Annotated in this window: 89 protein-coding genes, 3 tRNA genes and 1 pseudogene (2 of these 93 cut by a window edge); 55 read left to right on the top strand and 38 right to left on the bottom strand. The window is 71.7% G+C overall.

From position 1 onward, the window contains the following. Positions 1–471, bottom strand: partial view of a helix-turn-helix domain-containing protein gene (locus tag BS80_RS21040; protein WP_051966855.1) — the start only. 570 nt of this gene lie to the left of the window's left edge; 471 of the gene's 1,041 nt are visible here — the first part of the coding sequence; the start codon lies at positions 469–471; its stop codon lies off the left edge, out of view. 160 nt (positions 472–631) lie between these two features. Here BS80_RS21040 and BS80_RS21035 point away from each other — a divergent pair, with 160 nt between their 5' ends. The 4 genes from BS80_RS21035 (at position 632) to BS80_RS21020 (ending at position 4,212) form a co-directional block, all read left to right on the top strand. Then, on the top strand, positions 632–811 hold the full coding sequence (locus tag BS80_RS21035; RefSeq protein WP_035799612.1) for a hypothetical protein: 180 nt from the start codon (positions 632–634) through the stop codon (positions 809–811). Positions 812–928: 117 nt separating this feature from the next. After that, complete coding sequence (locus BS80_RS21030) at positions 929–1,816, top strand: LysR family transcriptional regulator (RefSeq protein ID WP_035799609.1); 888 nt, start codon at positions 929–931, stop codon at positions 1,814–1,816. After that, on the top strand, positions 1,810–2,847 hold the full coding sequence (locus tag BS80_RS21025) for an alpha/beta fold hydrolase (RefSeq protein WP_035799606.1): 1,038 nt from the start codon (positions 1,810–1,812) through the stop codon (positions 2,845–2,847). Before BS80_RS21030 ends, BS80_RS21025 begins: the two co-directional genes overlap by 7 nt. A 207-nt stretch (positions 2,848–3,054) precedes the next feature. Further along, positions 3,055–4,212 (top strand): PD40 domain-containing protein, encoded by a 1,158-nt coding sequence (locus BS80_RS21020; protein WP_035799603.1) that lies wholly within the window; start codon positions 3,055–3,057, stop codon positions 4,210–4,212. 33 nt (positions 4,213–4,245) lie between these two features. On the opposite strand, the gene BS80_RS21015 is transcribed toward BS80_RS21020, so the two are convergent. From BS80_RS21015 to BS80_RS20990, 6 genes are all read right to left on the bottom strand, one after another. After that, positions 4,246–5,010 carry a 3-oxoacyl-ACP reductase gene (locus BS80_RS21015; protein WP_035799600.1) on the bottom strand — a complete coding sequence of 255 codons (765 nt, stop codon included), beginning with the start codon at positions 5,008–5,010 and terminating at the stop codon, positions 4,246–4,248. A gap of 39 nt (positions 5,011–5,049) precedes the next feature. Next, positions 5,050–6,414 carry a glutamine synthetase family protein gene (locus BS80_RS21010; RefSeq protein ID WP_035799597.1) on the bottom strand — a complete coding sequence of 455 codons (1,365 nt, stop codon included), beginning with the start codon at positions 6,412–6,414 and terminating at the stop codon, positions 5,050–5,052. A 3-nt stretch (positions 6,415–6,417) separates the two neighbouring features. Further along, positions 6,418–7,902, bottom strand: a complete 1,485-nt coding sequence (locus BS80_RS21005; RefSeq protein ID WP_157536429.1) for an amino acid permease — start codon at positions 7,900–7,902, stop codon at positions 6,418–6,420. A gap of 32 nt (positions 7,903–7,934) precedes the next feature. Then, entirely contained in the window at positions 7,935–11,597 is a 3,663-nt protein-coding gene (locus BS80_RS37920) for an MFS transporter (protein WP_051966853.1), read from the bottom strand. Positions 11,598–11,669: 72 nt separating this feature from the next. Next, positions 11,670–15,194, bottom strand: coding sequence for a non-ribosomal peptide synthetase (locus BS80_RS20995; protein WP_198045568.1), 3,525 nt, complete (start codon positions 15,192–15,194; stop codon positions 11,670–11,672). Positions 15,195–15,431: 237 nt separating this feature from the next. Continuing rightward, positions 15,432–16,394: a GNAT family N-acetyltransferase gene (locus BS80_RS20990; protein WP_035799592.1), complete on the bottom strand. Its 963-nt coding sequence runs from the start codon at positions 16,392–16,394 to the stop codon at positions 15,432–15,434. Between the two features lie 262 nt (positions 16,395–16,656). Here BS80_RS20990 and BS80_RS20985 point away from each other — a divergent pair, with 262 nt between their 5' ends. The 12 genes from BS80_RS20985 to gntD all read left to right on the top strand — a co-directional run bounded on the left by BS80_RS20985 (position 16,657) and on the right by gntD (position 36,818). Continuing rightward, positions 16,657–18,324, top strand: coding sequence for a condensation domain-containing protein (locus tag BS80_RS20985; protein ID WP_035799591.1), 1,668 nt, complete (start codon positions 16,657–16,659; stop codon positions 18,322–18,324). A 47-nt stretch (positions 18,325–18,371) separates the two neighbouring features. Further along, entirely contained in the window at positions 18,372–19,094 is a 723-nt protein-coding gene (locus tag BS80_RS20980; RefSeq protein ID WP_035799588.1) for a thioesterase II family protein, read from the top strand. Continuing rightward, positions 19,091–19,924 (top strand): SDR family oxidoreductase, encoded by an 834-nt coding sequence (locus tag BS80_RS20975; RefSeq protein ID WP_035799587.1) that lies wholly within the window; start codon positions 19,091–19,093, stop codon positions 19,922–19,924. The genes BS80_RS20980 and BS80_RS20975 overlap by 4 nt, the downstream gene beginning before the upstream one ends. Before the next feature lie 105 nt (positions 19,925–20,029). After that, positions 20,030–22,654: a non-ribosomal peptide synthetase gene (locus BS80_RS20970; protein ID WP_051966852.1), complete on the top strand. Its 2,625-nt coding sequence runs from the start codon at positions 20,030–20,032 to the stop codon at positions 22,652–22,654. A gap of 72 nt (positions 22,655–22,726) precedes the next feature. Then, positions 22,727–24,151, top strand: a complete 1,425-nt coding sequence (locus BS80_RS20965; protein ID WP_051966851.1) for a condensation domain-containing protein — start codon at positions 22,727–22,729, stop codon at positions 24,149–24,151. Positions 24,152–24,270: 119 nt separating this feature from the next. Beyond that, a complete protein-coding gene (locus tag BS80_RS20960; RefSeq protein WP_035799586.1) occupies positions 24,271–24,855 on the top strand; it encodes an isochorismatase family cysteine hydrolase in 585 nt (194 codons plus the stop codon). Between the two features lie 58 nt (positions 24,856–24,913). Further along, positions 24,914–25,939, top strand: a complete 1,026-nt coding sequence (gene hypE / locus BS80_RS20955; protein ID WP_198045567.1) for a hydrogenase expression/formation protein HypE — start codon at positions 24,914–24,916, stop codon at positions 25,937–25,939. A 13-nt stretch (positions 25,940–25,952) separates the two neighbouring features. Next, positions 25,953–28,334: a carbamoyltransferase HypF gene (hypF, locus tag BS80_RS20950; protein ID WP_232246547.1), complete on the top strand. Its 2,382-nt coding sequence runs from the start codon at positions 25,953–25,955 to the stop codon at positions 28,332–28,334. Positions 28,335–28,374: 40 nt separating this feature from the next. Next, on the top strand, positions 28,375–29,742 hold the full coding sequence (locus BS80_RS20945) for a PLP-dependent aminotransferase family protein (RefSeq protein WP_063772024.1): 1,368 nt from the start codon (positions 28,375–28,377) through the stop codon (positions 29,740–29,742). After that, entirely contained in the window at positions 29,739–30,443 is a 705-nt protein-coding gene (locus tag BS80_RS20940) for a gamma-glutamyl-gamma-aminobutyrate hydrolase family protein (protein WP_035799585.1), read from the top strand. Before BS80_RS20945 ends, BS80_RS20940 begins: the two co-directional genes overlap by 4 nt. 71 nt (positions 30,444–30,514) lie before the next feature. Next, positions 30,515–35,755: a non-ribosomal peptide synthetase gene (locus BS80_RS20935; RefSeq protein ID WP_035799582.1), complete on the top strand. Its 5,241-nt coding sequence runs from the start codon at positions 30,515–30,517 to the stop codon at positions 35,753–35,755. Between the two features lie 40 nt (positions 35,756–35,795). Continuing rightward, positions 35,796–36,818, top strand: coding sequence for a guanitoxin biosynthesis L-enduracididine beta-hydroxylase GntD (gene gntD, locus BS80_RS20930; protein WP_035799580.1), 1,023 nt, complete (start codon positions 35,796–35,798; stop codon positions 36,816–36,818). 114 nt (positions 36,819–36,932) lie between these two features. Here the strand turns inward: gntD and BS80_RS20925 are convergent, their stop codons facing one another. Further along, on the bottom strand, positions 36,933–37,910 hold the full coding sequence (locus tag BS80_RS20925; RefSeq protein WP_332262182.1) for a helix-turn-helix transcriptional regulator: 978 nt from the start codon (positions 37,908–37,910) through the stop codon (positions 36,933–36,935). A gap of 445 nt (positions 37,911–38,355) precedes the next feature. On the opposite strand from BS80_RS20925, the gene BS80_RS40930 reads away from it, so the two are divergent. The 13 genes from BS80_RS40930 (at position 38,356) to BS80_RS20865 (ending at position 53,125) form a co-directional block, all read left to right on the top strand. Beyond that, complete coding sequence (locus tag BS80_RS40930) at positions 38,356–38,754, top strand: hypothetical protein (RefSeq protein ID WP_157536425.1); 399 nt, start codon at positions 38,356–38,358, stop codon at positions 38,752–38,754. 201 nt (positions 38,755–38,955) lie between these two features. Further along, entirely contained in the window at positions 38,956–39,129 is a 174-nt protein-coding gene (locus BS80_RS40925; protein ID WP_157536423.1) for a hypothetical protein, read from the top strand. 83 nt (positions 39,130–39,212) lie between these two features. Then, on the top strand, positions 39,213–41,681 hold the full coding sequence (locus BS80_RS20915; RefSeq protein WP_083974986.1) for an AAA family ATPase: 2,469 nt from the start codon (positions 39,213–39,215) through the stop codon (positions 41,679–41,681). Positions 41,682–41,804: 123 nt separating this feature from the next. Further along, positions 41,805–42,017 carry an MbtH family protein gene (locus tag BS80_RS20910; protein ID WP_035799575.1) on the top strand — a complete coding sequence of 71 codons (213 nt, stop codon included), beginning with the start codon at positions 41,805–41,807 and terminating at the stop codon, positions 42,015–42,017. A 37-nt stretch (positions 42,018–42,054) separates the two neighbouring features. Next, the gene (locus tag BS80_RS20905; protein WP_051966849.1) at positions 42,055–45,339 is read left to right on the top strand and encodes a non-ribosomal peptide synthetase; all 3,285 of its coding nucleotides are present in this window, start codon (positions 42,055–42,057) and stop codon (positions 45,337–45,339) included. Between the two features lie 37 nt (positions 45,340–45,376). Further along, the gene (locus tag BS80_RS20900) at positions 45,377–46,402 is read left to right on the top strand and encodes a TauD/TfdA family dioxygenase (protein WP_051966848.1); all 1,026 of its coding nucleotides are present in this window, start codon (positions 45,377–45,379) and stop codon (positions 46,400–46,402) included. Next, complete coding sequence (locus BS80_RS20895) at positions 46,399–47,391, top strand: TauD/TfdA family dioxygenase (protein WP_035799573.1); 993 nt, start codon at positions 46,399–46,401, stop codon at positions 47,389–47,391. The genes BS80_RS20900 and BS80_RS20895 overlap by 4 nt, the downstream gene beginning before the upstream one ends. A 389-nt stretch (positions 47,392–47,780) precedes the next feature. Continuing rightward, positions 47,781–49,046, top strand: a complete 1,266-nt coding sequence (locus tag BS80_RS20890; protein WP_035799571.1) for a sensor histidine kinase — start codon at positions 47,781–47,783, stop codon at positions 49,044–49,046. After that, positions 49,043–49,444 carry a roadblock/LC7 domain-containing protein gene (locus BS80_RS20885; RefSeq protein WP_035799570.1) on the top strand — a complete coding sequence of 134 codons (402 nt, stop codon included), beginning with the start codon at positions 49,043–49,045 and terminating at the stop codon, positions 49,442–49,444. The genes BS80_RS20890 and BS80_RS20885 overlap by 4 nt, the downstream gene beginning before the upstream one ends. Continuing rightward, positions 49,441–49,818 carry a DUF742 domain-containing protein gene (locus BS80_RS20880; protein WP_035799569.1) on the top strand — a complete coding sequence of 126 codons (378 nt, stop codon included), beginning with the start codon at positions 49,441–49,443 and terminating at the stop codon, positions 49,816–49,818. The genes BS80_RS20885 and BS80_RS20880 overlap by 4 nt, the downstream gene beginning before the upstream one ends. After that, on the top strand, positions 49,793–50,404 hold the full coding sequence (locus BS80_RS20875; RefSeq protein ID WP_051966846.1) for a GTP-binding protein: 612 nt from the start codon (positions 49,793–49,795) through the stop codon (positions 50,402–50,404). Before BS80_RS20880 ends, BS80_RS20875 begins: the two co-directional genes overlap by 26 nt. Before the next feature lie 15 nt (positions 50,405–50,419). Further along, complete coding sequence (locus tag BS80_RS20870; protein WP_035799568.1) at positions 50,420–51,772, top strand: cytochrome P450; 1,353 nt, start codon at positions 50,420–50,422, stop codon at positions 51,770–51,772. A gap of 216 nt (positions 51,773–51,988) precedes the next feature. Continuing rightward, on the top strand, positions 51,989–53,125 hold the full coding sequence (locus BS80_RS20865; RefSeq protein ID WP_232246546.1) for a tryptophan dimethylallyltransferase family protein: 1,137 nt from the start codon (positions 51,989–51,991) through the stop codon (positions 53,123–53,125). 97 nt (positions 53,126–53,222) lie between these two features. Here BS80_RS20865 and BS80_RS20860 read toward each other — a convergent pair whose 3' ends face one another. Together BS80_RS20860 and BS80_RS20855 are read right to left on the bottom strand one after the other, a co-directional pair. Then, positions 53,223–54,515 (bottom strand): flavin-containing monooxygenase, encoded by a 1,293-nt coding sequence (locus BS80_RS20860; protein ID WP_035799566.1) that lies wholly within the window; start codon positions 54,513–54,515, stop codon positions 53,223–53,225. Positions 54,516–54,632: 117 nt separating this feature from the next. Continuing rightward, positions 54,633–55,487: a helix-turn-helix transcriptional regulator gene (locus BS80_RS20855; protein ID WP_035799563.1), complete on the bottom strand. Its 855-nt coding sequence runs from the start codon at positions 55,485–55,487 to the stop codon at positions 54,633–54,635. Positions 55,488–55,590: 103 nt separating this feature from the next. Between BS80_RS20855 and BS80_RS20850 the strand changes: the two genes are divergently transcribed. Further along, positions 55,591–57,684, top strand: a complete 2,094-nt coding sequence (locus tag BS80_RS20850) for an MFS transporter (protein ID WP_063772022.1) — start codon at positions 55,591–55,593, stop codon at positions 57,682–57,684. A gap of 107 nt (positions 57,685–57,791) precedes the next feature. On the opposite strand, the gene BS80_RS20845 is transcribed toward BS80_RS20850, so the two are convergent. Continuing rightward, positions 57,792–58,715, bottom strand: coding sequence for a phosphorothioated DNA-binding restriction endonuclease (locus BS80_RS20845; RefSeq protein ID WP_035799556.1), 924 nt, complete (start codon positions 58,713–58,715; stop codon positions 57,792–57,794). 174 nt (positions 58,716–58,889) lie between these two features. Between BS80_RS20845 and BS80_RS20840 the strand changes: the two genes are divergently transcribed. Continuing rightward, a complete protein-coding gene (locus tag BS80_RS20840) occupies positions 58,890–60,056 on the top strand; it encodes a damage-control phosphatase ARMT1 family protein (RefSeq protein ID WP_083974984.1) in 1,167 nt (388 codons plus the stop codon). Positions 60,057–60,421: 365 nt separating this feature from the next. Here BS80_RS20840 and BS80_RS39510 read toward each other — a convergent pair whose 3' ends face one another. Continuing rightward, positions 60,422–61,306, bottom strand: a complete 885-nt coding sequence (locus BS80_RS39510) for a hypothetical protein (RefSeq protein ID WP_083975324.1) — start codon at positions 61,304–61,306, stop codon at positions 60,422–60,424. Positions 61,307–61,573: 267 nt separating this feature from the next. After that, positions 61,574–61,644 (bottom strand) — tRNA-Gly (locus tag BS80_RS20830). A gap of 201 nt (positions 61,645–61,845) precedes the next feature. Between BS80_RS20830 and BS80_RS42930 the strand changes: the two genes are divergently transcribed. Together BS80_RS42930 and dcd are read left to right on the top strand one after the other, a co-directional pair. Beyond that, on the top strand, positions 61,846–62,067 hold the full coding sequence (locus tag BS80_RS42930) for a hypothetical protein (RefSeq protein WP_035799550.1): 222 nt from the start codon (positions 61,846–61,848) through the stop codon (positions 62,065–62,067). 114 nt (positions 62,068–62,181) lie between these two features. After that, positions 62,182–62,757, top strand: coding sequence for a dCTP deaminase (gene dcd, locus BS80_RS20820; RefSeq protein ID WP_035799548.1), 576 nt, complete (start codon positions 62,182–62,184; stop codon positions 62,755–62,757). Between the two features lie 48 nt (positions 62,758–62,805). On the opposite strand, the gene BS80_RS20815 is transcribed toward dcd, so the two are convergent. The 4 genes and pseudogenes from BS80_RS20815 to BS80_RS20800 form a co-directional block, all read right to left on the bottom strand. Next, positions 62,806–63,699 carry an alanyl-tRNA editing protein gene (locus tag BS80_RS20815; protein WP_035799545.1) on the bottom strand — a complete coding sequence of 298 codons (894 nt, stop codon included), beginning with the start codon at positions 63,697–63,699 and terminating at the stop codon, positions 62,806–62,808. Positions 63,700–63,788: 89 nt separating this feature from the next. After that, positions 63,789–64,718 carry a Yip1 family protein gene (locus tag BS80_RS20810; protein ID WP_051966844.1) on the bottom strand — a complete coding sequence of 310 codons (930 nt, stop codon included), beginning with the start codon at positions 64,716–64,718 and terminating at the stop codon, positions 63,789–63,791. A gap of 193 nt (positions 64,719–64,911) precedes the next feature. Next, positions 64,912–65,976, bottom strand: a pseudogene (gene manB, locus BS80_RS20805) (mannose-1-phosphate guanylyltransferase); the annotation flags it as partial. Positions 65,977–66,321: 345 nt separating this feature from the next. Next, a complete protein-coding gene (locus BS80_RS20800) occupies positions 66,322–68,544 on the bottom strand; it encodes a (Fe-S)-binding protein (RefSeq protein ID WP_035799542.1) in 2,223 nt (740 codons plus the stop codon). A gap of 345 nt (positions 68,545–68,889) precedes the next feature. Between BS80_RS20800 and dnaK the strand changes: the two genes are divergently transcribed. The 5 genes from dnaK (at position 68,890) to BS80_RS37910 (ending at position 74,262) form a co-directional block, all read left to right on the top strand. Next, positions 68,890–70,737 (top strand): molecular chaperone DnaK, encoded by a 1,848-nt coding sequence (dnaK, locus tag BS80_RS20795; protein ID WP_035799541.1) that lies wholly within the window; start codon positions 68,890–68,892, stop codon positions 70,735–70,737. Then, on the top strand, positions 70,734–71,345 hold the full coding sequence (grpE, locus tag BS80_RS20790) for a nucleotide exchange factor GrpE (RefSeq protein ID WP_035799539.1): 612 nt from the start codon (positions 70,734–70,736) through the stop codon (positions 71,343–71,345). Before dnaK ends, grpE begins: the two co-directional genes overlap by 4 nt. A 90-nt stretch (positions 71,346–71,435) precedes the next feature. Next, entirely contained in the window at positions 71,436–72,593 is a 1,158-nt protein-coding gene (dnaJ, locus tag BS80_RS20785; protein WP_035799533.1) for a molecular chaperone DnaJ, read from the top strand. 4 nt (positions 72,594–72,597) lie between these two features. Further along, entirely contained in the window at positions 72,598–73,098 is a 501-nt protein-coding gene (locus tag BS80_RS20780; protein WP_035799531.1) for a heat shock protein transcriptional repressor HspR, read from the top strand. A 138-nt stretch (positions 73,099–73,236) separates the two neighbouring features. Continuing rightward, positions 73,237–74,262 (top strand): helix-turn-helix domain-containing protein, encoded by a 1,026-nt coding sequence (locus BS80_RS37910; protein WP_198045566.1) that lies wholly within the window; start codon positions 73,237–73,239, stop codon positions 74,260–74,262. 52 nt (positions 74,263–74,314) lie between these two features. Here BS80_RS37910 and BS80_RS20770 read toward each other — a convergent pair whose 3' ends face one another. Then, positions 74,315–74,623: a hypothetical protein gene (locus BS80_RS20770; protein ID WP_157536420.1), complete on the bottom strand. Its 309-nt coding sequence runs from the start codon at positions 74,621–74,623 to the stop codon at positions 74,315–74,317. 567 nt (positions 74,624–75,190) lie between these two features. Here BS80_RS20770 and BS80_RS20765 point away from each other — a divergent pair. Beyond that, entirely contained in the window at positions 75,191–75,820 is a 630-nt protein-coding gene (locus tag BS80_RS20765) for a TIR domain-containing protein (protein WP_157536418.1), read from the top strand. A 61-nt stretch (positions 75,821–75,881) separates the two neighbouring features. Here the strand turns inward: BS80_RS20765 and BS80_RS43585 are convergent, their stop codons facing one another. The 4 genes from BS80_RS43585 to BS80_RS37905 all read right to left on the bottom strand — a co-directional run bounded on the left by BS80_RS43585 (position 75,882) and on the right by BS80_RS37905 (position 80,083). Next, complete coding sequence (locus BS80_RS43585) at positions 75,882–76,847, bottom strand: LuxR C-terminal-related transcriptional regulator (RefSeq protein WP_035799522.1); 966 nt, start codon at positions 76,845–76,847, stop codon at positions 75,882–75,884. 58 nt (positions 76,848–76,905) lie between these two features. Beyond that, positions 76,906–77,916 (bottom strand): LuxR C-terminal-related transcriptional regulator, encoded by a 1,011-nt coding sequence (locus BS80_RS20755; RefSeq protein WP_035799518.1) that lies wholly within the window; start codon positions 77,914–77,916, stop codon positions 76,906–76,908. Positions 77,917–78,445: 529 nt separating this feature from the next. Beyond that, entirely contained in the window at positions 78,446–78,751 is a 306-nt protein-coding gene (locus BS80_RS20750; RefSeq protein WP_157536416.1) for a hypothetical protein, read from the bottom strand. Positions 78,752–79,117: 366 nt separating this feature from the next. Beyond that, positions 79,118–80,083, bottom strand: coding sequence for a winged helix-turn-helix transcriptional regulator (locus tag BS80_RS37905; RefSeq protein WP_051966839.1), 966 nt, complete (start codon positions 80,081–80,083; stop codon positions 79,118–79,120). Between the two features lie 311 nt (positions 80,084–80,394). Here BS80_RS37905 and clpB point away from each other — a divergent pair, with 311 nt between their 5' ends. The 3 genes from clpB (at position 80,395) to BS80_RS20730 (ending at position 84,992) form a co-directional block, all read left to right on the top strand. Beyond that, positions 80,395–82,986, top strand: a complete 2,592-nt coding sequence (gene clpB / locus BS80_RS20740) for an ATP-dependent chaperone ClpB (RefSeq protein ID WP_035799516.1) — start codon at positions 80,395–80,397, stop codon at positions 82,984–82,986. A 189-nt stretch (positions 82,987–83,175) separates the two neighbouring features. Beyond that, a complete protein-coding gene (locus BS80_RS20735) occupies positions 83,176–83,727 on the top strand; it encodes a type III secretion system chaperone family protein (RefSeq protein WP_035799513.1) in 552 nt (183 codons plus the stop codon). 104 nt (positions 83,728–83,831) lie between these two features. Then, a complete protein-coding gene (locus BS80_RS20730; RefSeq protein ID WP_035799511.1) occupies positions 83,832–84,992 on the top strand; it encodes a pyridoxal phosphate-dependent aminotransferase in 1,161 nt (386 codons plus the stop codon). A 22-nt stretch (positions 84,993–85,014) separates the two neighbouring features. Here BS80_RS20730 and BS80_RS20725 read toward each other — a convergent pair whose 3' ends face one another. The 4 genes from BS80_RS20725 to BS80_RS20710 form a co-directional block, all read right to left on the bottom strand. After that, positions 85,015–85,683, bottom strand: a complete 669-nt coding sequence (locus BS80_RS20725) for a response regulator (RefSeq protein WP_035799509.1) — start codon at positions 85,681–85,683, stop codon at positions 85,015–85,017. Beyond that, positions 85,680–86,846: a sensor histidine kinase gene (locus BS80_RS20720; protein ID WP_051966838.1), complete on the bottom strand. Its 1,167-nt coding sequence runs from the start codon at positions 86,844–86,846 to the stop codon at positions 85,680–85,682. Before BS80_RS20720 ends, BS80_RS20725 begins: the two co-directional genes overlap by 4 nt. A 25-nt stretch (positions 86,847–86,871) precedes the next feature. After that, positions 86,872–87,399, bottom strand: coding sequence for a hypothetical protein (locus BS80_RS20715; RefSeq protein WP_051966837.1), 528 nt, complete (start codon positions 87,397–87,399; stop codon positions 86,872–86,874). Between the two features lie 165 nt (positions 87,400–87,564). Continuing rightward, the gene (locus BS80_RS20710; protein ID WP_035799508.1) at positions 87,565–87,774 is read right to left on the bottom strand and encodes a hypothetical protein; all 210 of its coding nucleotides are present in this window, start codon (positions 87,772–87,774) and stop codon (positions 87,565–87,567) included. Positions 87,775–88,262: 488 nt separating this feature from the next. Here BS80_RS20710 and BS80_RS20705 point away from each other — a divergent pair, with 488 nt between their 5' ends. From BS80_RS20705 to BS80_RS20685, 5 genes are all read left to right on the top strand, one after another. Continuing rightward, on the top strand, positions 88,263–88,859 hold the full coding sequence (locus BS80_RS20705) for a DUF2617 family protein (protein ID WP_035799506.1): 597 nt from the start codon (positions 88,263–88,265) through the stop codon (positions 88,857–88,859). 471 nt (positions 88,860–89,330) lie between these two features. After that, complete coding sequence (locus BS80_RS20700) at positions 89,331–90,914, top strand: polyamine aminopropyltransferase (RefSeq protein ID WP_408607431.1); 1,584 nt, start codon at positions 89,331–89,333, stop codon at positions 90,912–90,914. Positions 90,915–91,026: 112 nt separating this feature from the next. Further along, positions 91,027–92,106 carry an SRPBCC family protein gene (locus BS80_RS20695; RefSeq protein ID WP_051966836.1) on the top strand — a complete coding sequence of 360 codons (1,080 nt, stop codon included), beginning with the start codon at positions 91,027–91,029 and terminating at the stop codon, positions 92,104–92,106. A gap of 43 nt (positions 92,107–92,149) precedes the next feature. Continuing rightward, positions 92,150–92,689, top strand: coding sequence for an orotate phosphoribosyltransferase (gene pyrE / locus BS80_RS20690; protein ID WP_035799504.1), 540 nt, complete (start codon positions 92,150–92,152; stop codon positions 92,687–92,689). 180 nt (positions 92,690–92,869) lie between these two features. Next, positions 92,870–94,699 carry an alkyl/aryl-sulfatase gene (locus BS80_RS20685; protein WP_035799502.1) on the top strand — a complete coding sequence of 610 codons (1,830 nt, stop codon included), beginning with the start codon at positions 92,870–92,872 and terminating at the stop codon, positions 94,697–94,699. Positions 94,700–94,785: 86 nt separating this feature from the next. Here BS80_RS20685 and BS80_RS20680 read toward each other — a convergent pair whose 3' ends face one another. After that, entirely contained in the window at positions 94,786–95,517 is a 732-nt protein-coding gene (locus tag BS80_RS20680) for a DedA family protein (protein ID WP_035799500.1), read from the bottom strand. Positions 95,518–95,849: 332 nt separating this feature from the next. On the opposite strand from BS80_RS20680, the gene fbaA reads away from it, so the two are divergent. The 3 genes from fbaA (at position 95,850) to BS80_RS20665 (ending at position 99,710) form a co-directional block, all read left to right on the top strand. Then, the gene (gene fbaA, locus BS80_RS20675; RefSeq protein ID WP_269676120.1) at positions 95,850–96,878 is read left to right on the top strand and encodes a class II fructose-bisphosphate aldolase; all 1,029 of its coding nucleotides are present in this window, start codon (positions 95,850–95,852) and stop codon (positions 96,876–96,878) included. A 161-nt stretch (positions 96,879–97,039) separates the two neighbouring features. Next, complete coding sequence (locus tag BS80_RS20670) at positions 97,040–99,208, top strand: ArnT family glycosyltransferase (protein WP_063772021.1); 2,169 nt, start codon at positions 97,040–97,042, stop codon at positions 99,206–99,208. Positions 99,209–99,290: 82 nt separating this feature from the next. After that, positions 99,291–99,710, top strand: a complete 420-nt coding sequence (locus tag BS80_RS20665; protein WP_035799489.1) for a DUF3151 domain-containing protein — start codon at positions 99,291–99,293, stop codon at positions 99,708–99,710. A gap of 60 nt (positions 99,711–99,770) precedes the next feature. On the opposite strand, the gene BS80_RS20660 is transcribed toward BS80_RS20665, so the two are convergent. From BS80_RS20660 to purS, 4 genes are all read right to left on the bottom strand, one after another. Then, the gene (locus BS80_RS20660; RefSeq protein WP_035799486.1) at positions 99,771–100,619 is read right to left on the bottom strand and encodes a sterol carrier family protein; all 849 of its coding nucleotides are present in this window, start codon (positions 100,617–100,619) and stop codon (positions 99,771–99,773) included. 75 nt (positions 100,620–100,694) lie between these two features. Continuing rightward, the gene (purL, locus tag BS80_RS20655) at positions 100,695–102,950 is read right to left on the bottom strand and encodes a phosphoribosylformylglycinamidine synthase subunit PurL (RefSeq protein WP_035799483.1); all 2,256 of its coding nucleotides are present in this window, start codon (positions 102,948–102,950) and stop codon (positions 100,695–100,697) included. After that, complete coding sequence (gene purQ / locus BS80_RS20650) at positions 102,950–103,627, bottom strand: phosphoribosylformylglycinamidine synthase subunit PurQ (protein WP_035799480.1); 678 nt, start codon at positions 103,625–103,627, stop codon at positions 102,950–102,952. The genes purL and purQ overlap by 1 nt, the downstream gene beginning before the upstream one ends. Further along, complete coding sequence (gene purS / locus BS80_RS20645) at positions 103,624–103,881, bottom strand: phosphoribosylformylglycinamidine synthase subunit PurS (protein WP_083974979.1); 258 nt, start codon at positions 103,879–103,881, stop codon at positions 103,624–103,626. The genes purQ and purS overlap by 4 nt, the downstream gene beginning before the upstream one ends. A 451-nt stretch (positions 103,882–104,332) precedes the next feature. Here purS and BS80_RS20640 point away from each other — a divergent pair, with 451 nt between their 5' ends. The 3 genes from BS80_RS20640 (at position 104,333) to BS80_RS20630 (ending at position 105,016) form a co-directional block, all read left to right on the top strand. Continuing rightward, a complete protein-coding gene (locus tag BS80_RS20640) occupies positions 104,333–104,650 on the top strand; it encodes a histone-like nucleoid-structuring protein Lsr2 (protein WP_035799476.1) in 318 nt (105 codons plus the stop codon). A gap of 179 nt (positions 104,651–104,829) precedes the next feature. Then, a tRNA-Gly gene (locus BS80_RS20635) sits at positions 104,830–104,901 on the top strand. Between the two features lie 40 nt (positions 104,902–104,941). After that, positions 104,942–105,016 (top strand) — tRNA-Gly (locus BS80_RS20630). A gap of 140 nt (positions 105,017–105,156) precedes the next feature. On the opposite strand, the gene BS80_RS20625 is transcribed toward BS80_RS20630, so the two are convergent. From BS80_RS20625 to purD, 4 genes are all read right to left on the bottom strand, one after another. After that, entirely contained in the window at positions 105,157–106,056 is a 900-nt protein-coding gene (locus BS80_RS20625; protein ID WP_035799469.1) for a phosphoribosylaminoimidazolesuccinocarboxamide synthase, read from the bottom strand. A 76-nt stretch (positions 106,057–106,132) separates the two neighbouring features. Continuing rightward, a complete protein-coding gene (locus BS80_RS20620; RefSeq protein WP_035799467.1) occupies positions 106,133–107,671 on the bottom strand; it encodes a N,N-dimethylformamidase beta subunit family domain-containing protein in 1,539 nt (512 codons plus the stop codon). A 144-nt stretch (positions 107,672–107,815) separates the two neighbouring features. After that, positions 107,816–109,369 (bottom strand): hypothetical protein, encoded by a 1,554-nt coding sequence (locus BS80_RS20615; protein ID WP_035799466.1) that lies wholly within the window; start codon positions 109,367–109,369, stop codon positions 107,816–107,818. A 514-nt stretch (positions 109,370–109,883) separates the two neighbouring features. Further along, complete coding sequence (gene purD / locus BS80_RS20610; protein ID WP_035799464.1) at positions 109,884–111,146, bottom strand: phosphoribosylamine--glycine ligase; 1,263 nt, start codon at positions 111,144–111,146, stop codon at positions 109,884–109,886. Between the two features lie 369 nt (positions 111,147–111,515). Here purD and BS80_RS20605 point away from each other — a divergent pair, with 369 nt between their 5' ends. Further along, a complete protein-coding gene (locus tag BS80_RS20605; RefSeq protein WP_035799463.1) occupies positions 111,516–112,310 on the top strand; it encodes an SLATT domain-containing protein in 795 nt (264 codons plus the stop codon). A 36-nt stretch (positions 112,311–112,346) separates the two neighbouring features. Here BS80_RS20605 and BS80_RS20600 read toward each other — a convergent pair whose 3' ends face one another. The 3 genes from BS80_RS20600 to BS80_RS20590 form a co-directional block, all read right to left on the bottom strand. Beyond that, positions 112,347–112,994: a hypothetical protein gene (locus BS80_RS20600; RefSeq protein ID WP_035799460.1), complete on the bottom strand. Its 648-nt coding sequence runs from the start codon at positions 112,992–112,994 to the stop codon at positions 112,347–112,349. Positions 112,995–113,069: 75 nt separating this feature from the next. Beyond that, a complete protein-coding gene (locus BS80_RS20595) occupies positions 113,070–113,861 on the bottom strand; it encodes a GntR family transcriptional regulator (RefSeq protein ID WP_063772020.1) in 792 nt (263 codons plus the stop codon). A gap of 178 nt (positions 113,862–114,039) precedes the next feature. Beyond that, positions 114,040–114,840: a carbon-nitrogen family hydrolase gene (locus BS80_RS20590; protein ID WP_035799459.1), complete on the bottom strand. Its 801-nt coding sequence runs from the start codon at positions 114,838–114,840 to the stop codon at positions 114,040–114,042. A 168-nt stretch (positions 114,841–115,008) separates the two neighbouring features. Between BS80_RS20590 and BS80_RS20585 the strand changes: the two genes are divergently transcribed. Next, positions 115,009–115,343: the start of a maleylpyruvate isomerase family mycothiol-dependent enzyme gene (locus tag BS80_RS20585; protein ID WP_035799457.1), read on the top strand. 499 nt of this gene lie beyond the right edge of the window; the window shows 335 of its 834 coding nt (coding positions 1–335); it begins with the start codon at positions 115,009–115,011; its stop codon lies beyond the right edge, outside the window.

The following is a 115,343-nucleotide window of genomic DNA, read 5'->3' as shown; positions in this document are numbered from 1 at the left end:
CCCGCCGCCGGGCTGGGAGGTCAGCACCTCCGACTGGCACTCGGCGGCCAGCTTCTCCAGCAGGGTCCGCACCGAGGGGAGGTCCGAGATGACCTCGAACCCGTCGTCCTCCTCCCGGGCGATCGCGCCCTCCTGGTAGAGCGGGAGCAGCAGCCGCATGTCGTTGCGGATCCGGTCGATCGTCTGCTGCTGGGTGCTCAGCTCCAGCTCGGAGGGCGAGAGCAGCTGGAGCGCCGCCGACATCGGGTTGACCGCCGCGTAGGTGTCGCCGCTGCGGCCGGCCGGCTGGAGCAGCCGCAGCTCGACCAGCTGGGTGAGCGCGGCCTGCGCCTCGGCCCGGGTGATGCCCAGGCTCGCGGGCAACTCGGCGCAGCCGATCGACGACCGCCGGGTGGCGTACCGGTAGACCAGCGCGGCCGTACCGCCGGGTGCCGGGCTCGCCGGAAGGGCCGTTTTGTCTGCTTTGGTCATACTTCAGGATGCCTCGTGATGTGCCGTGGCGGAAACCTGACACCGGCACTGAGCCAAGAGGCGGTCAACCGCCAGGCATGATGAGTTTGCGACTCCGCCCCCTGATCGGGTGCGAAGAAGTCGCGTCTCATCGCACGAAGAAAATGTCAGGATTAACACCATGAAGCTCCTTCGGCTGGCCGCCACCGCGGCCGCTTCCCTGCTCGTCACCGGTGTCGCCGTCGCCGCCCTGCTGACCCCGGGCACCCCCGCCGTCGCCGACACCGCGCCGACCGGCACGACCGTCGCCGCCGCCCCGGCCCCCGCGCCGATCGTGGTCTTCGACCAGGGTTGGGGCTGACCCTTCCGGTACGGAGCAGTACCCCTTCGGCTGACGACGGGGAGGAGGCCCGGCGGTGGACCCGCCCGGAGGGGTGGCGGGTGCGCCGTCGGGCCTGGTTCGTGAAAGGGGGATCGGATGTCGGTCATGGGAATCGAACTCCACCATCTCCGGGGTTTTCTCTCGGTGGCAGAGGAAATGCATTTCACCCGCGCCGCCGAGAAGATCCATCTCACTCAGCCCACGCTGAGCCGGAACATCCGAAAGCTCGAAGAGCGCATGGGAGTCCGGCTGCTGGACCGGAACACCCGATTCGTGGCACTCACCGCCGCCGGGGCCCGTCTGCAACAGGAACTGTCCTTCCTCCTCCCCCGGCTGGAGGAGGCCCTGCACCCGTCCGCCGAGGAGGCGGTGCTCCGGCTCGGCTTCTCCTGGGGGTTCCCGGCCCACTGGCCGCAACGGCTGATGAGTGGGTTCGAGGAGGAGACCGGGACCAGGGTCGACCTGGTGCGGCGAGACGAGAAGCTGGCCGGGCTCAGCCGGGGTGAGGCGGACGTCGCCCTGCTCTGGGGAGCCGTCGACACCCGGGACATGCACGTGGTGACCCTGCTGGAGGAGCGTCAGGTGGCCGCCGTCGCCAAGGACTCGGAGCTGGGAGCGCGACGCGGCTTGCACTGGGCCGAGGTGCCCGGGCTCGACCACGCGGTCAACGCGCACAGCGGCATGGCGGACTTCGCGCAGTGGCCGTCCGGGGAGCGTCCGAACGTCGCGGCGCTCTGCACGAACTTCGACGAGTGGCTGGAGGCGGTGGCCTCCGGACGCGGGCTCGGCCTGCTGCCGGAGTCCGTCGCGGAACGCCACGCCCACCCGTCGATCAGCTTCCTGCCGGTCACCGGGGCGCCCGCGGTCCCCCTGCACATGGTCGCGCCACGCCAGGGCGGCCACCCGATGGCGGGGAAACTGATGTCCATGGCGCTGCGGGTGCTGGCCCGTACCGCCGCTACGGAAGGTGAGCGCCGGTGTTGACCGAACCCGACCACGAGGTCTTCGAGCTGCCGGGCTTCCGGCTGGAGCGCGGCGCGGTACTGCCGACGGCCCGGCTGGCGTACCGCACCTACGGGGTGCTGGACGAGCGGCGCTCCAACGCCGTGCTCTTCCCGACCTGGTACGCCGGGACCCACCACGCCAATGAGTGGCTGATCGGTCCGGGCCGGCCGCTCGACACCGAGCGGTACTTCGTCGTGGTGCCGAACCTGTTCGGCAACGGGCTCTCCTCCTCGCCGTCCAACACGCCCGGCCCGCTGGGCGGCAGCGGGTTCCCCGAGGTGGAGATCCGCGACAACGTCCGGGCGCAGCACCGGCTGCTGACCGAGCGGTGGGGAATCACCGACCTCCAACTGGTCCTGGGCTGCTCGATGGGAGCGGCCCAGACCTACCAGTGGGCGGCGAGCCACCCGGAGATGGTCCGGCGCGCCCTGCCGTTCTGCGGCTCGTCGCGCACCTCCCCGCACAACTACGTGTTCCTGGAGGGGCTCAAGGCGGCGCTGACCGCCGACGCCGACTGGCAGCAGGGCCGGTACACCCGTCAACCAGCCGCCGGGCTAAGGGCGTTCGCCCGGGTCTACGCGGGCTGGGGGCTGTCCCAGGCGTTCTACTGGGAGCACCACTACCGGGAGCTGGGCTACGCCTCGCTGGAGGAGTTCCTCAGCGGCTTCTGGGAGGCGAACTTCGCCGGCTGCGACGCCAACGACCTGCTGGCGATGCTGTGGACCTGGCAGCACGCGGACATCGGCGCCACCCCGGGCTTCGACGGCGACCTGCCCCGCGCCCTGGGCGCGATCCGCGCCCGCACCCTGAGTCTGCCCTCCCAACGGGACCTCTACTTCCCGCCGGAGGACGAGGTCTGGGCCGGCCGGTACATCCCCGACGGCACGGTCCGCACCATCCCCGGCATCTGGGGCCACCTCGCGGGCGGCGGCGCGGATCCGGCGGCGGCCGCCTTCATCGGCGACGCCGTCCGCGAGCTGCTCACCACCCCTTGGGCCAGGGCCGGTTAGGCCGCCCGGTCGCACCCACGGACCGCCGTGATCGCTGTTGCCCGCCTGTGACAGGAGACGGACTGTTCGGGAACCCCCGATAGGACAGACTTCACCCATCGCACCGAGCAGCGAGCTACCGGATAAGGGCACAGAAGCCCGCGGGGGGAAGTCGGGCTCTGGCGAGAACCCACAGCCCGCTTCTCATAGTTCCTCGGGGGAACAGTCATGTCCGCTCGCGCCCGCCGTCACACCAACGCCGTCCTCCTCACCCTCGCCGTCACCACCGGCGCGACCCTGCTGCTGACCTCCTGCGGCCCGACCTCCACGCCGGCCGCCTCGGCGTCCAACTCCGTTTCGCCGATCGCCGCTTCGGTCCCGACCCCGTCGCCGACGCAGTCCGCCGCCGGTGCCGCCACGCCCACGACCGGCGCGTCCGCCTCCGCCTCCGCCTCGGCCACCGGCACCACCGCCGCCCCGAGCGCCACGCCCAGCACCGCGCCGACCCAGCCGGCCTCGGCCAAGCCGTCCGCCGCTCCGAGCACCGCCACCGCCGCGCCGGTTCCGCTGAACGGCACCGGCCACAACGGACTGACCATCAGCAACGGCACCCGGTACGTGGTGATGAACGGGACCACGGTCGACTTCGGTACCGACGTCACCGGCCTGGCCTGGTCTCCGGACGGTCGCAAGGCCGCGTTCATCGACGGCGCGGGCAACCTGTCCGTCGCCAACCCGGACGGCAGCGCCCGGGTCACCGTCGCCAAGCACCCGGCCGGCGAGACCTGGTCGCACCCGACCTGGCAGGTCCAGGCGGCCTCGCCGCAGGGCTACTACCCCGCGAAGGACAACCTGCTCTTCGCCGCCGCCAAGGCCGGCGTCTACCGGCTGGAGGGCGTCTCCGCCACCGCGGTCAGCGGCACGCCGCACCAGCTCTCCCTGGGGAACTACTCGGGCGACAACGTCAAGGCGAACCCGGAGACCGGCAACCTGTGGCCGGTCGGCGACGCCGCCAACGGCAGCAGCGTCTACGCGAACAGCGACAACGGCGAGGTCTACATCCGCGACGAGAGCCTGCGCCAGCAGGGCGGCCCGGTGAGCGCGGGCTCGCAGCCCTCGCTCTCCCCGAACGGCGCCGAGATCGTCTTCGTCCGCTCGGTGGGCGGGCACGACCACCTCTTCGAGCGCGAGACCTACAGCACCGCCGACGCCAAGGACCTCACGCCCAACACCACCGTCAACTACACCGAGCCGACCTGGTCCCCCGACGGCACCACCATCGCCGCCCGGACCGCCCAGGGCATCGTCACCCTCGCCGCGAACGGCTCCGGCAAGCCGACCCTGGTCTCCGGCTACCAGGGCCTGCCCGCCTACCGCCACCGCTGATCCCCCGGGATCCCCCGGGCGCGTCCCGGACGGTCACTCAGGGGTGACGTACGCCCCTGCGATGCCGCCGTCGACCAGGAAGTCGGAGGCGGTGATGAACGAGGAATCGTCGCTGGCGAGGAAGGCCACCGCTGCGGCGATCTCCTCGGGCTCGGCGAAGCGGCCGCTGGGGATGTGGACCAGACGGCGTGCGGCGCGCTCGGGGTCCTTCGCGAACAGTTCGCGCAGCAGGGGGGTGTTGACCGGGCCGGGGCACAGGGCGTTGACCCGGATGCCCTCCCGGGCGAACTGCACGCCCAGCTCCCGGGTCATGGCCAGCACGCCGCCCTTGGAGGCGGTGTACGAGATCTGCGAGGTCGCCGCGCCCATCACCGCGACGAACGAGGCGGTGTTGATGATCGAGCCGCTGCCCTGCCGCTGCATGTACGGCAGGACGTACTTGCAGCACAGGAAGACCGAGGTCAGGTTGACCTCCTGAACCCGGCGCCAGGCGTCCAGGCCCGTGGTCAGGATCGAGTCGTCCTCGGGCGGCGAGATGCCCGCGTTGTTGAAGGCGATGTCGATCCGGCCGAACGTCTCCTGTGTCTGCTCGTACATCCGCCGCACGGCGGCCTCGTCGGTGACGTCCGCCTGGATGAACAGGCCGTTCACCTCGTCGGCCGCCGCTCGGCCGGCCTCCGCGTCCACGTCGACGACGACGACCTTCGCGCCCTCCGAAGAGAGCCTGCGGACGGTGGCGAGGCCGATGCCGCTGCCCGCGCCCGTCACGACGGCGACGCGGTCCTGGAGTCGGTTCATGGTGTGCTCGCTTCCTTGGGGGGGTCGGACCGGGCCGGATCAGAGGCGTTCGAAGCCGCGGCGCAGTTCCCAGTCGGTGATGGCCGCGTCGAAGGCGGCCAGCTCGGTACGGGCGTGGTTGGCGTAGTGGGCGACGACCTCCGGGCCGAAGACCCGATGGGCGAGCGCGCTGTGCTCCCAGAGTTCGAGGGCCTCCCGCAGATCGCGGGGGGCCTTCGCGCCTTCGGCGGCATAGGCGTTGCCCGCGAAGGCGTCCTCCAGCGGCAGCTGCCGGTCGATGCCGTCCAGGCCGGCCGCGATCAGGCCGGCCACCGCCAGGTACGGGTTGACGTCGCCACCGGGGAGGCGGTTCTCGACCCGCAGGCTGGAGCCCCGACCGACCAGTCGCAGCGCGCAGGTGCGGTTGTCGAGACCCCATTGGACGCTGGTGGGGGCGAAACTGCCCGCGACGAAGCGCTTGTACGAGTTGATGTTGGGTGCGTAGAAGAGGGTGAGCTCACGGAGCGCGGCCAACTGGCCCGCCAGGAAGTGCTCACCCGTCGGGGACAGACCGTAGCGGCCGTCACCGGCGAGCACGGGTGCGCCGTCCGCACCGCGCAGCGAGATGTGGATGTGGCAGGAGTTGCCCTCGCGCTCGTTGGGCTTGGCCATGAAGGTGAGGCTGCGGCCCGACTGCCCGGCGATCTCCTTCGCCCCGGTCTTGTAGACCGCGTGGTTGTCGCAGGTGACGAGAGCGCTGTCGTACCGGAACACGATCTCGTGCTGGCCGAGATTGCACTCGCCCTTCGCGGACTCCACGTACATCCCGGCGCCGGTCATGGCCGTGCGGATCCGCCGCAGCAGCGGCTCGATCCGTGAGGTGCCGAGGATCGAGTAGTCCACGTTGTAGCTGTTGCTGGGCCGCAGCTCGCGGTATCCCTGCTGCCACGCCTGCTCGTAGCTGTCCTCGTAGACGATGAACTCCAACTCGGTTCCCACCATGGCCTGCCAGCCCCGCGCGGCCAGCCGGTCCGTCTGGCGCCGCAGGATCTGCCGGGGGGAGGCGACCACCGGCTCGCCGCCGTGCCAGCTGAGGTCGGCGATGACCAGGGCGGTCCCCTCGTGCCAGGGCATCCGGCGCAGGGTGGTGAGATCGGGTACCAGGACGAAGTCCCCGTAGCCACGGTCCCAGGAGGACATCGCGTAGCCGTCCACCGGGTTCATCTCGACGTCCACGGCCAACAGGTAGTTGCAGCCCTCGGAGTGTCCGGTGGCCACCTCGTCGAGGAAGAACTCCGCCGAGAGGCGCTTGCCCTGGAGCCGGCCCTGCATGTCGGTGAACGCGAGGACGACCGTGTCGATCTCCTCGGCGGCCACCTGGTGCCGGAGCTCGTCGAGGGTGAGCATGCCTTTGCGCTTCGTCATGGGTTACTCCTCCGGAAGGGCGGTCGATCCGGCGATCCGGGGACCGGTGAACCAGTGGCGGGCCGAGGCCAGCCACCAGGTGCCGGCGAAGCCGAGCACCACCAGGACGGCCACCGGCGCGTAGTTGAAGGTCTCCCACGTGATGGGAGAGCTCTGCGGGAGGACGAACAGGACGGTGACACAGCCCACCCAGGCCATCGCGACAAGGCCGACCGGCCGGCTCCAGCGCCCCAGGTGCCACGGGCCGCGCTCGAACTCCTCGCCCTTGCGCAGCCGCAGATAGGTGGGGATGACGTACGAGATGTAGAGGCCGATGACCGCGATGGAAGTGACCGCGCCGTACGCGGTCAGGTTCCACAGGGCCGGCAGCCCCAGCAGGAACGCACCGCCGACGGCCAGCCAGATGGCGTTCGCGGGGGTCTGGGTCCGCGGGTTCACCCGGTGCCAGAACGAGGAGAACGGCAGCGCACCGTCCCGCGAAAAGGCGTAGATCATCCGGGAGTTGGCGGTGACCGAGGACATTCCGCAGAACAGCTGGGCCCCCACCACGATGAGCAGCAGCAGTTTGCCCGTGGTCAGGCCGACCGCGTCGATGAAGATCTGGGCGGGCGGGACGTCGGCCGCGGCCTCCGCCGCGTAGTCCTGGATGGCGTAGGTGAGGCCGATCAGCAGGACCCAGCCGACGACCAGTGACACCACGATCGACATCACGATGCTCTTCGGGCCCGAACGCGCCGCATCGTGGGTCTCCTCGGTCATGTGCGCCGAGGCGTCGTAGCCGGTGAAGGTGTACTGCGCCAGCAACAGGCCCAGGGCCGAGACGTACAGCCCCGAACCGAAGCCCGTGCTGTTGGCGAAGTGGCCGAACACGAAGGCCGTGGAGGCGTGGTGGGCCGGCTGGACGGCCAGGACGGCGACGATCACCAGGACACCCAGCACATGCCACCAGACGCTGAGGTTGTTGAGCAGCAGGAGCAGCCGGATGCCGAACTGGTTCAGCAGACCGTGCACCAGCAGGATCGCGCCGAACAGCACGACGGTGTGCGCCATCGTCGCGGAGTACCAGCCCTGGAGGTCGAGCAGCGCGTTGAGGAAGGTCGCCGCGCCGAAGTCGACACCCGCGGTGACGGCCACCTGACCGAGGAAGTTGAACCACCCGGTGAACCAGGCCCAGGCGGCCTTGTTCGAGTCGGCAAGCTTCGCCGACCAGTAGTACAGACCGCCCGCGGTGGGGTAGCTGGAGCACACCTCGGCCATCGCGAGGCCCACGAAGAGCGTCATCAGGCCGACCAGCGGCCACCCCCAGACGATCAGGACGGGACCGCCGGTCTTCATGCCGAAGCCGTACAGGGTCAGGCACCCCGAGAGCACCGAGATGATGGTGAAGGAGACACCGAAGTTCGAGAAGGCGGAGAGTCTGCGCTGGAGCTCCTGGGCATAGCCCAGTTCGTGCAGACGGCGTTCGTCGTCCGTGCCGGGGCTGCTCATGGTGGTCCTCATCGATCGCGGTGGGGGCGGGGTCAGACGGTGAAGGCGCGGGTGGCCACGGTGTAACCGGCGCTGTCGCCGGACCAGTTCACGGTGGCGGGCCGCGGGGTGCGCAGGGCCGGGTCCGGCAGGGTCGGGGTCTGGGCCACCATCCGCAGGCGCAGCGGTCCGTCGGCACGGACCCGCAGGGTCAGGTCGACGCCGTCGGGGCCGGGAGCGACGGCGATGAAGCCCCACTTCCACTGGTTCAGGGCGGTCGGCCGGTTGTGGCCACCGGCCAGCTCGGTCGTGCCGTAGCGGGCGCTCTCGACGGTGGCGCCGTCCGTGTCGACATACAGCATGAGCTGGGTCGGCAGGCCGAACTGCGAGCCCAGGTGCACGGTGACGGTGCGAACGCCGTCCTGCCGCTGGTCGGCTGCGACCTGAAGAGTCGGCAGCGGGACGGTGGTGGCCGGAGCCGGGCCCACCTGCCAGGAGTCGGTGCCGAGCAGCGCGGGAAACTCGCCCTTCAGGCCGACCGGGTCGCCCGACACGTAACGGTGCACCCACGGGTTGGCGACTCGGCCGTCGCTGACCCAGCGCGCCTGGCCGGTGTCGGCGTCCAGCGCGTACATCAGGCTGACCTGGACCGGGTGGGCCGCGTCGGTCCGGTCGCGGACCGTCCCGGTGACGACCGTCGCCGTGCCCAACGCGGTGAGCGCGCAGACGACGGCCAGGACCCGGCGGCCGCGCAGGACCGGAGCGGCGGGTACCAGCACCGGCGCGGCCAGCAGCGCCGCCACGAGGAGCGGGATCGCGGCGTAGATCAGGCCCACGGTCGCGAAGAGCATGATCACGACCGGGGTGAGCAGCGCGGCGACGGGAACGGCCGCCAGCGACGCGCAGGCACCGCGCCACGGCGAACCGGCAGGAAGCGCGGCCGCCACGGCCAGGCCCGCCGAACCGGCCAGCGCCGGCCAGACGAACATGTACGACGCACCCGGGAAGACCACTGCGGTCAGCAGGGCCAGCAGGACCAGCACCCCGGTCACGCCGGCACTCAACTCGACGACGCCGTACCCGGAGCCGGCGGCGGTGCCGTTGCGGGTGCGGCGGTGGCGGCGCAGGGCGGCGGCCCAGCCCCAGATCAGCGCCGCGGCCACGACACCGAGGCCGATCTCGGCGAGCGCGGGCCGGTACGGGTCACCCAGCATGAAGCCCAGGTAGTCCGGCCGGACCACGGTCAGCAGCTGCCACCCGGCCAGGCCGACGGCAGCGGCGCCGAGCAGCGGCAGCGGCAGGGTGGCCGCCGTGACCAGCGCGGCCCGGACCCGGAGGGCGCCGCGGCGCCGGGCGAACCACCCGGCGGCGAGGAAGGCGAGGGTGATGAGCGCAGCGAGCGGCACGACCAGGCCGGTCGGGTAGTGCAGCAGCACGCCCCAGAGCGTGAAGTAGGTGCTGTCGGACTGCGCGGTGAGGTCGGCGAGGTCGGCGCCGGCCAGCTGCCTGGCGGCGGCCAGGACGCTGGAGCCCATGTCCTGCAGGCTCGACTGGCTGGCGTTGGCCAGACTGTCCTGCGGGGTGTGGTAGTTGGACGCACCGCCGATGACGGCGAAGTTCATGCCGGTCATGCCGGCGCGGCGGAAGATGGTGAAGTCGGTGTCGTTGGCCAGCAGCCGGTACACCTCGTAGGAGAACGAGGTGGCGACGGGTGTGTGGTCGGCGAGTGTCGGGACCAGGGCGCCGTTGTGTGCGCCGGTCTCGAACATCACCGCCCGCCCGGACGTCCCGCGGGCCTCCAGGTTGAGCACCACGGTGTGGGCCGGGTCGGTCGGGTTCTCGGCCGTCCCCGCGGCCGTGAAGGCGCGCGAGCCCATCAGGTCCGCCTCCTCACCGTCGGTGAGCAGGAAGGTGACGTCGTTGCGTGGTGCCGGACCGGACTTCAGCGCCCGGACGGTTTCGAGGATGCTCGACACCCCGATGCCGTCGTCGGTGGCTCCCGGGCCGATCTCGACCGAGTCGTAGTGCGCGACGATCATGATCCGACCGGTCGGGTCCGTGCCGGGCAGGGTCGCGCTGATGTTCTGCACCCGGGCGGCCGCGGCGGCGCCGGATCCGGTGGCCGTGGCGGTGGCGCTCTCCAGCTGGGGGTGCAGGCCGAGTGCGGTCAGCTCACCGACGATCCGGTCCCGGACGCGGTCGTGCTCGGCCGTGCCCACGGCATGGGGGGCGGTGACCAGCTCGCTCAGGTACCGGTGGGCGCGGACCGCCGAGAAGTCACCGCTCGGCGCGTCGGCGGGCAGCGGGCCGGGGGCGCGCACGGTGGTGTACGCCGCGGCCGAGGCGGCCAGCAGGGCGGCGCCGACCAGCAGGGCCTGCGCGGCCCGGCGCTTGGAACGGCGGGCCGTCGTCCCGGCACCTCGGCCGGGGCCGGCGCCGGTGTCCGAGGTCGTCCCGTCCAGGCCGTCCGGGGGCAGCAGGACGAGCGCCGCGACGGCGGCGGTGGTCATCAGCGCGGCTGACATCAGGAACGGAGCCGTCAGCCCGAAGCTGGTCGCCACCACACCGCCGACCAGGCCGCCGAGCGGCGACAGGCCGTTGATGATCATGCGATACGCACCGTTGACCCGGCCGAACAGCCCGGTGGGGATGATCGTCTGACGCAGTGAGGCGGTGACGACGTTCGTCAGCGCGATGCTCGCCCCGACGAGGCTGAGGGCCGCGGAGGCCAGGTACGGATTGCGGGTGAAGGCGGCGGTCAGGAAGGCCGCCGGGCAGAGCAGGAAGGCGAGGTGGAGCGTACGGCCCCGCCCGGCCCGCTCGACGATCCGTGGCGCCACCAGCAGGCCGGCCAGCCCGCCGACCGCGATGGCGACCATCATCAGCCCGTAGCCGGTGCGGCCGATGTGCAGGACCTTCAACGCGTAGAGCACGTCGATGCCCAGCACGGCCACCACGGAGAAGTTCAGCGTGCCGATCAGCAGGCAGAGCGTCCGCAGTCCACGGTGCCGGTAGAGCCAGCGGGCGCCCTCGGCGGTCTGCTCGCGCAGCCTGCGCGGCGTCATCCGCTCGACCGGGGCCGACGGCTCGGCCAGGTCGCCCGGGGTGGCGGGCCGGCTCCGGCGGATGGTGAGGATCAGACCGGCCGAGAGGGCGAACGAGACGCTGTCCAGGGTGAACGGCAGGGCGTGCGAGATGCCGAAGAGGAAGGCGCCCAGCGGTGCGCCGATGAATTCGGTGGTGGCGAACTGACCACCCATCAAACGGCTGTTGGCGGTGTCCAGGGACGCTGTCCCGACCACGTCGGGCACCACCGCCTGCGCGATGTTCTCCGCCAGCGTCTCGACCGAGGTCAGCACGAAGGCCGTCACGGCGAGCACCGGGATACTCGCCTGCCCGGTGAAGGCCAGCAGGGCGAAAACACCGATGATCAGGGTCCGGACCGCGTCGCATATCCACAGCGCACGCCAGCGGTCGATGCTGTCCGCCAGCGTGCCGGTGAACGGGCCTATGCACAGCCAGGGCAGCTTGGCCGCGACGGTGACCAGGGCCACCTGGAAGGGATCGGAGGTGAGCGCGGCGGCGAACACCGCGAAGGCGGTGAGCCGGACTCCGTCACCGAGGCCGGAGAGCGTGGTGGCGCTCCACAGTCGGCGGAAACCGTGGGCGAAACGGCGCCGGTCGGGTGCCGCCTGCGGCAGGGTCTGGGTGGCCACGGACGGGCCCTTCTGTTCGGAGTGGAACGGGTACGTGGTGGGGGTTGGGTCGGGGTGGGGCTGCGGTGCGGCTCAGGCGCGCAGGCCGGCGTCCACCTCGGCGGCGGACATCCGCTGGACCTGAAGGACCAGCGCGGCCACCCGGTCGATGTCGATGCCGCTGTGCCCGCCCTGCTCGCGCACCAGCGTGGCGAGGGCCGCGACGGTCGGTGCCTCGATGAAGAAGTGCAACGGCAGCTCGATCCGGAACAGCTGCCGGATGTTGGAGACCACCAGGGTCGCCAGCAGTGAGTGGCCACCCAGGTCGAAGAAGTCGTCGTGGACCCCGATCCCCTGACAGGTCAACGCCTGCTCCCAGACTCCGGCCAGCACCCGCTGCACGTCGTCCGAGGGCGGTACGTGCGCGGCGCGGGTGGCCGGGCCGCTCTCGTCGGGCAACGGCAACGCGGCGCGGTCGACCTTCCCGTTGGGGGTCAGCGGGAAGACGTCCAGCAGGGTGTACGAGGAGGGGATCATCGGGGTGGGCACGATCCGGCCCAGGTGCCTGCGCAACTGGTCGGGGCTCGGCACGCGTTCGCCCTGCGCCACGGTGAGGAAGGCGGCCAGGCTCAACTCTCCCCGCCGGTCGGGCACCGCGAGCACGGTGGCCTCCGCCACCGCGCTGTGGGTGCGCAGTGCGGTCTCCACCTCGGCCGGCTCCACCCGGTAGCCGCGGATCTTGACCTGGTGGTCCAGCCGGCCGAGGAACTCCAGGGTGCCGTCGGCCTTCCAACGGGCGCGGTCGCCGGTCCGGTACAGCCGCTCGCCGGGTGCGAAGGGGTGCGGCACGTAGCGCTCGGCGGTCTGGCCCGGTCGGTCCAGATAGCCGCGGGCCAACTGCACTCCGCCGATCAGGAGTTCGCCGGCCACGCCGATCGGCTGGATCCGGCCGAACTCGTCCAGCACGTACAGCTTCACCCCGGCGATCGGCGAGCCGATCGGCACCGGCTGCGGGACGGGCGTCGGCACCCGGTGCATCGCCACGTCGATGGTCGACTCGGTCGGTCCGTAGCAGTTGTAGAGGTCGGCGTGCGGGGCGAGCGCGAGGAACCGGCCGGCCAACTCGGCGGTCAGCTCCTCGCCACCGCTCTGGGCCAGGCGCAGGCTGCGGGCCGCCTCGGCGAAGCCCGGCTCCTCGACCACGGGCCGCAGCGTCGAGGGCACGAAGTCACAGGCCGTGACCTGGTGACGGGTCAGCACCTGGTGCACGTAGCCGGCATCGGTGTTGCGCCGGGGAGCCGCCATGACCAGCCGGGCGCCGCTGAGCAGCGGCACGAGCAGCTCCCAGAGCGACGGGTCGGCGGTGATCGGGGTCTTGTGCAGCACGGTGTCGGCCGGGCCGAACCCCAGCGAGTCGATCATCTCGCGCACCCGGTTGGAGATCGCGCGGTGCGGGACCACCACGCCCTTGGGCAGGCCGGTGGAGCCGGAGGTGTAGAGCACGTAGGCGGCGTTGTCCGGGGTCAGCGCGATCTGTGGGCGCTGCACGGGCCGGGAGCGCAGCGCCTCGCCCAGGGTGTCGAGCGCCACCACCTCGACCGGCGCGTCCCGCCCGTCCAGGGTGATCACCGGGACGCGGTCGACGCCTTCGGCGAGAGCCAGCACCTTGACCGTACGGGCGTCCCGGATCAGCTGCTCGTGACGCTCGGCGGGGTGGTCGGGCTCCAGCGGCACGTACAGCGCACCGGCTTTGAGAACACCGAGCAGGGCGACCGCGAAGTCCAGGCCGCGCGGCAGGCAGAGGCCGACCCGGTCCTCGGTCCGCACACCGGACTCGCGCAGCCAGTGCGCCAGTTGGTTGGCGCGCTCGTCGAGTTCGCGGTAGGTCAGGCAGGGGGCGGGCTGGGCGAGGTCGCCCGGGTCGGCGATCACGGCGACGGCGTCCGGGGCGGCGGCGACCTGGTCGGCGAACCAGTCGGTGAGCAGCCGGGGCGGGCACGCGGCCGAGGCCGGGCCGCTCATGGCCAGCAGCTGCCGGCGCTGGACGGCGGACAGCACGGGCAGGTCGCGCAGCGTGCTGTCGCCGTCGGTGGCGACCGCCGTCAGGACCGTGTGCAGGGCCTCGGCGATCCGGGTGGCGGTTTCCTCGTCGAAGAGGTCACAGGAGTAGCCGAGCCAGCCGGACAGGCCGCCTTCGGAGGTCGGCGAGAACTCCAGTGTCAGGTCGAGGTCGGCGCCCGAGCTGGTGAGGTCGACGATCTCCACCTCCACCCCGGGCAGCCGCAGTTGGCCGAACGGCACGTTGCGCAGCGCCAGCATGACGTGCAGCAGCGAGCTGCGGCCGGCGGCCCGCTCGTCACCGGCCGCCTGGACGATCCGCTCGTATGGGACGTCCTGGTGGCTGATGCCGTCCAGGGTGCGGACGCGGGTGTGGCGCAACAGTTCCCGGAAGGAGACGGTGTCGTCGAGGTCCAGCCGCAGCGGGAGAGTGTTGACGAAGAAGCCCACCAGCCGCTCGAGTTCGGGCCGCGAACGCCCGGCGACGGGGGTCCCGATGACCAGGTCGCGCTGTCCGGACCAGCGGTGCAGCACCACGGCGAAGGCAGCCAGCAGCACCATGAACGGGGTGGCCTGCTCGGACTGGGCGAGTGCGGTGATCTGCTCGGTCAACTCGGGGGAGAGCGGCAGCGGAACCGCCGAGCCCCGGAAGGTCGGCTCGACGGGCCGCGCCCGGTCGCCGGGCAGATGCAGCTCCGGGGCACCGGCCAGCGCGTCGTGCCAGTAGGCGACGTGCCGCCGGGCGTCGTCGGCACCGCTCGACGCGCGCTGCCAAGCGGCGAAGTCCGAGTACTGGACCGGAAGTTCGGGCAGGTCCACCGGACGCTCCCGGACCGCGGCGGTGTAGGCCTCCATCAGGTCGTCGACGAGCACGCCCAGCGACCAGCCGTCGACCACGATGTGGTGCACACACAGGGCCAGCACCCAGGTGCCGGCCCGCTCGCCGTCCGTCACGCGCCACAGGGCCGCGCGCAGCAGCGAAGGGTCCGTCAGATCGAAGGGCCGGGTGGTCAGTGCGTGCACCCGGGCGTCCACCTCGTCCGCACGGACCTCCTCGGCTCGCAGCTCGACGGCCACCGCGCCGGGCGCGCTGATCACCTGGACCAGTCCCTGCCCGGGGGCCACCTCGAAGCCGGTCCGCAGTGCCTCGTGCCGGTCCAGCACGGTGGCCAGCGCCGAGCGCAGCGCGTCCTCACGCAGGTCTCCGCGCAGCCGCAGCACGATCGGCAGCAGGTAGGTGATCGCCTGGGGCGCCAGCTCGTACTGGAAGTACAGGCGCTCCTGGCCGTGCGACGCCGGATGGCGGTTGGTGCCGGGGGTGCGCGGGAGCCGGGGGACGGCGGCCTGCTCGGCCCGCTTGCGGGCCAGGCGCAGGCTCAGCAGCGCGCGGCGCTCCGGCGAGAGCTCGCTGAGCGCGCGGGTCAGCGCGGTTTCCTGCGCGGTTTCCTGCGCGGTTTCCTGCGGGGTTTCCTGCGCGGTTTCCTGCGGGGCTGAGGCCGGGTCGTTCGCCGCACGGGCGACAGCGCTCGGGAGGGTGCTGGCCGTGGTCGGCTCGGACACGGACCTCCGCCTTTCGATAGACCGGGAGCACGACCTGCCCGTGCCTCCACCGGCTCTGATCCTGTCCGCCGCAGCGCCCCGACAGGAGTCGGGTGAACCCCTGACAAGCCGGCCGGAGCACGCGCAAGGGGCGCGAGGAACCGCACGAGGCGGAAGCCGTGCCGAGGCTGCTTCCGGTGTCGCACGGGTCCCCGCGCCCCTAGGCCGTGTCTGAGAGGGATCGCGGTGACCTGCTGGTCAGTGGCCGGGGGCGGAGAGGACGACCCGGGTCTCGGTGAGGTGGTATCCGGCTCGCCTGAAGGCGGCGGCCATCGGGAAGTTCGTCGAGTCCGTGGTGGCGGTGATGCGCTCGGCGCCCGCGGTGGCGTGGAAGCGGGTGATCTCGGCGAGGATGTCGTCGATGAAGCCCTGTCCCCGCAGCTCGGGGACGACGCCGAGGTAGCCGACGTTGGGCCCGTACGGCGTCCGGGAGGGGATGGCGAGGCCCGCCAGGCGGCCGTCCGGGGTGTGCACCAGGCGCCACCAGTCACGCTCGCCCGGGCAGTCGAGGTAGAAGGCCAGATCGTCGCGGGCCGCCTCCTCCACGCCCATCGACGCGACGTTGGCCAGCGTCTCGGCGTCCAGACTCCCTTCGGCGATCCGACGGAAGACCGCGACCATCGCCTCGTCGTCCGGTTCGGGGGTGAAGACCAGCCGTCCGCTCGGCTCGCGCGTACCCGCCTGCGGCGTCCACTCGAACCGGAGGCGCTCCAGACGCTCGGAGAGCCCGGCGCGGCCGGCGGCCTCCGCACGCCAGCCGACGGCCGCCGCGAGGGCCTTCGCAGCGGCGTCGTCGGAGACGTCCGGGCCGCCGGAGGGCAGCATCACCGTGTACTTGGGCAGCTCCGTGGCGCCCAGCTCGGTGAAGGCCCGGTGGCCGGCGGCCAGCAGCTCGGCCGCCAACGAGGCCGGATCGGCGACCGACTCGTGCACCGAGAGGCAGTCCAGCGCGAGCGGGTGGACGCTGTCGGAGCGGCCCCACCACAGCGCTCGGGCCAGCACCCGGCCGTCCTCCTGCGCGATCCAGGTCCATTCGGGCCGGAACTGGCCGGCGGCGGACTCCTCGCGGTAGCGGTCGGCCGAGATCCAGGCGACCGGCTCGGTGACGGTCCAGTCGAGGACGCGATCGAGATCGGCGTCGAGGATGGAGCGGAATTGCATGTGACCTCCGTGGAACCGGAGGGAAGCGCCGCGGCCCGGTCGGCTGTGGGCCTGCGCCACCGAGCAGGACCGGCCCCCCACGCATCCCCTGAACCGCACCGACTCTGCCACGGCGCCCGCAGCGGCGATGAGTCAGGGGACCTCCCGACTGTCGCGGCCGCCGCGCACCGCACAGGATGCCGTTCAGGTGCGCTGACACGACCCCGACCACCGCGCCCAAGCCCCCGTCACCAACACGCTCGACCAAGGAGGTCCGCTCCCGATGGCTGAGGAGACCCTGGCGGTCATCACCTCGTTCGCCCAGCAGAGTCTGTGGCTGCAGAACCAGATCGACCCCGGTCGCTCGGCCTACAACGTGGTCGCGGGAGTACGGCTGCGCGGCCGGCTCGACGTGCCCGCCCTGACCAGCGCCCTGAACGCGGTCATGGACCGCCACGAGGCCCTGCGGACGGTGTTCCGGCTCGACCGCGGGGTGCCCGTCCAGGTGATCGGACCCGTGGCGCCGTTGGAGATCCCGGTGGCCGAGGTCCGCGAGGACCAGGTGGACGACCTGGTCCAGCAGGAGATCGAGTCCCCCTTCGACCTGGCCACCGGCCCGCTGCTCAGGCTCCGGCTGCTGCGGCTGTCCGCGGAGCACCACATCGCCGTGCTGGTGATGCACCACATCATCACCGACGGCGAGTCCTCGGAGATCCTGCTGCGCGAACTGCTGCTGCACTATGCGGCCGAGCGCGCCGGGGAGAGCCTGGAACTGCCGGAACTCCCGATCCAGTACGCCGACTTCGCGGTCTGGCAGCGCGAGACGCTGCGCGCCGGGTACCTCGGGCGACTGAAGGCGTACTGGTCCGAGCGCCTGACGGGAGCCGCCCCGCTCACGCTGCCCGCCGCTCCCCCGACGGCGAACGGGACGGCGCCGCGCGGCGCCACGTACCGCTTCACCGTCCCCGGCGCGCTGCGGGAGGGCCTGGAGACGCTGGCCCGGGAGCGGAACGCGACGCTGTTCATGGCGCTGCTGGCCGGGTTCGACGTGCTGCTGGCGCGGCACTGCCGGCAGGACGACATCACGGTCCTCTCCCCGGTCTCGGGCCGGCACCGCAGCGAACTCGAAGGACTGATCGGCTACTTCGTCAACCCCCTGCTGCTGCGCGTGGACCTGTCGGGCGACCCGGGCGCACTGGAGGTGCTCGACCGGGTCCAGGCGACCTGCCTGGGTGCCTACGACCACCAGGAACTGCCCTTCGAGCAGGCGGTGAACCTCGCCGGCCGGCCCGGCGCATCTCGCGAGCGGGCTCCGCTCGACCAGGTGATGATGGTGCTGCAGAGCACCCGACCCGACCACTGGCAGGTCGCGGACCTGCGGTTCGAGCCGGTTCCGGTCGGCATGGGCGCCGCCAAGGCCGCGCTGCTCCTCGACCTTCGGCCAGATGCAAACGGGCTGCACGGCGTCCTGGAGTACGACGCCGACCGGTTCGACGCCGCCGCCGTGGCCGGTATGGCGGACGACCTGCTGGCGGTCTGGGCCTGGCTGGCCGAGCGGTCCGCGCTGCCGCTCTCGCGGGTTCCGGGCCTGTCCGGTCCGTCGGCCGCCCGCGCCACCGAGCAGCCGGCCGCACCGAGCGGCCCTGCCGCCCAGGCAGCGGTCCCGGTGCCGTACGTGGCACCGCGGACCCCGCTGGAGGAGGAGGTGGCCCGGATCTGGGCCGAACTCCTGGAGCTGGAACGCGTCGGCGTGTACGACAACTTCTTCGACCTCGGCGGCCAGTCCCTGACAGCCGTCCGGCTGACGGCCCGGCTGCGGGACGAGTTCGGTCTCGACCTCGCCGTTCGCCAGCTGTACGGCAACTTCACCGTCGAGGAGGTGGCCTGGCGGGCGCTCCAGCAGCTCGCCGCCGAGGGCGACCTCGACGAAGACGCTCCGTCCCCGGCCTGATCCCGCCCCGGCCCCACCCGTACCCGAGTCCAACGTTCTGGAGAGACATGTCGAATCCTGCGGTGCTGTGCTTCCCCCCTGCCGGGGCGGGGGCCGGCTTCTTCCACTCCTGGCTCGGGCACCGCTCGGATCTGCACGTCATGCCGGTACAACTGCCGGGCCGCGAACGGCGGTTGGCCGAGGATGAGTGCACCGATCTGGACTCCCTGCTGAACGTGATCGTGCCCGAGCTGCTGACCGCGATCAACGGCGTCGAGCGGGTGGTGGTGTTCGGCCACAGCTACGGCGCGCTGCTGGCCTACGAGAGTGTCCGCGCGCTGTCGGCGCTGGCTCCCGAGGTCGCCCTGACCCTGGTGGTGAGCGGGTCGCAGCGGCCCGGCACCCCGCGGGCCGGCCGGGTCACCGGGCTGCCCGACGACGAGTTCGTGGCAGGGGTGGCCCGGATCGCCGGATACCGCCACCCCGCCCTGGACGAACCGGAGTTGCGGGACCTGCTGCTCCCGACGCTGCGCACCGATGTGGCCATGCACGAGAACTACCGGCATGACGAAGGCACGCCACTGGACGTCCCCGTCCTCGCCGTGCGCGGCCGGGACGACGATCTGGTGTCGGCGGCCGAACTCGCCGCCTGGCGGGAGCTGACCACCGGGTCCTTCGAGTCGGCCGAGATCGACGGCGGCCACATGTATCTGGTGGACTCCCCCGCAGCGCTGCTGGACCTGATCAGCCGCGCGGTGGACCCGGCCCGGGCCCTCGGAGCGCTGGCGTGACCGGCGACCGGCTGGCCGGCCGGGTGGCGGTCGTCACCGGCGCGGGCCGCGGAGTCGGGCGGGCCATTGCCCTCGCACTGGCCGCGCAGCAGGCCGCCGTGGTGCTGGTCGACATCGCCGCCGAGATACCCGAAGTGCCCTACCCGATGGCCTCGGTCAGCCAGCTGGAGCACACCGCGCGGCTGTGCCGGGAGCTGGGTGCGGCGGCACTGACCGTCCGTGCGGACGTCCGCTCGGACGCCGACACGGGCCGGGTGGCCGCCGAAGCGCTGGCCCGCTTCGGCCGGGTGGACGTCCTGGTCAACAACGCGGGGATCGCGGCGCCTTCGGGCCGCATCGTGCACGAGGTCACGGACGGCGAGTGGGCCGTGATGCTCGACACCAACCTCACCGGCGCCTGGCGGATGATCAAGGCGATCGGCCCCCACATGGTCGGCCGGCGGGCCGGTTCCATCGTCAACATCGCCTCCACCGGCGGCCTGGTCGGCTACCGCAACTTCGCCGGGTACGTCGCGGCCAAGCACGGGCTGATCGGTCTGACCCGCGGCGCGGCGCTGGACTACGCGCCCTACGGCGTCCGGGTCAACGCCGTCTGCCCGGGCTCCGTCCGGGACAGCGAGCCCGGCGAGGGCCGGATGCTGGCGGAGATCGGCCGCAGCATCGGCCTCGATCCGGCCGAGCACGAGGAGGCGTTCGTCACCCAGCAGCCCACGAACCGGCTGGTGGAGGCCGAGGACGTGGCGGGAGCCGTGGTGTGGCTCGCGACGGACGAGTCGCGGTCCGCCACCGGGAGCGTCGTCACGGTCGACGGCGGTTACGGCGTCCGGTGACCGGCTCCTTCCAGACCCCTCCCCTTCGCTGCTCTTCAGGAGATTGACGTGTCATCGGAAAGCCTCGGGAACGGCGGCGTTCGCGGTCCGTCCCACCATGCCGCTGTGTACCGGCTGCCGGACACCCTGCGGGGCGCGGTACCCACCACCGCCGGGCTCTGGACCGAGACGGTGGCCGGGCCCGCGGACGGCGGGTGCGCCACCCGACGCCTGGCCGACGAGCTCTGCGCCCCCCTGGGTGCCGCGCCCTCCCGGCTGGTCCTGCTGGAGTACGGCGACGGCGCCCGCGATCTCGTCGTCTCGGCGGACCCCGCACGGATCGACCGCCCCGCGATGGACCGGCTGGCCGACGCCGTGCTGGGCGCGGCGCACCCGGACGCCACCGCGGCCGGCCGGCGCGTTCCCCCGCCGGGCGACAGCACGGTGGACGTGCTGCCCGTCCCGCTGCCCGACCTGCGGACCGGCGCGTGGGAAGACCTGCTGGCAGCGACCCTCGGGGTCGTGCTGGCCCGGACCTTCGTCTCGCGTGCCCCGGTGCTGGAGCTGGCCGACGGGCGGACCGTACCGCTGCCGGCGGAGCAGGACGAGGACCGGCCGGTGGCCGCCTACCGAGCCCTGGCCGCCACCCCGGTCACGCCCGAACTCCCCGACGGTCCGGGCACCCGGGTCCTGCTGCTCGTCGACCGGCACCCCGCTCGCGCCGAACTGACGCACTACCGGCCGCCGCTGGACCGGCGCCACGCCGTGACCGTGCACGCCGCACCCGACGCCGCCGGCCGTCCCGTCCTCACCTGCTGGCACCGGCCCGGGGAGTTCTCCGGCTCGTCGGCCCGGACCCTGGCAAGCCAGCTGGCCCAGGTCGCAGCCGAGTTGACGACGTCGGCGCAGGAGCGGCCGTTGTCCGAGGTCGACGTGCACGGCGCGGCCGAGCGCCGCCGGATCGTGGAGCTCGGCCGCACCCCGCGCACCGCCGTCCAGCGCACGGGCGCCCTGCACGAGCAGGTGCTGGCCCGGGCAAAGGCGACCCCGGACGCGATCGCGGTGGTCGACGGCGACAGCACGCTCTCGTACGGCCAACTCGCCGAGCGCGCCGGCCGGATGGCCAACGCGCTGCGGGCCCTGGGGGTGGCACCCCGGGACCGGGTCGGCGTCTGCCTGGAGCGCACCTCCGAGCTGATCGTCGTGCTGCTGGCGGTGATGACCGCCGGTGCCGCCTACGTACCGCTCGACCCGACCTACCCGGCGGAGCGCCTGGCCTACACCGCGCAGGACGCCGCTCTCGGCATCGTGCTGGTCGACTCGCAGGAGCCCTCGCCCTTCGACCCGGGCGTGGCGGTGCCGCTCGCCCGGCTGTCCGAGCTGGCGGAGCTCCAGGACGCCACGCCACCGGCCACCGGGGTCGGGGCGGCGGATCCCGCCTACGTGATCTACACCTCCGGTTCGACCGGGCGGCCCAAGGGCGTCGTCATCCCGCACAGCAATGTGCCGAGCCTGCTGGCGGCCACCGAGGACGACTTCGGCCTGGGCCCGTCCGACGTCTGGCCCTGGTTCCACTCGGCGGCCTTCGACGTCTCGGTCTGGGAGATCTGGGGCTGTCTGCTCACCGGCGGCCGGGTGGTCGTCGTCCCGTACTGGACATGCCGCTCCCCCGAGGACTTCCGCGCGCTGCTGCTGCGCGAGCGGGTGACCGTCCTCACCCAGACGCCCTCCGCGTTCGCCGGACTCTTCGAGCTGGAGCGGGCGGGGCGCACCCCGCTGGCCCTGCGGCTGGTGGTGTTCGCCGGGGAACCGCTGGACACCCGCAGTCTCACCGACTGGTTCGACGCCCACCCGGAGTCCGAGTGCCGGGTGGTCAACATGTTCGGCATCACCGAGACCACCGTGCACACCACCGCACAGACCGTCACCAGGGCAGAGGCGCTGGCCGGTTCCCGGTCGGTGGGCCGGGCGATCCCCGGCTGGGCGCTCAGAGTCCTGGACAGCCGCGGCCGCCTGCTGGCGCCCGGGGCACCCGGCGAGATCGCGGTGGCCGGGGACGGACTCGCCCTGCACTACCTCGGTCAGCCCGAGCTGACCGACCGTCGGTTCGTCGCGGACCCGGACGGTGACGGACGGCTCTACCTCAGCGGTGACCTGGGTGTCCTGCTGCCGGACGGCGGGCTGGAGCATCTGGGCCGGCTGGACGACCAGGTCAAGATCCGCGGCTACCGGATCGAACTCGGCGAGGTCAGGAACGTCCTGCTCGGTCATCCGGCGGTCGTCGCGGCGGCCGTCGTGGTGGGCCGCGACCAGGACGCCAACGTCCGGCTGGACGCGTACCTGGTGCTCGACGGCGCGGAGCCGGCGGAGGTCCGGCGGTACGTGGCGGGGATCCTGCCCGAGTACATGATGCCCGGGACGGTGACCCGGGTGGACCAACTGCCGCTGACCGTCAACGGCAAGCTGGACAAGTCCCGGCTGCCCGCGCCCATGACCGCACCCGCGCAGGCTTCTGCGGTGACCGTGGACGCGGCCACCGGGGTCCTCGGCGAGGTGCTCGCCGTCTGGCGTGAGCTCTTCCACCCCGGGGTGGAGCCCGAGGACGACTTCTTCAGCCTGGGCGGCAACTCCCTGCTGGCGCTGCGGATCGTGCGTCTCCTGCGCGAGCGCGCGGTAGTCGTGACCGTCCGCGACGTCTACCGCCTGCTGACCCCGGCGGCCCTCGCCGGGGCCGCCACCAGGGCGGCCTGACGCCCGCCGGTCCGGGTGGTCGGGGATACTCCTGACTGCCCTGACCGGTGGGCGACTTGATCCCATCGGAGTATGACGGGAACACAGCTGGACAGGACGGATCTGGCGGCGCGCGCCCGCCTGGAGGAGGCGCTGCTGCGCCGCCGCAGGGGCGCCGGCAAGGCCGAGGGCATCAGGGTGCTGCCCCGCCGGGCCGGGGAGCTGCGGTTCAGGGCCGCGGTGTCGCAGGAGGGCATGTGGAACTCCCTGGCGGGGGACCCCGGCCCGGCCCCCGTGATCCTGGCCGGGGTGCGGATCCACGGCGCGCTCGACGTGGCGCTGCTGCAGGACGCCTGGGACGCGGTGGTGGCCCGGCACGAGACCCTGCGCAGTGCGCTGCGGATCGAGTCCGGGCAGCTCACCCAGGTGGTCGCGGCGCAGCTGCGGCTGCCCGTCGAGGTGGTCGAGCTGGAGCTCGCGCAGTTCGGCGCGTTCGTCTGGGCCGAGGGGGAACGCCCCTTCGACCTCGCGCGGGGACCGCTGGCCCGGCTGACCCTGGTCCGGCTGGCCGATGACGACCACATCGCGTTCATGATGATTCATCACATCATCGGCGACGCGCGCACCATCGAGGTCGCCGTGCGCGATCTGGCCGCCTGCTACACGGCTGCCGCCGCCGGCGACCCGGACCCGCTCCCCCCGCTCCCCGTGCAGTACGCGGACTTCGCGGCCTGGCACCGGGCCCGGCTCGAGGGGCCCCGCGGCGCCGAGCTGATCGCCTACTGGCTGGAGCGCCTGGCGGGTGCGGAGCCGGCCGTGCTGCCGACCGACCTGGAACCGCCCGCCTCCCCGTCCACGCTGGGCGCCGGGTTGGACGTGCCGATGCCGGCGGAGCTGTACACCCGGATATCCGCCCTGGCCAGGGAACGCGGCACCACCCTCTACACGGTGGGCCTGGCGGCCTTCCAGGCGCTGCTGGCCCGCCGTTCGGGCCAGCGGGACGTCTGCGTCCGCGCACCGATCTCCTACCGGGATGCCACCGAGGTCCGCGATCTCGTCGCCGACTTCTCCAACGACGTGGTGATCCGCACCGACCTCACCGCGAACCCGACCCTGCGCGAACTGCTGGAGCAGGTGAAGGCCCGCACCGGCGAGGACTTCGCCCGCCACGACCTGCCCCCGCACCTGCTCGAACCGCACCTGTCGGATCCGGAGCTGGTGACCCGGCTCTCCCACGTCCAGTTCACCGCCGAGGCCGAGACGGACACACCGCCGGCGCTCGGCGGCCTGCGGCTGGAGGCCGTCGTCCCCGAACGCCGGCACGTGCTGCGCCCGCTGAGCGTCCGGCTGCGCTACGACGCGCGGCGGGCGCACTGCATCGTGCTCTACCGCACCGAGCAGTTCACCGCGCGCCGGATCGAGGAGCTGATGCGGGATTACCACGAGCTGTTGGCCGAAATGGCCGCACACCCGGAAAACCGCGTCTTCGGCATCCCCGATCCCGCCGCAGGGTCGTGACTGTCGGGGGTTTCCCCGACTTCTTCCGAGCCCCACCGGCGAACACTATTCATTCCGTAAGCGCTGCTCGCGGCAATAACGCCGCGGCCGGCAAGACTCTCGTACCGAGGAGATCCGAAATGGCCAAGGTCGCCGTTCTCACCAACGACCTGCAGTACGACCTGGTGCACAAGAACCAGGAGCGCATCGACGCCGTCACCGAGGCCACGCCGGCCTTCTCGGGCTTCCTGAACGAGATGCGCAAGCGTGGGCACCACATCATCCACCTGCAGCTCATCAACCTGCCCGACGACCCGAACGCCGAGCGCTACGAGGGCCGGCTGCCGTCGCAGAAGGGCACCCAGGGCGCCGAGATCATGCCGGTCTTCCTCGACGAGTCGGACATCCTCATCGAGAAGAACAAGGACAGCGGCTTCTACGAGACCGACCTGCACGAGCGCCTCCAGGCGCTCGGCGTGGACACCGTCCTGGTGACCGGCATGCAGGGACAGATCTGCGTGCAGACCACCGCCGCCGACGCCTTCTTCCGCGGCTACAACATCTACATCCCCAGCGACTGCGTCGTCTCCGCCCAGGAGGCCGACAAGGTCCGTGCCCTGGACTGGCTGGAGGGCTACTGCGCCACGGTCGTCGACTCCGCCGAGATCCTGCGCCTGCTCGACACCGAGGGCCACCTGCCGCGGAAGATCGTCAAGACTCCGTGACCGAGGCCCGCTGAGCACCAAGCCATCCACCTACGCCGAAAGAGGAGCCTCGCTCCCAATGAGTACGACGTCCTTCCTGGATCAGAAGATTGTCCTCGACCACGGCACCGGGGCCCGACTCAGTCGGGAGCTGGTCGAATTCGTGGTGGATGTGCTCGGTGATGTCTACACCGGCGAAATGGAGGACAGTGCGATGCTGCCGGTCCCGGCCGGCAACATCGCACTGACCACCGACTCCTTTGTCGTCGACCCGCCGATTTTCGGAAACGGCGACATCGGCAAGATCGCGGTCTGCGGCACGGTCAACGACCTCGCCGTGGTCGGCGCCAAGCCCGAATACCTGACGCTGGCCATGATCCTGGAGACCGGGCTGCCGCTGTCGGTCCTGCACCAGGTGCTGGAGTCCGTCCGGGACACCGCCAAGGAGGCCGGCGTCAAGATCGTCGCCGGCGACACCAAGGTCGTCGGCGTCGGCGAGGCCGACAAGATCTTCCTCAACACCACCGGCGTCGGTGTCTTCCACCGCGCCCCGCTCAGGATGTCCTCGGTGCGCCCCGGCGACCGCATCATCCTCAGCGGCCCGATCGGCAACCACACGGTGCACCTGCTGTCGGTCCGTGAGGGCCTGGGCTTCGAGAGCAACGTGCTCAGCGACTGCGCGCCGCTGAACGGCATGATCGGCGAGCTAGACGCCGTGGTCGCGAGCGGTGCGGTGCACTCGATGCGCGACGTCACCCGCGGCGGCCTGTCGGCCGTCCTGCACGAGTACTCCTCGGCGGTCGGGCGGATCATGGCGATCGAGGAGGAGGCGCTGCCGATCGACTTCGCCACCCGGATGGCCTCCGACATGCTCGGCATCAACCCGATCAACGCCGCCAACGAGGGCTGCCTGGCCCTCTTCGTCGCCCCGGAGGCCGTGGACGAGGTCCTGGCCACGCTGCACGCGCACCCCTACGGGCGGCAGGCCGTGGTCATCGGAGAGGTCACCGACCGGGCCGAGAAGGGCGTCGAGATGACCGGCGCCGACGGCCGGGTCAACACGATCGAGGAGCTGCAGGGCGCGGAACTTCCGCGACTCTGCTGATCGGAGCGGTCCCGTGCATCAGATCATCAGCACCGAGGCCGCCGTCGCGGCCGACCTGGTGCCTTCGGGGGAGAACCAGCAGTGGCTGGTCCGGGTCAACGGCGTGGTGCAGGGCGTGGGCTACCGGCCCTTCGTCCACAACCTGGCCGAGCGGCTCGCACTGGCCGGCTGGGTCCTCAACGACAACCACGGTGTGCAGACCCTGGTGTGCGGGCCGACCGACGTGCTCAACGCCTTCTGCGAGGCGTTGAGCGCCCAGGCCCCGCCGCTGGCCCGGGTCAACGAGGTGCGGATCGAGAGCCGGCAGGCGGCGCCGGCGGACGGACCCGGCGGGTTCGAGATCCGGGAGAGCGTCCGGGACGGCCGGGCCGCCACCATCGTCGCTCCGGACTCCCACGTCTGTGTGGAGTGCCTGCGCGAGGTGCGCGACCCGGCGGACCGGCGCCACCGCTACCCGTTCGCCAACTGCACCCACTGCGGGCCGCGTTACTCGCTCATCCGGCACCTGCCGTACGACCGGGAGCAGACCACCATGGCGGCCTTCCAGATGTGCGACGCGTGCCGCGCCGAGTACCGGGACCCGCGCGACCGGCGCTACCACGCCCAGCCCAACGCCTGCCCCGCCTGCGGGCCGCGCCTCACGCTGTCCGACCCGGACGGCGAACTGTCCCACGAGGACGAGGCGTTGGACGCCACCACCGCCGCCCTGGCGGCCGGGATGATCGTGGCGGTCAAGAGCGTGGGCGGTTTCCACCTGGTGGTCGACGCCAGGAACGCGGAGGCCGTCGCGCTGCTCCGCAAGCGCAAGAAGCGCGACTCCAAGCCGTTCGCCCTGCTGGTCGCGGATCTGGAGGCCGCCGCCGACTTCGTCGAACTGGACGCCGGGGACGGAGAGTTGCTGAACTCTCCGGCCCGGCCCATCGTCCTGCTGCGCAAGCGGCCCGGCGTGCTGCCCGAGGAGATCGCACCGCGAAATCCCAATCTCGGCGTGATGCTCCCCTCCGCACCGCTGCACGCGCTGCTGCTGGACCGGCCCGGCCTGGACGTGCTGGTGATGACCAGCGGCAACGTCTCGGGGCAGCCGATCGCCTTCCGCAACGAGGACGCGCTGGAGCACCTGTTCGAGGTCGCGGACCTCGTCCTGCACCACGACCGGGACATCCACATCCGGGTGGACGACTCCGTGGTGCGCCGTTCGGTGCACCCGGAGCTGGCCGAGCCGCTGGTCAGTTTCGTCCGCCGGGCTCGCGGCTACGCGCCGTACCCCGTGCCGGTGGCCGCCGAGCTGCCGCAGATCCTGGCCTACGGCGCCGAACTGAAGACCACGGTGGCGCTGGGTTCGGGCCGGGAGGTGTACGTCAGCCAGCACATCGGCGACCTGAAGAACGACGAGACCTTCGCCTCCCACCGGCAGACGGCCGCCCACCTCGCCGACCTCTACGAGCTGGCGCCCCGCGTCATCGCCTGCGATCTGCACCCGTCCTTCCGTTCCCACCTGCAGGCGGAGGCCGAGCAGGCCGGGGAGGTGATCGCGGTACAGCACCACCACGCCCACATGGCGTCCTGCATGGCCGAGAACCAGCTCGACGGACAGACCCTCGGGGTGGTGTTCGACGGCGCCGGCTACGGCGAGGACGGCACCACCTGGGGCGGCGAGTTCCTCCTCGGCGGGTTCGCCGCGGTGGACCGCACCGCCCATCTGCGGCCGGTGCCGCTGCTCGGCGGCGACAAGGCCGTCCACGAGCCGATCAGGACGGGCTTCGCGCTGGCCCTGGACGCGTTCGGGGACCCGGACGCCGCGCACGACGCCTTTCCGGCACTGCGCACCCTGGACAGCCAGGCCCGGCACGTCTTCACCACCATGGTCCGGCGCGGCATCAACACCCCGCTCGCCTCCAGCATGGGCCGACTCTTCGACGGCGTCGCGGCGCTCCTGGGCGTCTGCTCCCACGCGGAGTACGAGGCCCAGGGCCCGATCGAACTGGAGGGACTGCTCGGCCGCGACCTGCGGCTGGAGCACGCCTACTCCTTCGGCCGGACCGAACGCGAGGGTGTCGTCGAGATCGACCCCAGGCCGGTGGTCCGGGAGATCGCGGCCGAACTGGCCCGGGGCACGGCCCCCGAGACCATCAGCCGACGCTTCCACTCCGCCGTGGTGGCCATGGTCACCGAACGGTGCGAGGAGATCCGCACGACGCACTCCACCGGGCAGGTCGTGCTCTCGGGCGGCGTCTTCCTCAATGAATTCCTCCTGGTCAACTGCCTGGTGGAGCTGCGCCGCGCCGGGTTCGACGCGCACGTCCACCGCCAGGTGCCCACCAACGACGGTGGCATCGCGCTCGGCCAGGTGCTGGTGGCAGCCGCCCGCCTGAGCGCCGAGAACGCCCAGCCGTGACGACCCACGGACCCGTGACGACGATGGAAAGGAAACGGTCATGCCGCACTCGGAACTGACCCTGAGCGATGTCATGCGTCTGCTGGCGCAGAACGAGGCCCACGCCCGCCGGACACTCAGCATGGTGCCGTCCGAGACGGCCATGTCGGGCATCGCGAAGCTCCCGATGATGCTCGACGCCTACCACCGCTACTTCTTCAACGAGTCGGACAACCCGGCCGGTTGGCACTTCCGTGGGGCCCAGCACCTGCGGGACCTCGAAATGGGCCTCACCGTCCCGCTGCTGGAGGAGCTCGGGCGGGCCGACTACGTCACCGTACGGCCGCTCAGCGGGCTCAACGCGATGACCCTGCTGCTGGCCACCCTCGGCGGCGAGCCCGGCTCGACCGTGGTGACGATCAGTCCGGAGAACGGCGGCCACTTCGCCACCTCCAGCGTCGCGCAACGGCTCGGCCTGCGGGTCGAGTACCTGCGCGGCGACGACCCGCACTCGCTGGACCTCGCGCACGCGGCCGAGCTGCTGGCCCGCACCCGCCCCTCCCTCCTCTACGTCGACCAGTCGCACTGCCTGTTCCCGCTGGACGTGGCGAGCCTGGTGGCCACCGTCCGGGCCGCGAGCCCGGAGACCCTCGTCCACGTGGACGCCAGCCACTGGCTGGGCCTGGTGCTGGCGGGGGTGTTCCCGAACCCGCTGGACGAGGGAGCGGACAGCTTCGGCGGCTCGACCCACAAGACCTTCCCCGGACCGCAGAAGGCCGTCCTGCTGACCCGGGACCGCGAGGTCGAGCGGCGGCTGCGGGAGACCCAGGACTACATGATCAGCAACCACCACTTCGCCGCCACCATCAGCCTGGGCATCTCGCTGCTGGAGTTCCGGGACCACGGCGGCGTCGAGTACGCCCACGCGGTCGTGCGCAACACCCGGCGCTTCGGCGGCCTGCTCACCGAACGCGGTCTGACCGTGGTCGCGGCCGACCGGGGCTACTCCAGCGGTCACCAGCTCTGGCTGGACCCCGAGGCGGACGGTGTCCCGGCCAAGGTCGCCAGCGACCGTCTCTTCGCCGCCGGTATCCGGGTGAACTTCATGGCCGGGCTGCCCGGCTTCGCCGGCCAGGGCGTCCGGATCGGCCTCAACGAGGCCACCTACCAGGGCCTGACCGGCGAGGACTTCACCGAGCTGGCGGACGTCTTCGCGGCCGCCGTGTACGACACCGTGCCCGCCCCCGAACTCGCCCGCCGGATCGCGGCGTTGCGCTCGCGCGCACCGTACGGCGCACCGATCGGCAGCGATTCCCCGCTCTTCCAGGACGCCCTGGAACTCTGCGCCGACTCGCTGCGCACCACCACCGCCGCGCCGCAGCCGGCCGACCGGGCCGAGCTGGCGCACGCCGGGGGTGGGCAGCGATGAGCCGTCCCGTCATCGGCATCGCCGCCTACCGCGCCCAGGCCCGCTGGGACATCTGGGACACCCAGGCGACGCTGATCCATCAGTCGTACGTGCGCGGCGTGACCGAGAACGGCGGTCGCGCGGTGGTCCTGCCCCCCGACGACCTCGACGCCGACGTGCTCGACCGCCTCGACGGCCTGCTGCTGCCGGGAGGCGCGGACATCGACCCCGCCCGCTACGGGCACGCCCGCCACCAGCGCACGGACGAGCCGAGCCTGGATCGCGACGCCGGTGAACTCCTGCTGCTGCGGGGGGCGCTGGAGCGCGACCTGCCGGTCCTCGGGGTCTGCCGGGGCCTGCAACTGCTGACGCTGCACTACGGCGGCACCCTGCACCAACACCTGCCCGACGTGCTCGGCCACAGCGGACACCTCCCGGAGCCCGGCGTCTTCGGCGCGCACCCGGTGCGCTTCGCCGACGGCAGCATCGCCGCCTCGGTGTTCGGGCCCAGCGCCGTCGTCAACTCGCACCACCATCAGGGCATCGCCGACCCCGGCACGCTCAGGGTCACCGCGTACAGCGACGACGACCTGCCCGAGGCGGCCGAGGACCCGTCCAAGCGGTTCGTGCTCGGTGTCCAGTGGCATCCCGAAGTGGCGTGCGAGGACGCGCTGTTCGCGGCCTTCGTGCAGGCCTGCGGCGCCGCCGCCGTCCGGGCCTGACCACTTCTCCCCCTTTCCGTTCCGGCCGATCAGCCACGGCGTACGGCCACTGCTACCCCAGGAGCACCCCGGTGCACACACCGCTCCGTCCCCGTGGCGGGACCCTCGTCGACATCCTGCGCGCCCGTGCGGCCGACACGCCGGACCTGACGGCCTTCGACTTCCTCACCGACGCCGGGGAGACGAGCCTGAGCTACGCGGAGATCGACCAGCGGGCCCGGGCCGTCGCCGCCGCGCTGGCCGAACGCGGCCTGGGCGGGGAGCGCGTGCTGCTGCTCTACCCGCCGGGGCCGGACTACATCGCGGGGTTCCTCGGCTGCCTGTACGCGGGGACCGTCGCGGTTCCGGTGCACCTGCCGACCGGACGGCACGGCATGACGGCGGTACTCGCCGCCGCCACCGACTGCGGAGCGGCCTTGGCCCTCAGCGACGCGTCGAGCGCCGCCCTGCTCGCCGAGCGGTACCCGGAGCTGGCGGCCGCCCTGCCCGGCTGGATGATCACCGACGAGCTTGCGGCCGCCGACTGGGACGGCCCCGGCCCCGCACCGGAGGCGCTGGCGTTCCTGCAGTACACCTCCGGCTCCACCGGCAGCCCGAAGGGGGTGATGGTCCGCCACGACAACCTGGTGCACAACTCCGCGACCATCAGCCGCGCGGTCGGCGCCGGCCCGGACAGCCGGGGTGTCAGCTGGCTTCCGCCGTACCACGACATGGGCCTGATCGGCGGCATCCTGCAGCCGCTGTACGCGGGCTTCCGCACCACCCTGATGTCCCCGATGAGCTTCCTGCGCGACCCGCTGCGCTGGTTGGAGGCGATCAGCCGGACCAGGGCCACCGTCTCGGCGGCACCCGACTTCGCCTACCTGGAGTGCGTGCGGCGGATCAGCGAGGAGAAGCGGGCCGCCCTCGACCTGAGCAGCTGGCGGCACGCGATGATGGGCGCGGAGCCCGTCCGGCGCTCCACCATGGCGCAGTTCGCCGCCGCGTTCGAGGTGGCGGGCTTCCGCCCCGACGCCTTCCACCCCTGCTACGGGCTGGCCGAGAGCACCCTGTTCGCCACCGGCGGGGCGGCGGCCGGCCGTGCCCCGCGCGTCATGGACCTCAGCAGGACGGCGCTGGCGCAGGGCCGGGCCGAGCTCGCGGCCCCGGCCGCGGTCGCCTCGGGTTCCGCGTGGTCGCTGGTGAGCTGCGGCACGCCGCAGGGCGAGGACCTCGTCCTGGTGGTCGCCGACGGCCGGCCGTGCCGCCCCGGCGAGGTCGGCGAGATCTGGATCAGCGGCCCGTCCGTCACCGCCGGGTACTTCGGACACGCCGAGGAGACCGAGCGCACCTTCCGGGCCACCCTGGAGAAGCACCCCGGCCGCACCTTCCTGCGGACCGGCGACCTGGGCTTCGAGTCCCGGGGCGAGCTGTTCGTCACCGGCCGGACCAAGGACCTGATGGTCGTCCGGGGCCGTAACCACTACCCGCAGGACATCGAGCAGACCGCCGAGCGCGCTCACCCGCTGCTGCAGCCGACCCGCACCGCCGCGTTCTCGGTGGACGAGGGCGGCGAGGAGCAGATCGTCCTGGTGCACGAGGTGGCCCGGGGCTTCAAGCCCGAGGACGCCCCGGTCGTGCTGGCCGCCGTCCGCGAGGCGGTGACCGCCGACCACGGCCTGGCGCCGCGTGAGGTGGTGCTGGTCCGGCTGGGCAGCATCCCGCGCACCACCAGCGGCAAGATCCGCCGCAGCGCCTGCCGTGAACTGTGGCTGTCGGACGGTCTGCAGCGGGTCGCCGTCACCACCGCGGCGCGGCCGGGCTCGGCCCGTTCGCGCACCGCCGAGACGGTGGCCGCCGCGCTCGGCCTGCCGGTCGAGGAGATCGACCCGGGACTCTCGTTGGTCGCGCTCGGCCTGGACTCGCTGCGGGCTGTCCGGCTGGCCGCCGCGCTGCACCAGGCGACCGGTGCCGAGGTGTCGGTCGAGCGGCTGCTCGACGGGATCAGCACCGACGGGCTCGACCGGGAGATCGAGCTCCGGCAGGCGTCGGGGACCGGCGCCGGCGAGGGCACGGCAGCCGTCTGGCTGACCGACGACGGTGTGCCGGCCCGGGCCACCAGGGCGCAGGAGTGGATGTGGCTGCTGGCGGAGATGGGCGCGGGCGACGCGTACCACATGCCCGGCGGAGCACGGCTGCGCGGACCGGTCGACCCCGACCTGATGGCCGAGTGCGTCAGTGGCCTGGTCGCGCGGCACCCCGGTCTGCGAGCCGGGTTCCAGCTCGCGGAGGACGGCACCCTGATGGCCACCGCCCGGCCGGCCGAGCCGCTGACCGTGCCGGTGGTCGACGTCAGCGACGAGCCCGACCCCGAGGCCAGGGAACGCCGCAGCCACGAGGTGATCAACGAGCTGGCCACGGCCCCCTTCGACCTGGCGGCCGACCCGCTGCTGCGGGTGGTGCTGGTCCGGCTCGGCCCTGAGGACTGGTGCCTGGGCCTGGTCGCCCACCACATCGTTCTGGACGGCTGGTCGCTCGGCGTGATGCTGCGCGAACTCGGCTCGGCGTACCGGGACGCGCTGGCCGGCCGGCCGGCGCGGGGCGTCGTCCTGCCGGTCCGTCCCTACGAGCTCACGGCCGAGGGGGACGGGGCAGCCGCGGCGGCGTTCTGGGCCGAGACCCTGTCCGGGGCGCGCGCGGTGGAGCTGCCGCTCGACGCCGTGCAGCCCAGCACGCAGTCCTGGCGCGGCGCGGCCCTTCCGTTCACGGTGAGCGCCGAGCAGGCCGGTCGGCTGAAGAACTACGGCGCGGCCCGCAAGGCGACCCAGTACATGGTGCTGCTGGCCGGGTTCGCGACGGTGCTGTCCCGCTGGAGCGGGCAGCAGGATGTCGTGATCGGCACGCCGGCCGCCTGCCGGACCAGGCCGGGTACCGCCGAGGCGCTGGGTCTGTTCGTCAACACCCTGCCGATGCGGGTCGACCTGTCGGACACCCCGTCGTTCGGCGAACTGCTCGGACGCGTCAGGACGTTGTGCCTGGCCGCCTACCCGCACCAGGAGTTCCCGTTCGACGAGATGGTCAAGCTGGCCGGTGCCGAGCGGGCCGGCGGCCGGGCGCCGCTGGTCCGGGTCGCGCTGGCCCTGCAGAACACCATGCTGGCCCCCTGGCAGGCCGGCGCGGTCAGCGCCGCTCCGTTCGAACTGCCGATCCGGGGAGCCCAGTTCGAGCTCTCGATCCACCTGGTCGAACAGCCCGACGGGAGCCTCACCGGAAACGCCGTCTATGCCGCCGACCTGTTCGCCGAGGAGTCCGTCCAGCGCCTGCTGGACGCCCTGACGGTGCTGCTCGACGCCGCGCCGAGGCTGGCCGGTACGGCCGCCGCCGACCTTCCGGTGCTGGCGCCGGCCGAGCAGCGGCGGATCGTGGAGGAGCTGAGCGGCGCGCGGCACGAGCCGGCGCCCGCCGCGCTGCTGCACCAGGCGTTCGAGGAGCAGGCCGACCGCTCGCCGCAGGCACTGGCCGTGGTCGACGAGCACGAGTACCTCACCTTCGGCGCCCTGGAGGCCCGGGCCAACCAGATCGCCTGGCTGCTGCGCGGCCTCGGCACCGGACCCGACCAGCCGGTCGCGGTCTGCCTGCCCCGTACGCCGGAGCTGGTCGCCGCCCTGGTCGGTGTCCTCAAGTCCGGCAGCGGCTATCTCCCGCTGGATCCCGGCTACCCGGCCAACCGGCTGGCCGCCCAACTGGACGACGTCCGGCCCACGGTCCTGCTGACGACCGGTGAGCTCGCCGACGGTGCGCTGGCCCAGGTGATGACGGACGCGCCGTGGGCCGCCGGACTCACCGTCGTGCGACTCGACGAGGGCGCCGCCGAGGACCACCCGACCACCCGCCCGCCGGCCCTCGCGCGGCCGAACAGCCTGGCCTACGTCCTGCACACCTCGGGGACCAGCGGCCGGCCCAAGGGCGTGATGAACCAGCACGCCGGTGTGGTCAACCGGATCGACTGGATGCAGCGCAGCTACCAGCTGGGCCCGGGCGAGACCGTGCTGCACAAGACCCCGGTCGGGTTCGACGTGTCGGGCTGGGAGCTGTTCTGGCCACTCAGTGTCGGCGGCACCATGGTGCTGGCCCGGCCCGGCGGCCACCAGGACCCGGCCTACCTGGCCGACCTCATCCGGCGCGAGCAGGTCTCCACCTGCCACTTCGTCCCGTCGATGCTGCGCAGCTTCCTGGAGGAGCCGTCCGCGGCGCACTGCGCGGACGTGCTGCGCCGGGTGGTCTGCAGCGGCGAGGAACTGCCGGCGGCCGTCGCCGAACGCTTCCACGCCCTGCTGCCCGGCGTGGAGCTGCACAACCTGTACGGGCCGACCGAGGCCGCGATCGACGTCACCGCGTACCCGGTGCTTCCGGGCGCCACCGACAAGGTCCGGCTGCCGATCGGCGGCCCGATGCCGGGGGTGCGGCTGTACGTCCTCGACGAGCGCGCGAACCCTGTTCCGGCGGGCGTGCCGGGCGAGTTGTGCATCGGTGGTGTCCAGGTGGCCCGCGGCTACTTCGGACGTCCCGGGCTGACCGCCGAGCGCTTCGTGCCGGACCCGTTCGCCGCCGGCGAGCGGCTCTACCGCACGGGAGACCGGGTCCGCTGGTCGTCCGACGGCACCATCGACTTCCTCGGACGCCTGGACGACCAGGTCAAGATCCGCGGCCACCGGATCGAGCCGTCCGAGGTCGAGGCAGCCCTCGGCGCCCACCCCGCGGTCGGCGACATCGCGATCGACGTCCAGGGCCCGGCCGGCGACCTCAGCCTGGTGGCCTACCTGGTGGGAGCCGGTACCGACCGTCCCGGCGCCCTGGAGCTGCGCACGTACCTGGCGGAGCGGCTGCCCGCCGCCATGATCCCGTCCGCCTTTGTTTGGCTGGACGAACTGCCGACCGGGGTCAACGGCAAGCTCGACCGCCGTGCCCTCCCGCAGCCGGAACAGAGCCGCGAGGACGTCTACGTCGCCCCGCGCGACGCGATCGAACGCCAGCTGGCCGACATCTGGCGTGAGGTTCTCGAGCTGCCCGAGGTGTCGGTGACGGACGATCTCTTCACGCTCGGCGGTCACTCCCTGCAGGCCACCCGGATCACCGTCCGGGTCCGGGCCGCCTTCGGGGTGGAGCTGCCGATCGCCGACCTGCTGAGCGGCGAGCTGACGGTCGAGCGGATCGCCGAGACCGTCCGGCTGCAGCACCTGGCGACGGCCGACGACGAGTCGCTCGAACGGGACCTGGCGGAGCTGCAGCAGCTCAGTGACGAGGACGTGGCCCTGCTGCTGGCACAGGGCTGACCGCAGGTCCCGCACATTCGAGAACGAGAGAGAGAGTCCCATGTCGCTCCACCCGTCCGTCCTCACCTACGACCTCTCGGCGGCAGAGATCACCGAGGTGGAGGCCGTCCTGGCCCAGCTGCTGGCCACCGGCCAGGACCCCGCAGAGCCGGCCTTCAGTGACGAGCTCTGGCGGTTCCTGCCCGGGCTGCCCGCCGAGCTGCGGGCCTTCCTGCAGCGCTTCCGCAGCGAGGAGCCGGCCGCTGCCTGCATGGTGCGCGGGCTGCCGGTGGACGACCGCCGGGTCGGGCCGACCCCGCTGCACTGGCAGGACGCCGCCACGATCACGACGGCCCGCCGCGAGGAGGCCTACCTCGCGCTGCTGACGGCCGCTCTCGGGGACGTCTTCGGCTGGTCGACCCTCCAGCAGGGCCGGCTGATCCAGAACGTCCTGCCGATCCCCGGCGAGGAGGGCCAGCAGAGCGGGCACGGCAGCGACGTGCTGCTGGAGTGGCACACCGAGGACGGCTTCCACCCCTACCGCTGCGACTATCTCGCGCTGTTCGGGGTGCGCAACCTCGACGACGTCCCGACGACGCTGGCCTCCGTCCGCGAGGTGGAGATCAGCGACGAGCACCGGGCGGTGCTGCGGCAGCAGCGGTACTTCATCCTGCCCGACGACGAACACCTGCGGCAGCTGCGGGAGATCGACCCGGACGCCGAGTCGCTGCGGCAGCTCCAGCTGATGCGGGACGAGCCGGAGCCCGTCGCGGTGCTCTTCGGTGCGCCCGAGGACCCCTACCTGCGGATCGACCCGTTCTTCATGTCGCACCTGCCGGGCGACGAGGAGGGGAGGGCGGCGCTGGCGGCCCTGGTCGCCGCGCTGGACGCCGCCCAGCAGGACGTGGTGGTCGAGGCGGGCTCGCTGCTCTTCGTCGACAACTACCGGGCGGTGCACGGACGTCGGCCGTTCCAGTCGCGCTACGACGGCACCGACCGCTGGCTGAAGAAGACGGTCTCCACCCGGGACCTGCGCAAGTCGCGCGACCTGCGGACCAGTTCGACCGCGCGCATCTTCGCCTGAGCTCGGACGCCCGCCCGCCGGTGATACGGCGGGCGGGCGTCCGGCGTCAGTGCGCGTCCGAGCTCAGTGCGCGTCCGGCGTCAGTGCGCGTCCGAGCTCAGTGCGCGTCCGGCGTCAGTGCGCGTCCGGCGTCAGCCAGCCGTAGTGCGCGGCCAGCAGGCCGGCCTGGAAGCGGCTCTTGGCGCCCAGGAGTTCCATCACATCCGCGGCGATCCGCCGTGCGGTGCGCGGCGACACCCCCAGGCGCTTGGCGATGGCCTCGTCGGTGAGTCCCTGGCCGAGCAGCCGCACGGACTCCCGCTCCTGTGCGGTCAGCCCGCGCGCGTCCCGGTTCTTGGCCTCACCCAACGGCACACCGGAGTCCCACACCCGCTCGAACAGCGCACAGAGCGCGGCCAGCGTCCCGTGCCCCCGCAGGACGACGGCGCTGTGCGCGGTGTCCTCTCCGTCCACCGGGACGATGGCGATCCGACGGTCGATGATGATCATGCGGATCGGCAGTGACGGCACCGTCCGGACCTGGCCGCCGGCTTCGGACAGCCAGTCCACGTAGGCCACGCTCTGCGGACTGTTGCGGATGCTGTCCAGGTACAGGGTGCGCATCCGCACCCCGCGGTCCAGCACCTCGGTGTCGAGCGGCTTGGCCGCCTCCAGATTGAGCGCCTGCTGCGCCCCGTCGGGGGCGAAGGCCATCACCTCGTGCTTGATCTCGCTGGTGAGGCGGGCGATCTCGCTCCGGATCCGGTCCAGGCCGACGAGCAGCTCCTCACCCGGCCGGGACGGCATCGGCCGGCTCGCGTATTCGACGATCATCTGCTGGGCGAAGGCCCGCGACTGCGCGATCTGCTGCTGCTGGGCCGCCAGTTCCGCCTGCTGTCGGGCGAGCAGGGCCTCGAAGCCGACCTCCGGGCTGATGATCTGCGGCCCGTCCTGCTCCCCCGCGGCAGCCCGGAGCAGTCCGAGCGAGCTCAGCTGGTCCATCTTGTCGCGCAGTTGATCCGCCGTCAGATCCAGGTCTGCGGCGATATCGCAGAGTTCCCCCTGCGGATGCAGAAGAAGCGTCCGGTAGACACGCTCTGCAGTTTCATCCAAGCCAAAAGACTTAAGCACTTTCGATCCCCCGTGCATAATCTTACGAAAATCAGCACCACGGTAACACCCACCGGCAGAGCAGAAAAGACTGCCGACGCCGCAACCGGGCAATTCAGTGACGATTCCGCGCGCTCCGGAGCGACTGTGGACGATCACCCCGTTTCGGACTGACCCCGCTCACCCGGCCATAGCCCCCACCCGGTCTGACCTGTCATCAATTCCTTTCAAAAAAAGAGTAATTGGGGAAACCCGTCGCGCGACCTCCCGTCGACCCCGCCACCACCCCGGCACGCTCGGCCCCCGAGCCCCACCACCCGCCCTGACCAGCACACTTGCAGGATCACAGGACCTTGCGGCAGTCCTGCCGCCGGAGGCGGCGGCCGACGCGGGCCCGCCGGTCGCGGCCGGCGCTCTGAGCCGACCACCCGTCAGGACGCTTTCTGCCATGACAGAAAGCGTCCAGCTGATCACCCTGGCCTACCGGCGGCGGCATCCGCACAGTAGGGCCATGTACCTCGTCCACGCCCACCTCGCACCGCCCGCCGGCGGCGCCGGGATTCCCGAGGGCATCGCTGCCCGCGTTTACGCGTCAGCGCGCCCCGAGGAACGCCTTATGCACGTCTCCCTCCATTCCGGCATGCCGCCCGGCGCGGTCCTCGGGCTCTTCCTCTCACTCCCCAACCTGGCCGCGGCCGAGCGCACCGCACGGGCCGTCTGCCTGCGGGTACTGGAGGGCAGCGCCGAGTTCCGGGGCGTCACCCTGCTGCGCTGCGAGGCACCTCTGGTCGCCCCCTACTACGAACTTCTGCTTCCCGACGCCGGGCCCTCCCCGACCGGTGACTGAGGCCCCCACCCCGCCGAACGGCGGGGGTGGACGCAATATGCCAAGGCCGGTTCGTGCAACCGGAAACCCGCTGACAGGGTCGCCGACTGCCGACAAGATATTGATCACCGGCCCGGAGAACAGCCGGGGAAGCCCCGGCTCCCCCGCTCGGCCCGTCGGCCGGATCCGTTCACTCACCTTTCCGACATAAGGAGATTTGCCATGTCCAAGACCCTCATCAGCCGCCTCGCCGCCGTCGTCCTCACCGTCCTCGCCGCCTCGCCGGTGGTGTCCGCCGCGGCCCAGCAGCTCCCCACCGCGGGTACCGGTGTCCACACGGTCGCTGCCGCCGGCCCGTCGAAGGTGGCCCCGGCCGACAGCCTCGGCTGGCAGTGACCACCGGGCCGACGGAATTCCCGGAAACCCCGGAATTCAGCGCCCGGGTCCAGGCCCCATCTCAGACCGAAAGGCCCTCGCCAATGTCGACCGACGCCCGGGGAGAGAGATTCGACGACCGAACCGCTCGCCAATTCCCGATAGGCCCGGATAACCTCGAATCGATATTCGACGGACCATCGGCCGGATATTCTGCGGCCCGGCTGGTCGTCGCCGCGGTCCCCGGCGAACGGTGGAGCGGGAAAACCTCCCTGCTGGGCCGGCTCACCCACGCCGCATCGTCCCGCGGTTGGCAGACCGCCGCCGGCCATGCCTCCTCCTCACTCTCCGCAGTGCCGTACGGGATCTTCGTGGACGCGCTGGACAGTCTGCTGACCCACTTCGACACCGACGACTTCGCGGCCCCCTCCCCGCATCATCTCGGCTGGTTGGCCGGGATCTTCCCCGCGCTCGCTTCGGCCGCGCCCCGGCAGAACCCCGACAACGCCGCAGACCACTACCACGTCCTGCGGGCGTTCCACGCTCTGCTGGAGTCCCTGGGCCGCGAACGTCCGCTGCTCATCACCCTGGACGACGCCCACAAGGCGGACCCCGCCTCGCTGGAGCTCCTCTCCCACCTGCTGAAGCACCCGCCCGCCGGCCGGCTCGTCCTTGCCGTCGCACACCGACCGCGCCAGGGCGACGGAATGCTGCGCAGCGTGCTGGCCGAAGCCGCGCCGAACGGCCGCGTCCACCGCATTCCCACCGTGCCGCTCACGGACGAGGAGGCACTCTCGCTGCTCCCGGACGACCTGAGCCGGGTGCACTGCGAGACCCTGCTCACCCGGGCCGCCGGCAACCCCGGCCTGCTCAGGGCCTTCGCGACCCTGCGCGCGGTCCCCGACCCCTGCGGCGACAGCGCCTTCCGGCTGCCGATCGAGGTGCTGACGCACTGCCTGCGCGACTTCCGCGGGCTCTCCGCCTCGGGCTGGCTGGCCGCCAGGTCCGCCGCCGTCCTCAGTGAGCCCTTCGACGTGGCGGCGGTCGGCCGGGTGGCCCAGCTGGACGGCGACGCGCTGCGCGGCGCCCTGGACGAGCTGTTCCACGAGGACCTGATCCACGGCACCCAGCTCTCCCGCGCGCTGCGCTTCAGCAACCCGCTGCTGCGCGCCGCCGCCTACCAGTCCGCCGGTTCCGGCTGGCTGCAGGGCGCCCACGACCGGGCCGCCACCCTGCTGACACCACCGGACACCGCCGCGCGCGACACCGTCCCGCAGGACGGCGGCCCCATACCGCTGGCTCGCCACCTGGAGCACAGCGCCGTCGCGGGGGACGGCGCGAGTGCGCGGATCCTCCTGGCGGCGGCAGCCGAGCGGCTGTGGCAGGACCCCGCCCAGTCCGCGGCCTGGGCCCGTACCGCCATGGCCGTGGACCCGGCCACCGACCGCGCGTCGAAAGCCCGGTTGCTGCTCGGCCGCGCGCTCGCGCTGACCGGACGGCTGGGCGACGGGCTGAGCGTGCTGGACGGGCTCGGCGACGCGGACGACGCGACCCCCCGGACCGCGGCCGCGGCCCACCGCTCCCGGGTGGGCATCTGGCGACTGCTCGGCCAGGAACAGGCGGCCCGAGCCGAACTGGCGTCCGCCGCGCGACTGCCGGGCTCGTCCGGCACGCTGCCGCGCGCACTGCTGCTCGGCGAACGGCTGGCCCACGCCCTGGAGTCCGGCGACGACCTGGGCGGGATCGACCTCGCCGTACCGCCGGCGCTCCTGGAGGCGCTGTCCCCGGCACAGCGCGGGCGGCTGTTCGCCCTGCTCGCAGCGGCCGCGATCCGGACCGGAGCGACCAGCCGGGCCCAGGAGTACGCGGCCCGGGCCGCCCGGCTGCTCGACGCGCTGGCGGACGACGCCGCCGTCCGTCAGCTGGACGGGATGTACTGGCTGGCCGCCACGGAGTCCGCGCTGGGCCACACCGCTGCCGCGGCCGCCCGCTGGGGGCGCGGTCTGGGCCTGGCGGAGTCCCGCCGACTCAGCAGCGCGGTCCCCCAGTTCGCCATGGCGATGGCCCGGCTCCAGCTCGACGCGGGTGATCTGCCCGGAGCCGTCCGGCACGCCGCCTGCGCGGAGACCGGTGCGGCGGCGGTCGACAGCCCCTACCTGCTCGGGCTGGCGCTGGCGCTCAAGGACGAGATCGCGGCGGCCGGGCGGCACCTCGTCGCCGAGCCGCCGGCCACCGCTCCCGGGCTCGCTCTGCTGAGCAAGCGGGAGCTGGAGATCGCCGTCCTGGTGAGCGGCGGACGGACCAACCAGCAGATCGCCCGGACGCTGGAGCTCAGCCACAAGACGGTGGAGACCCATCTCGGCCGGATCTTCAAGAAGCTCACGGTGTCCTCACGGGCCGAGGTGGCCGCCATCGTCGGCCGGTCCGAGGCACCGGGGCAGGCACCGGGGCAGGCACCGGACAGCGCGGGCGAACTGCCGGGCCGGCATCAGGAGAAGCCCCGACATTACAACAGCGCGCCGGTGATCCACAGTTGGGCAGGCCGGAGCCTGCTGCCGCAAGTCGCCTGGTGACGCGGTGCCACCGGCACCCCATCACCTTCGCCACTCCCGACGGCCCCGGTGCGCAGCGGGCGACGTCGTGGTGACCCCGGCCGCTGCGCCAGTCGCCCAGGTCGAGTGAGAAGGAAAGAAACCATGACGGACGAGCGCAGCGAGCAGCCGGACTTCCGGGTCGTGCTCAACGACGAGCTGCAGTACTCCATCTGGCGTGCTGACGCCGAACTCCCCGCGGGCTGGCGGGCCGAGGGTGTCTCCGGTACGCGCGAGGCCTGCCTCGCCCACATCGACGAGGTGTGGACGGACATGCGTCCGCTGAGCCTGCGCACCGAGATGGAACGGACCGGCTGAACAGCCGCCGGCCCCCTTTCGTTCCCTGGAGGATCCCTTGAGTACCCCGCTCTCCCCCGAACAGCTGCGGCTGTTGGACAAGTTGCTCGACGAAGCCGGTGCCGGCCAGGCGTCGGACCGGATACCGCGCCGCGCGGGCGACCCCGGCCGTGCGAAGCCGTCGTTCGGCCAGGAGCGCCTGTACGTCGTCGAACGGATGCAGCCGGGCTCGGCCATGTACGTGGGCTCCGGCGCTCTGCGGTTGCGCGGCACGCTCGACGTCGACGCCCTGACGCGCTCCGTGCAGCTGCTGGTCGACCGCCACGAAGCCCTGCGTACCGGACTTGAGGAGAGCGGGGAGCTCGTCGAGCAGGTGATCCACCCGGTCGGCAGCGTGCCGGTGCGGATCCCGGTGCTGGCCGTCACCGGCGAGGAGGTCGGCGCGCAGGTGGTGCGGGCGGCCGCCGAGGGCTTCGACCTGACCCGGCCCCCGCTGCTGCGCGCCGTTCTGCTCCGGGTGACCGACGCGGACCAGCCCGAATGGGTGCTGGTGCTCTGCGTCCACCACATCGTGGTGGACGGCTGGTCGCTGGGGCTGCTGATGCGCGAGCTCGGCACGGCGTATGCCGCACTGGCCACCGGAGAACAGCCCAAGCTCATCGAACTGCCTTTGCAGTACGCCGACTTCGCGGCCTGGCAGCGCAGCTGGCTGGAGCAGGGCGTCCTTGCCGAGCAACTCGACTACTGGCGCGGCCGGCTGGCGGACCTCCCGGCCAACGACCTGCCCACCGACCGGCCGCGGCCGGTCGAGCGCAGCTACGCGGGCGACACCGCCGCGATCACGCTGCCGCCCGCCCTGGTCACCGCACTGCGCGCACTGACCGACGAGGCGCAGGCGACCCTCTTCATGGCGCTGGTCGCCGCCTGGTCGATGGTGCTCGCGCGCTGGTCGGGCGAGCAGGACGTGGTCGTCGGCAGCCCGCTGGCCGGCCGTCGCCGGGCCGAACTGGAAGACCTGGTCGGCTTCTTCGTCAACACGCTGCCGCTGCGCGTCCGCCTGGAACAGGACGACACCTTCCGCACCCTGCTGCGTCGCACCCGTGACGTGTGCAACGGTGCGTACGAGCACCAGGACGTTCCCTTCGAGCGGATCATCCACGAGCTCCAGCCCGGCCGGGACGCCTCCGGGCAGACCACCCTCGCCCGGCACTGGCTGACGCTGCACAACACGCCGCCGATGGCGTTCTCCGCCCCCGGTCTGGAGTGCGAGGTGCTGCCCGCGCTGGTCGGCACCGTCCGCTGCGACCTCTCCGTCCAGCTCGCGCCCGACGGGGAGGGCGGCCTGGAGGGCTGGTTGGAGTACTCGACCGAGCTGTTCGACCGGACCACCGCCGAGCGGCTGGTCCGCGCCTTCGAAACCGTGCTGCACGCGGTCGTGGCGCAGCCGGGCGTGGAGCTCACTGCCGTGCCCGTCCTGCCCGAGGCGGACCGGCTGCAGGTCGTGCGGGAGTTCAGCAACGCCGGCTCCGAACCGCTCGGCGGCCCCGCGCTCCCCCAGTGGTTCGAGGCCCAGGTGGACGCCACCCCGCACGCCCCGGCGGTGCTGGTCGACGAGACCGGGGAGACGCTCAGCTACGCCGAACTCGACGCCCGGGCCAACCAGGTGGCCCACCTGCTGCGGGAGCGTGGCATCGGCCCCGAGGACCGGGTCGCGGTCTGCCTGCACCGCGGCGCGCAGGTGCTCCCCGCCGTCCTCGGCGTGTTCAAGGCCGGGGCGGTCTACCTGCCGCTCGACCCCGACTACCCCCGGGCCCGGCTGGACCAGCTGACCGAGGACGGGGCCCCTGCCACCATCCTCACCAGCCCCGACCTGGTCGGACTCTTCCCCGGGCGGAACCGGCTGGTGGTGAGCGGCAGTGAGGTCACCCGACAGCCGACCGACCGACCGGCGCCGGTGGCCGCCCCGGCCGCCTACCTCCTCTTCACCTCCGGCTCGACCGGCCGTCCCAAGGGCGTGCTCAACACCCACCGCGGCCTGCTCAACCGCCTCCACGGCATGCAGCGCGACTACCGGCTCGGGGCCGGCGACCGGGTCCTGCAGAAGACCCCGCTCGGCTTCGACGTCTCGCTCTGGGAACTGCTCTGGCCGCTCGTGACCGGCGCCACCGTGGTCACCACCCGGCCGGGTGGCCATCGCGACGTGGACTACCTGCACGACATCGTCGACCGCCGTGAGGTGACCGTCTGCCACTTCGTCCCGTCGATGCTCCAGGCCTTCCTGGACACGCCCGACAGCGGGCACCCACGGCTGCGCGTCCTGCTCAGCGGCGGCGAGGAGCTGTCCGCCGCGCTGGCGCGCCGTGCGCAGGAGCGCTACCCGAACGCCGAGTTGCACAACCAGTACGGGCCCACCGAGGCCGTGATCGACGTGACCGCGGGGCGGGTCCCCACCGCGCTGCCGCCCGGCCGGATCCCGATCGGCCGCCCGGTGCCGGGTGTGGACCTGTATGTGCTCGACGCCACCGGTCGCCCGCAACCCGTCGGTGTACCGGGACAGTTGTTCATCGGCGGCGCCCAGCTCGCGCTGGGGTACCTGAACCGGCCCGGCCTGACGGCCGCAAGCTTCGTCCCGCACCCCTTCGCCGACGGCGAGCGCCTGTACGCCACCGGGGACCTCGCCTGCTGGCGGCCGGACGGCGCGCTGGAGTTCCGCGGCCGGGCCGACCAGCAGGTGAAGATCCGGGGCAACCGGATCGAGACCGGCGAGGTCGAGTCCGTGCTGCGCACCCACCCGCTGGTCACCGGCGCGCTGGTGACCGTGCGCCCGGACGCCCACGACCAGCCCCAACTGATCGGCTACACCACGGGCGAGGCCGAGGTGCCGGCGCTGCTGGAGTTCCTGCGCGAGCGGCTGCCCGAGGCCATGGTGCCCGCGCACCTGCTCGTCCTGGACAGCTGGCCGCTGAGCGACCACGGCAAGCTGGACCTGGGCGCGCTGCCCCTGCCAGACGGCAGTCACGCCGCCGCCGGCCCCGAGTACACCGCCCCCCGGACGCCCACGGAGGAGGCGCTCGCCGCGATCTGCGCCGACCTCCTGGGGGTGGAGCGCCTCGGCGTACACCACTCCTTCTTCGACCTCGGCGGCCACTCGCTGCTGGCCATCCGGGCGATCGCCCGGATCCGGGCCACGCTCGGGGTCGGTCTGAAGATCGGCCAGTTCTTGCGCACGCCCACCGTCGCCGGCCTGGCCGTGCTGGTGGACGAGCAGGCCCGTGCCCAGGCGGACGGCCCTGCCGAGGCCGCGCCGATCGGGCGCATCGACCGTAGCAAGTACCGCGGCTGAGCGCTGCCAACCCTGTGACCACGACGGAGTACGAGACATGACACAGCCGAGCGAAGCCCCACCAGGAGCTCCGGGACAGCCGTCCGCGACGGTGTCCCGGGAGTGGGACGGCCGGACGCTGCCGGCCCTGGTCCGCGCCGACGCACCCGGGACCGACCTGGCCCTCTGGATCCAGGAGAACCGCGACCTGGTCGACACCCTGGCGCACGAGGCCGGCGCCGTCCTGTTCCGGGGCTTCGCGGTGGCCGGGCCGGCCGGGTTCCGGACCGTGATGGACGCGGTCTCGGACCGGGTCCTGGAGTACGGCGAGCGCTCCTCGCCCCGCACCCACGTCTCGGACGGCGTCTACACGTCCACCGAGTACCCGGCCGACCAGCACATCCTGCTGCACAACGAGCAGTCGTACACCGACAACTGGCCGATGCGCATCGCGTTCTACTGCGAACGCCCGGCCGACCGCGGCGGCCGCACGCCGCTGGCGGACTCCCGACGGGTGCTGGCCGCACTGCGCCCGCAGACCGTGGAGAAGTTCGAGCGGCTCGGCGTCCGCTACGTCCGCAACTACCTGCCGGGGATCAGCCTCCCGTGGCAGGAGGCCTTCCAGACCGAGGACCCGGAGCAGGTCGCCAGGTACTGCGAGGCCGCGGGAATCAGCCTCACCTGGCTGCCGGACGGGCAGTTGAGGACCACGCAGATCCGCACCGCCGTGCACGCCCACCCGGTGACGGGTGAGCGGACCTGGTTCAACCACGCGTTGTTCTTCCACATCACGTCGTTGCCGGATGAGGTCAGCACCGGCCTGCGCGAGGCACTCGACGAGGAGGATCTCCCCTACAACACCTACTACGGCGACGGAACGCCGATCGAGGACGCGACGCTGGCCGAGCTGCGGGACGCCTTCGCCGCCGCGACGACCGGTTTCGACTGGGAGCAGGGCGACGCCCTGGTCGTGGAGAACATGATCACGGCACACGCCCGGGAACCGTTCGAGGGGCCGCGCCGCATCCTCGCGGCCATGTCCGACCCCGTCCGTTCCGGCCGGTCGCAGGGAGCGCAGCTGTGACCGCCCCCGTCTTCCCCGGCGGCCTGGTCACGGCCACCGCCGTCGACCCGCAGCCCTTCCTCCTCCAGGTCGAGGCGCTCGACGCGGGCCTGCGCCTGGACAGCTGGGCCCGCGAGCACCAGGCCCAGCTGCTCACCGAGCTGGACCGGCACGGCGCCCTGCTGCTGCGGGGCTTCGCGGTGCACAGCGCCGAGGACTTCGGCAGCGCGGCCCGGGCGTTCTCCCCGGAGCTGCTGGACTACCTGGAGCGCGCGGCGCCCCGCACCGAGGTCGCCGACCGGGTCTTCACCTCGACGGAGTTGAGCGAGGACCAGTGGATCCCGTTCCACCACGAGATGTCGTACTCGCACAACTGGCCCAGCCGGCTGTACTTCTACTGCGACATCCCGTCGGCGGTCGGCGGCACGACCCCGGTGGCCAGTGAGCGCGCGGTGTTCCCGCGTATCCCGGCCGAGATCCGCGAGCGCTTCGAGCGGCACGGCGTCCGCTACGTCCGCAACTACAGCCCCGACCTGGACATCCCCTGGCAGGAGGTCTTCCAGACCACCGCCCGCGCCGAGGTGGAGGCGTACTGCCGGGCCTCCAACACCGAGTTCACCTGGACCGGCGGGGACGGCCTGCAGACCCGCTCGGTCCGCCAGGCCGTGGCCCACCACCCGCGGACCGGCGAGCGCGTCTGGTTCAACCACGCGCACCTCTTCCACATCTCCAACCTCCCCGCGGAGGCCGCCGCCTACCTCCTGGAGGAGTACGGCGACGAGGGGGTGCCGAGGAACGCCTTCTACGGAGACGGGCAGCCGATCGAGGACGAGGTGGTGGAGCTGATCCGCTCCCTCTACCGGGATGCCTCCGTCTCGGTCCCCTGGCAGCACGGCGACGTCCTCGTCGTGGACAACTTCCTGGCCACCCACGCCCGTGAGCCCTTCACCGGAGAACGCCGAATCCTGGTCGCGATGTCCGACCTGTACGTGAACCAGGACATCCGATAGTCACCGTGGGGGCGAGTGGGCCGGCCGGCCCACTCGCCCCCGCCGTTTTCCCGGCTGGGAGTTACCTGAGCGTCAGCTGAAGATCGTGCGTCCACCGAGCACCCTCCGGGCGGCAGAACCGTCCGCCCTCCACCGATCCGGACAGCCCTCTCCCGGACACCCCCGCTGATCAGCCCGTCCGCATCCGGGACCGACGGCGGCGGTCCGCCCGCGGCGCCGACTGCGCCCAACTCCGGTTGCTCTGCGTACAGGAGACGCATCCTCACATCTGGACGACTCGTCGGTGACCTGTCATCCGATGATACGATCATCGCGCTTGCGAAGCGACGGGTTCACCCTGCACTGGCGGGGATTCAGCAGTCGGCCGTCAGTCGCCTGAAGAGAGTCTTATGACGAAATACACAGCGAACCCGGTGGTTTGGGCTCTTGTCCTCGTCCTTGTCGTCGCGGTCGCCCTCGTCGTCCGCCAACGCAAGGCGGCTCTGGCCTCACGGCAGGAGATCGACGGGCTCAGGGAGCACTACTCCGATCTGGAGCACCGCTACACCCAGTCGGTCGAGGCAGCCCAGGAAGAGGCTGACGAGGCGACGAAGACGGTGCTGAAGTCCGCGATGCGGACCCTGCAGGGCCTCGCCGCCGAGCAGCAGCTGATCCTGTCCCGGCTGCAGAGCAAGTACGGCGAGTCGGCGATCCTCCAGGACCTGCTCGAAGTCGACCACACCAACTCGCAGTTCGGGCGACGGGCACAGTCCATCGCCGTGCTCTGCGGCGGCTGGCTGGGACGGCACCGCGACACCGCGTCGGTCTACGACGTGGTGCGCAGCGCGCAGGGCCGCGTCCGGCACTTCCGGCGGGTGGAGATCCTCTCCCAGGTGGACTTCGGCGTCTCCAGCAGGGCCGTCGAGCCGGTGGCACTGGCCCTCGCCGAACTGCTCGACAACGCCACCAGCTACTCCAGCCCGGACACCGTCGTCGAGATCAACATCCGGACGGTCCCCAAGGGTGTCGTCATCGTCGTCGACGACGCCGGTGTCGGCATGAACGACGAGGAACGGGCACGCGCCGAGAAGCTGCTCAGCAGCGAGCGGGTCTCGGGCGTCGCGGGACTCGGCAATCCGCCGCAGTTCGGCATGGCCGTGATCGGCGTGCTCTGCGAACGCTTCGGCTTCGAGGTGTCGGTGGACTCCTCGTCCCCGTACGGAGGGGTGCGCGCCGTGGTCCTGCTGCCGCACGACCTGCTCACCGGCATGCCCGAGAAGCGGGTTCCCGCCTCGTCCATGCCCGCCGCCCCGCTGTCCGCACCGATGTCCGCCCAGATGCAGGCACCGATGCAGGCACCGATGCAGCCGGCCATGGCGGCACCGGTCCCGGCACCCGCGGTGGCACCCGCCGCCACACCGGTCGAGTCCGAGCCCGAGCGGGCCCTCTCCTCGACCGCCGACGGACTGCCGCTGCGCCGGCGCAAGCGGCCGATGGCGATCGTGCCGCCCACCACGCCCGTCCCGGTCGGCTCGACCCGTTCCGGCGCCGAGGCCGCGGCGATCATGGGCGCCTTCCAGCGAGGCACCCGGTCCGGCCGGGCCACCCAGCCGGACGACGCGGACCAGGCGACCAGCACCCGTGCTTCGAGCAGTGAAGGGCATGAGTTCTCGTGAACGACGATCTGTCATGGATGCTCGACAGCGCCCTGGAGATACCCGGGGCCCTGCACGCGGTCCTGATCTCCGCCGACGGTCTGCTGATGGCCCGGACGAAGGAGTTCGACAAGGACAACGCGGACCGGGTCGCCGCCGCGATGAGCGGCGTGCAGTCGCTCAGCCGCTCGCTCGGCTTCTTCTGCGACAGCCCCGGCCAGCGGTGGCAGCAGACCCTGGTCGAGTTCGACGGCGGCTGGGTGTTCCTGATCTCCGCCGGTGAGGGCGCCTACCTGGGCGTCTCCGCCTCCCTGGACATCGACATGCAGGACATCACCTTCCGGATGCAGCAGCTCGTCGGCCAGCTGGGCAAGGTGCTGGCGGCGCCGCCGCGCGAGAACCTCGGAGCGTTCCAGTGACCGGTTCCGAGGAGTTCGAGCTCGAATCCGCGGACTTAGTACGGGCGTACGTCATCACCAAGGGGCGCGGGCTGCCCGACGACCAGCAGCTCTCGCTGATCACCCTGCTCACGGCGGCGCCCGAGCAGGGGCAGCGGACGCTGCACCTGTCGCCGGAGGAACAGCGGCTGCTGGACATCTGCTCCGCCGGCTACCTCTCGGTCGCCGAGATCGCGGGGCACACCAAGCTGCCGCTGGGCGTGGTGCGGATCGTCCTGGCCGGACTCACCGAGGGCGGCCACCTCGTCACCCGTCCACCGGTGCCCCGCGCCCGCCAGGCCGACAAGGAGATCCTGTTGGAGGTGCTGCATGGTCTCCAGGCCAAGTTCGGCTGACGCACCGGGTCTGGACGCGCAGCAGTACGTCCAGGGCGGCGCCACCCAGACCGCCGTCAAGATCCTCGTGGTCGGCCACTTCGCGGTGGGCAAGACCACGTTCATCGGTTCGATCTCCGAGATCGAGCCGCTGTCCACCGAGGAGACGATGACCCGGGTGGCGGCGGCGGTCGACGACCTCAAGGGAGTCCGCGGCAAGACCACCACCACGGTCGCCATGGACTTCGGCCGCCTCACCCTCAGCGAGCGGGTGGTGCTGTACCTCTTCGGCACGCCCGGCCAGCTGCGCTTCGTACAGATGTGGGAGGACATGGCCCGGGGCGCCCTCGGCGCGCTGATCCTCGTCGACCCCGAGCGGCTCGCCGACTCCTTCGCCGTGATCGACCTCATCGAGCAGTACGGCCTGGACTACGCGATCGCGGTGAACCACTTCGACGGCAATCCGCTGCGCGCCGAGGCGGCACTGCGGGAGGCACTCGACCTCCTCGACGACACCCCCGTCGTCACCTGCGACGCGCGCGACGAGAAGTCGTCGGCCGCCGCACTGACCACACTGGTCCGCTATTTGCTGGACCGTGCCAGCTAGGAGCAACAAGCCGACATGGACGCTCGATCCTCCGCCCCGGTGACACCCCCGCCGGGGTGCCCGGCCCACGGCAGCGGCGCCCGGGTGCCGCTGTACGGACCTGAGTTCGCGGCCGACCCGCACGCCTACTACTCCTACCTGCGCAGCTACGGGCCGACCGCGCCCGTCGAGCTCGCTCCCGGGGTGGAGGCCACGCTCGTCACCGACTACTCGGCCGCGCTGAACCTGCTGCAGGACTCCGCCTCCTTCCGCAAGGACGCGCGCCGCTGGCGGGCCTTCAACGAGGGCCACGTCGCCCCGGACAGCCCCGTCGTCCCGCTGCTGGCGTACCGGCCCAACTGCATGTTCAGCGACGGCGCCGAGCATCTGCGGCTGCGCCAGGCGGTCACCGACAGCATGGCCCGGGTCGACCCGCGGCGCTTGGCCCGCAGCACCGAGCAGGTCTCCGACTACCTCATCTCCCAGTTCGGCTACCGCGGTTCGACCGATTTGCTCGGCAACTACGCCCGGCAGCTGCCGCTCTTCGTCTTCAACGAGCTCTTCGGCTGCCCGGCCGACATCGGTGACCGGGTGCTGTTCGGCATCTCCGGGATGTTCGACGGGATCAACGCCGAGAACGCGGCCGCGGTGCTGTTCGGCGCGGTGGGCGAACTCGTCGCGCTCAAGCGGACCAGGCCCGGCGACGACGTCGCCTCGTGGCTGATGCAGCACCAGGCCAAGCTCACGGACGACGAGATGGTCCATCAGCTCGCGCTCCTGCTGGCGGCCGGCACCGAGGCGCTGGGCAACCTCATCGGCAACACCCTGCACCGGCTGCTCACCCACGACGCGTACGCGCACACCGGCGGGCTGATCGACGAGGCCATTGACGACACGCTGTGGGAGAACCCCCCGATGTCGAACCTCGCGCCGCACTACCCGGCGCACGACCTGGAGTTCGCCGGACAGCAGCTGCGGGCGGGCGACCTCCTGCTGGTCAGCTTCGCCGCCGCCAACAACAGCCCGACGCTCGCCGCCGAGCGGCAGGCGGGCAGCAGGGCCCACCTGGCGTGGGGCGCCGGTCCGCACGCCTGCCCGTCCAAGGACCCGGCCCGGCAGATCTCGGTGACCGCCATCGAGAACCTGCTCAACCAGCTCCCCGACGTCCAACTCGCCGTCCCGGAGGAGAGCCTGACCTGGCGGCCCGGCCCCTTCAGCCGGGGCCTGGTCGCGCTGCCCACCCGGTTCACCCCGGTCGAGCCCGCCCGCAGGCCCGCGCAGCAGGCCCGCCCGGAGCCGTCCGTCCGCACCGAGCAGGCCGCCCAGCCGAACCGCCCCTCCGAACGGGCCGGTCGGTGGAGCCAGTTCCTCAACTGGCTGACGAAGTGATCCACTCCTGCTACCTGACCTGTGCATGATGACTCACCATCAGGGGTATTCAGCAGCGCGATAGTTCCCCCGTTGTTGATCAGGACAGGAGGGCGTCATGGAGCACGTTTCCACCGATGCCGACTTCATCCAGCACCCCGCCGCAGGACACCCTCCGATACCCGACCCGCCAGGCGGGCACCGGACGGTGTCCTGCGGTCACGGGCAGGCAGGCCGGTGATCGACCTCCCGCACAGATCCCCTGCCCTCGCCCCTGCCGCCCTCGACACGCTCGGCGGTCACACCACCCGCCAGCTGCTACGGCTGTGCGAGGTCGCGGGCCTCGGCGCCGCCGACGCCGCCGGCTACGCGCAGACCCTGCGCACGGCGCTGGGACCCGTCGCCGAACGGCCGCTGGCCCTGCCGGCCCGCAGCCGCTCCTTCCTCTCCGACGACCACACGCCGGTGGAGTTCTCGCTCTCCTTCGTCCCCGGCACGACCCCGACCCTGCGGGTCCTGCTGGAACCGGGCAGCGGCGTCGGCAGCCTGGCACAGAGCGGCCGCAGCGGACTGCGGGCCGTCCGCGCACTCGCCCGGCGCTGGGACGTCGCCACCGACCGGCTGGACGAGCTGGAGGACCTCTTCTTCCCGCTGTCCCCGCACGGCCCGCTGGCCCTCTGGTGCGCGCTGGAGCTGCGTCCCGGTGGCGTCCCCCGGGTCAAGGTCTACCTGAACCCCGCGGCCTCCGGAGCAGCGCGCGCCGCCGAGACCGTCCGCGAGGCACTGCGCCGGCTCGGCCACCGACAGGCGTTCACGACGCTGCCGGACGCCGACCGCCTCCTGTTCTTCGCCCTGGACCTGGGCGACTGGGACGACCCCCGGGTGAAGGTTTACACCGCGCACCACGACCTGTCGGCCGCGGCGGCGGGGAGCCTGTCCCGGATGAAGGACGGCCCCGCCCCCGCCGAGATCGAGGCGTTCTTCCGCACCGCCGCCGGGATCGACGACGGCGAGGACACCCTGCTGGAGCGCCGGCCCGTCCAGGCCTGCCACGCCTTCACCGAAACGGCGACCGGCCTGCCGGGCGGCTTCACCCTCTACGTCCCGGTGCGCGACTACGTCCGGCACGACGGAGAGGCCCTCGACCGCGCGCTGGTCCTGCTGCGCCGCTACGGCGTCGACTCGGCCCAGCTGCTCGACTCGCTGGCCGCCGCCACCTCGCGGCGGCTGGAGGACGGTGTGGGACTCATCGCTTACCTTGCCCTCGCCCACCAGCAGGGCCGCCCGCCGCGGGTGACCGTCTACATCTCCTCGGAGGCCTACGCGGTGCGGCCACCGGCCCTGCTGTCGGCCCAGGCCGCAGCCGTCCGCTGAAACCCGGGGCAGCAGGTCCGCGACACCTCCCACGCAACTCCCGCGGACCTGCTGCCGACGCGCCCTACGCCCCCGGCAGCCCCTACGCCTCCCGCAGCTACGCCTCCCGCAGCTCGCGCAGGTACGAACCGACGTCGACCTGCACCGAGGTGCCCGCGCTCAGTCCGTAGCGCGTCGCGATGCCGCCCAGATACCCGTCGATCTCCTTGCGCATGACGTCCGCACCCGGCAGCGCGACCTCCCCGTCGACGATCCGCGCCACCCACCGCGCCTGCGCCTCCACCAGGCGCGTGATCGAGCCCACCGGTCGGATCAGCCCCAGGAAGAGCAGGCCGGGCCGATCCGGTGCGACGATACGCCGGTACAGCTCGACCGGCCCCTGCGGACCTGCCGTCGGAGATCCGGCGGGCAGGAACGGGAAGGCCATCCGGAAACCGGTGCAGTACACGATCGCGTCCGCCTCCACCGAGGTCCCGTCGGCGAAGCAGACCCGGTCACCGTCCAGCGCGGCGACCGCGGGCTTGGGGACCACCGCGCCGTGCCGTATCCGGCTGAGGATCTCGTCCGAGATGGTCACCGCCGAGGAGAAGATCGGATGATCGGGCTCCGGCAACCCGTAGTCCGACAACCTGCCACGCGCCACCAACAGCGCCTCCTCGACGAACCGCCGCTGCTCCTCGAAGGGCTTCTCGGTGAACCACGAAGCCTCCGCGATCAGGTCCACCGACATCCCGTACAGCTGCTTCGGCACGATGTGCAGCCCCCGCCGAACCGAGATCACCGTCCGCTCGGCATGCCGCGACAGATCCGCGGCGATGTCCACCCCCGACGCCCCGAGCCCCACCACGACCACCCGCTGCCCGGCGAACTCCGCGCCGTCCAGGTAGTCCATCGAATGCAGAATCCTCCCCCCGAAGGACCCGGCCCCCGGCGGCAGCGGATCGGGCAGCGCCGGCTCCGAATGATGCCCGGAAGCAACGATCACCTGGTCGAACCGCCGTACCGCCTCACCCCCTTGGGCATCCCGGCTGGTCACGCTCCACACCCCGTCAGCCCCCTGCCGAACGGAGACCACCTCGGTGCCCAACTCGATATGGGGCAACAACCCGGCCCACTCGGCGAAGGACCGCAGATAGGCGGCGACATCACTGTGCCGCGGGTACAGCGGCAACTCCGCCGCCATCGGGAAATCCGCATACCCCGTCAACTGCTTGGCACTGTTCAGATGCAAAGCCCGATACGCCGGCCCCGCCTCCCCCGCCCCCGGCATCCGCCAGATCCCCCCGACATCCGCCGCCCGCTCCAGACAGACGAACTCGATCCCCCGCCCCCTGAGCGCATAGCCGGCTGCCAACCCCGACAGACCCGCGCCTATGACGCACACGCTCAAGGCTTCCTCCACCCACCCGACCCGACACAGTCCCGACCCACGACGGATCTTGACTGCCCAGCATATGGTCGCCCCACACACCTGACACCGCGCCATATCGGATCTCTGCCGCCCAGCTCAGCCCGGCGGATGCGGCAGCATGCTCCCGAGGAAGTTGAGCGCCTCGGCGGCCGGGCTGCCGGCAGGGGCGGTGTAGACAACGAGCGTGTGGCGGGCGCGCCCGGGGACGTGGAAACTCTCGTACTGCAGCGCCAGTTCGCCGGCGAGCGGGTGGCGGAAGGCCTTCGGCCCGTGGGTCTTCTCGTGGACGTGGTGGGTGGCCCACATCCTGCGGAAGGTCTCGCTGCCCAGCGAGAGTTCGCCGACGAGCCGGACGAGTGCCGGTTGGTGGGGCTGCCGGCCGGCCGCCATCCGCAGGATTCCCACCGTGTCATGGGCCGCCCGGTCCCAGTCGACGTGGACCTCGCGGCTGGCGGGATCCAGGAAGATCAAGCGGGCCATGTTCCGTTCCTGCGCCGTCAGTCCTGCGAAGTCGCAGATGAGCGCGGCGGCCAGCGGGTTCCAGGCGAGGACGTCGGTATAAGCGTTCATCACCATCGCCGGCGTCGTGGTGAAGGCGTCGACCACGCGGGTCAGTCCCGGTCGCAGGACCTCAGGACGTTCGGCTCGGTGCGGACGGCCCCGCCGGGCCAGGTCGAAGAGGTGCGTGCGCTCAGCTGGGCCCAGCCGCAACGCCCGGCTGAGCGCCTCCAGGACGGCGTCGGAGGGACGGTCCGCCCGGCCCTGCTCAAGCCGCACGTAGTAATCGATACTGACGCCGACGAGTTCGGCAACCTCCTCCCGTCGCAGGCCCGGAACCCTGCGTCGGCCCGTCGCCGGCGAGGGCAGAGCAGCGTCCTGGGGCGTCAGCTGGGACCGCCGGGTCCGCAGGTAGCTGCCCAGGCTGTCATCGATCAATCGGCTCTCGACCATGGAATCCAGTGTGACCCGAACGGGCCCCTGCCAGGGTGGCCCTGTCATTCCCAGGGAACAGGGTTCCGTTCCTGCCCAGGAGTTCAGCCCGAAGTATCGGGGCATGTCCTCCACCAGAGCAGCCCCTTCCTTCTGGCCCACTGTCATCGCGGTCGCCGCAGCCAGCGCGATGCTGCCGTTCTCAGTGACCGGCACCGCGGTGGCGCTGCCGCGGATGGTCGCTGACCTGCACGCCTCCATCGGTGCGGCCCAGTGGGTGCAGAACGGCTTCAACGTGCCCTTCGCAGCGCTGCCGCTGGCAGCCGGAAGCCTCGCCGACCGCTACGGCCGCCGACGGGTCCTCCTGCTCGGCATCACTCTGGTCGGGCTGACCTCCCTGCTGGAGGCACTCGCGCCGTCCATCGGGTGGGTCGACACGGCTCGCGTGATCCAGGGCTGCGGAGCCGCAGCGGTGCTCGCCTCCGGGGCCGCGGTCCTGGCCAACGCCACTACCGGTCGCCGACGGCAACTCGCCTTCGGGCTGCTGGGAGCAGCCTTCGGTGCCGGCCTCGCGGTCGGCCCGCTCACGGCCGGAGCCCTGGTCGAGGCCGGTGGCTGGCGCGCGGTCTTCCTGGCCATCGCGTCCTTGAGCCTGCCCGTCGCCCTGTGCACCCGCCGGGCCCCGGAGTCGCTCAGCCCGAGCTCGGAGAGCTTCGATCTCCTCGGCGCGGCCACCTTCACGGCCGGCCTGGCCTGCCTGTCCTTCGTGTTCGTGCAAGGTGCCACGAGCGGTTGGACGGCACCGTCCACGCTCGGCCTGCTCGCCGCTGCGATCGCCCTGGTCCTCGGCTTCATCCAGGTCGAGAGGCGACGCGGGCAACGCGCGATGTTCGATCTACGGCTGTTCCGGCGGCCGGAGTTCATCGCCGTGATCTGCCAACCCTTCACGGTGACGCTCGGCTTCGTCGTCCTGCTCGTCACCCTGCCGTCGTACCTCCAGGGCGTCGGCGGACACAGCACCCTCGCCAGCGGGCTGCTCCTCCTGCCGCTGACGGTCCCTGTCCTGGTACTGCCACTGATCAGCGGCCGACTGGCCGCCCGCTACTCCCTACGAGCCGTGCTGACCTGCGCCTCCCTCCTCATCGCAGCGGGCGCGCTCGTGCTACCGCTGCTGCAGCCCGCCGCCTCGTGGCTGCAACTGGCCTGCCCTCTCCTGCCGTTCGGCCTGGGCGTCGGCCTGGCCTTCGGAGTCATGGACAACGCCGCGCTCAGCACGGTCCCGCTCCAGAACGCCGGCGCCGCCGCCGGGATCTTCAACACCATGCGCATCACCGGAGAGTCCGTCGCCGTGGCCGGCGCAGCCGCACTCCTCACCACCCTCACCAGCTCCTCCCTCCACGCCCAAGGCCTGGACACCCCCGAAGCCACCCACCTCGCCGGCCAAGCCGTCTACGGCCAACTGGCCGGCGCCCACCGCCAGGAGCTGACCCACAGCCTCACCGCCGCCTTCCACACCCTCGGCACAGCCCTCGCAGCCCTCTCAGCACTCGGCGCCCTCCTCACCTTCCGCGCGCTATCCCCCACCAAGGTCCGACCCACCCAAGCTCGGGTGTCCGAGTGCGTGGCTACCATCCGCGGCATGGGCTACACCACTGAATTCACCGGCCACGTCACCATCACCCCACCGCTCAACCCGGCCGAGATCGCATACCTCCGGAAGTTCGCCGGCACCCGTCGCATGGACCGTGACAACGGCCCCTACTTCGTCGACGGAACCGGCCACGCAGGGCAGGGCCATGACCCCGACATCCGCACTTTCGACAAGCCCCCGGCAGGCCAACCCGGCCTCTGGTGCGGATGGGTACCCACAGCGGACGGCTCAGCAATCGAGTGGAACCGCACCGAGAAGTTCTACGACTCACCCGAGTGGATGACCTACCTGATCGACCACTTCCTGAAGCCAGGCGCCCACACCCAAAGCAACCCCGGTTTCGCGGACTTCACCTTCAACCACCTGCTCAACGGCACGATCGACGCACAGGGCGAGGAGCCCTGGGACACCTGGCAACTCCTGGTACGAGACAACAAGGTCTCCACCTCCGAACCCGAGCCCCCGGCCCCGGACTGGCACTGCGAGAGCTGCCTGCAGCCCGTCGCCGACGAGAACGCCACATGCTGCCCCGGCTCGGAACCGATACCGGTATACCCGCAGCCATAGCGGCGAGGGCGGAGACGGGCGCTGGCACAGCCGTCGTCGGTGCGATGAGCAAATCAACGCTAATGCCAAACTTCACTTCCAGGACACGCACTTCAGCCTTGCGCTAGTCAGCGCAGCGTTTCTGCAGGCATGCGGGGCGCACCATGAAAAACCTGCCTGGTGTGCCACTCGCGGTGCCGTTCGGCAACGGATGGAATGCCGGACTGCGGACCTATCACCGGCCGCCCAGCCAGTGCGAGAACGTGCCGCCGGCTCGCCTCGCTGCGGCCGACAAAGCGCTGCGAGACCAGAATGCGGTGCCCCTCTCCCAGACCGAGGATGCCCTTGTCGAAGAGCTTGTGGTGCAACGAGCACAGGCACAGGCCGTTGTCGACTTCGTCCGGCCCGTCGTAGGACCACCACCGCACGTGAGCGGCCTCCAGACCAACGCTGCTCGCACCGAGCATCCCGTCGTAGCCGCAGAAAGCGCACTGGAACTCGTACGCCGTCAGGACGACTTCGCGCATCCGGCGATCTCGCTGGCGCCGCACAGCAGTCTCGGATTCGCCCAGCAGGCCAGCCACGGGCGCGGTCTCGGCCAGCTCCAGATCGAGACCGACGGCCTCGCAGAGATCAGCGTGCAGCGACGGTGGGAAATTGACGTCCAGCAGTACTCTGGCAAGCCGCCCCAGCAGCGAAGGCTCCCTGATGAGCGCTGTCCGCAATTCCGGAACGAGCCTGCCCGTGGCGCCACTGGACCGGAGAATCCGGATCCCCGTCCCCGGGCTTCCTTGCCCATGGTCGGTCCTGACCTCCCACACTCCGTCATTGACCAGATAGTGAAAGGGGTATGCGGGCGTCGTCGGATTCGGTGGCCCGTACTCGACCAGCAGCCGCTTCAGCTCCTCCTCGACCACGCTGTATCGCAGTTCGCTGTCGGCGTCCTGCTGGAAGCTGCCGAGCGCGTACAGCAGCAACAGCGGCTTGTGCGGTGCGCGGACCTCGTTATTCGTCCACTGCCGCAGCTTCGCCACCCGATCGACCCAGCCCATGGGCGCCAGATTAGCTCGCGGCACTGACGCCGCCTCTCCCGTGGTCTACGGCATCTGTCGCCGGCAGGGGTGATTATTGGTCAAGTCACATGGCGGCCAAACCGTTGACCAAGCCGACGCCGGACCGCTAGCGGAGCCCGGCGACGGCCGACGAGGAGAAGGACAAGCCTGAACATGCGCACCGCACCCGTGATCTTGAGTGGTGTCCCCGGTTCCTTCGCCTGGCGCGTCTTCTACGAGCGCCACCCGAAGCTTATCCAGCAGGTGCTCGACGCTCTGCCGTACGGGCCGACCGAGCGGGCAGCGATCGAGGATCTCCTCTCCGAGAGCACCAGCGGCGTGCTGGAACCGCTGAGCGAGAACGCCCACGATCACGAACAGTGGTTGGAGTGGGGCGAGGGCCTGTTCGAGCGGCCGTGGGGCGAGGCGCCGTTCCTGTGGGCCGAGAGCTACTTCTACCGCAGGCTGCTCGAGGCCACCGGCTACTTCCGGCCCGGGACTTGGCAGGGCATCGACCCGTTCGCGCCGTTCAAGAACGCCGAACTGGCCGGCCCGGCCGTCGACGCTGAGCTGGCGGCTCTCAGCGACCTGCCCTCCCTTTCTAGCGAGAAGCGCACTGAGGTGCTGCTGTCGTCAGCGCTCTGGGGCAACCGGGCGGACCTCAGCTTCCAAATCACCGCCTCGGCCGGGGACGCCCAGCCCTCCGCACTGATTGCGGACGACAGCCCGCTCCTGTGGTCCACTCTGGCTGCTGCAAGCAGCCCGAAGGTCTGCGTCATCGCGGACAACGCCGGGCGGGAGCTGCTGCCCGACCTCGTCCTGGTCGACCACCTCCTCACTAGCGAGTTGGCCGCCGAGGTCGTCCTGTACGTCAAGCCCTCCCCCTACTACGTGTCGGACGCGACCACCGCCGACGTCCTCTCCACCATCGAACGCCTTCGCACCGCACGCGCGCAGGAGGCGGCCCTGATCGGCCGTCGGCTCTGGCAGGCGATGAACCGCAGCACGCTCGTGGTCCGCACGCACCAGTTCTTCTGCGCGCCACTGCCATTCCACGACATGCCCGCCGACCTCAGGGCCGAGTTCTCCGGCGCCACGATCACGATCCTCAAGGGCGACCTCAACTACCGCCGCCTCGTCGGGGACCAGCTCTGGGACGCCACAACCCCGTTCGCCGAGAGGGTCGGCCACTTCCCGTCCTCAGTAGCGGCACTGCGTACGTTGAAGTCGGACGTCATCGTCGGCCTCACCGGACCGATGGTCGCCGGACTGGACGCCACGGGGGAGCCATGGCGCACCAGCGGCAAGTACGGCCTCATCCAGGCCCACGCGCAGCCGTAGGGACGAAGATCTGGTGGCGGAGGTTGAGCAGGAGCGAGTCGCGTCGGGCGTCGCGCTGGGAGCAGACGATCGTGATGCCGCGGGAGTTGAGTTCGTCGGGGCGCGCGACGACGCGGATGACGACGGGCCATGGTGGAGTCACGGTTGGCTGTGGGTACGCTCACCCAGCGGCTCGGCGACGTGGTCGCGGATGAGCGTGTCAGCGGCCGTTGGGATTCCCCACTCGCGACCATGTGACCGGGAGCCATCTAGCCGCCCTTGACAGTTACCATGAGTAACAATTCGTTGAGGCTATCCGATGCGAACAACCTCTGCACCGCCGGCCTCGGCCCAAGCTCTTTCGGGACGCCGGAGATACGCCATTCCTACAGGTCGGGGCCCTGACTAAGATCCATCGGCGGCCAGGGTCCGGCAAGGAGGTCACGGGCGTCGTCGATGATCCGTTGTTTGAAGGCGTCGCGGGGCGTGTCCCAGTCGTCCTTCCAGTCGTCGTACTCGCTGGTCCAGGCGACGAACGGCCGGAGGGTTTCGGGGCGGTCGAGCTGGTCCCATGCCTCGTACGAGATCAGGTTGCCGCCCTCAATGGCGTTCATGCTGCCGTTGTCGATGAGCTGCAGCCACCAGCGCACCAGTGCCCAACGGGCCTCCGCGTCGGTGGCGGGGACCCGCGCCGCGAGGCCGAGTTCCTCGACGACCTGCGCGAGAAGCTCGTGGGCCCGCGACTCCTCGCTTCGGGGCAGGCCGGCGAGGTCGCGGAGGGCGGGGCTGTCGATGTCGAGGACGAGCGCGACCAGGGCGGCCTGGATCAGCGTGTCCGCTCCCACGTGGCGGCCGATCCGCCGTTCGATCGCGAGCATGAGCAGGTGGTCGACGGCTTCCTCGGCGGTGACCGCATAGGGGTCGTGAGGAGTGCTCGCAACGATCTCCCGCAGCTCCTCACCGCCGAGGAAGTACGACCAGAAGGGCACGCTCGCGCGAGCGCGACTCAGATCCTGGTCGGCGACAGCGACATCGAACAGCACGCCGTCCCTCGGCCAGTCCAGGCGCCCGCGCAGCTCGCCCGCGTCACCGTTGCGCCAGTCCGGCCAGCCTCGGCCCAGTGGCAGCCCGGCTTGCAGGAAGAGCCGGTGATCCACCGCGAATCGGAACCCGAAGCGCTCCTCAGTGGCCTCGACCTCGGCGTCACTGAGAGCGGGACCGATGGTTGCCGGGAGTGCCGCAAGCAGGGCGAGCGCCCGGTCGCGAGTCATGGGTTCGAGCTGTTCAGAGGCCACGGGGCAGAAGCCTAGCCAGGAGCTTCCTCAGTCGAACTCCTATGAGATACCACCGAACTAGAGATACGCCACACGCTGCCGCCCGACTTGAGAAATGCCGGCCCGTCTCGACGCCGAAGATCCTCCAGCCGTGCGAATCCGACTGACCACCAGTCCCTTCTGGCACGAATCTGGCACGGCAAACCCTGAATTGGTCCAGACAACAAGCAAGCCCCAGGTCGTTGACCTGGGGCTTTACCTCTGAGCGGGCGACGAGAATCGAACTCGCGCTATAAGCTTGGGAAGCTCATGTTCTACCATTAAACTACGCCCGCCTGACGAGCCGCCATGAGCTGCTCGATCATGCATCATGCTACCCCATCCAACGAGCGAGGCCGGCACCGTTGCGGCGAGGCACGGGTGTTGCGGCGAGGCGGCGTGGGGGATGTCCGGAAGATCCCCTAATGTGACGCTGTCCTGCGGTGGAGGCGGCCAGTCGGGGGTCGGCGTCGCGGGGGAAGTGGAGTTGGGGATCGATGGAGCAGCGGACTGTGGTTCGTTGTGCCGAGGGGCACCTGTTCAGTACCGGTACGTTGCCGCTGCAGAGCCTCGGGGCGGGGAGACTCGGACCCGGGCGGTTGATCAGGTGTCCGAAGTGCGGGCGGCTGCGGAGTTCCGTGCCGGCGGATGTGAGTGCGCTGTCGGCGCCGGAGCTGGCCCGGGCACTGCGGCTGGATGCGGAGCGACTGCTCGCCTGAGCGCGTGGTGTGAGTGGCGTGTGGAGCCGTCGGCGCCCTCGGGGAGGGCGCCGACGCGCGTCGTGGGATGGGCAGGATTGGGAGGACGCGTCCACCAGCACGTAACCTCGAAGCGTGCTGCTCTCTGACAAGGACATCCGAACCGAGATCGACAAGGGTCGGGTTTCCATCGACCCCTTTGACCCCTCCATGGTCCAGCCCTCCAGCATTGACGTGCGGCTGGACCGCTTCTTCCGGGTGTTCGAGAACCACCGGTACCCGCACATCGACCCCTCCGAGGAGCAGCCCGACCTCACTCGGCTGGTCGAGCCCGAGGGCGACGAGGCGTTCATCCTGCACCCGGGTGAGTTCGTGCTGGCCTCGACGTTCGAGGTGATCAGCCTCCCCGACGACGTCGCCTCCCGTCTGGAGGGCAAGTCCAGCCTCGGCCGACTCGGGCTGCTGACGCACTCGACGGCGGGGTTCATCGACCCCGGCTTCAGCGGGCACGTCACGCTGGAGCTGTCGAACGTCGCGACGCTGCCGATCAAGCTCTACCCGGGGATGAAGATCGGGCAGCTCTGCCTGTTCCGGCTCTCCTCGCCCTCCGAGCACCCGTACGGCTCCGAGCGCTACGGCTCGCGCTACCAGGGGCAGCGCGGGCCGACGGCGTCGCGTTCGTACCTGAACTTCCACCGCTCCGACGTCTGAGGACGCGCGGCGTAGGAGAACCCAGAGAGCCCAGAGGCGTCAGGCGCGTCAGACCCGCTTGGGGCGGGTCACCGCGGTGAGCTCGCTGCCGTCCTCCGACAGGGTCAACTCCGTGCGCAGGTCGGCGAGTTGGCCGAGGCGGTGCAGGTGGGTCCCGCCGCAGGCGATCTCGGCGGGGCCGGCCGGGAGTTCGCAGTGCCAGCGGCGGCGGGCGGTCAGCTCTGGGCCGGGGACCTCGATCCGTACGGGCGCGTCGGCCGCGACCCAGGCGGCGAGCCGCGTGTTGACGTCCGTGGTGATCGCGGGGAGTGCATCGGCCAGGGACGGCAGGTCCTCGGTGGCGTCCGTCCCGAAGCCCTTCTTGCGCAGCGACTTGCCGAGCCGGTAGACGTCCGTGCTGGCCTCGGTGTCCATCACCGACGAGGCCATCGCGAGGCTGTCGAAGTCGGGGTTGCCGAAGGCGTCGGCGCGGCCCGGGTCCTTGCGCCAGCGCGGCGCGAGCGCGGCGTTCAGGGCCAGCGCCAGCAGGTGGCAGCCGGTGTGCGCGGCGCAGAGCGCGGAGCGCCGCTCGACGTCCACGGCGAGCGTGACGGGCAGGCCGACGGCGGGCTCGGCGGGCGCCTCGGCCAGCACGTGCAGGACCAGCCACGACCACGCCTCGTCACCGCGGCGCACCGGGATGTCGGCGCCGACGAGCAGCTCGGGACCGTCCGGGCCCACCGCCGCGGTCAGGCAGTCCACCACGGCCAGTTCGGTGCCGGCCAGGGTCAGCGTGCCGGTGTCGGCGGGCTGGTCGGGCCAGGTGTGGTCGAGCGGGTGGAAGGGGGTGGCGGCGGTGACGACGCCGTACCGGCCGTCGGCGAGCGGGTGGACGGCGAGGACGGTCGACTCGCCGGTCACCGCCCCGGCGGGGAAGCTGACCAGGGTGGTGGGGAGGGTCATTCGGTGGCTCCGTGCACGAGGGGACAAAGGGGGAGGGAAGAGGAGAACCAGGGGGAGGAACAAAGGACGGACCGGCGACGAGCAGCCCGTCAGCCGAGGACCGGCAGCTTGACCATCACCAGCAGCGCGAGCAGCTGCAGCGAAGCCGCGCCGAGCGCCTTGCCCCACGGCAGGTCGTGGATCCGACGCACCATGCTGGTCAGCAGGAAGCCGCAGAACAGCCAGCTCAGCAGCCCCACGCCCTGCACCACCGGATTGTCCGACGGCAGCACCAGCGCCAGCAGCAGGCGCGGCGCGTCGGTGGTCCAGCCGATCAGCACCGCCAGCCCGATCGTCGACTGCCAGGGGCCGTCGCCGCCGAGCTGCCTGGCCAGCGCGTACGTCACGGCGCCGAGCATCAGCGCGGCCAGCGTGAAGCCGACCGCCGCCCCGGCAAGCGACCAGGCGGCCACCGAGAAGGACGAGTTGACCACTTCGTCGTGGGTGTCGCCGAAACCGAGGACGGCCAGCAGGCCGTAGCAGAGCGAGATCGTGACGGCCGGCAGCCAGACCTGGTGGTCTCGCATCTGGTCGAAGGTCCTGGACGGCGACCGGAAGATGCCGGCCAGCAGCGCCCGCCACTCCAGCCGCGGGCCGCCGCTGCGCGGGGAGGTGCGGCCGCCGGCCCGGTAGGTGGCGACGTTGTCGTGGCCGTAGCCGGGCGGGTAGTCGATCTGCGGCTCGGTCGCGGGATACCCCGACGGCCCGTGCCCCGGGTCCGGGTAGGTCGGCGGCCCATAACTCGACTCCGGCCCATAACCCGACTCCGGCCCGTACCCCGACTCCGGCCCGTACCCCAGCGGCTGCGCCGGCTGCCCGTACGGCCCGTGTCCCGGGTCGCCGGCCGGGAACGGCCGGGTGTGGCCGGGGCTGTCGCCGCCGTACGCGCCATCGCCGCGGTACGGGTCGTACGGCGGCCGAGCGCCGAGGTACTCCGGCTCGCCGCCGCCCCACCCGTTGTCATATCCGTTGCCAGCCACCCTCCGAAGGTACCCGGAAAGGCGATGCGGAGCCCGGTCGATCAAGGAATGCGCGGACTTTGCAGCACGCCTGTGACGCACCGACCCCACCCACGGACCACACCGCGCCGAACGCCTACTGCTGGAGCACCGATCCGTGCACCGCCGCCGCCGTGGACTGCCCGGCCGGGCAGCCGCCGGGACCCGCCGTGGTGCGCACCGCGCCGACCGGCAGCAGGACGCCGCAGGCGATCCGGATCCCGTTCGGCAGCTCGTTGTCGGCCTCCACGGTCGCCCCGTCGCCGATCACGGCGCCGTCCAGCGAGGTGCGGGCGCCGATGGTGGCGTAGGCGCCGACGATGGAGTCCTTCACGAAGGCGTCAGCCCCGATCGTCGCGCCCGGCAGCACCACGCTGCCCTCGACGATCGCGCCGGCCCTGACCACCGCGCCGGCCGCGACCACCGTGCCGCAGCTGAGCACCGCGCCCCGGTCCACGGTGGCGCCGTCGAGCAGCAGCGCGTCGCCGGTCGGGCCGGGCACGGCCGGGGAGTCCACCTTGCCGAGCACCAGGTCGGCCGAGCCGCGCACGAACGCGGCCGGCGTGCCGAGGTCCAGCCAGTACGAGGTGTCGACCACGCCGCGCACCAGCGCGCCGGTCTGCAGCAGCTCGGGGAAGGTCTCCCGCTCCACCGACACCGGGCGGCCGGCCGGGATGCGGTCGATCACCGAACGGGTGAAGACGTAGCAGCCCGCGTTGATCTGGTCGGTGACGATCTGCTCGGGGGTCTCCGGCTTCTCCAGGAACTCCAGCACCCGGCCGTCCTCGTCGGTCGGGACCAGGCCGAAGGCGCGCGGGTCCTCGACGCGGGTGAGGTGCAGCGTGACGTCGGCGCCGGCCGCGACGTGGCCGTCCCGCAGGCCGGCGATGTCCAGGCCGGAGAGGATGTCGCCGTTGAAGATCAGCACCGGCTCGTCGGGGCCGCAGGTCAGCCCGGCGGCGGCGTTGCGGATCGCGCCACCGGTGCCGAGCGGCTCGACCTCGGTGAGGTAGACCAGTTCGATCCCGTACGGGGAGCCGTCGGCGAAGTGCTCCTCGAAGACCTCGGCCAGGTAGGAGGTGGCCAGCACCACGCGGGTCACCCCGGCGGCGGCGGCACGGGCGAGCTGGTGCGCGATGAACGGCACGCCGGCGACCGGCAGCATCGGCTTCGGGGTGTGGGTGGTGAGCGGGCGCAGCCGTGTGCCCTGGCCACCGACCAGCATGATCGCTTCGGTCATGGTGTGCTTTCTCCCCTTGCGTTCCGGTCAGCGGCCCGGCCTGTGGAGTGGTGCCAGGTCCGTCGCTTCGGTGCTTGATCCTGCCGCCACAGCTGGTGGCCACGGGTCCTGTGCACAGGCGGGCCCGCGGTCACGCGGTTCGTGACGTATCGGTGCAAGCAGCCTGCCCCGGGCGATAACACCCGGGGCAGGCATCATATGTGAGCGCCAAAGGCGCAAGCACATTCCCGGATGCGCGGAGCCCCAGCGCCCACCGGCTGGTCACCGGCCGGACGCTGGGGCTCGTGGACCCGCCGGGACCCCGACGGTCCCGACGGTCCCGACGGTCCCTGACGGGTCCCGCGACTAGACCCCGACGGTCTCCGCGGGCTCGGCGGGCGCCTCGGGAAGCGCCTTCACCGAGTCGAGCAGCAGCTGCGCGACGTCGACGACCTTGAGGTGTTCCTTCGCCGCGCCCTCGTTCTTCTTGCCGTTGACCGAGTCGGAGAGCATGACCAGGCAGAACGGGCAGGCGGTGGAGACGATGTCGGGGTTGAGCGACAACGCCTCGTCGACCCGCTCGGTGTTGATGCGCTTGCCGATCCGCTCCTCCATCCACATCCGCGCGCCGCCGGCGCCGCAGCAGAAGCCGCGCTCCTTGTGGCGGTGCATCTCCTGCTGGCGCAGGCCCGGGACCTTGTCCATGATCTCGCGCGGCGGGCTGTAGACCTTGTTGTGGCGGCCCAGGTAGCACGGGTCGTGGTAGGTGATGAGGCCTTCCACCGGGTTGACGGGGACCAGCCGGCCCTCGTCGATCAGGTGCTGCAGCAGCTGGGTGTGGTGGATCACCTCGAAGTGACCGCCGAGCTGCGGGTACTCGTTGGCGATGGTGTTGAAGCAGTGCGGGCAGGTGGCGACGATCCGCTTGAGCGGGGCGTCCTCCAGGGCCGCGTTCAGCGACTCGACGTTCTGCGCGCCGAGCATCTGGAAGAGGAACTCGTTGCCCAGGCGACGGGCGGAGTCACCCGTGCAGGACTCCTCCTTGCCGAGGATCGCGAACTTGACGCCCGCGGTGTGCAGCAGCTCGGCGAAGGCCTTGGTGGTCTTCTTCGCGCGGTCCTCCAGCGCACCGGCGCAGCCGACCCAGTAGAGGTACTCGACCTCGGCGGGCTCGATGTCCTCGCCGATCACCGGGACCTCGATCCCGGTCTCCTTCTTCAGCTCCTTGACCCAGTCGAGCCGGGCCTTGGTGGCCATGCCCCACGGATTGCCCTTGTTCTCCAGGTTCTTGAGCATGGTGCCGGCCTCGGTGGGGAACGAGGACTCGATCATCACCTGGTAGCGGCGCATGTCGACGATGTGGTCGATGTGCTCGATGTCGACCGGGCACTGCTCGACGCAGGCGCCGCAGCTGGTGCAGGACCACAGGACGTCCGGGTCGATGACGCCGTTCTCCTCGGCGGTGCCCACCAGCGGGCGCTCGGCCTCGGCCAGCGCGGCGGCGGGGACGTTCGCCAGCTGCTCGGCGGTCGCCAGCTCGTTGCCCTCGGCGTCCTTGCCGCCACCCGCCAGCAGGTAGGGGGCCTTGGCGAAGGCGTGCTCGCGCAGGCTCATGATGAGCAGCTTCGGGGAGAGCGGCTTGCCGGTGTTCCAGGCCGGGCACTGCGACTGGCAACGCCCGCACTCGGTGCAGGTGGAGAAGTCGAGGATGCCCTTCCAGGAGAAGTGCTCGACCTGCGAGACGCCGAACACCGCGTCCTCGGACGGGTCCTCGAAGTCGATCGGCGCGCCGCCACTGGTCATCGGCCGCAGCGCACCCAGCGCGACGGAGCCGTCCGACTCGCGCTTGAAGAAGATGTTGAAGAACCCGAGGAAGCGGTGCCAGGCCACGCCCATCGACGGGTTGATCCCGATCGTGGTCGCCCAGGCGAAGGAGATCGTGATCTTCAGCATCGCGAAGATGTAGATCAGGTTGACCAGCGTGCCGTGCGACAGGCCGTTGAAGGCCAGCACCAGCGGGTACGAGAACACGTACCGCGCCTCGTACGACCCGACGCCGGCCATCGCGCCCTCCAGGCCGCGCAGGACCAGGATGCAGATGCCGATGCCGATGATCGTGTACTCGACGTAGAAGGCCTGCCAGGCGATCGAGCCGGCGAAGCGCGACTTGCGGCCGGAGCGCGAGGGCAGGCTCATCAGCCGGATCACGATCAGGACCAGGATGCCCAGCGTGGTGAAGGTGCCGACGAACTCGGTGAACAGCTCGTACGGCAGCCAGCCGCCCAGCACCGGCAGCACGAACTCGGCGTTGAAGAGCTGCCCGTACGCGGTGACCAGGGTGAGCAGCAGGGTGTAGAAGCCGATCGCGACGAACCAGTGCGCGACGCCGACGACGCCCCACTGGTTCATCCGGGTGTGGCCGAGGAACTCGGTCGCCACCGTCTTGACCCGCTGCACCGGCTTGTCGGTGCGGCTGGCGTCCGGCTGCCCGGTCTTCACCACTTGGTAGATGTACATGCCCGCACGGGTGGCGAGCGCGATGCCGATCACTGTGGTGACCAGCGAGATGACGATCGCTGCTAGCTGCATCGGCTCTCCGTCTCCTGCGGGACTTCCGGGGGTGTGCGGGGGCATGAAGCCCCCCACCCGTCAGTCTACTCATCGGTAACTTAATCAAGGAACCGGGGCGGACACTACCGCGCGTTAACGCCCGTTCAGAAGACGCTGAGGCTATGGCGGCAGTCACGTACGGCCACCCTCACCCGTCCGGCCCCGCCGACACCCCCGCGACACCCCCACCACCTGCCCGTCGAGGCGGAGCGAGATAAGGGCGCAATAAAGTTGAGCGGCATCCGCTCACCCCTGTTGACGCCCTCGATCGCGTCAGGCATGCTTGAGCCCGTAAAGCTCAACTTCTTCATGGAGGTATTCACGATGGCACGCGCGGTCGGTATCGACCTCGGCACGACGAACTCGGTCGTCAGTGTTCTCGAAGGCGGTGAGCCCACCGTCATCACCAACGCCGAGGGCGCCCGGACCACGCCGTCCGTCGTCGCCTTCGCCAAGAACGGCGAGGTGCTCGTCGGCGAGGTCGCCAAGCGCCAGGCGGTCACCAACGTCGACCGCACCATCCGCTCGGTCAAGCGCCACATGGGCACCGGGTGGAAGATCAACCTGGACGGCAAGGACTTCAACCCCCAGCAGATCAGCGCCTTCATCCTGCAGAAGCTGAAGCGGGACGCCGAGGCCTACCTGGGCGAGACGGTCACCGACGCGGTCATCACCGTGCCGGCGTACTTCTCCGACTCCGAGCGCCAGGCCACCAAGGAGGCCGGTGAGATCGCGGGCCTCAACGTCCTGCGCATCGTCAACGAGCCGACCGCGGCCGCGCTGGCCTACGGCCTCGACAAGGACGACCAGACCATTCTGGTCTTCGACCTCGGTGGCGGCACCTTCGACGTCTCGCTGCTGGAGATCGGCGACGGCGTCGTCGAGGTGAAGGCCACCAACGGTGACAACCACCTCGGTGGTGACGACTGGGACCAGAAGGTCGTCGACCACCTGGTGAAGGTCTTCCACTCGGGCCACGGCGTGGACCTCTCCAAGGACAAGATGGCGCTCCAGCGCCTGCGCGAGGCGGCCGAGAAGGCCAAGATCGAGCTGTCCTCGTCCTCCGAGACCTCGATCAACCTGCCCTACATCACGGCCTCCGCCGAGGGCCCGCTGCACCTGGACGAGAAGCTCACCCGGGCCCAGTTCCAGCAGCTGACCGCGGACCTGCTGGAGCGCTGCAAGACCCCGTTCCACAACGTGATCAAGGACGCGGGTATCAACCTGTCCGAGATCGACCACGTGGTCCTGGTCGGCGGCTCCACCCGGATGCCGGCCGTCGCCGAGCTCGTCAAGGAGCTCACCGGCGGTCAGGACGCCAACAAGGGCGTCAACCCGGACGAGGTCGTCGCCATCGGCGCCGCGCTGCAGGCCGGTGTCCTGAAGGGTGAGGTCAAGGACGTCCTGCTCCTCGACGTCACCCCGCTGTCCCTGGGTATCGAGACCAAGGGCGGCATCATGACCAAGCTGATCGAGCGCAACACCACGATCCCGACCAAGCGCTCCGAGATCTTCACCACGGCCGAGGACAACCAGCCGTCCGTGCAGATCCAGGTCTACCAGGGCGAGCGCGAGATCGCGGCCTACAACAAGAAGCTCGGCATGTTCGAGCTGACCGGCCTGCCGCCGGCCCCGCGTGGCCTGCCGCAGATCGAGGTCACCTTCGACATCGACGCCAACGGCATCATGCACGTCGGTGCCAAGGACCTCGGCACCGGCAAGGAGCAGCGGATGACCGTCACCGGCGGCTCCGCGCTGCCGAAGGACGACATCGAGCGCATGATGCGCGAGGCCGAGCAGTACGCCGAGGAGGACCACAAGCGTCGCGAGTCGGTGGAGACCCGCAACCAGGGTGAGCAGCTCGTCTACTCGACCGAGAAGTTCATCGCGGACAACACCGACAAGCTCCCGGCCGACGTCAAGACCGAGGTCGAGACGGCGATCGCCGAGCTCAAGGAGGCCCTGAAGGGTGAGGACATCGCGGTGATCCGCGAGGCCACCGAGAAGGTCTCCACCACCGCCCAGAAGCTCGGCCAGGCGCTCTACGCCAACGCCGACGCGGCCGGTGCGGCGGGCGCCGAGGGCGGCGAGAACGTCAACTTCTCGAAGGAGGACGACGTCGTCGACGCCGAGATCATCGACGACGAGAAGCCCAAGGGCGGTGCGGCATGACGGAGAAGGCGCAGGGCGTGGAGCCCGGCGACGACTCCAACGCCGACGAGGCAGTCCTCAAGGCCGCGGAGGAGGCGCTCAAGGGCGTCGCCGACGAGGCCGAGGGCGACTCCGAACTGGCCGCCGCGAAGCGTGAGCTGACCGAGCGGACGGCTGACCTCCAGCGGTTGCAGGCCGAGTACCAGAACTACCGCAAGCGGGTCGAGCGCGACCGCGCGACGGTCCGTGAGATCGCGGTCTCCACGCTGTTGGAGAACCTGATCCCGGTGCTGGACGACATCGGCCGGGCCCGCGAGCACGGCGAGGTGACGGGCGGTTTCAAGTCGGTTTCCGACAACCTGGAGACCGTCGTCGCCAAGCTGGGCCTGCAGCAGTTCGGCAAGGAGGGCGAGCCCTTCGACCCGAACCTGCACGAGGCGCTGATGCACAGCTACTCCTCGGACGTCACCGAGGACACCTGTGTCCAGGTGCTCCAGCCCGGCTACCGGATCGGCGAGCGGATCATCCGCCCGGCGATGGTGGCCGTCGCCGAGCCGCAGCCCGGTGCCCCGTCCACGGGCAGCACGGACCCGGAGGCCCCCGAGGCTGACGGTGCGGCCGACAACTGACACGCTGTGCGCTGCGGGGCCGTACGTCGCTGACTGCGACGCGCGGCTCCGCAGCGCCGTATCAACACATCCCGGGAGGTGGCGGACGCCATGAGCACCAAGGACTACGTGGAGAAGGACTACTACAAGGTCCTCGGCGTGCCCAAGGACGCCACCACTGCAGAGATCAAGAAGACCTACCGCAAGCTGGCCCGGGAGTTCCACCCGGACGCCAACAAGGGCGACGCCAAGGCCGAGGACCGCTTCAAGGACATCTCCGAGGCCTATGACGTCCTGTCGGACGACAAGCGCCGCAAGGAGTACGACGAGGCGCGCAGCCTGTTCGGCGCGGGCGGCATGCGCGGCGGCGGCGGGACCAACGGCGCCGGCTACAACTTCGACTTCGGCGACCTCTTCAACGGGGCGCCGGCCGGCGGCAACGGCAGCGGCGGGATCGGGGACGTCTTCGGCGGCCTCTTCAACCGCGGCGGCCGCCAGCCCCAGCCGCGCCGCGGGGCGGACGTCGAGACCGAGGTCACGCTCAGCTTCGAGGAGGCGGTGGACGGTGCCACCGTCCCGCTGCGGATGACCAGTCAGGCCGCCTGCCGGACCTGCGCCGGGACGGGCGCCAAGGCCGGCACCACCCCGCGGGTCTGCCCGACCTGCGTCGGCGCCGGCACGGTCAGCCGGGGCCAGGGCGCCTTCGCGCTGTCCGACCCGTGCCGGGACTGCAAGGGCCGCGGCATGATCGTCGACGACCCCTGCACCGACTGCCACGGCAGCGGCCGGGCCACCTCCGCGCGCACCATGCAGGTCCGGATCCCGGCCGGGGTCCAGGACGCCCAGCGGATCCGGCTCAAGGCCAAGGGCGCCCAGGGCGAACGCGGCGGCCAGCCCGGCGACCTGTACGTCACCGTTCACGTCGACACCCACCCGGTGTTCGGTCGCAAGGGCGACAATCTGACCGTCACCGTCCCGGTGTCCTTCCCTGAGGCCGCACTTGGCGGCACCATCGAGGTGCCGACCCTGAACGGACCGGCCGTCAAGCTCCGGCTCCCGGCCGGCAGTGCCAACGGCCTGACCCTGCGGGCCCGCGGCAAGGGCGCCACCCGCAAGGACGGCACCCGGGGCGACCTGCTGGTCACCGTCGAGGTGACGGTCCCGCAGGAGACCAGTGGCGAAGCCCTGACAGCGCTGGAGCAGTACCGCGAGGCCACCGCCTCGCAGGATCCGCGAGCCGACCTCTTCCGGGCGGCGGAGGGAGCGTGACGCAATGAGTCCTGACAGCATCGGCGTCGGTCTGGGCGAGGGCCTCCCCGGGGGGCCCCGGCCGCGCCGTTCCGCGCCGCCCGGCCCCTCGTACACGCTCACCGAGGACACCCCGGTGTACGTGATCTCGGTGGCGGCCGAGCTCTCCGGTCTGCACCCGCAGACCCTGCGGCAGTACGACCGGCTCGGCCTGGTCTGCCCGGACCGCACGGCCGGCCGCGGTCGGCGCTACTCGGCCCGGGACATCCAGCAGCTGCGCGAGGTGCAGCGGCTCTCCCAGGACGAGGGCATCAACCTGGCCGGCATCAAGCGGATCATCGAGCTGGAGAACCAGGTCGCCGCGCTGCAGTCCCGGATCGCCGAACTCGCCACCTCGCTGGAGGGTGCCGCCAGCACCCTGCAGGCCCGCGAGGCCGCCGTGCACGCCTCGTACCGACGCGATCTGGTGCCCTACCAACCGGCTCAGCAGTCCAGCGCACTGGTCGTCTGGCGCCCCCGGCGATAGCGCTCGTTCCACCGCTTGGCACCCCATCGGACGGTGGGGTGCCAACCACTCTGGCTCTTGCGTAGAGTGCTGACCGGTGGATCGGCGGACGATTTTCCGGGAGGGGAGCCAGGGATGAGCTCGACAGGCGGGGCCGAGGTGGAGAAGGAGCACGTCGACTTCGTCTCCGCCGAGGCAAAGTCTTTGTATCTCCAGGTGGTCGCCGCCGGCGGTTCCCTGGAGATCGACGACCCCGGACTCGTCGGAGCCAGAACCGAACTGGCCGAGCTCGGTCTATTGGTTCTGGGCCAAGGAAAAGCGTCGACCGCTATTGCCACGGATCCGAATCGGCTGGCCGGCCGGCTTAGCACCTCCTGGCAGAAACAGGCTCTTTCGCTGCTCACCCAGGCCGTGTCGATACCGACCGCCCTGCAGGACCTGAACCACGCCTACCAGTCACTGGATCGGCAAGTCCACCCGGGCGGACCGGTGGAGCACATCCACGGACTGGTGGAGATCAACCAGCGGGTGGGCACCCTGATCGACGGCGCCGAGCGCGAGGTGCTGACCGCCCAGCCGGGCGGAAGCCGGCGGCAGTCGCAGATACAGGGGGTTCTGGAGGCGCTGGAGGGGGACCTCGCGCTCATCCGGCGTGGCGTCTCCCGGCGGATCGTGTACCACCCGAGTGCCCGGTACTCCGCTCCCACCAGACAGTACGTCGAGCGCATGACGGACGCCGGAGCCGAGGTCAGGACCCTGGAGGAACCGTTCACGCGGCTCTTCATCATCGACCGCCGGGTCGCCGTGATCCCCGTCCGGGGTGACACCGAAAAGGCCGCCTTCGTCCGTGACGAGGCGATCGTCGCCTATCTGCTGGACTCGTTCGAGCAGTTGTGGGAACGCTCCAGTCCGTTCCTGGGGGCGACCGAAGTTCCCCCCGAGGTCATCTCGCGGATGCGCACCAACATCCTGCGGATGATGGTCCAGGGAATCGGCCACCGTGTCATCGCGCGCAATCTCGGCATCAGTGAGCGGACGCTGGCCAGGCACATCGCCGACTTCCGCGAGGAGTACGGCTCGGAGACGCTGTTCCAGCTCGGCTGGCGGATGGCGCTGAACGCACCGGGCAGTCCCTACGGCATCGAGGACGAGGGCGAGGGCGAAACCCCGATCAAGTCGGAGTGATCGCCCACGCCTCGCTTCGCCGCGGCCGTGCGGGGTCCGCACGCTCCGACGGTCAGGTCCAGATGTAGTCGGCCGGCGCGGCGGCCATCGCGCTCTTGGTCCAGATGTAGTCGGCCGGCGTCGCCATCGCGGTCCTGGTCCAGATGTAGTCGGCGGGCCTGGCCACGGAGTCGTTCTGCGCGCCCAGGGTCCAGATGTAGTCGGCCGGCGCAGCCGCCGCGGCGGCGGTCGGCGTGCCCAGCGTCCAGATGTAGTCGGCCGGCGTCGCCATCGGGGTCTTGGTCCAGATGTAGTCGTCGGACCCGGCCTCCACCATGACCGACGAACTCGCCGCCCGCCCACCGTCACCCGTCGGATGCACCGAGGTAACAGACCCAAACAGTGCGGCAGCGCCTGAAAGCAGCAGCCCGGCGCCGGCTACTGCGACAGCCACACGCGCGCGAGTCACGAATCGGGGTGCACGACGCATGTGGCGCCTCCTTGTCATGAGCCTGATATAAACGACATGGTCCACAGCCCTGCGCCTACCGCGCGTTTCAGACATGGCCAATGCATTATCAAAGCCACCCCCCGGACCCGAGGCAAGGTCAGGCATCACATAGAGCCTGGCATCGTGCTGCCATGCAGAAAGATGACACATCCCGGGGTGAGCGGCGGCCGTGACTCCCCGTGGCAAACGGCGCTGTCATCCGAGCGCCAGACAGGGAGATGACACACCGGCTCTGTGGACGGCTCCTGGTGCCAACGGAGACGATCAATTGGCAGCACGTTCTGACGACGACTCCCGTTTCTCCCAGTCAGTAAAAGGCTCAACAATCGTTCGGTCTTCCAATGTCGGATTTGCCGTCAGCTCTGCTCCGTACACCACCGCACCAGCTGAGACACCACGCTCAGCCGGGCCGACCCACTCTTCCCCGGAGTAGCCGCCATGAGTGAGCCCTACATGCGCCAGCACGCCGCCCAGGCCCCCGAGGGCCGCCGGGCCCGTGTCTTCCTCGCCGCGCCGCTGATGCGGCTGACCGGCCCGGCCGACAGCGTGGTCACCCTGGCCAGCCGCACCCGGCTGACCGCCCTGCGCAGCTCGCTGCTGAGCAGCGGCGCCGCCGTGTTCAGCGCGCACCACAGCGACGCGTGGACGGTGGACGGCCGGGCTCCGGAACCGCGGGTGCCCTCCGACTTCCGGGCGATGCAGACCGCCGACCTGGTCTTCGCGTACGTCGGCGCCCCGCTCTCGGCCGGCGTCTCGCTGGAGCTCGGCTGGGGCTCGGCGCTGCGCAAGCCGATCGTGCTGCTGGTCGACGAGGCGATCACCCACAACCCGCTGATCGCCACCATCGAGCAGGTCGCCCCCGTCCTGCCGCTGGTCTTCGACGACTCCTGGTCCCAGGAGAGCCTGCGCCACATCGTGGAGACCGCGCTCGACTGGGCCGGCATGGCGCTGTCGCTGCGCGAGGGCTTCTGGACGGCGCCCGGCGAGCAGTTCACCACCCCGCTGCGGACCCAGCACAGCGACCCGTACGGCACCAGCTGGCCGAGCAGCGGCGCCGCCACCGGCTGAGCGGCAGGTGCCGGGCCTCGGCGCTGATCCGCGCAGCCCCCGCTCGCGGCGGCTCACGCGCTCACCGGCCCGGCTCGCTCTTGGCGTCGCCGTCCACGGCCCGCATCAGCCAGCCCAGCTGGAAGAGCGTCTCGGCGTCGTAGAGCTCGCGCAGCCGGGAGATGTGGCCGGCCACCGTCCGCTCGCTCAGGCCGAGCCGACCGGCGATCGCCCGCTGTGTCAGGCCCTGGGCGAGCATCCGGCCGACCTGGGCGTGCACCGGCAGGCCCACCCGGTCCAGTTCGACGGCGCTCCACTGGGCCGGTTCCGCACGCCGCCAGTCCCGCTCGAACATGCCCAGCAGGAAGGCGACCACCGCCGGGTCGTCGACGAAGGCCGCGCTGTCGGTGTCGCCGACGGCCGGGATCACCACGGTCGTCCGGTCGAAGATGAACATCCGCTTGAACGACTCGCCCAGTACCCGGAACCGCGCGCCCAACTCGGCCGCCGCGGCCGCGTACTCGGCCGTCGGCCCGTCCGCGCGCGCGGCGGGCTCGTACAGCACCCGCAGGCAGCCGCCGTCCTCCAGGAACGCCCGGGTCTGCGCCAGCGTGTCCCCCAGCACCAGCAGCGGGCCGCCGCTCGGCTGGGCCGCCAGGACCTCCGTCCGGCACGCGCGCCCCAGCTCCTGCACCAGGCGGCGGATCTGCGCGGCGCTGTGCACGTGGCGCACCTCGCCGGAGCGGTCCAGCTTGCGCGGGGTCAGGTCGTAGGCCCGGGTCAGGTCCTCCAGCAGCGCGGGCATCTCCTGGGCCTGCACCAGCAGCCTGGTCCCGGCCGAGCGCAGCTCCTCGCTCAGCCGGCCGCCGACCGCACGCGGGTTGGCGGCTGTGTACGAGGCCTCCGCCGGGACCGCCACCAGCAGGCCCAGCTCAGCCAGTTCGGCGACCCGGGCGGCATCCTCGGGGCGCACCTCGGACATCCGCAGCCGACCGCCCTCGCCGAGCACCGCCAGGTAGAGCTCCCGTGCCCGCTCGCTGGGCAGCACCCCACCGCCCGCCGCCGGGCCCCCGGCTCCGCCTGGTCCGCTCGGTCCGCCTCGGTCACTACCCGATCCCCCCGCTCCGGTCGTCCACCACGTCGGCCCCGTGCTCGGCGGTCCGCATCAACCACCCCAGTTGATAGAGGGTCCGAGCACCGTATCGGTTCCGCAGCCGGGCCAGATGCCCCGCCACCGTACGCTCGCTGAGGCCGAGCCGTCTGGCCACCATCCCCTGGGTGAGCCCCTGGGCCATCAGCGCGCCGATCCGGCCCCCCGGCGAGCCGGCGGTGTCCGTCCGGCGGGCGTCCGCCCAGCGGGGCGTCTCGGCGCGCTCCCAGTCCCGTTCGAAGACCCGCACCAGGTGCGCCACCACCGCCGGGTCCTCCAGGAAGACCGCAGCCGTGGGGTCGTCGCCGGCCGGGATCACCGCGATCCGGCGGTCGAGGATGATGGTCCGCTGGAACGGCTCGTCCAGGACGCGCACCTGGCCGCCGAGCTTGCCGACCTCCGTGGCGTAGCAGACCGTCGCGGGCGCGGTCAGGGCCGTCGGCTGGTAGATCGTCCGCAAGGTGCCGCCGCGTCTGAGGAACGGCAGGTCCTGCTGGAGCGCGACGTCCAGGATCTCGGCCGGGCGATGGCCGGGCTGAACGGTGATCAGGTCGGTCCGGCACTCCGACAGCAGCCGGGCGATCCTCTTCTGGATCTGCTCCAGGCCGTGCACCCACTCGGGCGCCGGGCGGCCGACGGGTGCCGGCGCGAGTTGGTCGTAGGCCTGGATCAGATCGCTGAACCGACCGTTCACCTGGTCCGATCCGGCCAGCAACCGGACGGCCTCGGCCCGCATCTCCAGGCCGATGCGGTCGGCCACCGCCCGCGGACTGACGGCGGTGAAGCCGCGGTCGGCCACCCGCGGGACCACCAGCCCGATCTCCACCAGGCGGCGCAGCGCGTCACGGTCCCGCTCGGCGACCTCGTCGGACTCGACCCCGCCGCCGCGGCGCAGGACGTCGAGATAGAGCTCGCGCGCGGCCTCGTCCAGCAGCGTGTCCTGCGGACCCTTCACGGTCTCGGCCACCGCGTCACCCCCCGTGCCCGCGAGCCGGCACGTCACCAGGTCGCACGATCTCGCCCGGCCCAGCCGGGCGCGCCGCGAAAGCATGACCGACGGCTGCCCCGCCCCGTTCGGGGCAGCCCGGCCAACTTGGGAGCGGATCCGGCCCGGAGTCAGGGACTCGAAGTCACCTGACTCCGGGCGGATCCACTTGTGTACGCCAAATCCCTGGTGCTTCCAGCGAGACGGAGCAGCAACGCCTCGCTGGACCCGGGCCCGGTCGTCATCACCACATATGACGGACCACCCGGTGTCCTCCCTTCACCACACAGATACTTCTGCCCCTGTGCGAAGACGGAGAACGAGTCACCACCAGTGGGCTGCGGTAGCCCTGGCGGCTTGGCGTAGTCCCACTCTCACAGCGTGGCGAGTGTCGGACAAGTGCGGCCTTCCTGCAGATTCCCGCAACTGCACGAAGTTGCAGCGAACCATCGGATGTAGTCGGTCTACGGACGGCTGAGCTGCGACGATGAACCGCCCCGGGCGGCGCGGCTCAGTGCCAGGCCACCCGGCTCTCGGTGCTGCGGAGCAGCAGGTCCAGGTCCTCGACGTCCTTCACCGTGACGTAGGGCGAGAGCCGGGTGGCGGCCAGCGCGCGGTGCGTCAGCGAACGGTCGTCCGCCCACACCTCCGAGCCCAGCTCGACCAGCCGGGCCAGCTCCGGCACCGCGTCCGAGACGGCCGCGAAGATGCCGTCCTCGACCAGGTACAGGACCACCCGGTCCCCCGCCTCGGCGAGCGTCACCGCTTCACGCAGGAACCGTCCCGCTCCCGGCCCCCAGACCACCTGACTTTCCACCAGCACATGCTGCGAACGTTCCGACACCGGCTACCCCTCCCCGTTGACGCGCCGTTACCGGTTTCCACTCGGGCCGACCCGCATCGCCGGATTTCCGCGCCACCGAAACAGACTGACCCATCGTCAGATTTGCAAGATTCGGGCCGCTCGACAAGGGAAAACGCATGCGCGACTTCGCAAGTGCGGGAACTCGCATGGCGAGTACACGTCAGATAGACCGCGACATACGGCATTTCGCGCGACTTTCGGCTCGGCGAAACGGTCGCGCGCGGGGGCGGAATCGATTCCGCCGGATTTCGACGGTGGCCGGGAAATAAAACCGGACGGCCAACCGGATAAACCCGGCCGTCCTCGCGCTCACCCGGGTCAGCGCCGCCCGTCGGTCCGTCCACGCATCAACCAGCCCAGCTGGAACAGCGTCTCCGCCTCGTGCTCCTCGCGCAGCCGGGCGATATGGCCGGCCACCGTCCGCTCGCTCAGGCCCAGTCGACCGGCGATCGCCCGCTGGCTCAGCCCGCCGGCCAGCAGCAGGCCGACCCGGGCCTCGACCGCGCCGGCGTCGGGCACCGCGTGCGCCGAACCCCACTGGACGCGCTCGGCCCGGCGCCAGTCCCGCTCGAAGAGCTCCACGAGCACCTCCACCGCGGTCGGGTCCTCGATGAAGGCCGCGCTGCCCATGTCGGCCGAGGCCGGTATCACCGCCACCGAGCGGTCGAAGATCAGCATCCGCTGGAAGTCCTCGTCCAACACCCGGATCCGGGCGCCGTACGGCGCGACCGTCACCGCGTACTCGATGGTGGCCGGATCGACCCGGGCCACCGGTTGGTAGAGCGTGCGCATCACCCCGCCGCCCTTGAGGAACGGGACGTCCTGCTCCATCGCCCAGACCAGGTGGTCGGCCGGCCGGTTGCCGCCGGGCTGGGCGGTGAGCATCTCCGTCGTGGTGTCGGCGACCAGCTGGGCGATCCGGTGCCGGATGGTGTCCCGGTCCTGGACGGTCTCCACCACCCCGGTCCGCTCGATCCGGCGCGGCGCGGCGTCGTAGGCCTGCGCCAGCTCGTCGAGGGCGGCGGGCACCTCCTCGGCCTGCCGCAGCAGCCGGGCGGAGCGCTCGCGCAGCTCGCCGCCGGCCCGGCCCGCGAAGGCCCGCGGGCTGACCGCGGAGTAGAACGTGCCGCCGGGCAGGCCGCGGACCAGGCCCAGTTCCAGCAGCCGGGCCAGCACCGGCGCGTCCTGCGCACACAGATCGTCGGCCATCACCCAGCCGCCCGCGGCCACCACCGCCAGATAGAACGCGCGTGCGTCGGCGTCCAGCCCGAGGTCGTCCGGCATCACCCCTGGTTCCCCGTGCACCGTGCGCCCCCGATCGCTTGACTGACCTCCGCCATCGTGCCAGCCGGGCACGGCCCGTGCGAGCCCCGGGGCCCCGCCGAAGCCCGCTCGACCGGTCCGCGAGCGTCACTCGACCGGACACCACCGAGCGCAGCCGAGGCGGCACAGCGCGCTTAACCTGACCGTGGAACCGGTCGCCCGCCCGGATCCAGGATCCAGGAAAAAGATCCAGGAAAGTTGAGCGAAGTACGCTCAACTTGTCTTACCCTTGACGCATCACCCAAGAATCGTCACCAGGAGGAGACCCAGCAGTGGACGCGAGCAAGTTCACCACCAAGACGCAGGACGCCCTGTCCGCCGCGATCCGGCAGGCAGGCGGCGCGGGGAACCCGGACGTCAGGCCGGTGCACATCCTGCTCGCCCTGCTGGAGCAGCCCGAGGGGATCGCCCGACCGCTGCTCGAAGCCGTCGGCGCGGACGTCGCGCAGGTCACCGCCGGCGCCCGTCAGCTGCTCAGGACGCTGCCCAGCGCGCAGGGCTCGACGGTCGCAGCGCCCCAGCTGGGCCGCGACACGCTGGCGGTCCTGACCGAGGCCGGCAAGCGCGCCGAGGACCTGGACGACGCCTACGTCTCCACCGAGCACCTGATGGTCGGGCTGGCCGCCGAGGGCGGCGCGGTCGCCGAGCTGCTGACCCGCCAGGGCGCCGGCGCCAAGGCACTGCTGGCCGCCTTCAAGGAGGTCCGCGGCAGCGGCCGGGTGACCTCGCAGGACCCGGAGGGCAGCTACAAGGCGCTGGAGAAGTACGGCACCGACCTCACCCAGGCCGCCCGGGACGGCAAGCTCGACCCGGTGATCGGCCGCGACCAGGAGATCCGCCGGGTCGTCCAGGTGCTGTCGCGCCGCACCAAGAACAACCCGGTGCTGATCGGCGAGCCCGGCGTCGGCAAGACCGCCGTCGTCGAGGGCCTGGCCCAGCGGATCGTGGCCGGCGACGTGCCCGAGTCGCTGCGCGACAAGCGGCTGGTCTCGCTGGACCTCAGCGCGATGGTGGCCGGCGCCAAGTACCGCGGCGAGTTCGAGGAGCGGCTGAAGGCCGTCCTGAACGACATCAAGCAGAGCGACGGGCAGGTCGTCACCTTCATCGACGAGCTGCACACCATGGTCGGCGCGGGCGCCGGCGGCGACTCCGCGATGGACGCGGGCAACATGCTCAAGCCGATGCTGGCCCGCGGCGAGCTGCGGATGGTCGGCGCCACCACGCTGGACGAGTACCGCGAGCGGATCGAGAAGGACCCGGCGCTGGAACGCCGCTTCCAGCAGGTGCTGGTCGGCGAGCCGAGCGTCGAGGACTCGATCGCCATTCTGCGCGGGCTCAAGGGCCGCTACGAGGCGCACCACAAGGTGCAGATCTCGGACGCCGCGCTGGTCGCCGCCGCGACCCTCTCGCACCGCTACATCAGCTCCCGCTTCCTCCCCGACAAGGCGATCGACCTGATCGACGAGGCGGCCTCGCGACTGCGCATGGAGATCGACTCCTCGCCGGTCGAGATCGACGAACTCCAGCGCTCTGTCGACCGGTTGCGGATGGAGGAGCTGGCCCTGGAGAAGGAGTCCGACCCCGCCTCGGTGGAGCGGCTGACCCGGCTCCAGCGCGATCTGGCCGACCGGCAGGAGCATCTCTCCGTCCTCACCGCCCGCTGGGAGCAGGAGAAGAAGAGCCTCAACCACGTCGGCGAGCTCAAGGAGCGCCTGAACGGCCTGCAGAGCGCCCTGGAACGCGCCCAGCGGGACGGCGACTTCGAGCGCGCCTCCAAGCTGATGTATGCCGAGATCCCGGCCGCAGAACAGGAGCTGACGGAGGCTCAGGAGCGTGCGGCTGACCAGGACGCGTCCGAGTCGATGGTGAAGGAGGAGGTCGGCCCGGACGACGTGGCCGACGTGGTCGGCGCCTGGACGGGCATCCCGGCCGGCCGGCTGCTGGAGGGCGAGAGCTCCAAACTGCTGCGCATGGAGGAGGAGTTGGGGCGCAGGCTGATCGGCCAGTCGACGGCCGTGCAGGCCGTTTCGGACGCCGTGCGGCGCACCCGCGCGGGCATCGCCGACCCGGACCGGCCGACCGGGTCCTTCCTCTTCCTCGGACCCACCGGCGTCGGTAAGACCGAACTCGCCAAGGCGCTGGCCGACTTCCTCTTCGACGACGAGCACGCCATGGTCCGGATCGACATGAGCGAGTACGGCGAGAAGCACTCCGTCTCGCGCCTGGTCGGCGCCCCGCCCGGCTACATCGGCTACGAGGAGGGCGGCCAGCTGACCGAGGCGGTCCGCCGGCGCCCGTACAGCGTGGTGCTGCTCGACGAGGTCGAGAAGGCGCACCCGGAGGTCTTCGACGTCCTGCTGCAGGTGCTGGACGACGGCCGGCTCACCGACGGCCAGGGCCGCACGGTGGACTTCCGCAACGCCATCCTGATCCTCACCTCCAACCTGGGCAGCCAGTACCTGGTGGATCCCGCGATCCCCGAGACATCCAAGAAGGATCTGGTCCTGGAGACGGTCCGCTCCGCCTTCAAGCCGGAGTTCCTCAACCGGCTGGACGACATCGTGGTCTTCGACCCGCTCGGCACCGCCGAGCTCAGCCGGATCGTCGACCTCCAGGTGGCCAAACTGTCCGACCGGCTGCGCGACCGCCGGCTGACCCTGGACGTCACCCCCGCCGCCCGCGACTGGCTGTCGCTGACCGGCTACGACCCGGCGTACGGCGCCCGGCCGCTGCGCCGGCTGGTCCAGTCCGCGATCGGCGACCAGCTCGCCAAGGAGATCCTCTCCGGACGCGTGCACGACGGCGACACCGTCGTGGTGGACCGCGACGAGGAGGCGGACCACCTGACGGTGAGCTCCTCGTAACACCGCTCGCCCGGGGGCACCGCGCCCGGTTCCGTGCCTGGTCCCGCCCCCTGCGGGACCGGGCCGGGCAGACATGATCACCGGCTGCGGGACTCCCTGTGCCACCGGCGCCGAATGAGGCAGGATGGAGACATGGAAGGGCGGCCCCTGAAGTTCCAGCCACCCTCGTGCACTGTGAAGGGACCTCCCGTGAGCGTTGACCCGTCGTCCATCCCGTCCTTCGGCCTGCCCCAGCAGCCCCCGGCGGGCGGCCAGCCGGCCGGTCCGCCGCCGGTGGTGGTGCCGGACCAGGCTCTGGTGACCCAGCTTCTCGACCAGATGCAGCTCAAGCACGTGGTGGACGAGGAGGGTGACCTCACCGCCCCCTGGGAGGGTTTCCGGGTCTACTTCATGTTCCGCGGCGACCAGAAGGAGCTCTTCGCGGTCCGGTCGTTCTACGACCGTTCGTACCCGCTGGAGAAGAAGGGCGAGATCCTCGACCTCATCGACGAGTGGAACCGCGAGACCCTGTGGCCCAAGGTCTACACGCACACCCACGAGGACGGCGTGGTCCGCCTGATCGGCGAGTCGCAGATGATCGTCGGCTCCGGCGTCAACCTGGACTACTTCGTCACCACCACCGCCAACTGGACCCAGGCGGCCGTGGGCTTCGAGCAGTGGATCGTCGAGCGCCTCGGCCTGCAGCAGGAGATCGACGGCGAGGACGGCGACGCCGCCGACGAGACCCCCGACGAGGGCTGACCCCCAGCTCCCCAGGCCCGGCCCGCCATCGGCGGGCCGGGCCTACTTGTCCCGGTAACGGGCGCGACCGATGATGAGCCGACCGCGAGTTGTGAGGAGCCGGGATGACCACGAGGCCGCTGCTGAACCGACGACTGGCGGGGATGGGCACGACGATCTTCGCCGAGATGTCGGCGCTGGCCACCGCCACCGGTTCGATCAACCTCGGGCAGGGCTTCCCGGACACCGACGGACCGCGCGAGATCGCCCAGGCGGCCGCCGACGCCGTCCTGACCGGCAAGGGCAACCAGTACCCGCCCGGCCCCGGCATCCCTGAGCTGCGCACCGCGATCGCCGAGCACCAGCAGCGCTTCTACGGCCTTCGCTACGACCCCGACACCGAGGTCCTGGTCACCGCCGGCGCCACCGAGGCCATCGCCGCCGCGATGCTCGCCCTGCTCGAACCCGGCGACGAGGTGATCGCCTTCGAGCCGTTCTACGACTCCTACGCCGCCTGCATCGCGATGGCCGGCGCCACCCGCGTGCCGCTCACGCTGCGCCCGCCGTCCTTCCGCCCCGACCTGGACGCCCTGCGCGCCGCGATCACCCCGCGCACCCGCCTCCTGCTGCTCAACACTCCGCACAACCCCACCGGCATGGTCCTCACCCCCGAGGAACTCGCCGCCATCGCCGAACTCGCCTGCGAGCACGACCTCCTGGTCGTCACCGACGAGGTCTACGAACACCTCGTGCTGACCGGCGCCCACCACCCCATCGCCGCCCTGCCCGGCATGCGCGAGCGGACCGTCTCGATCTCCTCGGCCGGCAAGACCTTCTCCTTCACCGGCTGGAAGGTCGGCTGGGTGACCGCCGCCCCCGCGCTGCTGGCCGCCGTCCGCACCGCGAAGCAGTACCTCACCTACGTCAGCGCCGGCCCCTTCCAGTACGCCGTCGCCCAGGCCCTGCACCTGCCCGACAGCTACTTCGACACCCTGCGCGCCGACCTGCGCCGCAAGCGCGACCTGCTCGCCGAGGGGCTCTCGGCCGCGGGCTTCCAGGTCTTCGAACCCGCCGGCACCTACTTCATCACCACCGACATCAGCCCGCTCGGGGAGAAGGACGGCATCGAGTTCTGCCGCAGCCTCCCCGCGCGCTGCGGCGTCGTGGCGATCCCCAACGCCGTCTTCTACGACGACACCGAGGCCGGCCGCAGCCTGGTCCGCTTCACCTTCTGCAAGCAGGACGACGTACTCAACGAGGCGGTGGCCCGCCTCCGGCGGCTCTGATCCCCGCAGCCGCACCGCGCGGTCAGGCGCCCGGGGCGACCAGGCCGGACTCGTAGGAGAAGACCACCGCCTGGGCCCGGTCGCGCAGGTCGAGCTTGGTCAGGATGCGGCTGACATGGGTCTTGACCGTCTGCTCCGCGAGCACGAGATCCGCGGCGATCTCCCTGTTCGAGAGGCCCTGGGCGACGAGTCGCAGGACCTCGGTCTCGCGCGGAGTCAGCTCGGGCAGCCGACGGGCGGGGCCACTGCGGAGGGGAGCGGGCCGGCGGTGGGCGAAGTCCTCGATCAGGCGCCGGGTGATCGAGGGGGCGAGCAGCGCGTCGCCGGCGGCGACGACCCGCACGGCCTGGATCAGCTCCTCGGCCGTCGCGTCCTTCAGCAGGAAGCCGCTCGCGCCCGCCCGCAGCGCCTCGTAGACGTAGTCGTCCAGGTCGAAGGTGGTGAGCATGAGCACTCTGGGCCGGTGGCTGCGGCCCTCCAGCAGCCGACGGGTCGCCTCGAGGCCGTCCATCACCGGCATCCGCACGTCCATCAGGACCACGTCGGGGTCGAGCCGGGCCGCGGCCTCCAGCCCGGCCGCACCGTCGGCGGCCTCGCCGACCACCGCCAGGCCCGGCTGAGCGTCGAGCAGCGCGCCGAAGCCCTGGCGGACCATGGCCTGGTCGTCGACGATCAGAATGCTGGTGGTCATCGTCCCTCTGGTAGCGGCAGATCGGCCGTCACGGTGAACCCGCGCCCGGGTGCACCCTCGGCGGAGAACGACCCTCCCAGCAGGGCGGCCCGTTCCCGCATCCCCATCAGACCATGACCGGGCCCGGCGGCCGAAGGCCGGGTGGCTGCCGACTCGGCTCCACCAGGGCCGTTCTGAATGACTATCAGTAGATGTGTCATGGAACGCTCCACCCGGACCGCCACCGACGCGCCGTTCGCGTGCCGACGCGCGTTCGACAGCGACTCCTGGACGATCCGGTAGGCGCAGACACCGACCGCGGCCGGAACGGACCCGAGGTCACCGGCCACCTCCAGCGTCACCGACGGTCCGGCGTCCCGGACGAGATCGGCGAGCTGGGCCAGCTCGGGCTGTGGCATCCGCTCGGCGGCCTCGTCTCCGCGCAGCAGTCCCAGCAGACGCCGCATGTCCGTCAGCGCCTCGCGGGCCGCACCGCTCACGGCCCGGAACTCCTCCCGGGTCGCCGCGGAGGTGTCCGGCAGACGGTAGGGCGCCGTCTCGGCCCGGACGGCGATCAGGGACATGTGGTGGGCCACGACGTCATGCAGCTCGCGACCGATCCGGGACCGCTCCTCCAACAGAGCGCTCCGGGTCCGCTCGGTCTCGCTGATCCGCTCCTGCTCGGCCAGCCGGGCCCGGGTCTGCGCACGGTCACGCAGCACCTCGGCGCCGACCAGCGCGAGCACGACGGCGACGGCGACCGGAAGCAGGTTCGACCAACCACCCCGCCCGGGCAGCGCGGCCAGCAGAACGGTGGTGGCGGTGAGAACCGCCGCCACCATCGCCACCGACAGCCGCCGCTCCACCCGGCTCCCGGCCAACACCAGCACCAGCGCCTCCGCGGCCAGGCTGGTCACGGGCCACGGCCACGGCTCCGCCGCGGAGACCGGCCGGGTCACCAGCGAGGTCAGCAGGATCGCGGCAAGCGAAACACCCCACGCGAACACCGGGCGGCTGCGACACCACAGCAGCGGCGCCACCCGAGCCACACTCAGGACCATCGCCGGGGCGGCCCCCAGCGCGTAGTGCTGAACGAGGTCCAGCCAGCCCAGCGGCACCAGGGCGACGACGACGGCCGGAAGGACCGCGGGCCGCAGCCGCTGGATCGTCTGTTCGATACTCATCGGCGGCCATCCTAGGGTGACCACCTCAGACTCCTGCGGCCGTGCCGAGCAGACGGACAGCCAGCCGCCGCTGGGCGACGACCAACACGCGGAACACCGGCAGCAGCAGCGCCAGAGTGAGCACCCCGACGGCGAAGTGCGCGATCCACGCGCCGACGAGGGTCGGACCGCCCCAGGCGTGGCTCACGTCCTGCCCCCAGACCGCCAGCGGGTAGCAGGCCCCGCGGGCCAGGAAGTCCGCCCACAGCGCTCCGGTGAGCAGACCGGCGAGGAGTTGGAGCGGCAGGGCCAACACGCCATGACCCACGACCCGCACCAGCCGGCCACGCGCCGGCTCGGCGATCCGCGCGCCCAGCAGCCGTACCGCGAGGCCGCTCTGGAGCCGGTAGGCGACGCGCGGCCGGCCGAGCAGCGCGAGCGACACGGCCAGCAGACCGACCGGCAGGGCCGCGACGGCATACGCCGAGCTCCGCCAGTCGTAGCTGGCGCGAAGCCAACCAGCCTTTGCTGTCAGCGAATTGGCGGTGAGATCGGAAGGCGAAGCGAGTGCCATGGGGGTATCTCCTCGTGAGGACGACCAAGTGATTCGAGACTAGGTTCGTCCGCACGCGTGATCGTCCCTCCACGGAGCCAACCTCGACCCCCTACCGGGGTAGCGGGTCCACGGCCAACCGAGTGCCCGCGCCGCCGAGGGGGCGGCGGCGCGGAGCCCTTCCGGTCAGTGCGCGCTGCTGGACGTGCTGGCCGGGGCGCACGTGGCGGGGGTGGCCGCCTGGTGGCTGCCGAGCCAGAAGCCGGCCAGCAGGCCGACGACGACGAGGACCTTGTGCCGGTTCTGCTTCCACCAGGACGGGGATCCGGCCGTCATGAAACGCATCTGCGTGTACTGCGGATGCGGGCTGGGCGGGGCGTCCTTGAACAGTCCCATCGTTGCTGAACCTCCCTTCCCTCTCGGGGAGTTCATGACCATACGCGCCACCCGGCGATGATCGCAGGGATTAAATCCCGGCTCGGCCGCGAGCCCTGCGCCGTGCGTCCGAACAGCCGTGTGCGCCCCGCCCGCGCCCGGCGCAGACCGTCGGCGCGCGCGTCTGCGCACCCTGGCAACCCACTCCTCGCGCGCCCTGCCTGCCGGTCGCGCACACCGGTCAAAGTGGCGCACGTCGAGCAATCTCGTTCACCAGGCCGGTCAGACCCGACCAGGCACTACGCCCAGAACGGTGAATGTGCAACAAGAATGGGTAAATCCCTGACGGACCTGGAGAATTCGTGCTTCTCTGCTGCTGAAACTCCAGCCGGAATCCTTCCTTCCACGGTCGGCCGCGTCCTGGACCGCACAGCCTCGAACAGTCTCGCCTTCGGCCGAGTCGGACGCTGCACGGCGGGCGCGTACGGAGCTGAAATGCGGAGCCCAGCATGCTCACCACACTGCAGACCTCCTATACCGACACCCGCGCCGGCGATCTGGCCTGGTGTCTCGGCGGCGGACCGCTGCCCGCGCTCGCGGTGCGCGACCTGCCCCTGTCGGGCGACGGCCGGGCGCCCGACGGCAGACCGGCGGGCACCCTGCAGCTGCGCCTGCTGGGTGCCTCGCACCAGGTGGTGATCGCGGCCGGGCCGGGTGACTGCCTGGAGACGGTGGCCTGCATGCCCGGCCGCCGCAACCCACTGCCCGCCCGGGTGGCCGAGCAAGTCTCGGGCTGGGAGTACGAGTTCGCCGCCCGGATCGAAACCCACCCGCCCCACATGTTCGCCGCCCGGGCACAGGAGATCCTCGCTCTGGTGGGCGGCCACCCGCGCGGACTGGCCGGGGTCTTCCCCGGCGATCCGAGCGCGTTCACCGCCCTGTTCGCGTACGGCAGCGCGGACCGGGTGCTCTGGCGCACCTGGCACGCCTACCCCCAGGAAGGGCGGTTGGTCTGTACCCGCTCGGCCCTGGTGGTGCGCAGCCAGGTCGAGTCGGCGCCCAACCCGGCCGCCCGCTGCGCGATGGCCCGCCCCACCGCACCGTGACCGCTGACCCCACCACCCCACCGCCCCGAACACCGTGACGATCCGTCAACCGCGACAGGGCCACTGCCCCTCGAACGAGTGGGCCTGTTCGCGGCATACGTCCCCTAGCGTTTCTTCGTGATCAACCAGCCGGCGGGCCCACCCGCGCAGCCCGGCCTTGACCGCGACGGTCCTCCCCCAGCTTCCGCACGGCCCGGAGCTGACCGGACCGTGCGGTACAGGGCACGTATCCGCGGGCAGAGCCGAGCCCGCCTCCAGCCCGACCCCGGCGCCGAGGCCCCGTCCGGCCCGGCCCGGTGGCCGCGCACCCGCACCCGGCCTCGACTGCGCGCGCCGGCCCGAGGTCGCCCGAACGGACGCACCCGTACGGGCGGACCCGACGGGCCGGACGGACCCGCCGCGCCGCCCGTCCGCGCCCGCTCGCAGGCCCGCGTCCGAGCGGGCGACCAGAGCCGTCCGAACGACCGTGCGATCGATGGACGCGCGCACGGCCGCCGCGCGCCGCTGCGCCGCCGTCCCGCGCTCGCCCGGCTGCTGGTGCTGCTCGCCGCGTTCGTCTGCGCCGCCTGCGGACTGGTGTACGAGCTGGAGTTGGTCGCGCTGGGCGGCTACCTGCTCGGCGACTCCGTCACGCAGACCTCGGTGGTGCTCTCCGTGATGGTCTTCGCGATGGGCGTCGGCTCACTGGCCGCCAAGCACTTCGCACACCGCCCGGCCACCTCCTTCGCGTTGGTGGAGTGCGCGCTCGCGCTGGTCGGCGGGCTCTCGGGGCTCGCGCTCTACGCCTGCTGGGCCTGGCTGGGCCGCTGCGAAATCACCATGGTCGCCCTGACCTGCGTCATCGGGGTGCTGATCGGCGCCGAGATCCCGTTGCTGATGACGCTGATCCAACGGATCCGCCAGGAGGACGCCGGCCGGGCCGCGGCCGACCTGTTCGCCGCCGACTACGTCGGAGCGCTGATCGGCGGCCTGGCCTTCCCGTTCCTGCTGCTGCCCACGCTCGGGCAGGCCACCGGCGCCCTGCTGACCGGCGGGGTCAACGCGCTGGCCGGGGCGGCGGTGGTGCTCTGGCTCTTCCGCGACGAGCCGGGCCCGCGAACCCGGGTGCTGCTCTGGGCCGGCTGCGGCGCGGTGCTGGCCGCACTGGCGGTGGCGGCGGCCTGTACCGGCGCGATCGAACGCGCCGCCCGGCACGCGCTGTACGGCGGCCAGGCGCGGCCGGCCATGCAGAGCCGCTACGGCGAGATCGTGCTGACCGGCCCGTCACCGCGGGTGCCCGAGCAGGGCACGGTCCCCGCCGACCCGCTGCGGCTCTACCTGGCCGGGCGGCTCGCGGTCTGCGGCACCGACGAGTACCGGTACCACGAGGCGCTGGTGCACCCGGCGCTGGCCGGCGGCGCGGACACCCGGGTGCTGCTGCTCGGCGGCGGCGACGGCCTCGCGCTGCGCGAGGTGCTGCGGCACCGGGGGGTGGCCTCGGTGCTGGTGGTGACGCTCGATCCGGCGCTGCCCGAACTGGCCCGGACGGACCCGGCGCTGGCCGCGCTCGGCGAGCACTCCTTCGCGGACCCCCGGGTCCGGGTGCTGACCACCGATCCACTGGACTGGCTGCGCCGGCCCGGACCGGTGCAACCGTTCAACGCCGTTCTCGCCGACCTGCCCGCGCCCGAACGGGCCGCGCACAGCGAGTACCACTCCACCGAGTTCTACGGGCTGGCCGCCGCCCTGCTCGTCCCGGACGGACGGCTGGCGGTCCCGGCCGGGGCGGGCGGGCCGGGCCTGTGGACCGCCGAGGCCGGCCTGCGGGCCGCGGGCCTGTCCACCGTGCCGTACCCGGTGGCGGGAACCGGGCCGGCCTGCGACCCGGCGGGCACCGGCAGCCTCGCCGCGGTGCTGCTCGCCGCGCGCGGGCCGCTGCCACCGCTCGGGCTGGCCGACGACGCCCCGCCGCCGCGCTCGATGACCGTGCCGGAACTGACCGCCTCGGCCGCCCGGCTGGCCGCGAGCCGCCCGCAGGACCTCCCCCCGCCGAGCACCCTGCTGAGGCCGCGCTGACCCCGCCCGGAGCAGCACGGACAGCACCGCCGACAGACCCGCTGCCCCCGTCCGAGCGTCAACCTGGCGCCGTGCCCTCCCACCCCAGGGGTAGGTCGGTAGGCTCACAGGTATGGAGCATGAGGTTGTCGTCCCGCTGCCTGCCGCGCTGGTCCACCGGGCCCTGCAGGATCCCGCGCTGCTCGCGCGGTGTGTGCCCGGTCTGAGCACCGATGCGGCCGAGCCCACCGACACCCGCGCGGCGCGGCGCGCGGGCGGCGCCGCGCCGCAGGAGATCAACGGCCGACTGCGGCTGCGGATCGCCGGCTCCACGATCACCTACCGGGGCGTCGTCTCGCTGATCCGCAGCGGCGCGGCCGGTGTGCTGACAGCCTTCGCGGAGGGCCAGGAGGCCCGCGGCGACGGCGAGGTGACGGCGACCCTGCGGATCAGCGTCGACGAGGACGGCGCCGAGCGCACCGTGCTGCGCTTCCGCGGTGACCTGACGCCGGGCGGCCGGCTCGCCGACTTCGACGAGGAGGCGCTGGCCCTGGCCGGACGCCGTCTGCTGGACCGCTTCGGCGCCGCGCTGGCCGCCGACGGCAGCGCCGAAGAAGCCACGGCCCTGGACACCGACGAGGCCGAGACCGAGGCCGTCGACGACGTCGAGCAGGTCGAGGAGCCCGACACCGGTGCCCGCCCGATCGAGCTCAGGCCCCGCGCCGACGAGGACGACGAGCTCCCCGACGACCTGTTCGCCGATGACCTCTCCGACCTGATCTCCTTCTCCGACTCCGACTCCTTCGGCCTCGGTTCCGAGCAGGAGAGCCTGGACGAGCCGGCCGGCACCGCCGCCGCCGAGGCCCTCGCCGGCGGCCACGGCGCGGAGAGCGCGGACGCGCCGTACGGCTACCAGCCCGGCGGCGACCCGCTGTCGCCGGACGACGTGCTGGCCGGCCCGGTCCGCCGGAGCATCGTCGGCCGCTCGGCCGAGGAGGTCGACCACGCCCCGCCGCGCGGCCGCTATGCCCCGGCGCTGCCCGCCCGCAGCGCCCGCGCCCGGGCCGCCAGCCGCTGGTCCGGCGAGCACGGCGCCGGCGCGCCGGTCGCCTCCCGGGTCCACGGCCGGACCACCGTGCCGTGGGTGATCGGCGGCTCGGTGGCCCTGCTCGGCGGAGCGGTCGTGCTGGCCCGCGCCCTGCGCAAGCGCTGAGCTGCGGCGTCCCCCCAGACCCCAGGCCCTAGACTGACTGTCCATGAGCAACGACCGCGACGCCTTGCTGGCGCAGATCAAGAACAAGGCCGTGGTGCACGGCAAGGTCACCCTCTCCTCCGGCCTGGAGGCGGACTACTACGTCGACCTGCGCCGCATCACCCTGGACGCCCAGGCGGCGCCGCTGGTCGGCCGGGTCCTGCTGGACACCACCGCGGACCTCGACTACGACGCCGTCGGCGGCCTGACCCTGGGCGCCGACCCGGTGGCCGCCTCGATGCTGCACGCCGCCGCCGCCCGCGGCCGTGAGCTGGACGCGTTCGTCGTCCGCAAGACCGGCAAGGCGCACGGCCTGCAGCGCCGGATCGAGGGCCCGGACGTCAAGGGCCGCCGGGTGCTGGCCGTCGAGGACACCTCCACCACCGGCGGTTCGGTGCTGACGGCCGTCGAGGCGCTGCGCGAGGCCGGCGCCGAGGTGGTGGGCGTCGCGGTGATCGTCGAGCGCGGTGCCGCTCCGGCCATCGAGGCCGCCGGGCTGCCGTACTACACCGTCTTCACCGCGCAGGACCTCGACCTCGCCTGAGGCTCCGCCTGCGCCCGCGGGCCCTCGGGTCCCACGTTCGGCACAACGGCCGGGGTGGTGCGCTGTTTCACGTGAAACAGCGCACCACCCCGGCCGTCCGCCGTTTCCGACGCCTCCGGGGCCGGCCGAAGTGCCGTCCAGCGCAGGAGAAAACGCCCATAGTGTGACAATCTCGCCCCCATGACAGCCACAGCTCCTTCCTTCGACGACACCGAGGACTTCGCGGACGCCGACCGCGGGTTCATCGACCGTCTCGACCCGGCCGTGGTCACCACGGACGACGGCCGGGTGGTCTGGGACAACGACGCCTACGCGTTCCTCGACGGGGCCTGCCCCGACACCGCCAATCCCAGCCTCTGGCGGCAGGGCGGACTCGCCGCCCGGCAGGGTCTCTACCAGGTCACCGAGGGCATCTACCAGGTACGCGGGCTGGACCTGTCCAACATGACCCTGGTCGAGGGCGACCGCGGAGTGATCGTCATCGATCCGCTGATCTCCGCCGAGACCGCCGCCGCCGCGCTGGGGCTGTACCGCCGCAACCGCGGCGAACGTCCGGTCACCGGGCTGATCTACACGCACTCGCACGCCGACCACTTCGGCGGCGCCCGCGGCGTGCTGCCGCACGGCCACGAGCCCGTCCCGGTGATCGCCCCGAAGGGCTTCCTGGAGCACGCGGCCAGCGAGAACGTCTACGCCGGCAACGCGATGACCCGCCGCGCGGTCTACATGTACGGCGCCCAGCTGCCCAAGGCGCCGGACGGCCAGATCGGCTGCGGCCTGGGGATGACCACCTCGCTCGGCACCGTCACGCTGATCGCACCAACTGTGGACATCACCCACACCGGCCAGGTGGAGACCGTGGACGGCGTGCGGATCGCCTTCCACCTCACCCCGGGCACCGAGGCCCCGGCCGAGATGAACTTCCACTTCCCCGACCGCCGGGCGCTCTGCCTGGCCGAGAACGCCACGCACAACATGCACAACGTGCTGACCCTGCGCGGCGCCCTGGTGCGCGACGCCCGGGTCTGGGCGCACTACCTGGACGAGGCGCTCACCCTGTTCGGCGCGAACTCCGACGTCTCCTTCGCCTCGCACCACTGGCCCACCTGGGGACAGCAGAAGATCGCGCGCCACCTCACCCTGCAGCGCGACCTGTACGCGTCCCTGCACGACCAGACCCTGCGGCTGCTCAACGCCGGCCTGACCGGCCCGGAGATCGCCGAGGAGCTCCAGCTCGCCCCCGAGCTGGAGAAGTCCTGGGCCCTGCGCGGCTACTACGGCTCGCTCAGCCACAACGCCAAGGCGATCTACCAGCGCTACATGGGCTGGTACGACGGCAACCCGGCGCACCTCTGGGAACACCCGCCGGTCGAGCTGGCCAAGCGCCACACCGACGCGCTGGGCGGCGTGGACGCCACCGTGGCCAAGGCGAAGGAGTACGTGGCGGCCGGCGACCGGCGCTTCGCGGCGACGCTGCTGAACCACGCGGTCTTCGCCCAGCCCGACCACCAGGACGCCCGCCACACCCTGGCCGACGTCTACGACGTGCTCGGGCGCGGCGCCGAGAACGGCACCTGGCGCAACTTCTACCTGACCGCCGCGATGGAACTGCGCGGCACCCTCGCCGCCGTCGACCTGAAGACCGACAACCCCGAGATGGCGATGGCCCTCACGGTCGGCCAGCTGATCGACTCGCTGGCCGTCCGGGTCAACGGCCCGCGCGCCTGGGGCACCGCCCTGACCCTCGACTGGCTGGTGGCCGACGAGCGGCGCGGCTGGCGGCTGATCCTCTCCAACGGCGCGCTCACCCACCGCAGCGCCGCGCTGGGCAAGTCGCTGGGTCCCGAGACGGCGGACCTCACCCTCAAACTCGGCAAGGCCCAGCTGCTGGGCCTGCTGGCCGGGAGCGGCCTGGAGGGGATCGACCACAGCGGCGACCCGCAGGCGCTGGCCGAGCTGCTCGCCGTCCTGGACACCCCGGAGCCGAACTTCGCGATCGTCACGCCCTGACGACCCCGGACACGGATCGGCCCCCGCCACGGTGAACGTGACAGGGGCCGATCGGGCTGCGCGCGGACGACCTCGCAGCGGCCGCCTCAGCCGCGACGGTGGCGACCGGCGGAGGATCCGGCGGTCTCCGTCTCCGGCTCGCCGGTGAAGGCGGCGCCGCCGGCCTTGCGCTTCTTGCGCTCGCGCATGACCTCGACCAGGATCGGCGAGATCGAGATCAGGATGATCAGGGCCATCGCCGGGATCAGGTACTTGTCGATCACCGGTGCCATCGAGTCGCCGAAGAAGTAGCCGATCGAGAGCATCACCTCGGTCCAGAGCACCCCGCCGACCAGGTTCCAGACGAAGAACGTCCGGGCCGGCATCTCCAGCGTCCCGGCCACCGGGTTGAGGAAGGTCCGGACGATCGGGATGAAGCGAGCGATCACCACCGCCTTCGCCGGGCCGAACTTCTCGAAGTACTCCTCCGCCTTCTGCACGTACTCCCGCTTGAAGATCTTCGACTCCGGCTTGTCGAAGAGCTTCCTGCCCGCCTTGGCCCCGATCAGGTGCCCCAGCTGGGCACCGGCGACCGCACAGAGCGGCGCACCGATCAGCAGCACCGCGATCGGCATCTGCACACCCGGGCCGAAGGCCTTGGCCGCCGCGCTGGAGGCGGCCACGCCGGCCAGGATCAGCAGGGAGTCACCGGGGAAGAAGAAACCGATCAGTAGGCCGGTCTCGGCGAAGATGATCGCCAGCAGGCCGATCGTCCCGACCGAGGCGATCAACGACTTGGCATTCAGGAGGTTGACCGCTAGTTCGGTGGAGGTAGTCACCGGCGCAGAATAGCGCGGCCGGATGGCCGGAACCTTATGACCCGGCCCGGGCGACGACCGCATCGTCCCTTTCGTCCTCCGCTCCGGCCCCTTCTGTCCCGACTGGCGGGCGGGGAGGTGAACCCGGAGCACGAGTCTGGAAAGATGGCACAGGCGTCCGGGCCGCGGTCGCACCTCACCTGCTCCCACACCCTCGAAGGAGCGGAGCACCGCGGCAGTAGAGCCGCCGTCGCACCCTGGTACAGCCGCACCGCCGCGAACAGTACCGACGACGTACCGAGGCGTACGCGCGCCAGACAGGCCGACCGTACGCCGCACACCGACAGGAGCGGATTCGCATGCCCATCGCAACTCCCGAGGTCTACACCGAGATGCTGGACCGGGCCAAGGCGGGCAAGTTCGCCTACCCGGCCATCAACGTCACCTCGACGCAGACGCTGCACGCGGCCCTGCGCGGCTTCGCCGAGGCCGAGAGCGACGGCATCATCCAGATCTCGACCGGCGGTGCCGAGTTCCTGGGCGGCCAGCACAACAAGGACATGGTGACCGGCGCCGTCGCGCTCGCCGAGTTCGCGCACATCGTGGCCGCCAAGTACGACATCACGGTCGCCCTGCACACCGACCACTGCCCCAAGGACAAGCTGGACGGCTACGTCCGTCCGCTGATCGCGATCTCCGCCGAGCGCGTCGCCAAGGGCCAGAACCCGCTCTTCCAGTCCCACATGTGGGACGGCTCGGCCGAGACGCTGGCCGACAACCTGGCCATCGGCCAGGAGCTGCTGGCCCAGGCCGCCGCCGCCAAGATCATCCTCGAGGTCGAGATCACCCCGACCGGCGGTGAGGAGGACGGCGTCACGCACGAGATCAACGACGAGCTCTACACCACCGTCAACGACGCGGTCCGCACCGCCGAGGCGCTCGGCCTGGGCGAGAAGGGCCGCTACCTGCTGGCCGCCTCGTTCGGCAACGTGCACGGCGTCTACAAGCCGGGCAACGTCGTGCTCCGCCCGGAGCTGCTGCGCGACCTGCAGGACGCGATCGGCAAGCAGTACGGCAAGAAGGACCCGTTCGACTTCGTCTTCCACGGCGGCTCCGGCTCCAGCGCCGAGGAGATCGCCACCGCGCTGGAGAACGGCGTCGTGAAGATGAACCTCGACACCGACACCCAGTACGCCTTCACCCGCCCGATCGCGGACCACATGTTCCGCAACTACGACGGCGTCCTGAAGGTCGACGGCGAGGTCGGCAAGAAGAGCACCTACGACCCGCGCACCTGGGGCAAGCTGGCCGAGGCCGGCATGGCCGCCCGCGTGGTCGAGGCCACCAAGAGCCTGCGCTCCGCGGGCACCCGCCTGAAGTAGTCAGACACCCCCGAGCCCCGGTCCGGCAGCCGCCGGACCGGGGCTCGGTCGTTGCGGGCCCCGGGAGGCAGGCAAAATCTTCCCCTTGTCCCGGTATGAACTTCGCCCGTCAGCCGCGTCCCGCTGACGATCTCCCAGCAACGGCACGTTGGCTGCTACGTATGGCTACCAATGCGCTACTCACCGCTCCGGACCGGCCGTCCGTCCCCCAGCCGGTCCGCCGCGCGCTGTGGAGATCACCCCAGGGGCAGCCGGCCTACGCCCGGCCGGCCCTGCTCGGCATCGCCGCCGTCGCCGGGGTGCTGTTCTTCTGGGGCATCGGACGCAGCGGCTACCACGTCTTCTACGCCAACGGCGTGCGCAGCATGACCGAGAGCTGGAAGGCCTTCGTCTTCGGCTCCTACGACCCGGCCAACACGATCACCCTGGACAAACTGCCCGGCTTCCTCTGGCCGCAGGCGCTCTCGGCCCGGCTGTTCGGCTTCCACCCCTGGGCGCTGACCCTGCCGCAGGCGGTGGAGGGCGTGCTCTCGGTGCTGGTGCTGTTCCGGGCGGTCCGGCGCTGGGCGGGCGCCGACGCCGCGCTGCTGGCGGCCGCGGCCTTCACGCTGACCCCGGTGGTGGCCGGCCTGTTCCGCACCGCCGTCGAGGACCCGGCGTTCACCCTGCTGCTGCTGCTCGCGGCCGACGCGGCACAGCGGGCCGCCCGCGGCGCCCGGCTCGGACCGCTGCTGCTGTCCGGCGTCTGGGTCGGGCTGGCGTTCCAGACCAAGATGCTGGAGGCCTGGGCCGTGCTGCCGGCCCTGGGCGCGGTGTACCTGCTCTCGGCGCCCACCCGGCTGCGCCGCCGGCTCGGGCACCTGGCGCTGGCCGGGCTGGTGACGCTGGCCGTGTCGGCCTCATGGGTGGCGCTGACGACCCTGACGCCCGCCGCCGACCGGCCCTACGTCGACGGGACCACCGACAACTCGGCCTACAGCATGGTCGTCGGCTACAACTTCCTGAACCGCTTCTCCTCGGTCGGGCTGAACGCCGATGAGACCGGCAGCGTGGTCTCCTCGCGCGGCGGCGGCCAGGCGGCCCCGCACGGCACGGGCGGCGGGAAGGCAGCGCCGGGCGACGCGCAGGCACCGGGCAGCGTCGGCACACAGGCGCAGCAGCACGCCGGCGGTCCGATGGGTGCGGACGGCGGCTGGACCAAGATGTTCGGCTCCCAGTTCGCCCCGCAGACCGGCTGGCTCTACCCGCTGGCGGCGATCTCGCTGCTCTGCGCGCTGGCCTGGCGGCGCCGCGAACCGCGCACCGACCAGCTGCGGGCCGGCTACCTGCTCTGGGGCTGCTGGTTGGCGGTCTTCTTCCTGGTCTTCAGCGCGGGCAGCGTCGGCGGGCACAGCTACTACATGGGCGTGATCGCCACCCCGCTGGCGGCGCTCAGCGGTGCGGGCGCCGTCCTGCTCGGGCGGGCCTACCGGGACGGCGGACGGCGGGCCTGGGCGCTGCCCGTCGCGGTCGTCGCCACGGTGGCGTGGAGCGCCTGGCTGGCCCGGGACTTCCCCGCCTTCCTGCCCTGGCTGGCCCCCACCGCGGTGGGCGTCGGCGCGCTCGCGCTGTTGCTGCTCGGGTTGGCGAAGTCCGCCAGGTTCGGCGCGCGCCGCCTCGGCCGCGTGCGGATCGCGACGGTCGGCCTGGCCGCCGCGCTCGCGGCGGTGCTGATCGGCCCGGGCGCCTGGGCCGCCTCGGTGCTGGACCCGGCGTACGGCGGGTCCGGCATGGGCACCGTGGGTCCCGAGGCACGGCACGGCTTCGGCAGCCGGCCCACGCCCGCCGGGCCGCCGCCGGCCGGCGCTCCCGCCGACCCGTCCGCCGACGCCCCCGCCGCGATGTCCGGCTTCCCGACCGGCGCGACCCGGCTGACCCCCGCCCAGCAGGCACTGCTCGACTACGTCCGGGCCCACGACGACGGCGCCCGCTACGTCTTCGCCACCACCAGCTGGTCGGCCTCCTCGCCCTACATCCTGGCCACCGGCGCCGAGGTGCTCCCGATGGGCGGCTTCACCGGCCAGGTGCCGGCCCCCTCGCTCGACCGGGTCCGCGAACTGGTCGGCAGCGGGCAGCTGCGCTACGTGATGATCGCCAAGGGCCTCGGCTCGCAGGTGACCGGGGCGACGGGTACCGGGCCGATCGAGGCGATCGCCTCCTGGGTACGCGCGACCTGCACCCTGGTCCCGCCGGCCGCCTACGGGCAGCCCGCGGAGGAGCCCACCGAGAAGGCCGCCGAGAAGGCGAAGGACCGGGCCGCGGACCAGCCGCTCTACCGCTGCGGACGCTGAGCCGTCCGCCGGGGCCCGGTCCCTGCACCGGGCCCCGGCAGGGGCTGCCGCCCCCCTTGAGCGGGCTGGCAGACTGGGGAGCATGACTGAACGCAAGAACTTGCTTTCGGGCCCGTCCCCGACGCTGCTCAACGAAGAGCCCGAGCCGTACCGCCGGCTGGCCGAGGAGTCCGCGTCGCCGACCCAGCTCGCGGCGGACTACCCGTGGTTCTCGCTCGCCTGGGCGATGCTCGCGGACGACGCCTTCACCGAGGGCCGCGTCGTCGAGTCCTACGCCTACGCCCGCACCGGCTACCACCGCGGCCTGGACTCGCTGCGCCGGGCCGGCTGGAAGGGCCACGGCCCGGTCCCGTGGGAGCACCGCGCCAACCGCGGCTTCCTGCGCTGCCTGGCCGGACTCGCCCGGGCCGCCGAGGCCATCAAGGAGACCGAAGAGGCCACCCGCTGCTGGGAGTTCCTGCGGGACAGCAGCCCCGAGGCGTACGCCGAACTGAAGGGCTAGGCCCTAGCCGGCCCGGTCCGCCCCACCAGGGGCGGACCGACCGCCCCCTTCGAGCAACGCTCAGCCCAGGACCGGGAGATGGGCCGCGAGGTCGCTGCGCTCCCCGCTCGCGCTGACCAGGTTCGCATCCAGCGCCGAGGCCCAGTCGAGCCGGCCGGTGGCCAGCCGGATCCAGCTGAGCGGATCGGTCTCCACCACGTTCGGCGGGGTACCGCGGGTGTGCCGAGGGCCTGCCACCGCCTGCACCACCGCATACGGCGGGATCCTCAACTCGACTGATCCGCCCGGCACTTGGTCGGCAAAGGCATCCGCGAGCAGCCGACAGACCGAGGCCAGCGCGAAGCGGTCGTGCGGGAAGCCGTCGAGCCCGAGCGCCTGCGCCAGGTCGTCGGCGTGCACCACCGTCTCGACCAGCCGGGTGACCAGCATGTCGGCGAGCGTCATCGAGCCCAGCCGGATCTCGAACCTGCGCTGCTCGTCGGCGACTTCGGGCCCAGCCAGCAGAGCGGCCAGCGCGTCGGCCGCCACGTCGAACTCCGCCGCCACGGCCTGCGGACCGCCCGCGAAGGCGCCCGCCGCGTGCTCCCTGGCCCCGGCGTCCAGCGCCTCGGCCACGCCGCCCACACCGGCCGCCCAGGCGCTCAGCGAGAGCGGCGCCCGGCCCTCCAGGGGCTGGTCGAGGTGGCGTGGCACCCAGGCCAGTTGCAGCGCCAGATGGGCGACCAGCTCGCGCACCCGCCAACTGCCCAGCCGGGTGGGCAGGGCGAGCAGCCGCTCGGCCTGCGGATCGGCGCAGAGCCGCCGCACCACCTCGCGCAGCGCCTCGCTCTGGGCGGCCAGCGCGGCCCGCACCCTGACCGGGTCGTAGCTGCGGGCCCGACGGGCAGCGGTACCTCGGGAAGTCGCCATGGCGGACACGCTACCCAGCTTTCACGCCGAAGGGCGGCCCGCCCCGAACCGGAGCGGACCGCCCTTCACCCACGACTACGCGAGCAGTGCCTCGATCACACCGGTGTGCGCGTCCTTCAGCTCGGCCAGCGAGACGGTGAACTGGCCCTGGATCTCCAGGACATCACCGTCGACCACGCCGATCCGGGTGGCCGGCAGGCCGCGCGCGCCGCACATGTCGTTGAACCGGAGCTCCTCGCTGCGCGGGATCGCGACGACCGCGCGACCCGCCGACTCGGAGAACAGGAACACGAACGGGTCCAGGCCTGCGGGCACGATCACCCGGGCGCCGTTGCCGCCCTTGAGGCAGCTCTCCACCAGCGCCTGGGCCAGGCCGCCGTCCGAGAGGTCGTGCGCCGCGTCGATCATGCCGTCGCGCGAGGCGGCGATCAGGATCTCGCCGAGCAGGCGCTCGCGCTCCAGGTCGACCTTGGGCGGCAGGCCGCCCAGGTGGCCGTGGGCGACCTCGGACCAGGCGGAGCCGCCCAGTTCGTCGGCGGTGTCGCCGAGCAGGTAGAGGTGCTGGCCCTCCTCGGCGAAGCCGATCGGGGTCCGCCGGTTGACGTCGTCGATGACGCCGAGCACCGCGACCACCGGGGTCGGGTGGATGGCGGTCTCGCCGGTCTGGTTGTAGAGCGAAACGTTGCCGCCGGTCACCGGGGTGCCCAGGATCTGGCAGGCGTCGGCCAGTCCGCGGCAGGCCTCGGCGAACTGCCACATCACGTCCGGGTCCTCGGGGGAGCCGAAGTTGAGGCAGTCGGAGACCGCGAGCGGCTTGGCGCCACCGGCGGCGACGTTGCGGTACGCCTCGGCGAGCGCCAACTGGGCACCGGTGTACGGGTCCAGCTTGGCGAACCGCCCGTTGCCGTCGGTCGCCACCGAGACGCCGAGGTTGGTCTCCTCGTCGATCCGGACCATGCCGGAGTCCTCGGGGGTGGCCAGCACGGTGTTGCCGATGACGTAACGGTCGTACTGGTCGGTGATCCAGGCCTTGGAGGCCTGGTTCGGCGAACCCGCGACCGCCAGCAGCGCGGCCTTCAACTCCTCGCCCGTGACCGGGCGCTGCAGGCGCTCGGCGGTCGGCGCGTCGGCCTGCAGGGCGTCCTGCCAGGACGGCCGGGCATACGGGCGCTGGTAGACCGGGCCGTCGTGCGCGACCGTGCGCGGCGGCACGTCCACGACCTGCTCGCCGTGCCAGAAGATCTCCAGCCGCTCGCCGTCCGTCACCTCACCGATCACGGTGGCGATGACGTCCCACTTCTCGCAGATCTCCAGGAAGCGGTCGACCTTGCCGGGCTCGACGATCGCGCACATGCGCTCCTGCGACTCGCTCATGAGGATTTCCTCGGGCGAGAGCGAGGAGTCGCGCAGCGGGACGGTGTCCAGCTCGACCCGCATGCCGCCGGAGCCGGCCGAGGCCAACTCCGAGGTGGCGCAGGAGAGTCCGGCGCCACCGAGGTCCTGGATGCCGAGCACGAGCTTCTCGGAGAAGATCTCCAGGGTGCACTCGATGAGCAGCTTCTCCTGGAACGGGTCACCGACCTGGACGGCCGGGCGCTTGGCCGGGCCGGTCGCGTCGAAGGTCTCCGAGGCCAGCACGGAGACGCCGCCGATGCCGTCGCCACCCGTCCGGGCTCCGTACAGGATGACCTTGTTGCCGGCGCCGCTGGCCTGCGCGAGGTGGATGTCCTCGTGCTTCATCACGCCCACGCAGAGCGCGTTGACCAGCGGGTTCCCCTGGTAGCAGGAGTCGAAGACGACCTCGCCGCCGATGTTCGGCAGGCCCAGGCAGTTGCCGTAGCCACCGATGCCCGCGACGATCCCGGGCAGCACCCGGCGGGTGTCGGGGTGGTCGGCCGCACCGAAGCGCAGCGGGTCCATCACCGCGACCGGGCGGGCGCCCATCGCCAGGATGTCGCGGACGATGCCGCCGATCCCGGTGGCCGCGCCCTGGTAGGGCTCGATGTAGGACGGGTGGTTGTGCGACTCCACCTTGAAGGTGACCGCGTAGCCCTGACCGACGTCCACCACACCGGCGTTCTCGCCGATCCCGACCAGCATGGCGTCGTTGGCCGGAGCCTTCTCGCCGAACTGCTTGAGGTGCACCTTGGAGCTCTTGTAGGAGCAGTGCTCCGACCACATGACGGAGTACATCGCCAGTTCGGCGCCGGTGGGGCGGCGGCCGAGGATCTCCCGGATCCGGGCGTACTCGTCTTCCTTCAGGCCGAGTTCGGCCCAGGGCTGCTCCGCGTCCGGGGTCTGTTCGGCGTTCTTGACCGTGTCGAGGGACATCAGGCGCTCACCAACTGCTTCAGTACGGACGTGAAGAAGCCCAGGCCCTCGGTGGTCGGGCCGGTCAACGGCTCGATCGCGTGCTCCGGGTGCGGCATCAGGCCGACGACATTGCCGGCCGCGTTGCTGATGCCGGCGATGTCCCGGTAGGAGCCATTGGGGTTGACGTCGAGGTAGCGGGCGACAATGCGACCCTCCGCCTCCAACGCGTCCAACACGTGCTCATCGGCGACGAATCGGCCTTCGCCGTTCTTGAGCGGGACCACGATTTCCTGGCCCTGGGTGTAATCCCCGGTCCAGGCGGTCGAGGCGTTCTCGATCCGCAGCTTCTGGTCGCGGCAGATGAAGTGCAGCGAGTCGTTGCGGGTGAGCGCGCCCGGCAGCAGGTGCGATTCGCAGAGCACCTGGAAGCCGTTGCAGATACCGAGGACGGGCATTCCCAGCTTGGCCTGCTCGATGATGGTGTCCATCACCGGGGAGAACCGGGAGATCGCTCCGCAGCGCAGATAGTCGCCGTAACTGAATCCTCCGGGCAGGACGACGGCGTCGACCTGATGGAGATCCTTGTCACGGTGCCAGAGCGCGACCGGCTCGGCGCCGGCCAGGCGGACGGCACGCTGTGCGTCGCGGTCGTCGAGGGATCCGGGAAAAGTGACTACGCCGACGCGGGTGGTCACTGGGACTCCTCCACCCGAACGGTGAAGTCCTCGATCACAGTGTTGGCAAGGAAGGTCTCGGCTGCTTCCCGGATCCGGGCGAGCGCGGCATCGTCAACCGGGCCCTCCAGTTCCAGCTCGAAACGCTTGCCCTGGCGGACATCGGCGATCCCGTCGAATCCGAGACGGGGCAGTGCTCGCTGCACCGCCTGTCCCTGGGGGTCGAGGATCTCCGGCTTGAGCATGACGTCGACTACGACGCGTGCCACTGGCACTCCCGATGGTGTGGTGCGTGAAGGCGGGGGACCTTCAGAGTACCGGGACGGAAGGGCCTGATCGGCGCCCGGAGAGTGCAACGCGCGTAGACCTCTACCCCTTACGTCCCAAGGGTTCCAGGGCCTCCGGCGCCCGTTTTCTCCCTCTTTAATGAACCTCTCATCTTCTCCACCACCACCACTTCAGGAGCGCCCGAATACCGGCACACCGGACAGATCGACCAGGGATACCCCCTATCGGTGCGACGGCGAAGGAAGGTGAATATCCAGAAAAGAATGCAGTTCCCATCGATTTCCACTCGCCGCGGGTGCAGAATAGGGCCACCGGTGGTGGAGGAGCTGCGCAACCGGCAGGCCTCCGGTCTGCCCGTATGCCCTTGAGCGACCGGCGCACAAGGGCCCCCGGGGCACACCGCGCCCGGCGGCCGAATTGCCGAGAGGATTGACACCCATGGCTCAGCGTGTAGTTGTCACGCTCTCCGACGACCTGGACGGCGGCACCGCCGCGGAAACCGTCCACTTCGGCGTCGACGGGAAGTCGTACGAGATCGACCTGTCCCTGGACAACGCGGAAAGGCTGCGGGAGGCGCTCGCCCCCTTCGTCGCGGCCGGCCGTCGCCAGAGCCGTACCGGAAAGTCCTTCCGTCGCACCGCGCTCGCGCCGGACCCGGCCGCCGTGCGCGCCTGGGCCCAGTCGCGCGGGATGGAACTCCCGGCCCGTGGCCGGATCCCCAAGCACGTCTACGAAGCCTTCGCCGAGGCCAACTGACCCGGCCGGCCACAGGTCGCCCCCAACCGGGCCGGTGACCCGTGGTGCCGCCCTTCCGCCAGCGCCCGTGCGGCGGCGCCGGAAGGGCGGCACGACCAGCCCTAGGGATGGGGTAGAGTAATTCTCGTCGCCGCAACCGGGAAGCCGGGGGCAGCGACAGGTTCCTTCCAAGGAACCAGGCGGACGTGGCTCAGTGGTAGAGCATCACCTTGCCAAGGTGAGGGTCGCGAGTTCGAATCTCGTCGTCCGCTCGTAAGTGCAGTAGATTGAAGCAGAACAAGTGAAGATCATGCGGACGTGGCTCAGTGGTAGAGCATCACCTTGCCAAGGTGAGGGTCGCGAGTTCGAATCTCGTCGTCCGCTCCATAGTCGAAAAGGGTCTCCTTCGGGAGGCCCTTTTCGCGTTCCCCGCACCCCGCACCGTCCGTGCTTCTCCCGGGATCCTGGATCCCGGGAGAAGCGCTGCGAACGGGGTGGGACGGTGTGGAACGGGGTGCTACGGGGTGTTACACCCACTCCGTCCCGGTGAGGCGCTCGTAGGCCTCGACGTACTTGGCCTGGACGCGCTCGATGATCTCCGGCGGCAGGGCCGGCGGCGGCAGCTCGCTGTGGCGGTCCCAGCCGGACGCCGGCGAGGCCAGCCAGTCCCGGATGAACTGCTTGTCGAAGGAGGGCTGGGCGTGCCCCGGCTCCCACTGGTCGGCCGGCCAGAACCGCGAGGAGTCCGGCGTCAGCACCTCGTCACCGATCACCAGCTCGCCGTCCAGCAGGCCGAACTCGAACTTGGTGTCGGCCAGGATGATGCCGCGCTCGCGGGCGATGTCCCGGGCCCGGGTGTAGACCGCCAGCGTGGTCTGCCGAAGCAGCGCGGCGTGGTCGGCGCCGATCCGGCGGGCGGTCTCCTCGTAGGGGACGTTCTCGTCATGGTCGCCGACCTCGGCCTTGAGGGCCGGCGTGTAGATCGGCGTGGGCAGCTCGGAGCCGTCGACCAGACCGTCGGGCAGCGCGATGCCGCAGACCGTCCGGCTGTCGTCGTACTCCAGCAGGCCGGAGCCCGCCAGGTAGCCGCGCGCCACGCACTCCACCGGGAACATCTCCAGGCTGCGGCAGATCAGCGTGCGGCCCGCCCAGTCGGCGGGGGCCCCGGCCGGAACCTCGGTGGAGATCACGTGGTTGGGCACCAGGTCGGCGATCCGCTCGAACCACCAGAGCGAGAGCTGGGTGAGGATCCGGCCCTTGTCGGGGATCTCGTTGGGCAGCACCCAGTCGAAGGCCGAGGTGCGGTCGCTGGCCACCATCACCAGTCGGCCCGCTTCGTCACGGTAGAGGTCGCGGACCTTTCCGGTGTGCAGGTGGACCAGGCCGGGCACCTGGACCGGCTCGGGCTTGGTGACAAATCCGCTCAAGGTCGTCTCAGTCCTTACGAGTGGGGGTCGCGGCGCAGGAGACCCTGAGTCTTTCATGCGCCTGTGGACCCCCAGCTCAGCTGCCCTTGCACAACTCGTCGAGCAGATTGGCGGTGGCTCGCTGGACCCGCTCGTCGGTGTGCCCGGGCCGGTCCAGCGCGGGCGACCAGGCGAAGGTCCCGGAGGCGAAGACGTACGCGCCGCTGGGGGCCCGGTAGAGGGAGGTCTCCTGGTGCCGCGGCTTGCCCTGCTCGTCGCGGTACGGCGAGTGGGCCAGCAGGATCCGCTCGGTGTGCACGGGCAGCGCCACCTTGGGGAAGTAGCGGTCCGCCTCGCCGGCGACCAGGTTCTCCAGCCGGCCGCCGTCGCGCAGCCCGGTGCCGGCCCAGAGCCAGTGCGCGCCGTTGGCCACCACCAGCGGCGCCGGCTCGGCGACCCGGCCGGTGTACTGGATGCCCAGCAGGTGTTGCTCCGGCTCGCCCGCGTCGCGCCACAACGCGCCGGCCGCGCCGGGCAGCCCCGCCGCCGGGGTGCCGGCCGGGACGCGCTGGCGCTTGCGGCAGTTGAGCAGCCGACCCGGCACGCCGGTGGGCGCGGCCGTCAGGTCGACCCGCCAGTACATGGTGTTGGCGGAGAGGAACACCAGCGACGTCCCGCCGTCCCGGGCCTGCTCGACGGCCCGGCGCATCGGCTCCGACCAGTACTCGTCGTGACCGGGGAAGATCAGCGCGCGGTGCCGGTTCGGTTCGACCAGACCGGCGTGCAGGTCCGAAGCGGTCGCGTAGGCGAGGTCGTAGCCGTACCGCTCGGCCCAGCGGATGAAGTCGTAGGCGTGGCCCACGTGCAGGGGCAGCCCGGCGCCGGCGTGCGGGCGGTCGAAGGAGACCGTGACGGCGGCCTGATCCTCGCCGAGCAGCCCGCCCTGGCCGTCCCAGGCGTGGTAGAGGCTGGCACCGGTGTGCCCGTCCTCCGGGAAGAGGTTGTAGGCCTGCCAGGTGACGTCCGGCAGGACCAGCAGCAGCTCGGCGGCCGGCCCGGGCGACAACGGATCGCGGACGGTGAACGGGATGTGGCTGCGGTGGCGCTGGTCCGCGGTGGTGAGCACCGCGACGTACGCGCCGGGGCGCCAGTGCGCGGGGATCTGCAACCGCCAGGAGTGCCACCAGTGGTGGCAGCTGACCGTCCGTCCCACCACCAGCGGGGCGGGCTGCTGGAGGCCGGAGATCCGCGGACTGGCCGTCATGTGCTGTGCGCCGGCGCCCGCGTAGTGGCCGATCCGGTAGACGTCCACGATGAACTCGCGCGGCGGGTTCACGGTGACCCGGAAGTCCACCGACCCACCGGGGTGGATCACCCCCGCCGAGGCGAAGCCCTTGATCTGCTGCACCACGTCGTCGGAGTTGCGTGGTGTGCCCGGCAGTTGGGGCGGCGTACCGCCGCGCGGCGGGTGCTGCCCCGGGGCGTCGGTGCTGGCGTACCAGGGGATGGCACCCCCGGTCCCGGCCAGATACTGGTCCGGGCTGCGCAGCCAAGGCAGCGGTCCCTGTCCGAACGGGTCCGAGACGCCGTGCGCGAGCGTCCCGGACTCCCATCTCCGGCCCGGCTCCTGGTCCACGCACCCCTCCCACCGTGCACCCCGGCCAGCGGCATGTGCCACTGGTCATTGCGTGCGGTCTAGCACACCACAGAGTGCTGGCGCTGCGTCACCCCACGGTAGCAACAAGTGGTAACGGTTCTCCGCGCACTCCATGACGGCTGGTCAGCCGAGCCGCACCGGCTTCTCCAGACGGACCCCGGCCGCCTCCAACCAGGCTCTCAGCGGGGTGGTCCGGCCCTGCTCCACCGCCTCGGCGACCGGCCCCGCGAGATCGTTGCGCCGGACTCCGCCGAGCAGCAGGACCGGTCCGTCCAACCAGTCCAGGCCGGGCCGGGCACCGGCGCTGTCGACGGCCGCGCAGCACACCAGGGCCGTCACGCAGTCGGCCAGCAGCTCGCGGCCGCCACGCTCGGGCTCCCCCGGCACGGCGGCGGGCGGAGCGACGGCCAGCGCCCGGGCGAGCTCGTCGCCGCCGCCCTCGGCCAGCCGACCCAGCAGCTGCGCCAGCGTCGGCGTCCGGGTGGCGGCGCCGGGCCGACCGGTGGGCCCGGCGAACTCGGGCGCCGCGAGCCGGTCCAGCGCGTCCTGGAGGGCGGCCGCCTGGAGCCGCCACCCGCGGTCCACCACCTGCTCCGGGTAGTCCTCCCAGTCCAGGTCGGCCCGGCCTCCGGGGACCGGGCCGTGGAACAGCTCGGCGGCCAGCAGCGAGACCGCCGCGTCCACCGTGCCGGGCTCCTCCAACAGGTCGCAGGCCGGACGGTCGCCGAGCCGGCTCTCGTAGCCCTCGGCCAGCCGGTCACGGCGGGCCAGGTCGGTCAGCGCGGAGACCACGCCGGCGTTCAGCTGGGCCGGGCAGCGGCCCAGCCGCCAGGCCGGCCCGGCGACCCGGGTCAGCAGCCGGTCCCAGCCCGCGTACGCCAGGCCCACCTGGCCCTGGGCGGCGATCCGCAGACCGTAGTCGACCGCCTTGGCCTGCTCGGAGGCGGCGGCCGCCACCGCCCGCTCCAACTCGGCGATGTGCTCCCGGCAGGCCCGCAACAGCAGGCCGGTGATCTTGTCCAGCAGGGGGGCCAGCGGTGTCCGGCGGCCCGAGCCGAGCGCGGCGTCCAGCCCCCGGACGAACCGCCGGGCGGCCGCGATCTCCGGGTCGGCGGCGGCCGCGGTGCCCGCCACCACCGGCGCCAGCAGCGCGCGCAGCTCACCCGAGCGCATCCACCACAGGAACGGCGAGCCGATCACCAGCACCGGCGCCGGCAACACCGGCGCCTGGGACCGGACCGGCCGCAGCGGCCCGAACAGCGTGCTCGGGACCTGGTGCGGCTCCTCCAACCAGCTGTCGCAGTCCGGCGTCAGCGCGATCGCGGCGGGCGCGGGCACCGCGAGCCGGTCGGCGAGCTCGTGGATCAACCGGTAGAGCTCCGGGGCCTCCCGCTGGCGGACCGGCACGGCCGGTATCTGCGGCGGGACGGCCCGCGCGTGCCGGTGCACGGCGGCCAGCGCGACCAGGCCGACGAGCAGCGCGATCGCGCCGACCACCCAGCGGACGGCGTCCCAGGCGGTCACGTCCGGCGAACCGGGCGCGCCGATCCGGCCGGTCAGCCGGCCGGCCAGCAGCACCACGGCGAGCGCGGCCGGCAGCACTGCGGCGGCGCGGGCCAGGCCGCGGATCCGCAGGACGGCGTGGGCACGGGCGCGTGCGGCATCGAGAGTGGCCATCCGGCGCTGCACCCCCTTCGGAGTCGGACTTCGGAGACGGACGTTCGGGATCCACACGATCAGCTCGGGCCGAAGGGGCCGACAACCGATCGCCGCCCGACAACCCGCATAGTCCTTCTGCCAGTTCTGACGCCCGCGGACGAGTGGGTGTTCCAGATCGCCCCGGTTTCCACTCGTCCCGGTGACAGCGCGCGCATTCCGGACCACGGGCCCCGGCTCGCATGCCTGCCGTCGGCCCGTTTGTTGCAGCTTCCCCCCACGCGGGCCCGAGCACCCGGCGGCGATCGCGTGCACGCCAGCAGGGTCACGACCCGTGGCACCGCGATTCAGCGCACCCTACGGCCGCCGGGACCGCTGCGTCAGCCCGATACCCCCGCATTCACCCGAAGGGCTGGATTCCGACCGCCGATCGGGACGCCGCGCGGACGGGTCCCGGCTGCCCGAACGCGCAGGGGCGCTGCGTCCGGTGGGATGACCGGAGGCAGCGCCCCTGCGGATGATCAGTGCTGGTCGGCTACTCGCCGGCCTGCTGCCGCGCCGCCTTCAGCGCGATGTCGGTGCGGTGCTGTGAACCGTCCAGGCGGATCTCGGCAACGCCCGCGTAGGCCCGGTCGCGCGCCTGCGCCAGGTCGGCGCCGGTACCGGTGACCGACAGGACGCGGCCGCCGGCGCTGAGCACCCGGCCCTCCTCGTCGGCCCGGGTGCCGGCGTGCAGCACGAAGACCGTGCCGTCGGCGGCCTCGGCCTTCTCCAGACCCTCGATCGGGTCGCCGGAGCGCGGCGCGGCCGGGTAGCCCTCGGCGGCCACGACCACGGTGACGGCGGCGCCGTCGTCCCAGCGCAGCGGCTCCAGGGCGGCCAGCGAGCCGTTGGCGGCCGCCAGCAGCACGCCCGCCAGCGGGGTGCGCAGCCGGGCCAGCACCACCTGGGTCTCCGGGTCGCCGAAGCGCGCGTTGAACTCGATCACCCGGGTACCGCGCGAGGTGAGCGCCAGACCCGCGTAGAGCAGGCCGGAGAAGGTGCTGCCGCGCCGCCGCAGCTCGTCCACGGTGGGCTGCAGGACGTGCTCCAGCACCTCGGCGACCAGGCCCTCGGGAGCCCACGGCAGCGGCGAGTACGCGCCCATGCCACCGGTGTTGGGGCCCTCGTCGCCGTCCAGCGCGCGCTTGAAGTCCTGCGCGGGCTGCAGCGGGACGACGGTCACGCCGTCGGTGATCGCGAAGAGCGAGACCTCGGGACCGTCCAGGTACTCCTCGATGACGACCCGGTCACAGGAGGCGGCGTGCGCGAGCGCGGCGGCGCGGTCGGAGGTGACCACCACGCCCTTGCCGGCCGCCAGGCCGTCGTCCTTGACCACGTACGGCGCGCCGAAGGCGTCCAGCGCCTCGGCCGCCTCGGCGGGGGTCGTGCAGACGTAGGAGAGCGCGGTCGGCACACCGGCCGCGGCCATCACGTCCTTGGCGAAGGCCTTGGAGCCCTCCAGCTGGGCCGCCTCGGCCGACGGGCCGAAGACCGGGATGCCGGCCGCGCGCAACGGATCGGCGACGCCCGCGACCAGCGGGGCCTCCGGGCCGACCACGACCAGGTCGGCGGCCAGCCGCTGGGAGAGCGCCAGGACCTGCGCGCCGTCCAGCTGGTCGACCGGGTGGACCGTCGCCACCTGCGCGATCCCGGCGTTACCGGGGGCGCAGTGCAGTTCGGTGACGGCGGGATCTTGGGACAGAGAGCGGCACAGGGCGTGTTCGCGGGCGCCGCCGCCGATGACGAGGACCTTCACGGTTGGCAAGGGTAGTCGGTGGCTCGATCCGACCGGTCCACCGGGCTGTCGGAACCTCCATCCGCGAGCCCCGAATCCGCTCCGGTCTTCGTAGCTTCGGCTGATCCGAGGATCGGGTCAGCCTCACGGCACACCGGCTGTTCCCTCGGAAGAGTGAAATCCCGCCGACTTCCGCGCCGTGCTCACCTGGGGCTCCTGAAGCCATTTCGCGTAACGATCGTTGGGGAACCGGCCACGCGCTCAGCCATTTGGCGGTAAGAAGTGCTGTTGGATAGCCAGCAGTGCCAGCACCAGCCCCCGCAGCAGCCGGGTCCGTCCGAGCGGTCGGGCCTGTCCGATGCAGTCAGGCCCGTCAAGGGAGCCCCACAGGTGAGCCAGCCCGAAATGCAGCCCGAGGAGAGTCCCTGGGGCAAGGACGTCGGCGAGGAGGACCAGTCCACCACGACGGCCGCCGTCGGCCGGGACCGCGCCGCCACCCGCCGCCGCGCCGACCTGAGCGCCCGCCAGTTCCCCCTCGGGGACTGGGGGGAGCCCGCCGAGCGTCTGGAGGAGCTCTACCGCTGGTCGGAGGAGCGGGCCGTCGAGGCCATCGACTGGTACCGCCGGGACCGGATCTGGAAGCGTCGCCTGGCGCGGCTGCTCCGGTTCGGCGCGGTCGGCTTCGGCATGGCCGGGGTCACGCTGCCGCTGGTCTCGCTGACCGGGGTCTGGGACCGGGCCGACGGCTGGGGCTACGTCGGCCTCGCGCTCGCGGCCGGCTGCCTGGCGGCGGACCGCGCGTTCGGTCTGAGCTCGGGGTGGATGCGGGACGTCAGCACCGCGCAGGCGTTGCAGCGCCGACTGGAGGCGTTCCAGTTCGACTGGGCCTCGGAGTGCGTGCGCGAGGTACTCGGCCCGACCGAGGGCACCGCCGGCGAGGCCGCCGAGCGCTGCCTCGGCGTGCTGCGCCGGTTCTGCGAGGACGTGTCGGACATGGTCCGCAGCGAGACCGCGGAATGGATGCTGGAGTTCCGCGCCCGGATGACCCAGCTGCCGACGCAGGCCCCCGGCGCCTGGGGCGGGCGCAACGAGATCGCCTCCGGGGCGCAGGTGCGGGTGCTGCCGCCGCCCGGGACCCGGCCCACCATGCCGCGCCAGCGGCCGCCGGAGGGCCCGCTGCGCTGATCCGGCGCGGCGGCGGGCTCCTGCCGGGCTCAGCGGTCAGGCGAAGACGACCATCGAGCCCTGGGTCAGGCTGCGGGTCGCCGCCGCGTACAGCCCGGCCCAGGCGTGCCGCTCGCGGGCGTACGGATGCACGTCGTCCAGCGGCGGCGCGAACGGCTGCTCCAGGCCCGTCGGCGACAGCGGCCGGGTCGGCATCGGCGGATGCATCGGGTCGAGTCCGAGCGCCGGGGCGACCGTCTGCAGCTCGCGCAGCAGCCCGTACGAGGAGCCGAGCGGGCCGCCCGAGGAGAGCAGCGCCTCGTCGACCAGCGGGATCTCGAACTCGATCGGGACGTAGGCCCCCGCGTGGTCGAAGTGCCAGACCAGGTGCGAGTGCTCGGCGGTGCTCTCGAACATCTCCAGCAACTGCTCGTAGTCGCCGCCCAGCGCGTCCACCGGGGTGAGCTGGAAGCCGGTGCGGTGCAGCAGGTAGGCCCGGCGCAGGAAGTGCAGCGAGTCGTAGTCGAAGGCCGCTATCGCCTCGACCGCACCGGTGATCCCCGGGGCGTACTCGAAGACCGGCACCTGGGGCAGGCCGCTGGCGACCAGCGCCGCGTTGTAGACCGTGAGGTCCTCACGGAACGGGTTCTCGGGGCTGTGGCTCAGAACGTCCACAAGCGGAACGAGCCAGAGGTCGCAGGCCACGGACCAGCGCTTCCTCTCGGGTGGCGGGCGGGTGTCGTCAGGTCGTCGCCCGGTCGGCGGACAACCCGATCCACCCTACCGGCCCAGTGGACCGTACGGGGAGGGCAGCAGCGACCGGGGCTCGGCGAGCGGGCCCGCGACCGGCTCACCGGTCAGCAGCGGCAGCACCAGGACGCTCTCCAACGGCTCCTCGGCCAGCGCCGCCAGCAGCCGTACCGTGGCCAGATTGGAATCGTTCACCAGCCGGCGGGCCCCCGAGAGGTCCTGGGCCTCGATCAGGTCCACCAGTTCGCCGTACCGGTCCCAGCTCACCCCGGCCAGGTCCTCGTGGGCCCGCAGGTAGGGAGCCGCGAACATCCAGGACTGGACCCGCAGCCAGTCCAGGTAGTCGGCGATCCGCTGGTTCTCCAGGAAGGCGGAGAGCCCGTGCCAGAACCGCCGGTCGCAGCCCACCAGCACGTCCAGCTGCCCGGCCCGGGCCGCCCGCGCGGCCGCCTCGGCCCGCCGGCGCAGCGATGGCAGCCGGGAGTGGTCGTAACCGCTGAACCGCGACGAGAGCTGGCGGAAGGCGCTGTCGGTGAGCAGCGCCCGGGCCTCGAAGATCTCCACGAAGTCCGCCCAGCCCAGCACCGGGACGCTGAAGCCCCGGTGGTGCTCGGTGCGCAGCAACCCCTGCGCCGCCAGGTCGACCAGCGCCTCGCGGGCCGGGGTGGCGGAAACCCCGTACAGCTCGGCGATCTCCTTCACGGTGAAGTCGCTGCCCGCCGCCAGCCGACCGGCCATCATCTCCTCGCGCATCGCCCCCGCGATCTGCTCGCGCAGGCTGTTGCGCTGGATGGGGAACCGTCCGCGACCGGTGCTGACCATGGGCACAACCTCCTCAGGGCGCTGGGTGGGCGGGCGGGAGGGGTCATCTTCTCAAACGTGTGAAGATCACGCACACATCCACCCCTGCCGCCCCTTCGGTCCGCCTTTCGTCCGCCGTCGGTCCCCCTTCGCTTCGCCTTTGGTTCGCCTTCAGTCCGCCTTCGGTTCGTGCGAGGGGTCAGCGCTGGACCGGAGCGGGGATGCCGAGCAGGCGGTCCCGGTGCACCGGGAACTCCGCCCGCGCCTTGGCGACCTCGGCCGGATCGAAGTCCACGGTCAGCACCTGCTCCCCCGCGCCCGCCTCGGCCAGCACCCGGCCCCACGGGTCCACCACCAGGCTGTGCCCGGCCTGTTCGACACCGCCGTGCGTCCCCGCCGCGTTGCAGGCCAGCACGTACGCCTGCTCCTCCACCGCGCGGGCCCGGGCCAGCAGCGTCCAGTGCTCGCGCCGGCGCTCGGGCCAGGAGGCCGGCACCACCAGCAGCTCGGCCCCCGCGTCCAGCAACGCCCGGAACAGCTCGGGGAAACGCAGGTCGTAGCAGGTCGCCAGGCCCAGCACGCCGAAGTCCGAGGCGGCCGTCACGATCTCCTGCCCGGCGCCCATGGTGACCGCCTCGCCGCTGTCGAAGCCGAAGCGGTGGATCTTGCGGTAGGTGCGCACCAAGTCGCCGGCCGGCGAGAAGAGCAGCGAGGTGTTGTAGATCGGCCCGTCCGGGTCGCGCTCGACGATGGACCCCGCGTGCAGCCAGACTCCGGCAGCCCGGGCGGCCGTTGACATCGCGTCAGCCGTCGGCCCGTCCAGCGGTTCAGCCCCTGCGGACCAGGCCGCCGCGTCGGCGAACGCGCCCAACGGCCAGAGCTCCGGGAGGATCACCAGGTCCGAGGCCTCCTGCGCACGGATCAGCGCGACCGCACGGGCCCGACGTTCGGACACCGGTTCGGCGTCCGAGACGGAGAGTTGGATCAAAGAGGCGCGCACATTACCACCGTCCACGACAAGAGACCTACGATCGTCACCCGAAAGCGCTGCTCTGCTCTCCCCGGCAGCGTAACGTGCGGTTAGCGCCCGCGCCCGGAAGCCGGAATTCCCGTCTTCACCTGTCGTGGGCGTGCGCGTAGGCAGCTGACGGAGGACCGGAGACCACCCGTGACCGACAATCAGGCCGTGCAGGCCTACACCGATGCGTGGACGCAGTCGATCGAGGCCATATCGGAACTCGTCGCACCACTGCCCGGCGACGCCTGGAACCGCGCCACCGAGTGCCCCGGCTGGTCGGTGCGGGACATCATCTCGCACGTGATCGCGGTCGAGTCCGAACTGCTCGGCGACCCGCGCCCGATCCACTCGCTCCCCAGCGACCTGCGGCACATCAAGGACGAGCTCTCCCGCTACCTCGAACTGCCCGTCGACAAGCGGCGCTGCCACACCACCCCCGAGATGACCGGGGAGCTGGACTACGTGATCATCCGGCGCTCGCGCGC

It is taken from the genome of Kitasatospora mediocidica KCTC 9733, assembly GCF_000744225.1.
Taxonomy (GTDB): domain Bacteria; phylum Actinomycetota; class Actinomycetes; order Streptomycetales; family Streptomycetaceae; genus Kitasatospora; species Kitasatospora mediocidica.
The sequence above is the reverse complement of the archived record's forward strand: the minus strand, read 5'-3'. Positions and strand labels throughout refer to the sequence as shown.

Excerpts from the sequence above, each read along its gene's own strand:
- BS80_RS21035 (WP_035799612.1), top strand. The coding sequence starts at position 632 with ATGAAGCTCCTTCGGCTGGCCGCCACCGCGGCCGCTTCCCTGCTCGTC.
- BS80_RS21030 (WP_035799609.1), top strand. The coding sequence starts at position 929 with ATGTCGGTCATGGGAATCGAACTCCACCATCTCCGGGGTTTTCTCTCG.
- BS80_RS21020 (WP_035799603.1), top strand. The coding sequence starts at position 3,055 with ATGTCCGCTCGCGCCCGCCGTCACACCAACGCCGTCCTCCTCACCCTC.
- BS80_RS21015 (WP_035799600.1), bottom strand. The coding sequence starts at position 5,010 with ATGAACCGACTCCAGGACCGCGTCGCCGTCGTGACGGGCGCGGGCAGC.
- BS80_RS21010 (WP_035799597.1), bottom strand. The coding sequence starts at position 6,414 with ATGACGAAGCGCAAAGGCATGCTCACCCTCGACGAGCTCCGGCACCAG.
- BS80_RS21005 (WP_157536429.1), bottom strand. The coding sequence starts at position 7,902 with ATGAGCAGCCCCGGCACGGACGACGAACGCCGTCTGCACGAACTGGGC.
- BS80_RS20990 (WP_035799592.1), bottom strand. The coding sequence starts at position 16,394 with ATGCAATTCCGCTCCATCCTCGACGCCGATCTCGATCGCGTCCTCGAC.
- BS80_RS20985 (WP_035799591.1), top strand. The coding sequence starts at position 16,657 with ATGGCTGAGGAGACCCTGGCGGTCATCACCTCGTTCGCCCAGCAGAGT.
- BS80_RS20980 (WP_035799588.1), top strand. The coding sequence starts at position 18,372 with ATGTCGAATCCTGCGGTGCTGTGCTTCCCCCCTGCCGGGGCGGGGGCC.
- BS80_RS20965 (WP_051966851.1), top strand. The coding sequence starts at position 22,727 with ATGACGGGAACACAGCTGGACAGGACGGATCTGGCGGCGCGCGCCCGC.
- BS80_RS20960 (WP_035799586.1), top strand. The coding sequence starts at position 24,271 with ATGGCCAAGGTCGCCGTTCTCACCAACGACCTGCAGTACGACCTGGTG.
- hypE (WP_198045567.1), top strand. The coding sequence starts at position 24,914 with ATGAGTACGACGTCCTTCCTGGATCAGAAGATTGTCCTCGACCACGGC.
- BS80_RS20945 (WP_063772024.1), top strand. The coding sequence starts at position 28,375 with ATGCCGCACTCGGAACTGACCCTGAGCGATGTCATGCGTCTGCTGGCG.
- BS80_RS20940 (WP_035799585.1), top strand. The coding sequence starts at position 29,739 with ATGAGCCGTCCCGTCATCGGCATCGCCGCCTACCGCGCCCAGGCCCGC.
- gntD (WP_035799580.1), top strand. The coding sequence starts at position 35,796 with ATGTCGCTCCACCCGTCCGTCCTCACCTACGACCTCTCGGCGGCAGAG.
- BS80_RS40930 (WP_157536425.1), top strand. The coding sequence starts at position 38,356 with ATGACAGAAAGCGTCCAGCTGATCACCCTGGCCTACCGGCGGCGGCAT.
- BS80_RS40925 (WP_157536423.1), top strand. The coding sequence starts at position 38,956 with ATGTCCAAGACCCTCATCAGCCGCCTCGCCGCCGTCGTCCTCACCGTC.
- BS80_RS20915 (WP_083974986.1), top strand. The coding sequence starts at position 39,213 with ATGTCGACCGACGCCCGGGGAGAGAGATTCGACGACCGAACCGCTCGC.
- BS80_RS20910 (WP_035799575.1), top strand. The coding sequence starts at position 41,805 with ATGACGGACGAGCGCAGCGAGCAGCCGGACTTCCGGGTCGTGCTCAAC.
- BS80_RS20900 (WP_051966848.1), top strand. The coding sequence starts at position 45,377 with ATGACACAGCCGAGCGAAGCCCCACCAGGAGCTCCGGGACAGCCGTCC.
- BS80_RS20890 (WP_035799571.1), top strand. The coding sequence starts at position 47,781 with ATGACGAAATACACAGCGAACCCGGTGGTTTGGGCTCTTGTCCTCGTC.
- BS80_RS20875 (WP_051966846.1), top strand. The coding sequence starts at position 49,793 with ATGGTCTCCAGGCCAAGTTCGGCTGACGCACCGGGTCTGGACGCGCAG.
- BS80_RS20870 (WP_035799568.1), top strand. The coding sequence starts at position 50,420 with ATGGACGCTCGATCCTCCGCCCCGGTGACACCCCCGCCGGGGTGCCCG.
- BS80_RS20855 (WP_035799563.1), bottom strand. The coding sequence starts at position 55,487 with ATGGTCGAGAGCCGATTGATCGATGACAGCCTGGGCAGCTACCTGCGG.
- BS80_RS20850 (WP_063772022.1), top strand. The coding sequence starts at position 55,591 with ATGTCCTCCACCAGAGCAGCCCCTTCCTTCTGGCCCACTGTCATCGCG.
- BS80_RS20845 (WP_035799556.1), bottom strand. The coding sequence starts at position 58,715 with ATGGGCTGGGTCGATCGGGTGGCGAAGCTGCGGCAGTGGACGAATAAC.
- BS80_RS20840 (WP_083974984.1), top strand. The coding sequence starts at position 58,890 with ATGCGCACCGCACCCGTGATCTTGAGTGGTGTCCCCGGTTCCTTCGCC.
- BS80_RS39510 (WP_083975324.1), bottom strand. The coding sequence starts at position 61,306 with ATGACTCGCGACCGGGCGCTCGCCCTGCTTGCGGCACTCCCGGCAACC.
- BS80_RS42930 (WP_035799550.1), top strand. The coding sequence starts at position 61,846 with ATGGAGCAGCGGACTGTGGTTCGTTGTGCCGAGGGGCACCTGTTCAGT.
- BS80_RS20815 (WP_035799545.1), bottom strand. The coding sequence starts at position 63,699 with ATGACCCTCCCCACCACCCTGGTCAGCTTCCCCGCCGGGGCGGTGACC.
- BS80_RS20800 (WP_035799542.1), bottom strand. The coding sequence starts at position 68,544 with ATGCAGCTAGCAGCGATCGTCATCTCGCTGGTCACCACAGTGATCGGC.
- dnaK (WP_035799541.1), top strand. The coding sequence starts at position 68,890 with ATGGCACGCGCGGTCGGTATCGACCTCGGCACGACGAACTCGGTCGTC.
- grpE (WP_035799539.1), top strand. The coding sequence starts at position 70,734 with ATGACGGAGAAGGCGCAGGGCGTGGAGCCCGGCGACGACTCCAACGCC.
- dnaJ (WP_035799533.1), top strand. The coding sequence starts at position 71,436 with ATGAGCACCAAGGACTACGTGGAGAAGGACTACTACAAGGTCCTCGGC.
- BS80_RS20780 (WP_035799531.1), top strand. The coding sequence starts at position 72,598 with ATGAGTCCTGACAGCATCGGCGTCGGTCTGGGCGAGGGCCTCCCCGGG.
- BS80_RS20765 (WP_157536418.1), top strand. The coding sequence starts at position 75,191 with ATGAGTGAGCCCTACATGCGCCAGCACGCCGCCCAGGCCCCCGAGGGC.
- BS80_RS37905 (WP_051966839.1), bottom strand. The coding sequence starts at position 80,083 with ATGCCGGACGACCTCGGGCTGGACGCCGACGCACGCGCGTTCTATCTG.
- BS80_RS20730 (WP_035799511.1), top strand. The coding sequence starts at position 83,832 with ATGACCACGAGGCCGCTGCTGAACCGACGACTGGCGGGGATGGGCACG.
- BS80_RS20725 (WP_035799509.1), bottom strand. The coding sequence starts at position 85,683 with ATGACCACCAGCATTCTGATCGTCGACGACCAGGCCATGGTCCGCCAG.
- BS80_RS20720 (WP_051966838.1), bottom strand. The coding sequence starts at position 86,846 with ATGAGTATCGAACAGACGATCCAGCGGCTGCGGCCCGCGGTCCTTCCG.
- BS80_RS20715 (WP_051966837.1), bottom strand. The coding sequence starts at position 87,399 with ATGGCACTCGCTTCGCCTTCCGATCTCACCGCCAATTCGCTGACAGCA.
- BS80_RS20710 (WP_035799508.1), bottom strand. The coding sequence starts at position 87,774 with ATGGGACTGTTCAAGGACGCCCCGCCCAGCCCGCATCCGCAGTACACG.
- BS80_RS20705 (WP_035799506.1), top strand. The coding sequence starts at position 88,263 with ATGCTCACCACACTGCAGACCTCCTATACCGACACCCGCGCCGGCGAT.
- BS80_RS20695 (WP_051966836.1), top strand. The coding sequence starts at position 91,027 with ATGGAGCATGAGGTTGTCGTCCCGCTGCCTGCCGCGCTGGTCCACCGG.
- pyrE (WP_035799504.1), top strand. The coding sequence starts at position 92,150 with ATGAGCAACGACCGCGACGCCTTGCTGGCGCAGATCAAGAACAAGGCC.
- BS80_RS20685 (WP_035799502.1), top strand. The coding sequence starts at position 92,870 with ATGACAGCCACAGCTCCTTCCTTCGACGACACCGAGGACTTCGCGGAC.
- BS80_RS20670 (WP_063772021.1), top strand. The coding sequence starts at position 97,040 with ATGGCTACCAATGCGCTACTCACCGCTCCGGACCGGCCGTCCGTCCCC.
- BS80_RS20665 (WP_035799489.1), top strand. The coding sequence starts at position 99,291 with ATGACTGAACGCAAGAACTTGCTTTCGGGCCCGTCCCCGACGCTGCTC.
- BS80_RS20660 (WP_035799486.1), bottom strand. The coding sequence starts at position 100,619 with ATGGCGACTTCCCGAGGTACCGCTGCCCGTCGGGCCCGCAGCTACGAC.
- purL (WP_035799483.1), bottom strand. The coding sequence starts at position 102,950 with ATGTCCCTCGACACGGTCAAGAACGCCGAACAGACCCCGGACGCGGAG.
- BS80_RS20640 (WP_035799476.1), top strand. The coding sequence starts at position 104,333 with ATGGCTCAGCGTGTAGTTGTCACGCTCTCCGACGACCTGGACGGCGGC.
- BS80_RS20615 (WP_035799466.1), bottom strand. The coding sequence starts at position 109,369 with ATGGCCACTCTCGATGCCGCACGCGCCCGTGCCCACGCCGTCCTGCGG.
- BS80_RS20595 (WP_063772020.1), bottom strand. The coding sequence starts at position 113,861 with ATGGTCAGCACCGGTCGCGGACGGTTCCCCATCCAGCGCAACAGCCTG.